Here is a 115,343-nt window from a genome sequence, read left to right on the forward strand (position 1 = left end):
ATACCGCAGCAATACCACCCTGCGCATAAAGGGTTGACCCTTCATTGACCTGCGCTTTACTGAGAACGGTTACCTGATACTGTTTCGCCAGCCGTAACGCCAGCGACAGGCCGGCCGCACCGCTGCCCACAATCAACACATCACACTGATAATCCGGATTCGCATTCATCATAATGTTTAATTTACTAAACAAGACCAGGCCTGAGCATAAGCGCAACAGGAGGTTCTGTGAAGTATTTTAAACACATGCCACGCGCGTTCATCTGGCTATGATCATAAGTCTTCTATAATCAGTACGTTAAAAACGGACTGCTTTAACTCTGGTTTTTTATAGCAAACTTATTAAACCTAAAGGATTTAATGATGAAAAAGCTGCTGTCATAGGTTACTCTGCCTGCGATTTACGCTCCTGACACTGAACGAAAACGAACAACCTGTGTTATCTCCATCGGAGCGGTAAATATCACGGCGGGAAGTGAACTTCGCACCACATCACAACTCTAAGCGCATGCTTGCTCAGAACATGAGATGTGCTGGCAGTTACTTTATGCATATGAAAAATTTGGGGAGACATTACCTCGGATGAGCGAGCAGTTAACGGATCAGGTCCTTGTCGAGCGGGTACAGAAGGGAGATCAAAAAGCGTTCAACTTACTGGTGATTCGTTACCAGCATAAAGTGGCGAGTTTGGTTTCACGCTATGTTCCCTCGGGCGACGTGCCTGATGTAGTACAGGAATCGTTTATTAAAGCGTATCGCGCACTGGACTCTTTCCGGGGCGATAGCGCGTTTTATACCTGGCTGTACCGCATTGCGGTAAACACAGCGAAAAATTACCTGGTTGCTCAGGGGCGTCGTCCACCATCCAGTGATGTGGATGCTATTGATGCCGAAAATTTCGAAAGTGCGGGTGCATTAAAAGAAATTTCGAACCCTGAGAACTTAATGTTGTCTGACGAATTGAAACAAATTGTCTTTCGTACCATCGAGGCGCTACCTGAGGACTTGCGTATGGCAATTACCCTCAGGGAACTGGACGGTCTGAGTTATGAAGAGATCGCCGTCATTATGGATTGCCCGGTAGGCACTGTTCGATCACGTATCTTTCGTGCGCGAGAGGCCATTGATAACAAAGTTCAACCGCTTATCCAACGTTAGTGATAACGGCTACTGGAAGGGTACATAGGCATGCAGAAAGAAAAACTTTCCGCTTTAATGGATGGTGAGACCTTAGATAACGAGCTGTTTTCCGCCTTGTCTAAGGACGCAGAACTACAGAAAAGCTGGGCGAGCTATCATCTTATTCGCGATACCATGCGCGGTGATGTTGGTGATGTCCTGCATTTTGATATCTCTGCGCGCGTCGCTGCTGCTATCGAAAAAGAACCGTTACGTACGGTTACCACGCTGATCCCTGAAGCTCAGCCAGAACCTTCCCGCTGGGAAAAAATGCCGTTCTGGAAAAAAGCGCGTCCATGGGCTGCGCAACTGACTCAGGTGGGTGTGGCTGCCTGCGTGTCACTGGCCGTGATCGTGGGTGTTCAGCACTACAACCAGCCGCAGGGTAGCGCCACGCAGACATCTGACTCTCCGGTGTTCAATACGCTGCCGATGATGGGTAAAGCCTCACCGGTGAGCCTGGGCGTGCCGTCTGATGCCTTTGACACGAACAGCTCTAATCAGCAGGTTCAGGATCAGCGTCGTCGCGTGAACGCCATGCTGCAGGACTATGAACTGCAACGCCGGCTGCACGCTGATCAGCTGCAGTTTGAAACCGATGCGCCAAAACAGGCGCAGGTTGATGTTCCCGGAAACCAGTCATTAGGACAGCAGCAGCAGTAATGAAGCCGTTTTGGTATGCTGTTAGCCTGCTGACAGGCAGCCTGTTATGGTCATCTGCCGCCCCGGCGCAAACTACTGCGTCCGGGGCGCTATTGCAGCAGATGGAGCAGGCAAGTCAGAACCTCAACTACGAATTTGCCTATATTAACGTCTCACGCATCGGCATTGAATCGCTGCGCTACCGTCATGCTGTGATCGATAACCGGATATTCGCGCAGCTGTTGCAGATGGACGGGCCACGTCGGGAAGTGATCCAGCGTGGCAACGATATCAGCTACTTCGAACCAGGCCTTGATCCCTTTTCGCTCCCGGGCAATCACATTATTGACGCTTTGCCGTCGGTGATTTTTGCTGACTTCACCAAAATTGCCACTGCCTACGATTTTATCACCGTGGGTCGCTCGCGCATTGCCGATCAGATGTGTGATGTGCTGCGTATCGTGTCTCGCGATGGCACCCGTTACAGCTATGTGGTCTGGCTGGATGTGGATACCAGGCTACCGCTACGTATCGACCTGCTTGATCGTGACGGTGAAACGCTGGAACAGTTCCGCGTTATCAGCTTTGCAGTGGATGAAGGAGTACGCAATCTGATGCAAGGGCTTGAGAAAGCGAATCTGCCACCATCGCTTTCCGTGCCAAAAGGGGACGCGGTTACTGTCGCATGGCAGCCAGGCTGGATACCCGCAGGCATGACGCTGGTGTCGCAGAATCGTCGCACGCTGCCGGGGCTGAACAAAAATATTGAGTCGAAGCTCTACAGCGATGGGCTGTTTAGTTTCGCGATCAATGTGACGCCTGCCGATAAAAGCAGCACAACGCAAACATTGCGCACTGGGCGTCGTACGGTCCAGACCGTTGTGCGCAATAATAACGAAATTGCGGTGATCGGCGAATTACCGCCTTCAACCGCAAAACGTATTGCTGACAGCATCGACCTGGGGTCACAAAAATGATGAGAGAATGGGCCACCGTGGTGGCATGGCAGGATGGCATTGCCACACTGCATACCGAAGCAAAAACGTCCTGCAATAGCTGCCAGGCGCGCAAAGGTTGCGGCAGCCATATGCTGAATAAACTCGGTCCGAAGAATGCTCATGTGATGCAGATTGCCAGCAGCAAGCCGCTGCAGCCGGGACAGCGCATTGAGTTAGGCATCAAAGAGAGTAGCCTTCTGGGTTCAGCGCTGCTGGTCTATATGACGCCGCTATTTGGTTTGTTCCTGATTGCCGGACTGTTTCAGTCGCTGTTCAGCAGCGATCTGGCGGCCGCCTGCGGTGCACTGCTGGGTGGCATCGGTGGCTTTATTGTTGCGAAAGGCGTTTCAATGAAATTTGGCGATCGCGAAGCCTTTCAGCCGGTTATTCTGAACATCGCCCTCCCGCCCGATGCGCTGCGTGTTGAAAGCGAAGCGTAATGTACGCCCAGGCCGCGCATCCCGCGGCCTTTGTCCGTTCTGCCTTGCGCAGATATCTGTTTCGCTTCCACCACGTTCCATTCTTTTATGCGCGGCGTTAACAGTGTAATATGCGTCGTCATTAATGAGGCTGACAGGATTGTGGGTAAAGAGCGATCTTCCTGAATGTGTCTGTGCTCAGATTTTCAACTGAATTTTAAGCGAAGATATCCCTATAAATGAAGCACATAAGAAATTTCTCCATCATCGCTCATATCGACCATGGTAAATCTACGCTCTCTGACCGCCTTATTCAGATCTGCGGTGGCCTTTCTGACCGTGAAATGGCTGCGCAGGTTCTTGACTCCATGGATTTGGAGCGTGAGCGTGGCATTACTATCAAAGCACAGAGCGTCACACTCGATTACCACGCGAAAGACGGCGAAACTTACCAGCTCAATTTCATTGATACTCCGGGCCACGTAGACTTCTCTTATGAAGTTTCCCGCTCACTGGCTGCCTGCGAAGGTGCATTGCTGGTGGTGGATGCGGGTCAGGGTGTTGAAGCGCAGACACTGGCGAACTGCTACACCGCGATGGAGATGGATCTGGAAGTAGTGCCGGTTCTGAACAAAATCGACCTGCCTGCTGCCGATCCCGATCGCGCTGCGCAGGAGATTGAAGATATCGTCGGCATCGATGCTGCTGATGCGGTGCGCTGCTCCGCTAAAACCGGCGTCGGCGTTCCGGACGTGCTGGAACGCTTAGTGCGCGATATTCCGCCGCCGGAAGGCGATCCGGAAGGTCCGCTACAGGCGCTGATTATCGATTCCTGGTTTGATAACTATCTGGGCGTTGTCTCGCTGGTGCGTGTAAAAAACGGCACCATGCGTAAAGGTGACAAGATCAAAGTCCTCAGCACCGGTCAGGTTTATAACGCTGACCGCCTGGGTATCTTTACCCCGAAACGTGTCGACCGTAATGAACTGAACTGCGGTGAAGTCGGCTGGCTGGTCTGCGCCATTAAAGATATCCTCGGCGCACCGGTGGGCGATACCCTCACCACCGCTCGCAACCCGGCAGACAAAGCGCTGCCAGGCTTTAAAAAAGTGAAGCCGCAGGTTTATGCCGGTCTGTTCCCGATCAGCTCTGACGATTATGAAGCGTTCCGTGATGCGCTCGGCAAGCTGAGCCTGAACGATGCCTCGCTGTTCTATGAGCCAGAAAGCTCAACGGCGCTGGGCTTTGGTTTCCGCTGTGGCTTCCTCGGTCTGCTGCACATGGAGATCATCCAGGAGCGTCTGGAGCGCGAATACGATCTCGATCTGATTACCACTGCACCGACGGTAGTGTATGAAGTCGTGACCACCGGTGGCGAAATTGTTCATGTCGATAGTCCATCCAAGCTGCCGCCACTGAATAACATCGAAGAGCTGCGTGAGCCGATCGCGGAATGTCACATGCTGCTGCCACAGGAGTATCTGGGCAACGTCATCACGCTCTGTATTGAGAAGCGTGGCGTGCAGACCAACATGGTTTACCACGGCAATCAGGTTGCACTGACGTATGAAATTCCGATGGCAGAAGTGGTTCTCGACTTCTTTGACCGTCTGAAATCCACCTCGCGCGGTTATGCCTCGCTGGATTACAACTTCAAACGTTTCCAGCCTTCAGACATGGTGCGTGTCGACGTACTGATTAACTCTGAACGTGTGGATGCGCTGGCGCTGATTACTCACCGCGACAATGCGCCTTATCGTGGCCGCGATCTGGTTGAGAAAATGAAAGATCTCATCCCGCGCCAGCAGTTTGATATTGCGATTCAGGCTGCCATCGGTAACCACATTATTGCTCGCTCAACGGTTAAACAGCTGCGCAAAAACGTTCTCGCCAAGTGTTATGGCGGTGACGTCAGCCGTAAGAAGAAACTGTTGCAGAAACAGAAAGATGGTAAGAAGCGTATGAAGCAGGTTGGTAACGTTGAGCTGCCACAGGAAGCGTTCCTCGCCATTCTGCATGTCGGTAAGGACAGCAAATAAGGATTTCCAATGGCTAATATGTTCGCCCTGATTCTGGCGATAGCGACGCTGATTACTGGCATCGTCTGGGTAATTGATCGTTTCAAATGGGCACCCGAGCGTCGCGCGAAACAGGCGGCGGCGCAGGCCCAGACCGGTAACGCGCTTGACAGCAAAACGCTGGCGAAAGTCTCTTCACAGCCAGGCTGGGTTGAGACGACCGCCTCCGTGTTCCCGGTGCTGGCCGTGGTTTTCATCGTGCGTTCGTTTATTTACGAACCGTTCCAGATTCCCTCTGGCTCGATGATGCCAACGCTGCTGATTGGCGACTTTATTCTGGTGGAGAAGTTTGCTTACGGCATTAAAGATCCGATTACCCAGACGACGCTGATCCCAACCGGTCAGCCGAAGCGCGGCGACATTGCGGTATTTAAATACCCGAAAGATCCGAGCCTGGATTATATTAAGCGCGTGATTGGCCTGCCAGGCGATAAAGTCATCTATGATCCTTACAGCAAAACGCTAACGGTGAAACCGACCTGTGGTGATGATAAAGCCTGTGACACAGCGTTGGCAGTGACTTATACCGACGTTGAACCAAGCAACTTTATTCAGACTTTTAGCGGCTTTGATGGCAACGAAACCGGCAACGGTTTTTATCAGGTGCCACAGGGCGATACCCTGCGCGGTGGTCTGCGCATGGCAACCCGTAAAGAGACTATCGGTAACGTGACCCATGACATTCTGCTGGTTAACGAAGCGCAGAGTCAGGCGGGCATGTATTATCAGCAGCCGGGTCAGCCGCAGGCGATCTGGGTCGTGCCGAAAGGGCAATACTTCATGATGGGCGACAACCGTGATAACAGCGCCGACAGCCGTTACTGGGGCTTTGTCCCGGAGCGTAATCTGGTCGGTAAAGCGGTCGCTATCTGGATGAGTTTTGAGAAACAAGAAGGTCAGTGGCCAACCGGCGTGCGATTCAGTCGCATCGGCGGTATCCACTAATAATTTTGTCTGATTAACAGGCAAATCGGGTGGCCTCCTCAGGGAGGCCACTGCACACCAAACGGAACGTGTTGGACTGCCAGCCCCGTTTGGTATGCAGAGTCACAGACGCAACAAAGAACTGGAATCGCATGAACCCCATCCTGATTAACAAGCTTCAGCGCAAACTGGGCTACACTTTTACTCATTCGGAACTGTTACAGCAGGCCCTGACTCACCGCAGCGCCAGCAGCAAGCACAACGAGCGCCTGGAATTTCTGGGCGATTCTATTCTTAGCTATGTGATTGCGAATGCCCTTTATCACCGCTTCCCGCGGGTTGATGAAGGTGACATGAGCCGCATGCGTGCCACGCTGGTGCGCGGCAATACGCTGGCTGAAATGGCACGCGAATTTGATCTTGGCGAGTGCCTGCGCTTAGGGCCGGGTGAGCTGAAAAGCGGCGGTTTCCGTCGCGAATCGATCCTGGCGGATACGGTGGAAGCGCTGATTGGCGGCATCTTCCTCGACAGCAGCATCGAGCGGGTAGAGCAGCTGATCCTCGACTGGTATCAGACGCGCCTGGATGAAATTAGTCCTGGCGACAAACAAAAAGATCCCAAAACGCGCCTGCAGGAGTATCTGCAGGGACGTCATCTGCCGCTGCCAAGTTATCTGGTGGTGCAGGTGCGCGGCGAAGCCCACGATCAGGAATTCACCATTCACTGTCAGGTGAGTGGCATGGCCGAGCCGGTCGTCGGCGTCGGCTCCAGCCGTCGTAAAGCCGAGCAGGCAGCGGCTGAACAGGCACTGATAAAATTAGGTCTCGAATAGGTCTGTCGGGTGACAGTGCCATAACCGGCGCTGAATCAATCACCCTCTGACAGCTCTATCCCGGCGTCAGAAGACGCTGAATGACACATGACTCAAATAGCACTCTTCGGCGCCGCATCAGGCTCTGAACAATTCAGGACTCGAATGAGCGAAAACGTTACTTATTGCGGCTTTGTCGCGATTGTTGGCCGACCGAACGTCGGTAAATCCACCTTACTGAACCAGTTGCTGGGGCAGAAGGTGTCGATCACCTCGCGTAAGCCGCAAACCACGCGCCACCGTATCATGGGCATTCATACTGAGGGCAACTATCAGGCGATTTACGTCGATACCCCCGGACTGCACATGGAAGAGAAGCGCGCCATTAACCGTCTGATGAACCGTGCAGCCAGCAGTTCTATCGGCGACGTAGAGCTGGTGATCTTCGTCGTTGAAGGTACCCGCTGGACGCCAGATGATGAGATGGTGTTAAACAAACTGCGCGACAATAAAGTGCCGGTTGTGCTGGCTGTGAATAAAGTCGACAACATCCAGGATAAAACCATCCTGCTGCCGCATCTGCAGTTCCTGAGCCAGCAGATGAACTTCCTTGATATCGTGCCAGTCTCTGCGGAGAGCGGCAAAAACGTCGATACCATTGCGGCCATTACCCGCAAGCATCTGCCGCAGGCCGATCATCACTTCCCGGAAGATTACATCACCGATCGCTCTCAGCGTTTCATGGCGTCAGAGATGATCCGTGAAAAACTGATGCGCTTCCTGGGCGCTGAACTGCCTTACTCGGTCACCGTGGAGATTGAGCGCTTCGTGACCAACGAACGCGGCGGTTACGACATTCATGGACTGATTCTGGTCGAGCGCGAAGGGCAGAAGAAGATGGTGATTGGCAACAAAGGTGCCAAAATCAAAGTCATCGGAACAGAAGCGCGCAGGGACATGGAAGAGATGTTCGAAGCGAAAGTGCATCTCGAACTGTGGGTGAAAGTGAAATCCGGCTGGGCAGATGACGAACGAGCGCTGCGCAGCCTGGGTTATACAGACGATCTCTGATTCAATGGAAGGCTGGCAACGCGCCTTTGTGCTGCATAGTCGTCCCTTCAGCGAAACCAGCCTGCTGCTCGACCTGTTCAGCGAAAACGAAGGGCGGGTACGGGTGCTGGCCAAGGGCGCACGCTCGCGGCGCTCTCAGCTGAAAGGTGCGTTACAGCCTTTTACCCCGCTGCTGGTTCGCTGGAGCGGGCGCGGGGACGTCAAAACCCTGCGCAATGCTGAAGCGGTGTCGCTGGCCTTACCGCTCAGCGGCATCACGCTCTACTGCGGTCTCTACGTCAATGAGCTGGTCTCGCGCGTATTGCAGCCGGAATCTCCTTTCCAGGAACTTTTCTTCGACTATCTCAACTGCCTTCAGGCATTAGCTTCCACGCACGGCAAGCCCGAACCGGCACTGCGCCGTTTTGAACTGGCGCTGCTCGGTCATCTGGGGTATGGCGTCGACTTCCTGCATTGCGCCGGTAGCGGCGAGCCGGTCAGCGAAGACATGACGTACAGCTATCGTGAAGAGCGCGGTTTTATCGCCAGTCTGGTGGTCAATCAGCGCAGCTTTACCGGCCGTGAGTTGCACGCCCTGTGTGAACGTGAGTTTCCCGATGCCGATACGCTGCGCGCTGCTAAGCGCTTTACCCGCATCGCCCTGAAGCCCTATCTGGGTGGCAAGCCGCTGAAAAGTCAGGAGCTGTTCCGCCAGTTTATCCCGAAGAAAAAGCCCGAACAGGAAGAAGAATAGCGCTGGTCGTACCGCCTGTTTACATTTGCGCGGTACACTCAACATCACGATGGAAAAGAAGTGAGGATGGTCATGGCTGAGTTGCTGTTAGGTGTCAATATCGATCACATTGCCACGGTGCGTAACGCCCGTGGGACAAACTATCCCGATCCGGTGCAGGCGGCGTTCATCGCCGAGCAGGCAGGCGCAGACGGTATTACGGTGCACCTGCGCGAAGATCGCCGTCACATTACCGACCGCGACGTGCGTATCCTGCGTGACACTATCCAGACGCGCATGAATCTGGAGATGGCGGTCACTGATGAGATGATCGGCATCGCCTGCGATATCCAGCCCCATTTCTGCTGTCTGGTGCCCGAAAAGCGTCAGGAAGTGACCACGGAAGGCGGACTGGATGTGGCAGGGCAGCAGGAGAAGATGAACGCGGCTGTACGACTGCTGCGTGACGCGGGCATTCTGGTTTCACTGTTTATTGATGCCGACCACCGCCAGATCGAAGCGGCCGTTGCCACAGGTGCGCCTTATATCGAAATTCACACCGGCGCTTATGCCGAGGCACCAGAGGGACGGGGACGTGACGCGGAGCTGGCACGCATTCGCCATGCCGCCACCTTTGCCGCCAGCCTGGGGCTGAAGGTCAACGCCGGTCACGGTCTGACCTACCACAACGTGTTGCCGATTGCGGCGCTGCCGGAAATGCATGAGCTGAACATCGGCCATGCCATTATCGGTCGTGCGGTGATGAGTGGCCTGCCGGAGGCGGTTAAAGAGATGAAGCAACTGCTGCGTGAAGCCCGCCGCTAATGGCTATTCTGGGACTGGGCAGCGACATCGTTGAGATTGAACGCATCGCCGGGGTGATTGAGCGCTCCGGCGACCGGCTGGCGCGCCGGGTGCTGAGCGAAGCCGAATGGCAGCAGTATCAGGCACACAAGCAGCCGGTGCGCTTTCTCTCCAAGCGGTTTGCAGTCAAAGAGGCGGCAGCAAAAGCTTTTGGCACCGGCATTCGCGGTGGTCTGGCGTTTAATCAGTTTGAAGTTTACAACGATGCGCTGGGTAAACCGGGGTTACGCTTCTTTCAGCATGCAGCTGACGTGGCGGAGAGGCTGGGCGTTAAACACGTTCACGTGACGCTGGCCGATGAGCGTCACTATGCCTGCGCCACAGTCATCATTGAGAGCTAGCCGTGCAGCAGCACGAACTTCTCCCACAGCGCATCGCGTGATTCGGTGTGCTGTGGGTCAGTGATGATGGTGTTGTCGATGGGGCAGACCTGCTGACAGGTTGGCACCTCATAATGCCCGACGCATTCCGTGCAGCGGCTGACATCAATCTCATAGATCGCATCGCCCAGTGAAATCGCCTGGTTCGGGCACTCCGGTTCACACATATCGCAGTTAATGCATCTGGCCGTAATCAACAGCGCCATTTTTCCCACCTGATAACAACAGAAAAAGCGCGGGTATTATACGCGCTGTCGCTGATCAGACCAGCTTTTTCACCAGCGCTTCGCTGTGACGAATATGACTCGACGCACGCTCCGGATCGTTTTGCACCAGCGCCATAAACAGCAGATCGGTCAGCGCCAGCTGTGCGGTGGTCGAAGAGATCGCTGCGCTGCGGGTGCTCTGTTCTTCCGCCACCGTGTAGAGACAATAGCTGGCACTCTGCTGCAGGGTGTTCGGCGTAAAGCCGGTAAACGCCACCACATCGGCGCCCACCTGCACCGCTTCCTGCGCCGCCAGATTAATCTCGCGCCGTTCCCCGGTGTAGGAGATGGCCAGCAGCACATCGCCTGGCCCCATCGCCTGCACGCTGGCCAGCAGGGCGTGCATATCCTGTTCCGCCACTGCATTAATGCCAATCTTCATCAGCTTCCAGGAGAAATCCTTCGCCACCAGGCCCGATGCACCGATGCCGACCAGTAAAATGCGCCGGGCATTTTTCAGCAGCTGTAACACATCGTTGAGCTTCTCTTCGCTATTAATATCCAGCGTGGCGCGAATCGCCGAAAGCTTTTCGGTCAGCAGCTTTTCCCCCACCATTTTAAGCGGGTCGTCGCTGAGGATATGGTTATGCACGGTAATAGCATCCTTGTCCGCCAGTGACTCACTCAGAGCCAGCTTAAGCGCCGGAAAGCCTTTGTATCCCAGCTTCTGAGCAAACTTCACCACGCTCGACTGGCTGACGCCGGACTCTTCCGCCAGCTTTTGCGAACTCAGGTGACGTGCCTTATCGGGTTGCGACAGTAAAAAATCCGCCAGCCGACGCTCGTTCAATGCCAGACGTGGATAAAGCTGGCGAATGCGCAGCAATGAACTCATGCCCAATCCTCGTAATTCAGGGATAATCAGTGAAGAATAAACTATTCATCAGGCATTGTAGTCATCGGAATTAAAAATGACCGTCATCGCCGTACCGCCTGATGATGGCTACACTACTCTTTATCATCCCGGAATCAGCCGTTAAGGAGAGTTGTTTGACCAGGGGAACACAACGTCGCATCGTATTTTTCGACCTCGATGGCACTTTGCATCAGCAGGACATGTTCGGCACCTTTATGCGCTATCTGCTGCGTCGCCGTCCGCTGAATCTGCTGCTGGTGGTGCCGTTACTGCCGGTGGTGGGCATGGGCTTGCTGTTTAAAGGCCGCGCGGCACGCTGGCCCATGAGCCTGCTGCTCTGGTCAATTACCTTTGGCCGCTCCGAGCAGACATTGCTGCGCCTCGAAGCCGAGTTTGCCCAGTGGTTTCGCCTGCGCGTAAAAGCTTTCCCGGTGGTGCAGCAGCGCCTGACGGATTACCTCGGCAGTGATGATGCTGACGTCTGGCTCATCACCGGATCGCCACAGTCATTGGTAGAGCAGGTCTATTACGACTCCGCGTTTCTGCCACGCGTGAAGCTGATTGCCAGTCAGATGCAGCGCGGCTGGGGCGGGCGGGTACTGGCAATGCGCTGCCTCGGCCATGAGAAAGTGGCCCAGCTTGAAGAGAAAATCGGCACGCCGCTACAGCTCTACAGCGGCTATAGCGACAGCAAACAGGACAACCCGCTGCTGTTTTTCTGTCAGCATCGCTGGCGCGTAACACCCGCAGGTGAGCTGCAACAGCTGGAATAAATTTCTAAAGGATCGGTGAGACCGCTATAATGCGCCGCTTTTCTGTCGCCCGGAGTGGTCAGCATGAAACAACAAGATGAATACTGGATGCGCCATGCGCTTGACCTGGCGCGCCGGGCGTGGGAGCAGGGCGAAGTGCCGGTGGGTGCGGTGCTGGTTCAGAATGATCGGGTGATCGGTGAAGGCTGGAACCGGCCCATCGGCCAGCACGATCCGACGGCGCATGCGGAGATTATGGCGTTGCGGCAGGGCGGTAAGGTACTGGAAAATTATCGTCTGCTGGACACCACGCTCTACGTGACGCTGGAGCCGTGCGTGATGTGCGCCGGCGCCATGGTTCACAGCCGCATCAGCCGGCTGATCTATGGTGCGCACGATATTAAAAGTGGGGCGGCGGGGTCGCTGCTGGATGTGCTGGGCCACCCCGGCATGAATCATCAGGTTGAACTGCACAGCGGCGTGCTGGCTGAAGAGTGTGCCGCTATGCTGAGCGACTTCTTCCGTATGCGTCGCGAGCAGAAAAAAGCGCTGCGTCAGGCGCAACGCCAGGATTAATTCATGGCGATCTTTGGTTCGACCGCCGGGTAGCCTTTGGCCAGTTCGGCTTGTGCTTCTTGTGCTTCAGCCTGCTGCGCCAGGCGTTTTTCCTGCTCCTGCAGATAACCCACCAGGCTTAACTGATATTTGCGGATGTTCTCCACATAGTTATAGGCTTCATGCCCACGGGCATAGCCATAAGCCGTCTGGGTGTAGTAACGCTTCTGACTCAGCATGGGCAGACGCAGCTTCACATCCGCCCAGCTGTCCGGATTACCGCCCTGGCGTGCCGTCAGCTTGCGGACGTCAAGCATATGGGCATAACCCATGTTATAAGCCGCCAGCGCAAACCAGATGCGCTCATCTTCCGGGATGGTCTGCGGCACCTTCGCCATCATATCCTGCAGATACTGACTGCCACCGCGAATGCTCTGTTCGGGATCGGTTCGATCGCCCACATCCAGGCTATCAGCGGTGTTACGCGTCAGCATCATCATGCCGCGCACGCCGGTCGGCGAGGTAGCCTGCGGGTTCCAGTGCGACTCCTGATAGGAGATTGCCGCCAGCAGCCGCCAGTCGATGCTGGTGGCGTACTTCTCAAACAGTGGCTTGATGTCGGGCAGCGTATTGTCGATGGCGCGCAGGAACGTGCGCGTATCAACATAGTCAAAGGTGCCGACGTGACCGAGATATTTCTCCTCCAGCCGCGCCATCGCGCCTTCTTCGCCCATACCATTAAAGAAGTCGAGCATTGCTGCATTCAGGCTATCGTCATCGCTGTGCCGCACATACCAGGTTACCGGCTCTTCATCGGTAACATCGAACGCCACCGCCAGCTGCGGATAGATGCGCTGCAACAGTGCAATAGTGACGGAGTCACCAATGGTATAGTCGAGCTTGCCGTCGGCGACCGCTTCCAGCAGAGCTTTAGGACTCTGATCGGTGGAGATCGCCCAGTCCAGATCGGGGAACTGATTGGAACGCGCGCTCTTTAGCGTTGACAGATAGGCCGATCCTGATGCAACCGTCAGCCGCCCCTTTAAGTCACCGAGGTTTTTAGGGCGTGGCTTATCCACGCGATAGACCAGCTGTTGTGAAACGTTGTAGTAACCTGGCCCGGTCTGATAGCGCGTCAGGCGTTCATTGTTGTAGTTCAGGCCAGCGGCCAGCAAATCGGCTTTACCATCGTCAAGGTCATCAAACAGATCGCTCAGGTTAGGACGAACCGTCACCTTCAGTTTGACGCCAAGATAATCGGCGAAGCGTTTTGCCAGCTCATAATCCATACCGGCCGGTAACTGGTTAACTGTGTAGTACGTCAATGGGGAGTTGATGGTACTGACCCGCAGGACTCCCCGTGATTTAATCTGTGAAATCCTGTCCTGCCCACCCCCATACCAGGGAATGGATGGCCACAGCGCTAACGCTAACAGCACGGCAACCAGACCGATAAACAGATAATTAAATTTTAGGCGTTTCAAATAGTTATCTCTCGCTGGCTCTAAGGCCTCTGTCTTTTAAAGGCAGTATTTATCTTCTTTGAACTCCCAGAGCGAGGGGCATTTTGCGCAACAAAATCACACTGAGCAACTTTTATAGCAACTTTTGCGCAAAATTCAGGCAAATCCGGGTTGCCAAAAATTGTGCGCAAACGGTTTCGTCGCGAGGTCGCTTTCTCTATAATACGCCCCGTTTTCCCTGTTGCGCCCAATCAAGCGTCGCCCGGCGCCCTGACGAGAGACTTATTAATGGAAATTCTGCGTGGTTCGCCCGCCCTGTCGGCATTTCGTGTAAACAAACTGCTGACCCGCTTTCAGGACGCTCATCTGCCGGTGAGTGATATTTACGCTGAGTACATCCATTTTGCTGATGTCAGTACGCCCTTAACCGCTGACGAACAGAGCCGCCTGCAACGCCTGCTTAAATATGGTCCCTCTCTCGCTGAACATGCTCCACAGGGACGTCTGCTGCTGGTGACGCCACGTCCCGGCACCATTTCGCCCTGGTCATCCAAAGCCACCGACATTGCTCATAACTGCGGCCTGCCGCAGGTACGTCGTCTGGAACGTGGTCTGGCTTTTTATGTGCAGGCTCCGCAACTGACGGAAGCGCAGTGGCAGACGCTGGGTACACTGCTGCACGATAGGATGATGGAAACGGTCTATAGCGATCTGGCGCAGGCTGAGCAGCTGTTTGCGCACCATACGCCGCAGCCAGTGAAGAGTGTCGATCTGCTGGGTGAGGGCCGTCAGGCGCTGGTTCAGGCAAATATCTCGCTGGGTCTGGCGCTGGCAGACGATGAAATTGACTACCTGGTGGCGGCATTTACCGCGCTGGGCCGCAATCCCAACGACATTGAACTCTATATGTTTGCGCAGGCGAACTCTGAGCACTGTCGTCACAAGATCTTCAACGCCGACTGGATTATCGACGGCGAGAAACAGCCGAAGTCGCTGTTTAAGATGATCAAAAACACTATGGAGCAGACGCCGGACTTCGTGCTCTCTGCTTATAAAGATAATGCCGCCGTGATGGAAGGGTCAGAGGTTGGCCGCTTCTTTGCTGACGCCGGCGAAAGCGAATACCGCTGGCATCAGGAAGCCGCGCACATCCTGATGAAGGTGGAAACGCATAACCATCCAACGGCCATCTCGCCGTGGCCAGGCGCCGCGACCGGTTCCGGTGGTGAGATCCGTGATGAAGGCTCAACCGGACGCGGCTCCAAGCCCAAAGCGGGCCTGGTTGGATTCTCGGTCTCTAACCTGCGCATCCCTGGCTTTGAACAGCCATGGGAAGAGGACTTCGGCAAACCGGCGCGTATCGTCAGCGCGCTGGAAATCATGACCGACGGGCCTCTGGGCGGCGCTGCGTTTAACAATGAATTTGGTCGTCCGGCACTGAATGGCTATTTCCGTACCTATGAAGAGCAGGTCACCAGCCACAACGGCACCGAGCTGCGTGGCTATCATAAGCCGATTATGCTGGCGGGCGGCATCGGTAACATCCGCGCCGATCACGTGCAGAAAGGCGAAATTACCGTCGGCGCGAAGCTGGTGGTGCTGGGTGGTCCGGCCATGAACATCGGTCTGGGCGGCGGCGCGGCGTCATCCATGGCTTCGGGTCAGTCTGATGCCGATCTCGATTTCGCCTCCGTTCAGCGTGACAACCCGGAGATGGAACGCCGTTGCCAGGAAGTGATCGACCGCTGCTGGCAGCTGGGCGATGAGAACCCGATTCTGTTTATCCACGACGTGGGCGCGGGCGGCCTTTCCAATGCCATGCCGGAGCTGGTCAGCGACGGCGGTCGTGGTGGCCGGTTTAACCTGCGTGACATCCTGAGTGATGAGCCAGGCATGAGCCCGCTGGAAGTCTGGTGTAACGAATCACAGGAACGTTATGTGATGGCCGTAGCGCCCGATCAGCTCGCACAGTTCGAGGCGATCTGCCAGCGCGAACGCGCACCGTTCGCGGTGATTGGTGAAGCGACCGAAGAGCTGCACCTGAGCCTGGAAGACAGCCATTTCGATAATAAGCCCATCGACATGCCGCTTGACGTGCTGCTGGGCAAAACGCCGAAGATGACGCGTGATGTGGTGACACAGCAGGCACAGGGTACCGAACTGCAGCGCGACGGCATTACGCTGGTCGATGCGGTGAATCGCGTACTGCATCTGCCTGCCGTGGCGGAAAAAACCTTCCTGATCACCATCGGTGACCGCAGCGTGACCGGCATGGTAGCGCGCGATCAGATGGTCGGCCCGTGGCAGATCCCGGTTGCCAACTGTGCGGTGACCACCGCCAGCCTCGACAGCTACCACGGTGAGGCCTTTGCCCTCGGCGAACGTTCACCGGTTGCGCTGCTGGATTTCGCAGCGTCGGGGCGTCTGGCTGTCGGTGAAGCACTGACCAACCTGGCGGCAACGCAGATTGGTTCGCTGAAGCGTGTGAAACTCTCCGCTAACTGGATGTCTGCAGCCGGTCACCCGGGTGAAGATGCCGGTTTATATGCGGCGGTGAAAGCAGTCGGCGAAGAGCTTTGCCCGGCGCTGGGGATCACTATCCCGGTCGGTAAAGATTCGATGTCGATGAAAACCCGCTGGCAGGAAGGCACCGAACAGCGTGAGATGACCTCGCCGCTGTCGCTGGTGATTACCGCGTTTGCCCGCGTCGAAGATGTGCGTCGTACCGTCACGCCACAGCTGCAGGCCGAACAGGACAACCTGCTGCTGCTGATTGATCTGGGTAACGGCGCGAATACGCTGGGCGCAACCGCGCTGTCGCAGGTCTATCGTCAGCTCGGCGACAAACCTGCCGACGTGCGTGATGCCACACAGCTGGCGGGCTTCTTCAATGCGATTCAGGCGCTGGTGGCTGAGCAGAAACTGCTGGCTTACCACGATCGTTCCGACGGCGGTCTGCTGGTGACGCTGGCCGAGATGGCCTTTGCCGGTCACTGCGGTATTGACGTTGATATCGCCTCGCTGGGCAACGATGCGCTGGCCGCCCTGTTTACCGAAGAGCTGGGCGCGGTGATCCAGATCAATGCCGCCGATCGCGCAGCGGTTGAGCAGATCCTGGCGGATCATGGCCTTGCCGCTTCGACGCATCTGCTGGGCAGTGCACAGCCGGGCGATCGCTTTGTGATCCGTGCCGGTGACAGCGCGGTTTACAGCGAAAGCCGTACCACGCTGCGCACCTGGTGGGCGGAAACCACCTGGCAGATGCAGCGCCTGCGCGACAACCCGGCGTGTGCGGATCAGGAACATGAAGCGAAGAAGAACGACAGCGACCCTGGCCTGAACGTGAATCTGACCTTCAATCCGCAGGAAGATGTGGCAGCACCGATGATCGCTACGGGCGCACGTCCACGCGTCGCCGTGCTGCGTGAGCAGGGCGTCAACTCCCATGTGGAGATGGCCGCCGCCTTTGATCGGGCCGGTTTCACCGCCATTGACGTCCACATGAGCGATCTGCTGGCCGGACGTCGCGGTCTGGAAGAGTTCCAGGCGCTGGTGGCCTGTGGCGGCTTCTCTTACGGCGATGTGCTGGGTGCCGGTGAGGGCTGGGCGAAATCGATTCTGTTCAACCCAAGCGTGCGTGACGAGTTCGAAACCTTCTTCCACCGTCCGCAAACTCTGGCGCTGGGCGTCTGCAACGGTTGCCAGATGATGTCCAACCTGCGCGAACTGATCCCAGGTAGCGACCTCTGGCCGCGCTTTGTGCGTAACCAGTCTGAGCGCTTTGAAGCACGCTTCAGCCTGGTTGAAGTGGCCGCCAGTCCATCACTGCTGCTGGACGGCATGGCCGGTTCGCATATGCCTATCGCGGTGTCGCACGGTGAAGGCTTTGTTGAAGTCCGTGATGCGACACATCTGGCGGCGCTGGAGTCGAAAGGGCTGGTGGCACTGCGCTTTGTCGATAACTTCGGCAAGGTGACAGAAACCTATCCGGCTAACCCGAATGGTTCTCCTGACGGCATCACCGCGGTGACCAATGAAAGTGGCCGCGTCACCATTATGATGCCGCATCCGGAGCGCGTGTTCCGTACCGTCAGCAACTCCTGGCATCCGGCCGAGTGGGGCGAAGACAGTCCGTGGATGCGCATTTTCCGCAATGCGCGCAGACAGCTGGGTTAATTTAATCCACTGAAATGAACAGGAGGCCAGCGTGCCTCCTGTTCATTTTTGCGCCGCTGTTGGCAAATAGCGACAACAGAGCCTTTGCGCTGTCGCTGTATGGCGACATTTATCTCGTTGATTTTTAATGCGTGCTTATCAGACTGATTTTAGTGTCGCCTTACGGAGACAGACAGCCTGTGCTGATATAAGATTTTTCGCGACAGTCAGCGGGCGGGCCTGCTCAATTTGCTGAAAAATATAATGATTTATTTTCTGGCATGGAACTTGCTATACTCATGCAGCTGCTCATTCACCTGTTTATGATTGCCCCGCTTAGCGGATAAGAGCTCATAAAGCCCGAATGACGCACCAAACGGAGCCTGCCGTCCACCTGACCGATAATCGCTTGCGTTATCAAACACCGGACGTAACGTTGAGTAAGGCTCCACCCATTCTTACGCGATGCATCACGCGTCGTGCCAGCGGCAGGCCATTGAGCCTGCCGTTTTCTTTCGTTCCCCTTTCTTCCGCAGACAGAGTCCGCTAGCATCCAGACAGCGAATCTTAAGGAAGCGGCTGCGTGAAAAAATGGCGTTTATTTCCCCGTTCTCTGCGTCAGCTGGTGCTGATGGCGTTTGTCCTGGTGCTGCTGCCCCTGCTGGTACTGGCCTGGCAGGCATGGGAAAGTCTCTCTGCATTAAGCGAACAGGCTGCGGACACTAACCGCAATACCTTTACCGATGTGCGCAGAAGTGAGGCGATGGCGCGAACGGCGGTTGAGCTGGAGCGTAGCTATCGCCAGTACTGCGTGCTGGATGATGCCTCGCTGGCGCGCCTCTATCAGACTCAGCATACCCGCTACAGTCAGATGCTGAGCTCGCACAGCGCCAGCCTGCCCGAACTGCCCGCATTCCAGACCTTACAGGCGACGCTGCCGCTGCTGACGCCACTGAAATGTGACAATGGTAATCCGGTGCCGGTTGCCGCAGAGGCGCTGGATCGCTTTTCTGCGACCAATGCGCAGATGGTGCAGGACACGCGCGAAGTGGTCTTTTCGCGTGGCTTACAGCTGCAGCGCGAAATTGCCGATCGCGGCCAGTTTTTTGGCTGGCAGGCGCTGATTCTGTTTATCATCAGTCTGGCACTGATGACGCTGTTTACCGGCATGATTATCGGTCCGGTTAAGCGCATTGAACGGATGATCAACCGGCTTGGCGAAGGGCGGGCACTGGGTAACAGCGGGACATTTCGCGGTCCGCGCGAATTGCGATCGCTGGGACAGCGCATCGTCTGGCTCAGCGAGCGGCTTCAGTGGCTGGAATCGCAGCGTCATGAATTTCTTCGCCATCTCTCTCACGAGCTGAAAACGCCGCTGGCCAGCCTGCGTGAAGGCACGGAACTGCTGGCGGACGAAGTCGCCGGCTCGCTGAATGTCGATCAAAAAGAAGTGGTCACTATCCTCGACAGCAGCAGTCGCCATCTGCAGCAGCTGATTGAACAGCTGCTCGATTACAACCGCAAACTGGCGGATGGCCCGATCGCGCTGGAGCCGGTCAGCGTGGCGGAGATTGTGGAAGATGTCGTTAACGCACATGCGCTTTCGGCGCGCGCCAAACTGATGCAGACGGTCGTCGATCTTAAGGTCAGTCACTGCCTCGCAGAACCGATGTTACTGATGCGGGTCATCGACAACCTCTATTCGAACGCCGTGAACTACGGCAGCGAATCCGGTACCATCTGGCTTCGCAGTCAGCAGCAGGGCGATCGGATCTGGATTGAGGTCGCGAATAGCGGCTCGCCGATCCCGCCTGAAGAGCAGGCGATGATTTTCGAACCGTTCTACCAGGGCAGCCAGCAGCGTAAAGGGCCGGTGAAAGGCAGCGGGCTGGGATTGAGTATCGCCAAAGATTGCCTGCGCCGGATGCAGGGCGATCTGACGCTGGTCTCCTGCGAGCAGGCTGACGTCTGTTTTCGAATTGAACTGAACACCACAGCCGGGAAAGTCTGACTGATGAAATATTTACCCGCTTTGCTGTTGAGCACGCTGACTACGCTGCTCCTCAGCGGATGTACGACCTCCCCGGCCACCTCCTCTTTGCCGTCAGGCCATCAGGTGGCGGAACCCGAGGTCAGAATCGCTGATTACCTGGCGACCCGTTGCAGTGACCTGTGGCCGATAGAAAATAGTACGGCGCTGGGTAACACCCTCTACTGGATGCGGGCGATCGACTGTGCCGAACGTCTTTCTCCCGCGGAGGCCCGTGCCGAAGCCCATCGCTGGCCGGCTGAAAACTGGTCGCGCGCCTTCAAGCAGGGCGTACTGATGTCCAACGGCAACGTGACGCCTGTTGAACGTCGTCGCTATGTTGAAACCCTGGATCGCTACAGCAGCGATTTTCCGCAGTCTGTGCGCCCGCTGATTCAGCTGTGGCGCAGTAATCAGACCGCGCAGCTTGACCTCAGTGAAGCGCGCACCCGTTATGCCCATCTGCAGCAGAGCAGTGATACGCAGCTTGAGGTGATACGCCAGCAGATGGTGAAACAGCAGCAGCAGCTCAGCGACACGCAGCATAAGCTGGAGCGGCTGACTGACATTGAGCGTCAGCTTTCATCACGCAAAGCCCCGGATGTGTCTGACAGCGGTCACGGCACGGCACTGCCGCAGGATGAGGAGCAATAATGGTGAGGCAAGCGGCAAAATTGCTGCTGGTGGATGACGATCCCAGCCTGCTGAAGCTGCTGGGCATGCGTCTTCGCAGCGAAGGGTATCAGGTCACCACGGCAGGCAGCGGACCCGAAGCGTTGCGCCTGCTGCAGAAAGAGAAAATTGAGCTGGTGATCAGCGATCTGCGTATGGATGAGATGGACGGTCTGGCGCTGTTTGGCGAAATCCAGAAACGCCACACCAACTTGCCAGTGATTATCCTGACGGCGCACGGCTCTATTCCGGACGCGGTCTCTGCCACCCAGCAGGGCGTTTTCAGCTTCCTGACCAAACCGGTAGACAAAGATGCGCTCTATAAAGCCATTGATGAGGCGCTGGCACAGCAGGTGCCGGTCAGTGATGACCGCTGGCGCGAAGCGATTGTCACCCGCAGCCCGCTGATGTTGAAGCTGCTGGAGCAGGCGCACATGGTGGCGCAGTCGGATGTCAGCGTGCTGATTAACGGTCAGAGCGGTACCGGTAAAGAGATGCTGGCGCAGGCGATTCACGCCGCCAGCCCGCGCAATGGCAAGCCGTTTGTCGCCATTAACTGTGGCGCACTGCCGGAGCAACTGCTGGAGTCAGAGCTGTTCGGTCACGCTAAAGGGGCGTTCACCGGTGCCGTCAGTGCCCGTGACGGTTTATTTAAAACCGCTGGCGGCGGCACGCTGTTCCTGGATGAGATTGGCGATATGCCGCAACCGCTGCAGGTGAAATTGCTGCGGGTGCTACAGGAGCGTAAGGTCAGGCCGCTGGGCAGCGATCACGATATTGAGATCGACGTGCGCATCATTTCAGCTACCCATCGCGATCTGCCAAAGGCGATGGAGAAGAAGGAATTCCGTGAGGATCTCTTCTATCGTCTGAATGTGGTGAATCTGAAGATTCCGGCACTGCATCAGCGCACCGAAGATATCCCGCTGCTGGCTAATCACCTGTTACGTCAGGCGGCAGAACGGCATAAACCGCAGATTCGCAGTTTATCCGTCGATGCAATGAAGCGTCTGATGGCGGCCAGCTGGCCGGGCAACGTGCGTCAGTTGGTGAACGTGATTGAGCAGTGCGTGGCACTGAGTTCATCGCCGGTGATTAGCGATGCGCTGGTGGAGCAGGCCTTAAGCGGTGAAAACAGCGCGTTGCCGACATTTGCAGAGGCGCGCAATCAGTTTGAGCTGAACTATCTGCGCAAGTTGTTGCAGATGACCAAAGGCAATGTGACCAACGCCGCACGTCTGGCCGGGCGTAATCGCACGGAGTTCTATAAGCTGCTGTCTCGTCATGAACTGGACGCCAGTGATTTCAAAGAGTAGCGGGGGCGGCGAAGTGATACCGGGAGGTTGACTGCTCAGGCCCGACGCAGAATGGTTGCAGTCAGCACAATCTGACAGCGCTTGCGGCAACCTGAAGAAACCCGGATATTACCGCCCGACAGCGCCAGTAACATTTATACTTGATAAACCCTCTGACCATGGAGGGAGTGAAAAAGGGTCTGACATGAAAAAGATTGATGCGATTATCAAACCATTCAAACTCGATGATGTTCGTGAAGCCTTAGCGGAAGTGGGCATCACCGGGATGACCGTGAGTGAAGTAAAGGGCTTTGGTCGCCAGAAAGGGCACACCGAGCTGTACCGCGGCGCAGAGTATATGGTCGATTTCTTACCTAAAGTGAAAATCGAGATGGTGGTGGGCGACGATATCGTTGATACCTGCGTCGAGACCATTATGCGCACGGCGCAGACCGGCAAAATCGGTGACGGTAAGATTTTCGTCTTTGACGTGGCGCGTGTAGTGCGTATCCGTACGGGCGAAGAGGATGAAGAGGCGATCTGATAGTCTTTTTATCAGCTCTTTATCAGCATAAAGAAGCCCGCGCTGCGGGCTTTTTTTATGCCTGGGGAGCCTGGGACGAATAGCTTTGAGATCGAGCCAGCTCTGGGAACACGGTCAGATCGGAAAGACGCAAAACCCGCCATCCATGGCACGCTCGGCCCGCGCGATTACGCACCTCATCCCTGAGGTGCGCCCGTAGTCGGGCCAACGCGTTGCGTTGTTCAAAAACGCTCCCGGCGTTTTTGTCCATGGCGCGGGACGCTTTCCTCTTCTGCCCGTGTTCCCTTCGCTTTGAGCTTATGCGTTGCTGCAAGACTCACATTGGGCAGATTCAATCTGGTACGGTTAGCGGTGAGAGCATTCCCTGCGCTTTTAGCTGATTCATTGCTGTCAGATTTAGATCGGGTTTGCCAGTAATCTAAGCCCGCAGCGCGGGCTTTTTTATCGCTCAATCACATGCCTTTATGCGGGCCAAAGAGTTCGTAATGAATGCGTGTATCTGCCACGCTGGCATCGCGCAGTTGCGCCACCACATGTTGCATAAAAGGCAGCGGGCCGCAAAGGTAGAAGTGGGTGTCGGGTGAGGTGAAGCGTGCTGAAAGCGCGGTGATATCCATCAGACCCTGCGCGTCATAGCGACCGGCATCTTCAGCCGCGGGATCGCGATACCAGACCTCGCTGACGAAATCGGTGAGCTGTGCGCCCGTAGCTATCACTTCCGGGCCAAATGCATGCTGTTTGCCGTTCTCTGCGGCATGCAGCCAGCTGACCGGCGCGCGGTGCTGGCTTGCTGCCAGCGCATGGAGCATCGCCAGCATCGGCGTCTGACCCACGCCTGCAGAAATCAGCGCCACAGGCGTGACAGGGTTGACCTCAAGGAAGAAGTCGCCGTGCGGTGCGGCGAGCATCAGCTCATCACCCACCTTGCCATTCTGATGCAGCCAGCCGGAGACGGTGCCCTGTGCTTCTCGTTTCACCGCGATGCGATACTCTTTGCCGTTGCTGAGATGTGTCAGCGAGTACTGACGAATCTGGTGATGTTCGAAGCTGGCAGGCTGCAGGTGGACTGTCAGATACTGACCGGGCTTAAAGGCGGCAACCGGGCCGCCATCCACCGGCGTGAAGGTAAAGCTTTTAATCACCTCGCTCTGCTGCTCAATCGCACTGATGCGAAACGCCCGGGTGCCACGCCAGCCGCCGGTTTGCTGCTCTGTGGCCTGATAAATTTCCTCTTCGCGATTGATGAATACCTCTGCCAGCACGCCGTAAGCCTGGCCCCATGCCGCCAGCGCCTCTTCGCCCGGATCCAACAGTTCTTTAATGGTTGCCAGCAGATTTTCACCGACGATGGCGTACTGTGCAGGCTGGATATTCAGGCTGGTATGTTTCTGCGCAATCTTTTCCACCGCAGGCAGCAGCACGGCCAGATTCTCCAGGTTTGCGCCATAGGCGCAGATGGCGTTGAACAGGGCTTCCCGCTGATCGCCATTACGCTGGTTATTCATATTGAAGACGTTTTTAAGTTCCGGATGGTGCGACAGCATGCGGTCATAGAAGTGGGCGGTAAGCTTTGGACCGCAGGCGGCGATGGCAGGCAGGGTCGATTTAACGGTGGCGATGGCGTGTGCATCAAGCATAAAGGCGGCCTCTTATTAAACATGTATTTTAAATGCATCTTATAGCTACTTCGTCTGCGGTGTAAATAATCCAATGAATTTTCTGGTTGTCTGAGTGGCAACTTTTTAGTGCATCAAGAAAGCCTTCGGCACAGCCTGAAGAAAAAACGTGGCGTCTGAACAGAGTAAAAAGGTGTAAAAATGCTGTGCCAGCAGCCAGCCAATCGTTTGCGTAAAAAGAGGCAGCTCACCCTACCTTCACCTGTTAAAACGGTTTACACTGTGGGCCTTCGCCCCTGAAGGGGGGTAAATACCGTCAGAAAGTTAGCTGAGTCAGGAGATCCGGATGTTAAAGCGTGATATGAACATTGCCGATTACGATGCCGAGTTGTGGCAGGCGATGGAGCAGGAGACAGTGCGTCAGGAAGAGCACATTGAACTGATTGCTTCTGAAAACTACACCAGCCCGCGTGTTATGCAGGCACAGGGTTCTCAGCTCACCAATAAATACGCTGAAGGCTATCCGGGCAAACGCTACTACGGCGGCTGTGAGTACGTTGATATCGTTGAGCAGCTGGCGATCGATCGCGCAAAAGAACTGTTTGGTGCCGATTACGCTAACGTGCAGCCACACTCAGGTTCACAGGCTAATTTTGCGGTTTACACCGCGCTGCTGCAGCCGGGCGATACTATTCTGGGGATGAACCTGGCGCACGGTGGGCACCTGACTCACGGCTCACCGGTTAACCTGTCCGGCAAACTCTATAACGTGGTGGCTTACGGTATCGATGAGACCGGTAAAATCGATTACGACGAACTGGCTGAACTGGCGAAAACCCACAAGCCAAAAATGATCGTAGGCGGATTCTCGGCGTACTCCGGCGTCTGTGACTGGGCGAAAATGCGCGAAATCGCAGACAGCGTGGGAGCCTGGCTGTTTGTCGATATGGCACACGTTGCTGGACTGATTGCTGCTGACGTTTACCCAAGTCCGATCCCGCATGCGCACATCGTGACCTCCACCACCCACAAAACGCTGGCGGGTCCGCGCGGCGGCATCATTCTGGCGAAAAACGGTGATGAAGATTTCTATAAGAAACTGAACTCTGCTGTCTTCCCTGGCGGTCAGGGTGGTCCACTGATGCACGTTATCGCCGGTAAAGCGGTTGCCTTCAAAGAGGCGATGGAGCCGGAGTTCAAAACCTACCAGCAGCAGGTGGCAAAAAACGCCAAAGCGATGGTAGAAGTGCTGATCGAGCGTGGCTATGACATCGTGTCTGGCGGCACGCATAACCATCTGTTCCTGATCGATCTGGTGAGCAAGAACCTGACCGGTAAAGAAGCCGATGCGGCGCTGGGCCGTGCCAACATCACGGTTAACAAGAACAGCGTGCCAAACGATCCGAAAAGCCCGTTTGTGACGTCTGGTATCCGTATCGGTACACCAGCGGTTACCCGTCGTGGCTTCAAAGAGGCAGACGTACGTGAGCTGGCTGGCTGGATCGCCGATGTGCTGGATAACATCAATGACGAAGCGACCATTGAGCGCACCAAGAAGAAAGTGCTGGATATCTGCAGCCGTCTGCCGGTCTACGCTTAATCGCTAACCTGTTGTGAGACAGCATAAAAAGGATGGCATCTGCCATCCTTTTTTATTGCCTGTGCCGCAGGGCTCTGCCAGAGTAGCGCCCACTTATGCTGCGAGGCAGCAAACCTGCTGGAGGGAATATGGCAATCGGCTCCGCCAGATGGCTCGGATTGGGCTACTTCACTTACTTCTTCTGTTACGGCATCTATCTGCCATTCTGGGGCGTGTGGCTGAAAGGCACCGGTCTGGATGCTGAGAAGATTGGCCTGCTGCTCGGCTGTGGTATGGTTGCGCGCTTCGTCGGTAGTCTGCTTATTGCCTCGCAGGTTAAGAATCCCGGCCGGTTAATTACGGCGCTACGTCTGCTGGCGCTGATGACCTCTCTGTTTGCTGCCGGTTTCTGGGTGGGTGAGCAGTGGATGTGGCTGCTGACTGTGATGATCGGCTTCAACCTCTTCTTCTCGCCGCTGGTGCCGCTCAGCGATGCGCTGGCTGCTACCTGGACACAGCAGATTGGGCTGGCGTACGGGCCGGTGCGACTGTGGGGATCGCTGGCCTTTGTAATCAGCTCGGCGTTAACCGGCGTGCTGGTCAGTGCTTACTCCTCTCAGGCCATTCTGCTGCTGCTTTCCGTCGGTGTCATCGCCATGCTCGCTGGCATGATGCTGAGACCAGCCACCCAGCCACAGGGTCATGAGCGTCAGGGTGCTGCAGGCGGCTGGCAGGAATGGCGTGATTTGCTGCGTGAAAATGCTGTATGGCGATTTATGCTCTGCGTGACGCTGCTGCAGGGCGCGCATGCTGCCTATTACGGCTTCAGTGCTATCTGGTGGCAGGAGAGCGGCTACTCCGCCTCAACGGTGGGTTATCTCTGGTCGCTGGGCGTGGTAGCGGAAATTATCGTGTTCGCTCTGAGCAACCGCCTGTTCCGCCGCTGGCGCGCGCGTGACCTGCTGCTGCTTTCAGGCATCTGCGCGCTCATTCGCTGGGGCCTGCTGGGAGCCAGCACCGCGCTGCCGCTGCTGATTGTGGCGCAAATCCTTCACTGTGGCAGTTTCACCGTGTGTCATCTGGCGGCGATGCGTTTTATCGCGGCGCGGCAGGGGGCGGAAGTGATCCGGCTGCAGTCACTCTATTCCGCGCTGGCGATGGGCGGGGGTATTGCGATAATGACCATGATCTGCGGCGTGCTGTTCGCGCTTCTGCAGGGGCATCTTTTCTGGGTGATGGCACTGGTAGCCCTGCCCGCACTGTTTCTGCGTCCCGGCTACGACTCCAGTAAATAACGAATGCGCTGCTGATGATGCAGCGTCAGCGGCAGTTCAGCATGCACCAGCGGCGGTGAGAACAAGGGCAGCGAGGTCGGGTAGGGCGAGATAATGATGTCGGTGTCCCGTGGCGCGCCATCCCGCTGAAACTGCTTCACATCCAGATAAGAAATATTGATCGGCAGCAGCGTGATCTCCCGGATCTGCTGCTCCACATCCTGCTCCAGGTCGGCATCGTCGCCGGTCAGTATCAGGACCTGCTTCTCCTGTAGCGCACTCTCCTGCATCAGCCAGGCACCAAAAATAATGGTGACTAAACTCACCTCTTCCGGCGTAAAAGTAATGTTGTAGTGCTGCTCAAAAGCCTGCAGGGCCTGCTGAGTCGTACGCAGCAGGCGAGGATAGAGTCGGCTGACATCCAGTGCCACGCTATTGTCGATACCGATAGTAAAGTGAGTGCGATCGAGTGCCTGCGCCAGATGCGGATAGAGCTGGTGCAGCAGTTCGTCGCGGTCAGCAAAGGTGATTTCGGCACAGGCTTCAAAGTCATTGATCAGTTGCTGCGTCGCGTTCATCAACTGCTGTTCAGCAGGATGTGCAACCGCGTCCACGACCGGCGTATGAATCTGGCTGAACAGCAGCGTCCAGAAGTCGGTTTCACTGACATGCGGGGCAAGATGGCAGCGTTTTCGCCAGTGATGTATCACATCTTCGGCGGCCTGCCGCTCAGGCTTCTGCTGCAGCCAGAGGGACTGCGCCTCACTGAACAGCACCGGCTGACGCTGGCACAAGCCATACTTCATAAATATCTGCAGAAAAAGCCGGTCGCGTTCGCTGAAATCACGCTTCAGACGCAGGCTGCAATGCTGAATCAGCGCCTGTAAATTGGTCTCATCCCACAACGCTTTCTCAATCTTCATGACCTTCAGGCGCTGGCGCAGGGGCGCAGCAAAATGCTCGCAGACAAAATCCTGCGATAAACGCAGACTGCGCCGCAGGTTGTGCAGCAGACAAAGGCGACGGTCCAACTCTGTACCATGAAGACGAAAGCTGCCATCCACCATCTGATGCAATTCCAGCTGGTGATATCGCTGTATCTCAAGGCCTACATCCGCGATATCCTGTCGGGCAACGGCAGGATCGATGCCATTCAGCTGGCAGATTTTTTCAAGCGTAAGCACGGGTGCGGGCAGAAACAGCAACAATAAAAGATGGCACTGACGCTGTGAACGGGTGAAGAGTGGTGCCAAAGGGGTAGCAGAACTCATCAATCAGATTTCCAGCAGACTATTTTGAGCTAAGCGTAGTCAACCCGGTCAGCGCCCGCGCGGTTTACGCGGTTTATTTGCCGGAGGTTTAAAGCGGGTCACAAAATTTTGTTACTTATAGATTCTTTTCATCAGGAACGTTACTTTATAACATTATGAAACGCGCACTCTTTGCCTTACTGATGGTATTAAGTCCGGCTCTGCTGGCCCATCCTCACAGTTTCATCGATATGAAAACCGAACTGGTGGTGCAGGGTGACACCTTCACCGGATTAAAGATGACCTGGACCATGGATGAGATCACTTCCGCCGATCTGCTGTATGACGCGGGCGAGGCGAAGCCAGGCAGCGTGGTGTGGAAAAAGCTGGCGGCGGGCGTGATGGCGAACGTACTGGGCCAGCACTACTTTTCTGAAATCTGGCACAACCAACAGCGGGTAAAGTTTTTGAATCTGCCAACGGAATATAATCTGTCGCGTAACGGCCACAAAGCGGTACTGGAATTTGTTCTGCCGCTGGCGGAACCCCCGACGCTGGCCGGGCAGCGCTTTGAGATCCTGACCTTCGATCCCACTTACTTCGTCGATATGTTCTATGACAATCCCGGCGCGTTAACGCTGCCGCCGGCATTGCAGACCCGCTGTAAATTTGCGCTCAATACGCCAAAACCTAATGACTCTCTGAAGCAGTATGCGCTGTCGCTGGATAAAGCCGACGCGCCTGCAGAGGAGATGGATTTAGGCCGCCAGTTCGCACAAACGGTGGTACTGACATGTCAGTAATTTCTGCGCCCCTGCGGGCTTCCCGGCTCTGGCCTCTGTGGTTGCTGGCGGGACTCTTCATAGGCGGCGCGCTGCTGGTCTGGCTTTACTGGTCGCAGATTTTGCTGCAGAGCGTGCTGTGGCAGAAAGATCTGCACCGGCAGATGACCCAGCTGTTACAACAGGTGGCGGAGCAGCCCCATCAGGCTGGCATGTCGCTGGTGATATTCAGCCTGCTATATGGTGTGCTGCACGCGCTGGGGCCGGGCCACGGCAAAGTTGTTATCGCGACTTTTCTGGCGACTCATCCGAGCCGCGTCAGAACCAGTATCAGGCTGACGCTGCTCGCCTCACTGTTGCAGGGCTCAGTCGCGATTGTGCTGGTAACGGTGATGCTGGTGCTGCTGAAAACCTCGTCGCGCCAGCTGCATCTCAGCAGTTACTGGCTGGAGAAGGGCAGTTACCTGCTGGTGATTGGGCTGGGTGTGATGATCGGCTATCGGGCGCTGCGCTCACTGTGGCGGGCATTGCGTCCGCGGCCAGCTCCGGTGTTCCGCGCCTTCCGTGCTCACCATCAGCATGATGAACATTGTGGCTGCGGACATGCGCATCTGCCGACGCCGCAGCAGATGAGCGGCAACATTAGCTGGAAAACCCAGCTGCTGGTGGTGGTATCAATGGGATTACGTCCCTGTTCCGGCGCGATTATGATGCTGCTGTTTGCCAAAGTAATAGGTGTTTATGGCTGGGGCATTCTCTCTGCTGCCGTGATGGCGGTCGGCACGGCACTGACCATTTCGGCGATTGGCCTGCTGGTTCAGCAGGCGCGTTCGGTGGCGCAGCGGCTGGCACAACCTGGTGCTGTCTCAGGTATCTCGCGACTACTAATGCCAACGCTGGCCTTAACCGGTAGCCTGATTTTAATTGTGGCGGGTATCGCATTATGGCAGTCAGCACAACTCACGCCGGGCGGCGGAATTCGACCCTTCTGACTATAAACGCAGCGGGAATAAAATTCCCGCGGTTATACTTATCTCGCTAATTATCTCTGAATTCATCTCTTTATTTTTTTTCTCGGGGCAGTTTAGTGGTGAAATGACTATTCCCTGTCTACGCTGTTAATACCAAAACGGCATTCCGCCGTCGGGATGATAAAAGATCAGAACAGCTTGCTGTTTATTGCGAGGAGTATATTTCATGGCTGATACCCGTATTAATAATGGCTACACCGAAACGCTGGCGACCGGGCCGGCAGGACTACCGTTAAAACGTATTTCCTGGAGCGCGGTCTTTGCCGGTGTTATTTGTGCATTAATCGTTCATATCATTCTGACGCTGCTGGGCACAGCCATTGGGGCCACCACCATTGATCCGATGAAAGAACAGAATCCGCTGGACGGCCTTGGCACTGGCGCGCTGGTCTGGACGGCTATTGAGATGCTGGTTGCGATGGCGGCAGGTAGTTATGTTGCCGGCCGACTGGCACAGCGTGAAGGCGCACTGCACGGTTTACTGATGTTTGGCCTTAGCACAATTTTCACTATTTACCTGGCTATTGCGCTGGCAACCAGCGTATTAGGCGGCGCGATGAATATTGTGGGTTCAGGCTTCCAGGCGCTGGGTAGTGGTATTTCCGCTGCTGCGCCTTCGGTTACTCAAATGGCAAAAGAAAAGCTGCAGGAAAATAATATTAATTTAGACAACCTGCAAAACGAACTGGAAACCACATTACGTCAGACCGGTAAGCCGGAATTACAGCCAGAGAATCTGAAGCAGGACGCAAATAAAGAAGCGCAGAATGCGGAAAACCAGGCTAACAACACTGCGAACCACCCACAGACAGCGGATACCGATCTGACTAACTGGGTAAAAGGTGTAATGGATCGTCATTCAGATACTCTGCAGGCAGCCGATCGTGACGCACTGAAAAATATCATTAAAGCGCGTACCGGTAAAAGCGATGAGGAAGTGGATCAGATCGTTGCGAAAACCGAGCAGAGCTATCAGCAGGCCGTCCAGAAGTATAATGAACTGAAACAGCAGGCTGAGCAGAAAGCACGTGAAGCGGGCGAAAAAGCCGCTGCTGCGACCGCTAAAGCGAGCTGGTATGCCCTGATTCTGCTGATCATCGAAGCCGTACTGGCTGGTGTGATGGGTATGGTGGGTCGTCGTACTCAGCCCCGTCAGGTGCTGGCACACGAACGTCGTTAATCATCACTGATTAGCAGGCAATAAAAAAGGCGGCTGAAAAGCCGCCTTTTTCCGTAATGAAACTTAGCGTTTTAACGCTTCGCTCAGCTCATCACGCATGTTCGACAGCATAGCTTTCACCACGCGCGGGTTACCCGCGACCAGGTTACCTGACAGCAGATAACCGTGGTTACCGGTGAAGTCAGTGACCAGACCACCCGCTTCACGAACCAGCAGTTCACCCGCCGCAAAATCCCACGGCTTCAGGCCAATCTCAAAATAGCCATCTACGCGACCCGCAGCCACATAGGCCAGATCCAGCGCAGCAGAGCCGGTGCGACGGAAGTCAGCGCACTGTGTAAAGAGTTTGGTCAGGATGTTCATGTAAGCTGGCGCGTGCTGCTTCATTTTGAACGGGAAGCCCGTTGCCAGAACGGTGCCATCCAGATCGCGGGCAATGCTGCCACGCAGACGATAGCCATTCAGCTGAGCGCCCTGGCCACGTGAAGAGGTGAACAGTTCATTGCGCATTGGATCATAAACGACGGCGACTTCAGTGCGGCCTTTGATGCGCACAGCGATAGAAACAGCAAAGTGGGGCAGACGTTTGATGAAGTTAGAAGTGCCATCCAGCGGATCGATAACCCATTGAACGTCCTGATCTTCGCCCGCCAGTTCACCGCTTTCTTCAGTGATGATGGTATGTTTCGGGTAAGATTTACGAATAATTTCGATAATCAGGCGTTCTGCTTCGCGGTCAACATTGGTTACGAAGTCGTTGCTGCCTTTCTGGCTGGCTTCGACGGCGTCCGGGGTTTCATAATATTTGGCAATTAAATTTCCGGCCTTGCGCGCTGCGCGCACGGCAATGTTGAGCATGGGATGCATCGGTATCTCTCGCTGGATGTTAAAGAACGGGGAAAACGGCGCGGAGTATAGCAGCGTGTTCGGTAAATGTCCTGCTTTATGTTACGATTCTCTCCACTGATTTTACTGACCCGTTTCTGAGTATCCCTAATCATGTTGCAAAATATTCGTATCGTACTGGTCGAGACTTCTCACACCGGTAACATGGGCTCCGTTGCGCGCGCCATGAAAACCATGGGCTTAACCAACCTCTATCTGGTTAATCCGCTGGTCAAACCCGACTCACAGGCGATCTCCCTGGCTGCCGGTGCCAGTGACGTTATCGGCGACGCAAAAATCGTTGATTCACTGGATGAGGCCATCGCCGGATGCAGTCTGGTGGTCGGTACCAGCGCACGTTCACGTTCGCTGCCCTGGCCGATGCTGGATGCGCGTGAATGCGGCGTAAAAAGCGTGGAAGAGGGTCAGCAGGCACCGGTCGCACTGGTGTTTGGTCGTGAACGTGTCGGCCTGACTAACGAAGAGTTGCAGAAGTGTCACTATCACGTCGCGATTCAGGCCAACCCGGAGTACAGCTCACTGAATCTGGCGATGGCGGTACAGATTATCGCCTATGAAGTGCGCATGGCATGGTTACAGTCTCAGGAGCAGGCCAGCCCGCCACCGAAGTATGAAGAATCCCCTTATCCGCTGGTGGATGACCTTGAGCGCTTCTATCAGCATATGGAACAGATGATGCTGAACAGCGGCTTTATCCGCGAAGCCAATCCAGGCCAGGTGATGAGCAAACTGCGTCGTCTTTATACCCGCGCCCGTCCGGAACGTGATGAACTCAACATCCTGCGCGGTATACTTTCGTCGTTTGAAAAGCGGAAAAACGAGAAAAAAGAAGCAGATAATAGTTGAGTAAATTACCTGGTTAAATACCTGACTAATTTACCAGGTTAAATAGTTGACCAATTTACTCGGGAATGTCAGACTTCATGGCATCTGTTGCTAATCCTCCGATAACCGGACGCTATTGAGGTTGTACGCTATGAGACTGACATCCAAAGGACGTTATGCCGTTACTGCAATGCTGGACGTTGCCCTTCACTCCCATGAAGGTCCGGTCCCGCTGGCTGATATTTCAGAACGTCAGGGCATCTCGCTCTCCTATCTGGAGCAGTTATTCTCCCGACTGCGTAAAAACGACCTGGTTTCCAGCGTTCGTGGCCCGGGTGGCGGTTATCTGCTGGGTAAAGCGTCAGACACCATCTCTGTCGGCGAGGTAATTACTGCGGTTGATGAGTCGGTTGATGCGACCAAATGCCAGGGCAAAGAAGGCTGCCAGGGCGGCGAGCGTTGTCTGACCCACGTTCTGTGGCGCGATCTGAGCGTACGTATCAGTGACTTCCTGAACAATATTACGCTGGCTGAGCTGGTGAATAATCAGGAGATTCTGGATGTGGCCGATCGTCAGAATGCGATCGATAATCGCCGCTTCCAGAGCCCGCGTTCGCAGGAAATTAACGTCAACCAGCGCGCCTCGTAGTCCCCGCTATTGCGGCCCTTACTGCTAACGCGGTCAGGGCCGAATCTGCTATAAAGACGTATGATTTTCAATACGGAGCTGTAGCGCAATGAAATTACCGATTTACCTGGATTATGCCGCCACCACGCCGGCCGATCCGCGTGTGGCCAGCAAAATGATGCAGTTTCTGACGCTGGATGGCACGTTCGGTAATCCGGCTTCGCGATCGCACCGTTTTGGCTGGCAGTCTGAAGAAGCGGTCGATGTTGCCCGCAATCAGATCGCCGAACTGGTCAACGCCGATCCGCGCGAAATCGTCTTTACCTCTGGCGCCACCGAATCCGATAACCTCGCGATTAAAGGCGCAGCCCATGCCCATCAGGCGCGCGGCAAACATATCATCACCAGCCAGACGGAACACAAAGCGGTGCTCGACAGCTGTCAGCAGCTGGAGCGCGAAGGTTTTGATGTCACGTATCTGGCGCCGGCGGCAAACGGCATTATCACGCCTGACCAGCTGCGTGCGGCGCTACGCGACGACACCATTTTAGTCACTCTGATGCACGTGAATAATGAAACCGGGGTGATTCAGGATATTGCCGCCTTTGGCGAACTCTGCCGCGAACGTGAGATTCTGTTCCATGTCGATGCGACCCAGAGCGTCGGTAAGTTGCCCATCGATCTCAGCCAGTTACCGATCGATTTAATGTCCTTTTCAGCTCACAAACTCTATGGACCGAAAGGCATTGGCGCGCTCTATGTGCGGCGTAAACCGCGCGTACTAATCGCTGCGCAGATCCACGGCGGCGGACATGAACGCGGGATGCGCTCCGGCACCCTGCCGGTGCATCAGATTGTCGGCATGGGCGAGGCCTATCGTATCGCGGCAGAAGAGCGCGAAACCGAGATGGCGCGTCTGCAGGCGCTGCGCGATCGTCTGTGGCAGGGTATCAGCGTATTGCCGGACATTACCCTCAATGGCGACCCGCATCAGCGTGCGCCGAACATTCTTAATATCAGTTTCGCTGACGTTGAGGGTGAATCCCTGATCATGGCGCTGAAAGATCTGGCCCTCTCTTCCGGCTCGGCCTGTACCTCTGCCAGCCTGGAGCCTTCCTATGTTTTACGCGCGCTGGGCGTAAGTGAGGAGCTGGCGCACAGTTCGCTGCGCTTCTCGCTGGGACGCTTCACGACCGAGGAAGAGATCGACTACGCCATTGCCCTGGTGCAGAAGTCGGTGACCCGGCTGCGGGCCTTAATGAAATCCTGATACCCGGTCATAGTCCGGAAACTGCGCCAATATGGGCGCTTCGCTGGCAACGTCCGGCGGAATCTGTTATCAGGTCTCTGCGAAATACATTTAACATCTTATTAAAGCCGTCATAACAATCAGGCTGGACGAAACAGATAACGATTACGGAGCTTTTCGATGACCACACAACCCATGAACATTACGCTTAGCAGCCAGCCCGCCGATGCGCGCTGGGGCGAAAAAGCGATTCTGAGCAGCAACGACAGCGGCATGACGCTGCATCTCACCGGCGTGGATGCGCTGAATACCATCCAGCGTGCGGCGCACAAAATCGACAGCCAGGGGATCCGCCACGTGGCGCTGACCGGCGAAGGCTGGCACCTGGAGCAGTGCTGGGCATTCTGGCAGGGCTTCCGTGGCCCGAAAGGTCAGCGTCAGGTTGAGTGGCCAGCGCTGGGCGAACATGAGCAGGCGGAGTTTGATCGCCGTCTGAAAATCATCGACTGGGTCCGCAACGTGATTAACCTGCCTGCAGAAGATCTGGGGCCGGAACAGCTGGCGCATACGGCAGTTGATCTGATCAGTGAAGTGGGCGGCAGCGCCGTCAGCTATCGCATTACTAAAGGCGACGATCTGCGTGTTCAGGGCTATACGGGCCTGCACACGGTGGGACGTGGTTCAAATCGCCCGCCGGTTTACCTGGCGCTCGACTACAACCCAACCGGCGATGAGAATGCACAGGTTTACGCCTGTCTGGTCGGTAAAGGCATCACCTTTGATACCGGCGGCTACAGCCTGAAGCAGAGCAGCTTTATGGACTCGATGAAGTCTGACATGGGCGGTGCGGCGACCGTTACTGGTGCACTGGCTATGGCGATTTCGCGTGGTCTGAACAAGCGCGTCAAACTCTACCTCTGCTGTGCCGATAACATGGTCAGCAGCAACGCCTTCAAGCTGGGCGACATCATTCGCTATCGCAACGGCAAATCGGTGGAAGTTATGAACACCGATGCGGAAGGTCGCCTTGTCCTGGCCGACGGTTTAATCGACGCCAGCGAGCAGAACCCGACGCTGATCATCGATGCTGCAACGCTGACCGGCGCGGCCAAGACGGCGCTGGGCAACGACTACCATGCGCTGTTTACCTTTGATGATGTGATGGCGCAGTCGCTGATGGGCAGCGCGGTAAGTGAGAACGAGCCGTTCTGGCGTCTGCCGCTGGCTGAATTCCACCGCAGCCATCTGCCGTCTAACTTCGCCGATCTCAATAACATCGCCAGCCCGTCTCATGCGGCAGGAGCCAGCAGTGCGGCAGCGTTCCTGTCCCATTTCGTGAGCAACTATCAGCAGGGCTGGCTGCACATCGACTGCTCCGCGACCTATCGCAAGGGCGCGGTTGATCAATGGGCGGCGGGTGCTACAGGTCTTGGCGTGCGTACCATCGCCAATCTGTTACTGAAATAAGTAAGGCTCAGCGGTGGCGGATGCCGCCGCTGTTCAGAGGGAAACTATGAACCGTCTTGAAGAGGTGCTGAAGCTGGCAGCCACCGAGCCTGCCCATCGGCCCGAATTTTTCCAACTGCTGCTGGAGTCTGATGTCTTTGTTCCAGGCGAAAGCACCACGCAACAGCTTGATGCCAGCACGCCCGTTGATCTGCAGCACTGGGAAAAAGAGGATGGCAGCAGCATCATTCCTTTTTTCACGTCTGAAGAGGCGATGAGTGAAGCGGTGAGCGGTGAGCAATCCTGGCTGCGTCTGCCGGTCCGGACGCTGTTTGAGATCACACGCGGCGAGACGCTGTTTCTCAATCCCAAACTGCCTTCCGGTAAAGAGTTTACTGCAGCCGAGATCACCCATCTGCTGGCTGAGGAGGGCAGTGCGCTAAGCCAGCAAACCGTGCTGGAAGGCGGACAGTCCCTGCTCTTGTCTGAAGTGGCCGAGCCACCTGCGCAGATGATCGATTCGCTGACGCAGTTGTTCAGTAAGCATAAACAGGTGCGCCGGGCATTTGTCGCCAGTATTCGTGAGCGGGCTGATGAAGCGCCCAATCTGTTGATTGGTATTGAAGCTGACAGCAACATTGAGGCGATTATTCAGGCGGCGGGCAGTGTGGCAACGGACACGCTGCCGGACGATGCACCGATTGATATCTGTGAAGTCACGCTGCACGACCGTGGCATCAGCCACTTCTTCACCGCCCACATCCCGCCATTTTATGAGCGTCGCTGGGGCAGCTTCCTGCGCGACTTCAAGGGCAGTGAGCGGATTATCTGATTCACTTAAAAGAACAGGCGGCTCATGGGCCGCCTCAGACAGTTGATAATCCCGCATCAGGGGAATCTGGCCGCAACGAATAAGCTTAACGCGCAGAGAGCAGGGCCAGAAGAGGAAAGCGTCCCGCGCCATGGACAAAAACGCCAGGCGTTTTTGAACAACGACGCGCGGGCAGAGCGGCCATGGATTGGCTTAAGCGACTTTCCGATCTGACTCTTTTTCCTGTGCAACGTCGGTATTACAGCAGAACGAACCAGGCATTATCAATAAACAGGCGGCTTATCAGCCGCCTGTTTATTATTTTGCAATCGGTAAGTCGTCACGACTGCCCCATTCGCCCCAGGATCCGTCATACAGCGTGACATCCCGAGCGCCCAGCGCCGTCAGCGCCAGAATCAATACCACCGCCGTTACGCCTGAGCCACAGCTGGCGACCACCGGTTGGGTAATATCAACGCCCGCGTCGGCAAACAGCCTGCGCAGCTCCGCTTCCGGCTTAAGTTTTCCCTGCTCAACCAGCGTATTCCACGGCACATTCAGGCTGTTGGGAATATGTCCGCGATGCAGGCCGGGACGCGGTTCGTCCACTTCAGCGTTAAAACGATTAGCGGCACGCGCATCAACAATCTGTGCGCCGCCTTCATGACTGATCAGCAGCACGTCCGTCAGGCGTTTAACCTGGCTTTCATCCGCGTGCGCTTCAAACTCACCTTCCGGGAGATTCACGTTGCCAGTTGCGAGCGCAAAACCGGCTTCTTTCCAGCCCTGCAAACCACCGGCCAGAATTGACACCTGCGCCACGCCAAAGGTTTTGAGCATCCACCAGGCGCGTGGCGCGGAAAAGAGGTTGCCCTCGTCATAGACCACCAGATGCTTATCACTGCTGATGCCCAGCTCGCGCATCGCGACGGCAAAGGTCTCGGCACGTGGCAGCATATGCGGATAAGGGCTGGTGTGATCGGAAAGCGCTTCAATATCAAAGTAAGGGGCGTCGGGTAGATGACCCGCCAGATATTCAGCCTGAACATCGCGAACCGCTTCCATCCCGGGTGGCAACAGACGTGCATCCAGCACCTGAAGCCGCTCATCATTGTAGTGCTCTTGTAACCAGTCGGCGGACACAATCAGTGGCGTCGTCATAACAACCTCATCTCAGCAATCTGTCATACCAGTGTCAGGGAATGTGCGCGCCATCTCAAGAGAAGCGTTGATTAAATGCGAGCATTGATATGAAATTGCGCAGCGTAATTAAACGACACTCCCTGCGTCCCGGTGAAGGAACTACCATGAAGAAACGCACTACCCGGCTGCTGCTCAGTATGCTGATCGGTGGCTCGCTGCTGTCAGCGACCCTGTTACCTGTTTTGCCTCTCCAGGCGGCAGAGGTACCCGCAACCGCCCAGGTCAGCAAACCGCTGACGATTATCGATCTTTCGGAACTGCAGATCGACGGTGCCGCTGCGCTGGTCTTAACCTTCAGCCAGCCACTGGATGACAAGCAGGACATCGCGCAGAAAGTCAGGCTGACCGACGATAAACAGGGCCGGGTGGATGGCGGCTGGGAACTTGCCGCTAATCGTAAAACGTTGCGCTTCCGCCATCCCGAGCCGTCGCGCCACTTTACCGTCACGGTGGATGCGGGACTGCGTGCGGCCAGCGGTGAGACGCTTGCCGCCGATTACAGTCAGAAAATCGTCACCCGTGATATCCAGCCGATGGTGGGCTTTGCCAGTCGCGGTTCACTGCTGCCGCTGCGTATCACCCAGGGATTGCCGGTGCTGGCGCTGAATGTTGACCAGGTCGATGTCGATTTCTTCCGGATAAAGAATGCCGGCCTGGCGGAATTTCTCTCGCAGTGGAATTACGGCAACAACCTCTCAAGCTGGCAGTCGCAGGAGCTGCTGAAAAGCAGCCAGCTGGTTTATAGCGGACGCTTTGAGCTCAACCCGGCGCGAAACACGCGTGAAAAACTGCAACTGCCGATGAGTGACATCAAGGTGCTTCAGCAGCCCGGCGTCTATCTGGCCGTCATGAAGCAGGCCGGGACTTATCACTACAGCCAGCCCGCCACGCTTTTCACCCTGAGCGATATTGGCCTGTCACTGCACCGCTTCCCGGCTCAGTTTGAACTCTTTGCCCAGAGTCTGGCAAGCGGCCAGCCACTTTCCGGCGTCAGCGTCAGATTGCTGGATGAGAAAGGGCAGGTTCTGCAGAGCGGTACCAGTGACAGCACCGGTCATCTGCGCCTGAAAGCGGATGAAAAAGGTAAGCTCCTGCTGGCCGTGCAGGGTGAACAGACCTCGATGATCGACCTGGCGCGTCCGGCGCTGGATCTCGCTGAGTTTCCGGTTGCCGGACCGCAGGGCTATGACAAACAGCTGTTTGTCTTTGGCCCACGTGATATCTACCGGCCCGGCGAAATCGTCATCGTCAATGCGCTGCTGCGCGATGCCGACGGACATCCGTTGCCCGCCCAGCCGATCAAAGCGGAGCTGGTGCAGCCTGACGGCCAGGTGATGCGGACCTTTGTCTGGCAGTCTGAAGCGGGATTCTACCAGCAGCGACTGGCGCTGCCCGCGTCGGCCATGACCGGCGACTGGATGCTGCGACTGAATACCGGCGATAACCTCAAGCGCGAGTGGAAGTTTCACGTCGAAGATTTTCTGCCGGAGCGTATGGCGTTAACCCTGAAAAATGACCCTCAGCCACAGGCCGCTGATGCCAGTGTTGAATTCGGTATTGAGGGGCGCTATCTCTATGGCGCCCCAGCAGCAGGTAACACGCTACAGGGTCAACTCTATCTGCGACCGGCACGCGAGGCGGTGACTGCACTGCCAGGCTACCAGTTTGGTGACATCACCGAAGAGGGATTAAAGCGCACGCTGGATGAGGTGGACCTCAAGCTCGATGCCAGCGGTAAAGCACAACTCACGGTAGAAAATCAGTGGGATCAGCTGCACTCCCCGCTTAACCTGATCCTGCAGGCCAGCCTGCTGGAGACCGGCGGACGTCCGATCACCCGTCGTGCCACCCAGGCCATCTGGCCCGCTGACGCCCTGCCGGGTATCCGGCCGCTGTTTGGTAACAAGGCGGTTTATGACTACCGCAGTGACAGCTATCACGATGAGCCTACCGTGCCGGAACAGAGCCTGGCCGAATTCGACATTGTTTATGCCAACAGTCAGGGCAAAAAACTGGCAGCGGACAAGCTGGATGTGCGCCTGATCCGTGAGCGCCGCGATTACTACTGGAGCTTCTCTGACAGCGAAGGCTGGCAGTCGCAGTATAGCGACAAGGATCTGCAGGAAGATGAACGCGCCATCTCTATCCCGGCTGATGGCAGCACCAAAGTCAGCTTCCCGGTCGAGTGGGGCCACTACCGGCTGGAAGTGCAGGCGGGCGAGAAGATCGTCAGCAGCGTCCGGTTCCAGGCGGGTTATGACTGGCAGGATAACACCAACGGCACAGGTGCATTGCGCCCGGATCAGGTCAGACTGAAGCTGGACAAAGCCGCTTACCAGCCGGGCGATACCGTGCACCTGCAGGTCGAATCACCGGCGGCCGGTAAAGGCTACCTGATGGTGGAGTCGAGCAGCGGCACGCTCTGGTGGCAGCCGCTGACCGTACCAAAGGGCGGCACAACGGTGGATGTGCCGGTGGCTGAGAGCTGGCAGCGGCACGATCTCTACTTCAGCGCTATTGTGGTGCGTGACGGCGATAAGGTCAGCGGCGCAACACCCAAACGCGCGGTAGGGCTATTGCACCTGCCGATGGCGACTGAAGCACGTCGCTTAAACCTGACGCTTGCGGCACCCGATAAAATTCGCCCGGAGCAACGCCTGACGGTCAACATTCACGCCAGTCGTGACGGCGGTCCGCTACCAGAAAAAGTGAATGTGCTGCTGTCCGCGGTGGACAGTGGTGTACTGAGCGTGACGGATTATAAAACCCCCGATCCGTGGCAGGCTTTCTTTGGCCGTAAACGCTACAACGTCGATCAGTATGACGTCTTTGGTCAGTTGATCGAAGGCGGCGGCCGGCTTGCGGCACTGCGTTTTGGTGGTGATGGCGAGGATGAATCGATGACGCGCGGCGGTAAAAAACCGGTGACGCACGTCAATATCGTCGCACAGCAGTTACAGGCGGTGACGCTGGATAAAGAGGGCAACGGATCGATTACGCTGCCGATCCCGGCGTTTAACGGCGAACTGCGACTGATGACCCAGGCATGGAGCGATGACAGCTTCGGCGCGGCCGAACGCAAACTGGTGGTTGCGGCGCCGCTGATCAGCGAACTGGCCACCCCGCGCTTCCTGGCCAGCGGTGACTCGGCATCTCTGGCGCTGGATCTCACTAACCTGACCGATCTGCCGCAAACCCTGACGGTGGATCTCTCCAGCAGTGGCCTGGTGGATCTGGCCGGTGCTGCCAGCCAGAGCGTCACGCTGGCTAAAGGTGCACGCAGCACGTTGCAGATTCCGGTCACGGCGAAAACGGGTTTTGGTGATGGCGAGATCACCGTACAGATTTCCGGTCTGAACCTGCCGGGTGAGCAGGTTAAGCCCGGCAGACAGCAGTGGAAAATTGGCGTCAGACCGCCTTATCCGGCGCAGACGCTGAACTTTGATGCCGTGATCAGCCCCGATCAGCCCTGGGAGGTCGCGGCGGCGGCGCTTACGGGGCTGGATGCACAAACCCTGAGCGGACAGCTGACGCTGAGCAATCGTCCGCCGCTGAATATCGCCAGCTATATCAGTGCGCTTTATGCCTATCCCTACGGCTGTCTGGAGCAGACTACCAGCGGGCTCTGGCCTTCGCTCTATACCAGTCATGCTGAGCTGACCGCGATGGGCATTAAAACCAGCAGCGATGAAGCACGACGGGCCGCCGTCGACACCGGTATTGCCCGTCTGGCCGGGATGCAGCGCGCTAACGGCAGCTTCGGGCTGTGGGATAAACAAGGTGAAGAGGAGTTCTGGCTGACACCTTACGTGGCGGACTTCCTGCTTCGCGCCAGCGAGGTGGGCTATGCGCTGCCGGATAATGTGGTGGAGCGCGCTAATGCACGGCTGCTGCGCTATCTGCAGGATCCCTCGCAGATAAGCGGCGGCGGTGATAACAATGCCGTGCTGCAGTTCAGCGTACAGGCTTACGCCGGACTCGTGCTGGCGCGTCAGCAGCGTGCGCCACTGGGTGCGCTGCGTGCATTGTATGAAAAACGAGAGAAAGCTCGTTCCGGCCTGGCGCTGATGCAGCTTGGTGTAGCGCTGAAGCTGATGGGTGACGGACAGCGTGCACAGCAGGCGATCATGCAGGGAGCTACGCTGACGCGTTCAGACAACGAGTGGTATGGCGACTACGGTAGCACGGTGCGCGATCAGGGGATGATGATTGCCCTGTTAGCAGAAAATAAGCTGCAGCCGGATTTGCAAAATAGTCTGCTGCTGTCCCTGTCCAAAGAGGTCAACGGCAAACGCTGGTTCTCGACGCAGGAAAATAATGCACTTTATCTGGCAGCACACACTCTGCAACGTGCACAGGGCGGAAGCTGGCAGGCGCTATTATCGGGCAATCCTGAACCTCTGCAGGGCGATGCGCCACTGAATAAAGGGCTGGCGGCTGAACGCCTGTTGCAGGGCTTAGCCATCCGTAACCCGGGCAGTGCACCGCTGTATGGTCGTCTGGATGTGACAGGCTATCCGCTGACCGCCCCACAGCCGGAGAGCAATGTGCTCGGGATAAAACGTGAATACTTCACCCTGGATGGCAAAGCCGCCGATCTCAGTAATCTGCGCAGCGGGGAGTTGCTGGTAGTGCGTCTGACCGTTTCGTCAAAGCGCAGCATCAATGATGCGCTGGTGGTGGATCTGCTGCCTGCCGGTCTGGAGCTGGAAAACCAGAATCTGGCCGACAGCAGCGCCAGCCTCGGTGACAGTGCGGATGCGCTGAAGGAGAGCATGGGCGACATGCAGCAGGCCGACATTAAACACATTGAGTTCCGCGACGATCGCTTTGTCGCGGCACTGGCGGTGGATACTTATCGTCCCGCAACGCTGGTCTATCTGGCGCGGGCGGTCACGCCGGGTCGCTTCCTGGTGCCGCCTCCACAGGTGGAGTCGATGTATGTGCCGGAGTGGCGCGCCACCGGCAGCACGCCGTCGCAGTTGCATATTCAGTAAGTGACGCGACGCGTGTTAAAACCTCGCACCCTTAAAAAGGGGTGGCTCGTGCTGCCGCTTTTTTTTCTGGGTTTATGGCTGGCGACGTGGGGACTGGATCGGCTGTTTCCGCTTCCGCTTAAACAGGTGCAGCCTGCACGGGTCATTGTGGCCAGCGACGGTACGCCGCTGTGGCGCTTTGCTGACAGCAAGGGTATCTGGCGCTATCCGGTCACGCCAGAGGAGGTGGCACCGGCTTATCTGCAGGCGCTGCTGACCTATGAAGATCGCTGGTTCTGGTATCACCCCGGCATCAACCCTCTGGCCCTGCTGCGTGCCGCCTGGCAGGATTTGCGTCATCAGAGTGTGATTTCCGGCGGCAGCACCCTGACTATGCAGGTGGCGCGCCTTATCGACCCGCAACCCCGCACGTTGCGGGGCAAGCTGATTCAGGCGTGGCGTGCGCTGCAGCTGGAGTGGCATCTTTCCAAACGTGACATCCTGACGCTCTATCTTAACCGTGCGCCCTTTGGCGGTACGCTGGAAGGGGTGGGCGCAGCAAGCTGGAGCTGGCTGGGAAAAGCGCCGTCACAGCTGACACCAGGCGAAGCGGCGCTGCTGGCCGTGTTGCCGCAGGCACCCAGCCGTCTGCGGCCCGATCGCTGGCCTGAACGGGCGGAAGCCGCTCGCAATAAAGTGCTGGATCGACTGGCGCAATACCGCATCTGGTCCGCTGAACAGGTGGCGGAAATCCGTCAGGAGCCGGTGTGGCTGCCGCCGCGCCAGATGCCGCAGATGGCACCGCTGCTGGCCCGGCGACTGCTGTCGAGCAGCCGCAGCGATAAGATTGTCTCTACGCTCGATCCTTCACTGCAGCGCGAACTGGAAAGCCTGGCGCTGAACGTTAAAAATCAGCTGCCGCCGCGCACCTCACTGGCCATGCTGGTGGTGGATCACACCACCATGGCGGTTCGTGGCTACGTCGGCTCGGCTGACTTTACTGATGACAGCCGTTTTGGTCATGTGGATATGATCGCCAGCGTGCGCTCGCCAGGTTCGGTGTTAAAACCCTTTATTTACGGCATGGCGCTGGACGAAGGGCTGATTCATGCCGAATCGCTGCTGCAGGATGTGCCGCGTCGCTTTGGTGATTACCGGCCCGGCAACTTTGACACCGGTTTTCACGGACCGGTCAGCGCCAGCGAGGCGCTGGTGCGCTCCCTGAATCTGCCCGCCGTTCAGCTGCTGGAAGCACTAGGGCCAAAAAACGTCGCGGCGCGGCTGCGTAATGTGGGGCTGAATTTACGTTTTCCGCCTGGCGCGGAACCCAATCTTTCGCTGATTCTTGGCGGCACCGGGGCGCGCATGGATGAGATCGTGGCAGCCTACAGCGCCTTTGCCCGTCACGGCAATGCCGCTCAGCTGCGCTGGATGCCCGATCAACCGTTGCAGCAACGGCCGCTGCTATCAAAGGAATCGGCGTGGATCATCCGGCGTATCCTCGCAGGCGAAGCGCAGCCTGCCGGTAATGGCAGCGTACCCGACGTGGTGCCGCTGGCCTGGAAGACCGGCACCAGCTACGGCTATCGCGACGCCTGGTCGGTGGGTATCAATCCTCGCTATCTGATCGGCGTCTGGGTCGGGCGCCCGGATGCCACTCCGGTTGCCGGGCAGTTTGGTTTCGCCTCTGCTGTGCCGATTATGAATCAGATTAACAGCATGCTGATGAGCCGACTCGGCAGGCGTGACGTGCCAGGCGATCCGCGTCCGGCCTCGGTCACGGTAGCGACCCTCTGCTGGCCTGGTGGTCAGCCGCTGCCCGCCGGAGATGAAAACTGTCGTCAGCGGCGGCAAAGCTGGGTCGCCTCAGACACTCTGCCGCCAACGCTGCTGGCACCGGGTCAGGAGAGCCTCAGCGGATTACGCCTGAGTTACTGGCAGAATGCGCAGGGACTGCGCGTTGCCGCTGACTGCCCCGGCGCCACCCGTCACGAACGGCTGGTCTGGCCGCTGCCGCTGGAAGCCTGGCTGCCGCCTCAGGAGCGGCGGGCGCAGCGTCTGCCAGCTGTTGATACGCACTGTCCACCGCTACAGCAGGGCAGCAGTGCACCGCTGATCGTCACCGGCGTCATTGAGGGACAAATCGTTAAGCCGCTGCCGGGCAACAGTGCACTGACGATCCCGGTCGCGGTGCAGGGAGGGCAGGGCGCGCAGCGCTGGTGGTTCCTGAATGGTGAGCCTCTCACGACGCAAAACGCCGCAGAGATGTCGCTGCATCTTGATCATCCAGGCGAGTATCAGCTGGTGGTGATGGATGAAGAGGGCCAGCTTGTCTCGGTCAACTTCAGTCGGGGATGATGGTTTTCTGCGCTAAATCATAACTGAAGCGCATCCGCTTCGACTCAGATCAAGAATTTTCAACAAATTAGGGATCTCTGATAGGCAATGCCGGACTCAGCCCCTATAATCGGCGCCGTTTATTAACCGGGGCGGACGCCACCGGTTTCTTCAGAACGTCAAGACAGAGGTCATCATGGCAATCGAACGTACTTTTTCTATCATCAAGCCAAACGCCGTCGCTAAAAATGTGATTGGTGCTATCTACAACCGTTTTGAAAGCGCAGGTTTCAAAATCGTTGGCGCTAAAATGCTGCAGCTGAGCAAAGAGCAGGCTGAAGGCTTTTACGCTGAGCACCAGGGCAAGCCATTCTTCGATGGTCTGGTTGAATTCATGACCTCTGGCCCGGTTGTTGTTTCCGTGCTGGAAGGTGAAAATGCCGTTCAGCGTCACCGTGACCTGATGGGTGCCACTAACCCGGCAAACGCACTGGCTGGCACTCTGCGTGCTGACTACGCTGACAGCTTCACCGAAAACGCGACCCACGGTTCAGATTCAGCGGAATCTGCTGCCCGTGAAATCGCTTATTTCTTCGGCGAAAACGAAATCTGCCCACGTACTCGTTAATCGCCCGGCGATAAACGTTACAGCGGCTTTACAAAAATCTGCGTAGGGGAGGTCACTCCCGCCTGTTATCAGGCCGCAGATGTTGTACAATATTGCGCCTTCATTGACATCGCTTAATGAAGGCGCAATTTTTTCATCTATCCCTGAACAGCGCCATAACGTGTAACAACGAGGCCAGAGAATATTATGTCCGAACAGATTGTGACGTCCGCGTCCGCATCCCCTATTGTCGTCTCCCCCAAAAACCAGAAAATTAACCTGCTGGATCTCAACCGTCAGCAGATGCGCGAATTCTTCCTGTCGCTGGGTGAAAAGCCGTTCCGCGCCGATCAGGTCATGAAGTGGATTTATCACTACTGCTGCGATGATTTCGAGCAGATGACCGACATCAACAAAAAGCTGCGTAACCGGCTAATGGAGCTGACGGAGATCCGCGCACCAGAAGTGGCGGAAGAGATGCGCTCTACCGACGGCACCATCAAATGGGCCATTCGTGTAGGTGACCAGCTGGTGGAAACGGTCTACATCCCGGAAGGCGACCGCGCTACGCTCTGTGTTTCGTCACAGGTGGGGTGTGCGCTGGAGTGTAAATTCTGTTCGACCGCACAGCAGGGCTTTAACCGTAACCTGCGGGTGTCAGAAATTATTGGTCAGGTGTGGCGTGCGGCGAAAATTGTCGGCGCAGCGAAAATCACCGGCCAGCGTCCTATCACCAACGTGGTGATGATGGGCATGGGTGAGCCGCTGCTCAACCTCAATAACGTGGTCCCGGCGATGGAGATCATGCTGGATGACTTCGGCTTTGGTCTGTCGAAGCGTCGCGTGACCCTCTCTACTTCAGGTGTTGTTCCTGCGCTGGATAAACTGGGCGATATGATTGACGTCGCGCTGGCCATTTCCCTGCATGCGCCGAACGATAAGCTGCGTGATGATATCGTGCCGATCAACAAAAAGTACAATATCGAAACCTTCCTGGCGGCGGTGAAACGCTACATTGGTAAATCCAACGCCAATCAGGGACGTGTGACCATTGAGTACGTGTTGCTGGATCATGTCAACGACAGCACCGACGATGCGCATGAACTTGCCGCATTACTGAAAGAAACACCGTGTAAAATCAACCTGATTCCATGGAACCCCTTCCCGGGTGCGCCGTATGGCCGTAGCTCAAACAGCCGCATTGATCGTTTCTCCAAGGTGCTGATGGACTATGGTTTTACCACCATCGTGCGTAAAACCCGTGGCGACGATATTGATGCCGCCTGTGGTCAGTTAGCCGGAGAAGTGATCGACCGTACCAAGCGAACGCTGCGTAAAAAAATGGCGGGTGAAGCCATATCTGTGAAGGCTCTCTAGAAGAGTGGCAGAGTGCGTTTCCTGAAGTGATGACGCGTGGCAGGCTGCAGCCTGTCAACGTCAACCGGATGGAAACGATTATGCGTAACGGATTACCTGCTGCTTTACTGGCGCTGTTTGTTGTAAGCGGGTGTGTCAGCCAGCCATACGAACCTGGCGCTGAAGAGGTGCGGCTGCAGTTAGGGATGCACTATCTGGCCGGTGGAGACTATACCGCAGCTGAGCGAAACTTTCTGCGTGCACAGGCCGCCGCGCCCGAGGACTACCGGGTCTCGCTTGCACTGGCACGGCTGGCGCAGCAGCAGGGTAATCAGACAGCGGCGCAGGCACGGTTTATACTGGCACAGCAGCAGGCCCCGGATAATGGTTTTGTTGCTAACAATTACGGTGCGTTTCTCTGCGCTTTAAGGCAGTATGACGAAGCGCATCAACAGTTTAGTCGGGCAGGCGCTGCACCTCAGTTTGATGCACGTAATGACGCGCGTGAACTGGCAGGGTTTTGTTATCTGCAGGCGGGCGATGTTGCCACTGCCCGCAGGACGTTACGCCAGGCCCTTGAGGCCGACAGACGCAAAGCGGATTCGTTGCTGTCGGAAGCTGAAAAGCTGATGGCAGATAACCAGCTGGCAAAGGTGCAGGTTTTGCTCGACGTTTACCAGCAACAGCTGCCCGAAACGGCACGAAGTCTGGCGTTACACTTACGTTTCGCCGCGCTACAGGGAAATGCCGCTGACGTTTCACGTTATGGCGACCAGTTAGCGCGACGTTTTCCGCAATCGATACAGTACCAGCGTTATTTAGCTAATGAATACTGAAGCCACTCAAGAAAACTCTGCATTACATTCAACAGGTGAACGCCTGCGTCTGGCCCGTGAGCAGATGGGGCTGACGCAGCAGAACGTCGCTGAGCGCCTGTGCCTGAAACTCTCTACCGTGCGTGACATTGAGGAAGACAAATCGCCTGCCGATTTAGCCTCTACGTTCCTGCGCGGCTACATTCGTTCTTATGCGCGTCTGGTGCACATTCCTGAAGAGGAACTGCTGCCAATGATGGCGAAACAGACACCGGTTCGGGCTGCAAAAATCGAACCGATGCAAAGTTTCTCGCTGGGTAAGCGCCGCAAAAAACGCGACGGCTGGCTGATGATTTTCACCTGGCTGGTCGTGTTTGTGGTGGTGGGTCTGACCGGCGCCTGGTGGTGGCAGAATCATAAAGCGTCGCAGGATGATCTGGTGCCGATGACCGATCAGAACAGCAGCAGTGATAACGGTCAGTCGATTCCGCTGGGTGAATCCAGCGGTGACAGCGTGGCACCTGCCGCGCCTGACGAAAGCAATACCACGACCCGCGATAACAGTGCGGCCAGCACGCCAGCGAGTACGGCTCCGGCCGCCAGCGCCAGCAATGGCGCGACTGCTGCACAGCAGGACACCAGCAGCAATGCGGTGGTGTCGCCGAGTCAGGCTCCTGTGGAAAACACGGCGGCTGCGCCTGCAGCCACCCAGTCCGGTACCAGCACATCACCTCAGATGCCAGTCGGCGCAGCCGCGGTCAGTGAACCGGCTGCTGACCCTAACGCAGTGGTCATGACTTTTAACGGCGACTGCTGGCTGGAAGTGAGTGATGCCACCGGCAAAAAACTGTTCAGCGGTATTCAGCGCAGTGGTGGTAAACTCAGCCTGGCAGGAACGCCTCCGTATCGTCTGAAAATTGGCGCGCCGTCCGCGGTTCAGGTGCAATATCAGAATCAGCCCGTTGATTTAAGCCGTTTTATCCGTAATAACCAGGTTGCTCGCCTGACGTTGGGTGCGCAATAACAGCGTATCGCGTACCGGGCAATTGTGGAGAAGAAATATGCATAACGAAGCACCCATTATCCGCCGTAAATCCAAACGCATTTACGTCGGCAAGGTGCCGGTCGGTGACGGCGCGCCAATCGCCGTACAGTCGATGACCAACACCCGCACCACTGACGTGGAAGCGACGGTAAATCAGATCAAAGCCCTTGAGCGAGTCGGTGTCGACATCGTTCGTATCTCGGTGCCTACCATGGATGCCGCAGAAGCGTTCAGGCTGATCAAACAGCAGGTGAACGTCCCGCTGGTTGCAGATATTCATTTTGACTACCGCATCGCCCTGAAAGTCGCCGAATATGGCGTTGACTGCCTGCGCATCAATCCCGGTAACATCGGGAACAATGAGCGCATCCGTATGGTGGTCGACTGCGCACGCGACAATAATATTCCGATCCGAATTGGCGTAAACGCCGGTTCGCTGGAAAAAGATCTGCAGGAGAAGTATGGCGAGCCGACGCCACAGGCGCTGCTGGAATCCGCCATGCGCCATGTCGATCATCTCGACCGTCTTAACTTCGATCAATTCAAAGTCAGCGTAAAAGCGTCAGATGTCTTCCTCGCCGTTGAATCTTATCGTCTGCTGGCGAAACAGATCGAACAGCCTCTGCATCTCGGCATTACCGAAGCGGGTGGCGCACGTGCGGGCGCGGTGAAATCGGCGATTGGCCTGGGACTGCTGCTGTCAGAAGGGATCGGCGATACGCTACGCATCTCGCTGGCGGCCGATCCAGTTGAAGAAGTCAAAGTCGGTTTCGATATCCTGAAGTCACTGCGAATTCGTTCTCGCGGTATCAACTTCATCGCCTGTCCGACCTGCTCACGTCAGGAGTTTGACGTCATCGGTACGGTCAACGCGCTTGAGCAGCGTCTGGAAGATCTCATCACGCCGATGGACGTCTCCATTATCGGCTGCGTAGTCAACGGACCGGGCGAAGCGACCCTCTCTACGCTGGGCGTGACCGGCGGCAGCAAGAAGAGCGGTTTCTACGAAGATGGTGTGCGTCAGCGCGATCGTCTCGACAACAATGACATGATCGATCAGCTGGAAGCGCGCATTCGTGCCAAAGCGTCGATGCTGGATGCCAGCCGCCGTATTGATGTTCAGCATCTGGAAAAATAATGGCGTGCGCGGCCTGCGTACGTGACTTTTTTGACTGAACCTGTGCGGTTTCATCCTCATAAGGTATGATGCCGGACAGGTTTTTTTGCATTAAGAGATTTTAACGTGGCGAAGAATATACAGGCAATTCGCGGGATGAACGACTACCTGCCTGCGGATACTGCCCTCTGGCAACGGATTGAAGGCGTTCTCAAGCAGACGCTGGCGAGCTACGGTTACAGCGAAATTCGCTTACCGCTGGTGGAGCAAACCCCACTGTTTAAACGCGCCATCGGTGAAGTCACCGATGTGGTTGAAAAAGAGATGTATACCTTTGATGACCGCAACGGTGAAAGCCTGACGCTGCGTCCGGAAGGCACGGCAGGCTGCGTGCGCGCCGGTATCGAACACGGTTTACTCTACAACCAGGAACAGCGCCTGTGGTACATGGGACCCATGTTCCGCTATGAGCGTCCGCAGAAAGGCCGCTATCGTCAGTTCTATCAGATCGGCGTGGAAGTGTTTGGTCTGCAGGGACCGGACATTGATGCTGAACTGATCATGCTGAATGCCCGCTGGTGGAAAGCCCTGGGTATCTCTGAGCACGTTCGCCTGGAACTCAACTCTATCGGTTCACTGGAAGCACGCGCGCATTATCGTGACGCACTGGTTGCCTTCCTTGAGCAGCACAAAGCGGTGCTGGACGAGGATTGCAAACGCCGCATGTACAGCAACCCGATGCGCGTTCTCGACAGTAAAAATCCCGAGGTTCAGAAACTGCTGAATGATGCGCCACAGCTTGGCGACTATCTGGATGACGAGTCTCGCGAGCACTTCAGCGGCCTGTGTGCGCTGCTGGATGACGCTGGCATCAGCTACACCGTCAATCAGCGTCTGGTACGCGGCCTGGATTATTACAACCGCACCGTGATTGAGTGGGTCACCGATAGCCTGGGTTCACAGGGCACGGTGTGTGGCGGCGGTCGCTACGATGGCCTGGTTGAGCAGCTTGGTGGTCGTGCAACACCTGCCGTGGGTTTCGCCATGGGCATGGAGCGTCTGGTGTTGCTGGTTCAGGCGGTTAATCCTGAATTTGAACCGACGAGCAATGTGGATGTCTATGTTATCGCTTCAGGTCAGGGCGTGCAGTCTGCTGCGATGCAACTGGCTGAGAAATTGCGTGATGAAGCGCCGGAACTGAGGCTGATGACTAACTTTGGCGGCGGCAACTTTAAGAAGCAATTTGCCCGTGCTGACAAGTGGGGCGCACGCGTTGCCCTGGTGTTAGGCGAAGATGAAGTCAAAGCCGGTCAGGTCGTGATTAAAGATCTGCGCCGTGGCGAGCAGCAAACGCTGGATCAGGCAGAGGCTGCTGCTGTATTACGCACGCTGTTACAGTAAGCGTGACACAGCACCAACCATAGAAAGGAGAGGGATTGCGTGGAAGTGTATAGCAATGAGAACGAGCAGACCGACGCGCTGCGCAACTTTTTTGCCAGTAATGGCAAAGCGTTAGCCATTGGCGTAGTCATCGGCATTGCTGCGCTGGGTGGCTGGCGTTACTGGAGCAGTCATCAGGATGATACGGCGAAATCCGTGTCCGCGCAGTATCAGCAGCTCACCAGCGCCATGCAGGCGGATAAACCGGAAACGCTGGAAGCGGTTAACCGCTTTGCCAGTGAAAACAGCAATACCTACGGTGCGCTGGCTGCGATGGATCTGGCGAAGCAGTATGTTGACGCCGGTCAGCTTGATAAGGCCGCAACGCTGCTGCAAAACGGACTGAAAGATACGAAAGATGCCAATCTGCAGGCGGTGATTAACCTGCGCCTGGCACGCATTCAACTGCAACAGAATCAAGCGGATGCGGCGCTTAAAACCCTTGACGGTGTGAAGGGTGATGGCTGGACAGCCATTGTGGCCGATATTCGCGGCGAAGCGCTGCTGACCAAAGGTGACAGGCAGGGCGCGCGCGATGCCTGGAGTAAAGGAGTCGAATCTGACGCCTCTCCGGCATTGAAGCAAATGATGCAGATGAAGATGAATAACTTAAGCTAAGCCAGTCAAGAGAGAGCGCATGGAATTACGTAAATACCTGCTGCCGGGACTGATTTCAGTCACTTTGCTCAGCGGTTGTTCGCTGTTTAGCGGCGAAGAAGATGTAGTAAAAATGGCCCCGTTGCCGAAGGTGGAAAATCAGTTCACGCCACAGAAAGTGTGGAACACCTCGGTAGGCGATGGCGTCGGTGACTTCTACTCAAATCTGCATCCTGCCTGGCAGGACAACACCGTTTTTGCAGCCGATCGTTTTGGTATTGTCAAAGCGCTGGATGCCGCAGACGGTAAAGAAAAATGGAAAGTCGATCTCTCTGAGAAAACCGGTTTCTTCTCGAAAAACCGCTCAGCGCTGTTATCCGGCGGCCTGACCGCTGATGGCGATCGGGTTTATGTTGGCAGCGAGCGCGGCAAAGTTTATGCCCTGAACAGCAGCGATGGCAGCCTGGCCTGGCAGACCAGCGTCGCAGGTGAAGCGCTGTCTCGTCCTGTAGTCAGCGATGGTCTGGTACTGGTACATACCAGTAACGGCATGCTGCAGGGACTGGATCAGAGCAGCGGTGCGGTGAAGTGGAGCGTCAACCTGGATATGCCAGCGTTGTCTCTTCGCGGTGAATCTGCACCTGCTGTCGCATTTGGCGGCGCCATTGTCGGTGGCGACAACGGTCGCGTCAGTGCCGTGGTGATGAACCAGGGACAGCTGATCTGGCAGCAGCGTATTTCTCAGGTCAGCGGTGCCACTGAGATTGACCGTCTTAACGACGTCGATACCACGCCGGTTATCGTCAATGGCGTAGTGTATGCACTCGCTTACAACGGTAACCTGTCGGCGCTGGATCTGCGCTCTGGCCAGATTTTGTGGAAACGCGAAATTGGCGGTGTGAAAGATCTGATTGTCGATGCCGGTCGCATCTATCTGGTCGATCAGGATGACCGCGTGATTGCGCTGAACGCTGACGGCGGTGTTGCCATCTGGCGTCAAAGCGACCTGCTGCATCGCAACCTGACTTCTCCGGTGCTCTACAACGGCTACCTTGTGGTTGGCGACAGTGAAGGTTATCTGCACTGGCTAAACACCACTGATGGTCGTTTTGTTGCTCAGCAGAAACTGGATAGCTCAGGCTTCCAGACTGAGCCGGTGGTTGCCAGCGATAAGCTTCTGATCCAGTCGAAAGACGGCGAGGTTTATGCGATTACCCGTTAATGGGTAAACGTCTGGCAGGTGAAATCCTCCGTTTTGACGGCTCCTGATTTAATCAGGGGCCGTTTCGTTTTTAGTCAGGCATGGTATTCTTTGCGCCTTAAGCCTGAACTTAACGGCCAGAGCCGTTATAATCACGCCATTCGGGCGATTAATTATTTATTGAGGCATTTTGTTATGGTACCTGTGGTCGCGCTGGTTGGGCGTCCCAATGTGGGAAAATCTACGCTATTCAACCGCTTAACCCGCACACGTGATGCGCTGGTAGCGGATTTTCCTGGACTGACTCGCGATCGCAAATATGGTCGCGCCGAAGTGGAAGGGCGCGAATTTATTGTTATTGATACCGGTGGTATCGACGGCACCGAAGAGGGTGTTGAAACGCGGATGGCCGAGCAGTCACTGCTGGCGATTGAAGAAGCCGATGTTGTGCTGTTTATGGTTGATGCGCGTGCGGGCATGATGGCCGCCGATCAGCAAATTGCTAAGCATCTCCGCTCCCGTCAGAAAGCGACCTTCCTGGTGGCGAACAAAACTGACGGGCTCGATCCGGATCAGGCGGTTGTCGACTTCTATTCACTGGGCCTGGGCGAGATTCATGCCATTGCAGCCTCGCATGGTCGTGGTGTGAGTAGCCTGATAGAAGAGGCACTCCTGCCGTGGATGGACAAAGTTGAGGCGGTTGAGCTCACTGAAGAAGAAGAGAACCAGGCTTACTGGGCTGCGCTTGAAGCTGACGAGATTGCTGAGCAGGAAGCGGCGGAGGAAGAAGAAAACTTCGACCCGACTGGTTTGCCAATCAAACTGGCGATTGTTGGCCGTCCTAACGTAGGTAAGTCAACGCTTACTAACCGCATCCTCGGTGAAGATCGCGTGGTCGTCTACGACATGCCGGGCACCACCCGCGACAGTATCTATATTCCGATGGAGCGTGATGGACGTGAATACGTTCTGATCGACACCGCAGGCGTGCGTAAGCGTGCCAAAATCTCTGACACCGTTGAGAAATTCTCAGTCATCAAGACGCTGCAGGCGATTGAAGATGCCAACGTCGTGATGCTGGTGATTGATGCTCATGCCGGTATTTCCGATCAGGATCTCTCGCTGCTGGGCTTCATTCTTAACAGTGGTCGCTCACTGGTGATTGTGGTCAACAAATGGGATGGCTTGTCGCAGGAAGTGCGTGATGAAGTGAAAGAGACGCTGGATTTCCGTCTGGGCTTTATCGATTTCGCCCGCATTCACTTTATCTCTGCGCTGCACGGGAGCGGCGTAGGTAATCTGTTTGAGTCGATCACGGAAGCCTATGACTGTTCGACCCGCCGCGTAAACACCTCGCTGCTGACCCGCATCATGAACATGGCGGCAGACGATCACCAGCCGCCGCTGGTACGCGGTCGTCGCGTTAAGCTTAAATACGCGCATGCTGGTGGCTATAACCCGCCTATCGTGGTGATCCACGGTAACCAGGTTAAGGATCTGCCTGATTCTTATAAACGCTACCTGATGAACTATTTCCGTAAATCACTTAACGTGATGGGAACGCCAATTCGCATTCAGTTCAAAGAGGGTGATAACCCTTATGAAGGCAAACGTAACCTGCTGACGCCAACGCAGCAGCGTAAGCGTAAGCGTCTGATGGCGCATATGAAAAAGAATAAGCGTTAACAAAATGAGGGCCATCTGGCCCTCTTTTTTTTTTGCGCTGAATAACGCAGGGTGGAGAACATAATGCGTGTGCTTTGTGAAAAATGTCAGCAACCGCTGTCGCTCAGCGACGGTGAATTTATCTGCACAGCCTGCGGAGCGCATTACCCGGCGCATCCCTGCTGTCCTGAGTGTCACCAGCCACTTGAAGTGCTGAAAGCCTGCGGCGCAGTGGACTATTTTTGCCGTAACGGACATGGTCTGATCTCCCGCAAGCGCGTAGTTTTCCAGCCACCCGGCCACTGACCTCGCTTTCAGCTACGCTTAAAATGTCAGATAAGGCAGAGCGATTCCTGGCCCTTTTTGTAGCAAAAATGCTATTACTCCGTAACAAACGCGTTGTATATGTTCACTCTGTAATGTACCAGGTGGTACAATCCTGCCGCGTCGTGGGAGGGGTCAGCCACATCCGTGCTCTTCCGGCCCACAGATTCTCACGGACGCGGGTCTGTTTATATTCGTTTTGAAACAGAGCAATGCTCTGCGCGGACGTGCATAACGCGCCAGAGTCCGGACGGCAACAGTCCGGATGCTCTGTTTATTCAGGAGAGTAAGTGTTATGGCTGAAACATCCTCCCGCTCCGGAAAGGGGCTGGGAATCGCATCCGTGCTGCTCGGACTGGTGCTGCTTGCTACCGGTCTGTTTTTTGCCATTGGCGGCGGTAAACTGGTAGCCCTTGGCGGCAGCAGGTACTTTTTAATTGCGGGTATCGTCACTGTACTCTCCGCAATTCAATTCTTCCGTCGCAAATCATCGGCAGTGGTTCTGTTCCTGCTGGTCTTTATCGGCACCCTGATCTGGTCGCTGTTCGATGCGGGTCTGGAGTTCTGGCCGCTGGTCTCTCGCCTGATGGTGCCTGCCGGGCTGATGCTGCTGGCCTTCCTGATCTGGCCTTCACTGCGTAAGCACGAAGGTAAGCACTCACTGGCAAAACCCTCTTACGCCTTCTCTGCGCTATTGGCGGCAGGCATGGTGGTCACGCTGGTACAGATGTTCCAGCCCCATCCTACCGTTGCCGGCACCGGCGAAGAGCTGCCACTGATCCCGGTTGATAAAACCAGACAGCAGAAAGACTGGGATAACTACGGTAATACCCCGCAGGGCAGCCGCTTTGTGGCGCTGGACCAGATTACCCGCGATAACGTGAAGGATTTGAAAGTTGCCTGGACCTTCCACACTGGTGATACGCCTGTCAGCCCGACCGGAAACGGCGCAGAAGATCAGCAGACGCCATTGCAGATTGGTAACACCCTTTACCTCTGTACGCCGCACAACAACGTCATCGCCGTTGAAGCCAATACGGGTAAACAGATCTGGAAACGTGAAATCAATGCCAAAGCAGACGTCTGGCCGCGCTGCCGTGGTCTGGCTTACTTTGACGTAACCAGGCCGCTGCAACAGCCGGATAAGCCGGGTTCTTCACCTGTACCAGCCGCTGTGCTGCCAGCTGGTGACAGCTGCCAGCGTCGTATTCTGATGAACACCATCGACGCGCGTCTGATTGCGATCAACGCCGACAACGGTGAGTTCTGTGAAAACTTCGGCGATCACGGCATCGTTGATCTTAAAGCGGGACTGGGCCAGGCACCGGATCCACAGTATCAGCTGACGTCAGCGCCAACGCTGGCGGGCACCACCGTCGTGGTGGGGGGGCGTGTCGCAGATAACGTGCAGACTGATATGCCAGGTGGTGTGCTGCGTGGCTTTGACGTTATCACCGGTAAAATGCGCTGGGCATTTGACCCAGGCAATGTTGACCCGAATGCGATTCTGATGCCGGGTAAAGATTACACCCGCAGTACGCCGAACTCCTGGGCGCCGATGTCTTACGACCCGGCAATGAACACCGTGTTCATCCCGATGGGCAGTTCGTCGGTTGACCTCTGGGGGGCGAACCGTACCGAACTGGATCACAAATACGGTGCTTCGGTGCTGGCGCTGGATGCGACTACCGGTAAAGAGAAGTGGGTCTATCAGACCGTACATAACGATCTGTGGGACTTCGACCTGCCGATGCAGCCAAGCCTGATCGACTTCCCGCAGAAAGATGGCAGCACCACGCCAGCAGTGGTGATTGGTGGTAAAACCGGCATGATCTTCGTGCTTGACCGTATGACCGGCAAGCCGCTGACCAAAGTCGAAGAACTGCCGATGCCGCAGGGCCATATTCCGAACGAGCAGTACACGAAAACACAGCCACACTCGACCGGAATGCCGCAGATTGGCAACCAGACGCTGAAAGAGTCTGACATGTGGGGTGCAACGCCGTTTGATCAGCTTGCCTGCCGTGTCGCCTTCAAATCAATGCGCTACGACGGACTGTTCACCGTGCCAGACACCGACAAGTCGCTGAGCTTCCCGGGTTCGCTTGGGGGTATGAACTGGGGCAGCATGTCGATCGATCCGAACAACCATCTGCTGTTCGTCAATGACATGCGTCTGGGCCTGTGGGTACAGATGATCCCGGCGGATACCAGCAGCATTGCCCGTGGCAGCAACGGCGGCGAAGCAATTAACACCGGTATGGGTGCCGTTCCGCTGAAAGGCACGCCTTATGCAGTGAATAAAAACCGCTTTATGTCGCCGCTGGGCATTCCTTGTCAGAAGCCGCCGTTTGGTACGCTGTCGGCGATTGACCTGAAAACCCAGAAAATCGTCTGGCAGGTGCCGGTCGGCACCGTGCAGGATACCGGTCCATTTGGCATCAAAATGCGCGTGAAAATGCCGGTTGGTATGCCAACGCTGGGCGGTACGCTGGCAACACAGGGTGGCCTGGTGTTCATCGCCGGTACCCAGGATTACTATCTGCGCGCCTTTGATTCTTCAACCGGTAAAGAGGTGTGGAAAGCACGCCTGCCGGTCGGCAGTCAGGGTGGCCCGATGAGCTACGTTTCACCGAAAGATGGTAAGCAGTACATCCTGATTTCAGCTGGTGGCGCACGTCAGTCACCGGACCGCGGTGATTACGTGATTGCTTACGCGCTGCCAGACAGCAAGTAATAACACATAAGGAAAAGGGCCGACATTGTCGGCCCTTTTTATTTGCTTATTTTCCGTCGTGCCACAGCGCTTTTAGCTCCGGCGGCGCGACCTGTTCCGGAATCAGCAGCACAATAGTGCCTACCTCACGGCGGGTGGCATACTGAATCTGGATACGGAAATAACGCTGATCGCCACTGCCCACCTGCGCGGCTTTCTCCTCGGGTTCGCCCAGCGGCATTGCCTGCTCCAGCGCATGACAGACGCGCTGTTTTTCTGGCGCCGGCAACTCGCCAAGCATAAAGCGTCGTTCGGCGCGCAGCCCCGGAATAAAGGCCATGCCGCCTTCACGCGCGACGATGATGGTGGCATCATCTGTGAGTTCGGGCAGTTCACTCATAGCACGCCAACCTCCTTCCACGCCTGTTCAATAGCACTGCTGACCGACTCGTTGAACCGCTTTTTACCATGCTCAATGGTGAAGCGGGCAAAGGTTTTGAAATCCGCATCCTGTGGCAGTTCGTCGTCACACACCGTGTCATACCAGGCATATCCCGCCTGTTCCCAGGCATAACCCCCCAGCGCTTTGGCCGCCAGATAAAAGGCCCGGTTAGGAATGCCGGAGTTGATATGAACACCGCCATTATCTTCACGGGTTTTCACGTAGTGATCCATGTGTGCCGGTTGCGGATCTTTGCCCAGCAGCGGGTCATCGTAGGCGGTGCCGGGTTCAGACATCGACCGCAGACCACGCCCATTAATACCCTTCGCCAGCAGGCCTTCACCAATAATCCAGTCTGCTTCATCCGCACGCTGCTTTTTGCTGAACTGTTTTACCAGCGAGCCAAAAACATCCGACAGCGACTCATTCAGTGCACCAGCCTGCTCAAAGTAGATCAACCCGGCTTCGTTTTCCGTGACGCCATGCGCCAGTTCGTGGGCCACAACGTCAATCGCAATGGTAAAGCGATTAAAAATTTCGCCGTCACCATCGCCAAATACCATCTGTTGACCGTTCCAGAAGGCGTTCTGGTATTTCTCACCGTAGTGCACGGTACCCAGCAACTTCAGGCCCTGACCATCCAGCGAATTACGCTGATACGCCTGCCAGAAGAAGTCATAGGTGATGCCAAGGTAGTCCCAGGCTTCTTCAGCCGCGACGTCATCATTACCTGGCTGGCCTTCCTGACGAACCAGCTTACCCGGCAGGGTTTCCTGGCTCTGGGCATCATAAATTTCACGGTCAACATGACCGCCCGCCGCCGTTTTCACGCCAGTCGATTTTTGCCAGTGTTCCGCCATCAGGTGCTGAACGTGCGTCAGGGTGCGGCGCGCCTGCGCCTGCTGATGGCCGGAACTGTGAGCGATAATCTTGCGAAGGATATAGGGAGGAATAACGCAGTAAGCCATGTGAGACTCCTTGGCAAAAAGGAATGAGTCAAAAGTATAGACCCGTCTGGCTGGTTAGACCTCATGAGTGAGGCCAGCGGTAATTGGAAAAATGTGAGGAGGCGCGCAGAGTCAGTATCAGGGAGCGGATTTGCGGCAGCGCTTATTTTTCAGACAATCGTTCTGACGGATTATATGAGAACGCCTGGTAGCAAAAATTAGTCATAAAAATAGCCGGCCAGACCAGGTGAGCCTGATAAGTGAGACCAGTGGTTAATGGAGAAATGTAAGTTGGCGGGCAGCGTCAGGAGGTGGTTTTGCGGCGGCGCTTTTTCTCAGGTAACAGCTGCGTCACCTGGCTTTCAACCCAGCCATCATCCAGACGGGTGCGCAGCAGGTCGCCGCTCTGAAGCTGTGCGGTTTGCTTCACCACCTGACCGGCGATGTCGGTGGTCACGCTAAAACCACGCGCCAGCGTTGCCAGCGGGCTGACACCTTCGAGCTGTGCGACCAGCTGACCAAACTGTTGTTTATTGCTGTTCAGCTGCGTTGCCATGCTCTGCTGCAGGCGATAGTGCCAGCTTTGCAGCTGTTTTTGCGCCTCGAACAGACGCTGCTGCGGCTGCCGGGCGTTGAGTCGATGCGCCAGGCGATCCTGCTGACGTGTGGCCTGACGCAGGCGCGTTTCCATCGCTTCACCCAGACGCTGTTGCAGGCGGAACAGGGCGGTCTGCTGACGGGCCAGCCGCAGCTGCGGATGCTGCTGCTGCAGGCGATGCTCAAGACGCGTGTAAAGCCGCTGCTGGCGCGCCAGGTAGTAATCCATCGCCATCTCCAGCCGCTGCTGCTGCGACTGCAACTGGCGCAGCAGCTCCAGCTGGTTGCGGCTGACAATTTCTGCGGCTGCTGAAGGGGTAGGGGCGCGTAAGTCGGCGACGAAGTCGGCAATGGTGACGTCGGTTTCATGACCGACGGCGCTGACGATGGGAATGCGGCTGGCAAAAATGGCGCGCGCCACCCGTTCGTCGTTAAAGCTCCATAAATCTTCCAGCGAACCGCCGCCGCGCCCGACGATTAACACATCGCACTCGTTACGCAGGTTGGCAATTTCAATTGCCCGGACAATAGCGGCTGGCGCATCGACGCCCTGTACCACGGTCGGGTAGATGACCACGGGCAGGGAGGGATCCCGGCGATGCAGGACGCGTAACACATCGTGCAGCGCCGCGCCGGAGGAGGAGGTGATCACCCCGACCTGACGCGCCGGTTCCGGCAGCGGTTGCTTATGCTGTGGCTCAAATAAGCCTTCGCTCGCCAGCTTTGCTTTCAGCAGTTCAAACTGCTGCTGCAGCAAGCCTTCCCCCGCCGGATGCATGCTTTCGGCAATCAGCTGATAGTCACCACGAGGTTCATAGAGGGTAATGTTAGCGCGTACCAGTACCTGCTGACCATGCTGGGGACGGAAGGTGACGCGACGATTGCTGTTGCGGAACATGGCGCAGCGAACCTGAGCGCCATCATCTTTCAGCGTGAAGTACCAGTGACCGGAAGCCGGTTGGGTGAAGTTGGAGATCTCAGCGCTGATCCAGACCAGGCCCATCTCTTTCTCCAGCAGCTGACGCACTGTCCTATTGAGACGGCTGACGGTAAAAATATTGGCAGTAGATGGCAGCGACATGTGACGAAGATCAAATTCCAAATCAGCAGGTTAATTCATCGATACTACAGGGCTGTCAGTGCGGATCAAGGGTTTTTCGTAAATAATGCTGGAGGCAATCGATTACGGCCTGTATAATGCCGCGGCAATATTTTATCTATTCTCAATCACCCGAGGTGGAGTATTGCCATGTTAAGAATCGCTAAAGAAGCACTCACTTTTGACGACGTTCTGCTCGTCCCTGCACACTCCACCGTCCTGCCGAATACGGCCGATCTCAGCACTCAGCTGACCAAAAATATCCGTTTAAATATTCCTATGCTCTCCGCTGCCATGGATACCGTGACCGAAGCGGGTCTGGCGATTGCGCTGGCACAGGAAGGCGGTCTTGGCTTCATCCATAAAAACATGTCGATTGAACGCCAGGCGGACGAAGTGCGCAAGGTGAAGAAACATGAAAGCGGCGTGGTTACTGAACCCCAGACCGTTCTGCCAACGACACCCCTGGCTGATGTTAAAGTGCTGACCGAGCGCAACGGCTTTGCGGGCTACCCGGTCGTTAACCGCGACAACGAACTGGTGGGTATCATCACCGGTCGTGACGTGCGCTTTGTGACTGACCTTTCTCAGCCGGTCTCTGCGGTTATGACCCCGAAAGATCGTCTGGTGACGGTGAAAGAGGGCGAAGCGCGCGATGTGGTGCTGCATAAAATGCACGAAAAGCGCGTTGAGAAAGCGCTGGTCGTGGATGACAGCTTCCATCTGCTGGGCATGATTACCGTTAAAGACTTCCAGAAAGCCGAACGCAAACCTAACGCCTGTAAAGATGCGCAGGGTCGTCTGCGTGTGGGTGCAGCGGTGGGTGCCGGTGCCGGTAACGAAGAGCGTATTGATGCGCTGGTCGCAGCGGGCGTTGACGTGCTGCTGATTGACTCTTCACACGGCCATTCTGAAGGCGTGCTGTCACGTATCCGTGAAACCCGTGCTAAATATCCGGACCTGGAAATTGTCGGCGGTAACGTCGCCACTGGTGCAGGCGCATTGGCGCTGGTCGCGGCAGGCGTCAGTGCCGTTAAAGTCGGTATCGGCCCTGGCTCTATCTGTACGACCCGTATTGTCACCGGTGTGGGCGTTCCGCAGATCACTGCCGTTTCTGACGCGGTCACCGCGCTGGAAGGCACCGGCATTCCGGTCATTGCCGATGGCGGTATCCGTTTCTCTGGTGACATCGCCAAAGCGATCGCCGCCGGTGCGTCCTGTGTGATGGTGGGTTCCATGCTGGCGGGGACCGAAGAGTCACCGGGCGAAATCGAACTCTATCAGGGCCGTTCATTCAAATCCTATCGCGGCATGGGCTCACTGGGCGCGATGTCCAAAGGCTCTTCTGACCGTTACTTCCAGACCGATAACGCCGCTGACAAACTGGTGCCGGAAGGTATCGAAGGCCGCGTGGCCTATAAAGGCCGTCTGAAAGAGATCGTACATCAGCAGATGGGCGGCCTGCGTTCGTGCATGGGCCTGACCGGTTGCCCGACCATTGACGACCTGCGCACTAAAGCGGAATTTGTCCGCATCAGCGGCGCGGGCATCAATGAGAGCCACGTGCATGACGTGACCATCACCAAAGAGTCACCAAACTACCGCATGGGTTCATAATCCCGATTTCCCGCCCGGCTCATGCCGGGCGCTTTTATTGATCAAGTCACCGTTCTGGAAACCCCTCAATGACGACGGAAAATATCCATAAGCACCGCATTCTGATTCTCGATTTCGGCTCACAATATACTCAGCTGGTTGCCCGCCGCGTGCGCGAGCTTGGCGTTTACTGTGAACTCTGGGCATGGGATGTCACCGAAGAGCAGATCCGCCAGTTCAATCCAAGCGGTATCATCCTTTCAGGCGGCCCGGAAAGCACCACCGAACTGAACAGCCCGCGCGCACCTGACTATGTCTTCAGCGCTGGCGTGCCGGTGCTGGGCGTCTGCTACGGTATGCAGACCATGGCGATGCAACTGGGCGGCACCGTTGCTGGCTCAAACGAGCGCGAATTCGGTTATGCGCAGGTCGAAGTCACCACACCAAGTGCGTTGGTTCGCGACATTGAAGATGCGATCAGCGCCGCCGGTAAACCGCTGCTGGATGTCTGGATGAGCCACGGTGACAAAGTCACGGCGATCCCGGCTGACTTCGTCACCGTGGCCAGCACAGAAACCTGTCCGTTCGCCATCATGGCCAACGAAGAGAAGCGTTTCTACGGCGTGCAGTTCCATCCGGAAGTGACTCACACCCGCCAGGGTCTGCGGATGCTCGAGCGCTTCATCATCGACATCTGTGAATGTGAAGCCCTGTGGACGCCTGCCAAAATTATCGAAGATGCCGTTGAGCGCCTGCGTGAGCAGGTGGGTAACGACAAAGTAATCCTCGGTCTGTCAGGTGGTGTGGACTCCTCTGTCACGGCGATGCTGCTGCATCGCGCTATTGGTGATCGTCTGACCTGCGTGTTTGTGGATAACGGTCTGCTGCGTCTGAACGAAGCACAGCAGGTGATGGATATGTTTGGCGACCATTTCGGGCTCAACATTATCCATGTACCGGCTGAAATGCGTTTTCTGGATGCGCTGGCGGGTATCGATGAGCCTGAAGCCAAGCGTAAAACCATTGGTCGCGTCTTTGTGGAAGTGTTCGACGAAGAAGCGCTTAAGCTGCAGGACGTGAAGTGGCTGGCGCAGGGCACCATCTATCCGGACGTGATTGAATCGGCGGCCTCAGCCACCGGTAAAGCGCACGTGATCAAATCGCACCACAACGTCGGTGGCCTGCCGAAAGAGATGAAGATGGGCCTGGTTGAGCCGCTGAAAGAGCTGTTCAAAGACGAAGTGCGCAAAATTGGTCTGGAGCTGGGCCTGCCGTACGATATGCTCTACCGCCATCCGTTCCCGGGTCCGGGTCTGGGTGTGCGCGTGTTGGGCGAAGTGAAGAAAGAGTATTGCGACCTGCTGCGTCGTGCCGATGCTATCTTCATTGAAGAGCTGCACAAAGCGGATCTCTACAACAAAGTCAGCCAGGCGTTCACCGTTTTCCTGCCGGTTCGTTCGGTCGGCGTGATGGGTGATGGCCGTAAGTATGACTGGGTTGTCTCGCTGCGTGCGGTGGAAACCATCGACTTTATGACCGCACACTGGGCGCACCTGCCATATGATTTCCTTGGCCGTGTCTCTAACCGCATCATCAATGAAGTCGACGGCATCTCCCGCGTGGTGTATGACATCAGCGGTAAGCCACCGGCGACGATTGAGTGGGAATAACCAGGCCTCAGCCAGGTAATCTCTGATAATTCTGAAGCCCGCTCCCCAGCGGGCTTTTTTTATTACTCTTGACCGTGCGCAGACTCGCTGTTTTAACCTTTCACCACATCCACACCCATCGCTGGTGTTTTCCTGTTCACTTTGCCGGAAATTACGCTATCCTCCATGCAGTAAAAGCCCGCAACTGACGTCATTGGTGTCCCGCTTTTATCCGCCGCTTTCACCGATTGTCTGTATCCCAACGCCACCGCTTACTGAAACCGCCTGCTGATCAGGCGTTTCGTGATTTTTACGTCACCAGGAATGTTGTCATGCTCTCACTGAAAGTGTTCAGCCTGTTTTTTGTTGCCGTACTGCTGTTATCGCTCGGAGCCAGCATTGCGCAGGCAGCGCGTCACGGCGAAAGTTCAGAGCCAGGTGGCTGGGCGACTGCCCGGCGCGATTCGGCTGGCATAGCGCCCGATCCGCACGCTTTATATAGCCTGGCTATCGTCCAGGTCTACGCTGCGCCGACCTATGGCTGGAAAGGGCGGGTGGCGGTGCATCCCTGGATCATTTTTAAACGTGCGGGTGAAACGCGCTACACGCGTTATGAAGTGATTAGCTGGGGCAGCGGCGATAAGGTTCGCCGTAACACCAACCTGCCAGATGGCTACTGGTATGGCGCAAAACCGCGGCTGCTGGTGGAACATCGCGGACCGGAAGCCGAAGCGATGATCCCGCAGATAGAAGCCGCCATTAACTCGTATCCGTGGCCGACAACCTACCGTGCCTGGCCAGGACCGAACAGCAATACTTTCCTGGCGCACATTGGCCGCGAAGTGCCCGCCCTGAGGCTTGATCTCCCCGCCAATGCGCTGGGCAAAGATTACCGGCCACTGTGGCGTCCTGTCGGGCTGCCGCCATCCGGGCGCGGTGTGCAGGTGTCGATTCTGGGCGTAGCGGGCGTGACACTGGGTGCAGAAGAGGGATTTGAAATGAACCTGCTGGGTCTGAACATGGGACTCGATTTTTCGCCGTTCCGGCTGCGGCTGCCGTTTATTGGCGGTCTGGGCAACGACAATCTTCAGCAGGATAAGCCCTGACAATATGGCCCCGTCAGGGGCCGTTTTGCCTCAGCACACGCCAAAGTCACCCTCTTCGTGATAGAGGTTGACGCTCTCTGCCTTTACTTCGATCTCTTTCTTCGCTGCATCATCAACGCGCGCGCACCACAGGGTGTCGCCTTCCACGCGCAGCACCTGCATTTTAGGGCCGCCGGTTTTGGACTGAACAAAATCCTCTGCTTTAAACATATTGCCTCCATTAATTATCGTTACTGCTGCCGATCGTTTTTTGCGTGACGTTTTCCAGTTTATACCCTGACTGTTTTACTGCGAGAAAAAGTCTCCGCATGCTGAACCGCGTTAAGAAATATTCATTGAGTTGTCAGTTGACAACTCGCACATTCGGCGTCAGCATAGGGGCACATATGGCAAGGAAGCGGCATCCCAGTAAAGAGATAGAGATGGCGTTACGTTACGCTGAATCCCACGGCTGGCTGGTGGTTACCGGAGGCCATCATGCCTGGGGCAAAATGTACTGTCCAAAAAATCTGTTGATGTGCCGATGCGGGGAGTTCTGTCTGACCTGTATCTGGAGTACACCGAAAAATGTACATCAACATGCCCGTGCGCTGCGGCGCGTGGTCGATAACTGTCATTATCTGAAGTCCTGACACAGCACAAGGAGAGGCATATGGAATATTGTTTTACGCTGCGGTTCAGCCTGCCGGAAGGGCATGCGCCGGTGGATGAACTGCTTGAAACGCTGGCAGCAGCAGGCTGTGATGATGCGCTGATCGGCCTGGGGATGCCAGGGCGAATAGCATTTGAGTTCAGCCGGGAGTCTGACTCTGCAACGGACGTATTAAAGCAGGCGGAAGAGGATGTACTGCGCGCGATACCGGGTGCCACACTGGTGGAAGCGGCACCCGATTTTGTGGGCCTGACAGACGTGGCGGAGATCATCGGCATGACGCGACAGAATATGCGCAAACTGATGCTTAGCCACCGCCCGCCGTTTCCGCTGCCGGTGCATGACGGTAAAACTGCCATCTGGCACCTGTCGGATGTACTGGAGTGGCTGAGCCAGCGCGGCAATTATGCGCTGCCTGCGGCCACCCGTGAGCTGGCGCAGGTAACGCGGCAGCGCAATCTTAATGGATCGCTGCAACGTTACGGCCTTCACACCTGATCAGTGCGGCAGCAGGAAGATCGTTGCCAGTCCCAGGAAGATAAAGAAGCCGCCGGTATCGGTAAGGGCGGTGATCAATACGCTGGAGCCAACGGCGGGATCGCGATTCATTTTAGTCATGACCAGCGGCACCAGCACGCCCATCAGCGCGGCCAGCAGCAGATTAAGCGCCATGGCCAGCATCATAACGCCGCCCAGCGCCATATTGTCATACATCAGCCAGGTGATGCCGCCCATGATGCCGCCCCAGAACAGGCCGTTGATCAGCGCCACGCCAAGCTCGCGGACGATCAAAAACGAAAAGTTGCCCGGTTCAACCTGATGTAAGGCCAGCGCCCGCACAATCATGGTAATGGTCTGATTACCGGTGTTGCCACCGATACCCGCGACAATCGGCATCAGGGTGGCGAGGGCGACGATCTGTGAAATCGTTCCTTCAAACAGTCCGATGACCCGCGAGGCGACAAAGGCGGTACAGAGATTAATCGCCAGCCAGGCCCAGCGTTTACGCACCGATTTACGCACCGGCGCGAAAACATCCTCTTCCTGACTGATACCCCCCATTTTACGGATGTTGCTTTCGTTTTCGGCATTCACCAGGTCGATGATGTCTTCAATGGTCACACGGCCAATCAGTTTGCCTTTTGCGTCAGTGACGGCGGCAGAGATCAGGTTATAACGCTCAAAGGCACTGGCGGCATCTTCGGCCTTATCGTTGAGCTGGAAGGTGGTCGGGCGCGCGTTCATGACGTCGCTGACCAGGGTTTTAGGTTTGTTAAGCAGGATATCCGTCAGCATCAGCTCGCCCAGCAGCTGGTTGTCTTTATTGGTGATAAACAGCTTATCCGTGCCGTTTGGCATGTCTTTACGCTTACGCAGAAAACGCTGTACCGTTGCCAGCGTGACATCGTCGCGCACCGTCAGAATATTGAAATCCATCACCCGGCCCACGCGATCGCGATCGAGCTGTACCATATCGAGCATGCGGGCGCGCAGAGCAGGCTCCACGGTCGCCAGCAGACGTCCGGTCAGGTCACGCGGCAGATAACGCGCCAGCCAGACCTGGTCGTCGATATCCAGCGGCTGGATAGCACGCAGAATATCGCGATCGCTCATCTCCTCGGTGAGGCTGGCCCAGACCGTTTCAGAGGCTTCGACCAGTACGTGTCCGCGCCGCTCATTCGGCACCAGCCGCCATAGCGCCTGACGCTCCTCTTCGGGCAGGGCTTCGAGAATATCCGCGAGGTCAGCGGCATGCAGTTGCAGAATGTCCTGTTCCAGCGCATCACGCTGGGCCGCATTTTCACGTTGCTGTTCAGGATTGAGATCGCCGGATTTCGCCAGCAGAGAATCAACCAGATCGTGCTCGTTGAGCAGCAGCGTCAGAATGCGATGACGTATTTCACTTAAACGTTGAGAGTGAGAGGCAGACACATTGGATCCCTTTAGTCTGAAAGCACCAGCACGAAGTGTAGCGTTTCGCCTGAAAAAGGGATGCAAAAAAGAGTCCAGTTGTCTGGATAACATTTACTTTTAAGGCGTCTTTCAGGCGAAAAGTCAGTATTTGTTAGCGCGTATCACCTGATGTGACGGTAACCGGTTCAGGAATCGCTTTCTGTTGCTGGTGATGCTCGAAGGCAGCGGGCAGGATAAATATCAGGCGACTAAAGAGAATGATAAAACTGATCAACAGCACAATGCGGGTCATGGTGCCGGTTTTTTGACGTCTTCGGGGAGAAATAGCGCTGTTCACGCGGGGTGGTTCCTGTAATGACCCCATCAGGGGCGACTGCAATATTTAGTCACAGTCGCCTGATGAAATCAATCGCTGTTGAAAAAAAAAGCAGATAAAGATCAGTAACTCGCTTTTTGCGCCAGCAGCGTCGCAAAGCGGCAGGTAATGCGGTTGCCATTTTCATCTTTGCGATGCAGCTGACCGGGATGTTCATTGTACTTCACGATGTGCCAGTTGCGGTAATAGTGGCTCAGCTCGCCCGACTTAAAAGCAAAAGCGAAATCAGCCGGGCAGGGCATATCTTCCGTGTTCATCGCTGCCACAATCAGGTTGTAACCCTCCCTGACCGTACAGGCCTGCATGTCGGCAATCAGCTGTGGAATGGTCTGCGGCTGCAGGAACATCATCACCACGGTCGACAGCACAAAGTTGAAGCCGCCGTTAAAGCGCGTGTTGTTCAGGTCGCGCTGCTCGGTATGAATGCCGCTGAGATTTTCCTGCGCAATAATTTCCTGCAGGCGCGCCAGGCTTTGCGGATTATGGTCCCATGCCGTGACGTCAAAGCCGTGCTGGTTCAGAAACAGCGTATTGCGTCCCACGCCACAGCCCAGATCAAGCGCCTTGCCGACGTTGAGCTGGGGCAGCGCCGCAACCACTTCGGAGTGGGGCGGCGTTAAACCATAGGTTTCGGCAAAATAGTTTTCGCCTGAAAGGGGTGCAGTTGGTTGTGTCATATTCATCAATTCAGTTAAACGGGCGCAAGGCGCCCGGGTTGTCAGGCTTCTTCTTCGAGGATCAGCTTCCATCCTGTTACGTCGTTCCAGTAAACCTGCTCACGTTCCAGATCGAGCTGAACCAGGTTGTTCTGGGTGAAGTAGCCCGCCGGGAAAATCAGCGTCCAGTGGCCGTCATCGCATTTCAGGGTTAACGCATCCGGACGCGTAGTAGCCTGACGCTGATTATTCAGCAGAGTACCCAGGCGCAGCAGGAAAATCAGCGGCACAAACTGCTTTTTCTTAAACAGCGTCACGCGCGGCAACTCGTCGAGCTTCACTGCTTTGCGGTGGAATCTGACCAGCGCCGCCAGCAGCATCTGCTGATCCTGATTGAAACCGGGAAGGTTGGTGTTTTGCAAAATGTAGGCGGAATGACGTTGCAGGGCGCTGTGATTAATTGTCAGACCCACTTCGTGCAGCATCGCCGCCCACTTCAGCAGGGCTGCCAGCTGCGGATTGGCCAGTTTCGGGTTCTGCTCGCGCCACTGCAGATAAAGCTGCTCGGTGGTATCCAGCACGCGGCGCGCCTGATCGCTGTCGATGGCGTAATGATTCGCCAGACTTTGTGCTGTACGGCTGCGAATATCCTGATGGCGGAAACGGCCCTCCATCTCATAGAGCACGCCTTCACGCAGCGCACCATCAGAAAGACGCAGCTCGCGAATCGCCAGCGCATCAAAGACGCCACACAGAATCGCCAGTCCGGGTACAAACACGCCTTTGCGCTCTTCTGACAGGCCCGGCAGGCTGAGGGCCGCAAAGGATTTATGTTTCATCACCTCGTCATAGAGCTTTTCGAGGCGCTCAGGCGTAATCAGCTTCTCTTTCTCATCCATTGCCTGCAGCACTTCGCAGGCGGCCTTGATGGTGCCGGACGCACCCAGCGCATATTGCCAGCCATGCAGACGATATTGCCACGCCAGCGTTTCCAGCTTCTGCGCCGCCGCTAAGCGGGCGCGACGGAAGTTTTCACGGCTGATTTCGCCTTTCGGGAAATAGAGCTGGGCGAAACTGACGCATCCCATGCGCCGGCTCTCAACCAGTTGCGGTTCAAAATCCTCGCCAATCACCAGCTCGGTAGAGCCGCCGCCGATGTCGATCACCAGCTTGCGACCTTTCTCTGGCTGCGTGTGCTCAACACCCATAAAGATCAGACGCGCCTCTTCATGACCTGAAATCACTTCGATCGGATAGGGGATCACTTCAGCCGCACGCTGCAGGAAGGTTTCGGCGTTAACCGCCTCGCGCAGCGTATGGGTGCCGACAATCGTCACGTTGCTGGGGCTGAAGCCCTGCAGGCGCTCGGCAAACAGCGCCAGACAGGCTAAGCCGCGCTCCATCGCCTCTTCGCTGAGGTTATGTTGAGCATCCAGCCCGTCAGCCAGATGGACGCGCTGTTTAAGGCGGCCCAGTACCTGCATCGCACCATCGACAACCCGCGCAATCACCATATGGAAACTGTTCGAGCCCAGGTCAATCGCCGCAAACTCCTGGGGTTTTGGCGTACTTTTATGAGAAATTGGCATAGGATTTATTCAGGTTGTTCCAGTTTCTTGATGTAATCATAGATGGCCAGCTGCGAGCGCACTTTACGGCGATTGCCACGCTGGACGTAATGGTTACTCAACTCTTTATCGACGATGCGGGCTTTCACCGTATCACTTAACTGAATAGCAATAATGTCGAGTATGCGCTGCCGGATGTGGGGATCGAGAATCGCCACGGCCACTTCGATGCGGTAATCAATGTTACGTGTCATCCAGTCAGCGGAGGAGAGGAACACCTTCTTATCGCCGCCATTCTCAAAAATATAGACGCGATCGTGTTCCAGATAACGGTCAACAATACTGATGACACGAATATTTTCACTGATCCCAGGCAGGTCCGGGATTAATGAGCACATTCCGCGCACCAGAAGATTGACCTTCACCCCTACGCTGGAGGCTGTATAAAGCCGATCTACCAGACCTTTGTCTACCAGATTGTTGATTTTCAGAGTAATACCGCAGGGCTTATTCTGCTGTGCATTGGCAATTTCGGTGTCGATCAGTTCATACAGCATCCGGCGCGAGTTCTGTGGCGACACCATCAGGTGATCGAACGTCACGGGCCGATAAGGATTCTCAATAAAGTTGAACACCCGACGTACTTCATTGGTGATGCGCGCATCCGCGGTCAGCAGTGAGTAGTCGGTATAAAGCCGCGCGGTCTTCTCGTTAAAGTTGCCGGTGCCGATATGCGCGTAGCGCACAATCTCTTCGCCTTCGCGGCGTGAGATCAGGAACAGCTTGGCGTGGATCTTCAGGCCAGGTGCAGAGAAAATCACATGCACGCCTGCTTCGGTCAGGCGTTTCGCCCAATAGATGTTGGCTTCTTCATCGAAGCGTGCCTGCAGCTCAACGACCACCGTGACTTTTTTACCGTTATAGGCGGCATGGATCATCGCATCCATGATGCGCGAGTGTTTCGCGACGCGGTAGATGTTGATTTTGATCGCCAGCACGCTGGGGTCAAATGACGCCTGACGCAGCAGTTCCAGCACGTGTTCAAAGGTGTGGTACGGATAGTAGAGCAGCACGTCGCGGTCGCGAATCGCATCGAAGCCGTTGCGGAAGCCATCAAAACCGATGTGGCGAATCTGCGGCAGCGGGCGGTTCACCAGGTTATTTTTGCCGACGTTCGGGAAGCCGATAAAGTCTTTGAAGTTGTGGTAGCGGCCGCCTGGCAGGATGGAGTCCAGGTTAGAGATGGAAAGCTTGTGGCACAGCAGCGACACCATCGTGTCGGGCATATCGCGCTGATAGACAAAACGCACTGGTTCCGCCGTCAGTCGCTGCTTCAGGCTGGAGGACATCAGCTCCAGCAGGCTCGACTCCATCTCCGTGACCAGATCGTACTCGGCGTCGCGCGTCATTTTCATTGAATAGGCGTTGAGCGCGTCGAAGTCATAGAAGCCTTTAAAAATGTCATCCAGGCAGTAACGCAGAATGTTATCCAGCAGGATCATCGGCTTACGGCGGCGCGGTGGCTCTGCCGGTAAATTGATGAAGCGCGGCACTTTATCGGACGGGATCTCCAGCAGCGCATACTGAATATTGTCACCGCGAATGATCTCAACCGCCAGATAGGTGTAGTCATCTTTAAGGAATTCGGTCAGATCCGTTTCCTGGGTGATCAGAATCGGGGAGATATGCTGGCGCAACTCATGCTTGAAGTAGTGACGCAGCCACGCCTGCTGATTGGATGAGAGCTGACGTTCGTTGATCAGGAAGATCTGGTTGCGAGCCATTTCCAGCAGCAGATCGTTATAAAGCGCATCAAACTCCTGATCGGACTTCATTACGCGCTGCTGAATTTTTTTAAAAAGATGGCGTGGCGTACTGGCAGAACCCTGCTCTTCACCAATCAGAATGCGGCGTTTGAGGTCGGCGAAACGCACTTTATAGAATTCGTCGAGATTGTTGGAGTAGATGCCCAGAAAGCGCATCCGCTCAATCAGTGGATTGCTTTTGTCTGCTGCTTCCTGCAAAACCCGTTCATTAAAGGATAACCAGCTTAATTCTTTTTCAATATAAAGCTTTACCTGACCCATTCTCACTCCATTTAGCGGTTGCAGGACTGAAGATCCAGTATCCATCAACATTATGGCGAGAGTATGGCAGCGTTGTCCAACGCAAGGAGTTGTCTTATCAATCGGCTACGGGCAACATAGCGGCTTATTTTGGCCTGCTACCGGAACCGCATGAGCGCAAACCACATTCCTGTCCAATTCAGCGATCGCAAGCGTCGTGCCGTTGATCGTCTGACGCGGCGGCTGATCACCTGCTGTGGCGTCGCGATCCTGCTGCTGATGCTGCTGCTGTTCTGCTGGCTGATTGGCGTGGTATTACCGCTGTTTAATGCGCCGGGCCTGCAGATCGCGGCCAGCCAGCAACTCTGGGATCGTACGCCCGCCTTAGCGATAGGCAATCAGGCCAATATCGGCTGGCGTATCAGCGCGCACGGTGCAGCACGTTTTATTCCACTGGATGGTCAGCCTGCGGAGCCGGCGCTGGCGCTGACCCCGGCGCCCGATGAGGTGGTGCAGAGTGCTGATGGGCAGACGCTGCTACTGAATATGCAGGGCGCGCTGACGCTGATGCAGCCTGCGACTGACCAGCAGTGGCGCTTCCCGCTGGGCGACAAACCCTTTCATCTGCCCGACGGTGCCGTGACAAAGATGGCGCTGGCGACGCGTCATGCGGGTCAGTGGCGCATCGCTGCTCTCACTGAGGCCGGCCTGCGGGTGCTGACGCTCGGCACCGATCGTCAGGCGTCGGTTATCCCGCTGCCGCAACGCCAGCTGGATCTGCTGGCGCTCTCGCCGTCCGGCGATCTGCTCTACACCACCGAAGGCACGCTGCTGCGGGTCTGGCAGCTCGATGATGACCATGCCCTGCTGCGCGAAACGCATACTCTGTCGCAGCCCCCACAAAGTCTGCATCTGCTGGTGGGCGGCAAAAGCCTGCTGATTCAGGATCGCAGTGGCGTCACCCAATGGTTTGCTATCGCCAGCGACAAGGGGCCGCGCCTGCAGCGTATCCGGACCTTTGCCGACAGCGACGGCGAGACGATTCTGGTGACAGAATCACAGCGTCGCGTGTTTGCCACACTCAGTAAGCAGGGGATGCTGCGGCTCTTTGCCAGCAAGCAAAACGGCCCGATACTGCAGCGTCAGCTGGAACCTGGCATTGTGCAGGCGCAGTTTTCGCCCCATGGCGACAGCCTGCTGATTGAGCGGGCGGGAAGCTGGCAGACCCTGCGGCTTGATAATCCGTGGCCGGACGTCACCTGGCGCAATTTCTGGCAGAAAATCTGGTATGAAAACTATCCCGAACCCGATTGGGTCTGGCAATCCACCGCCGCCGGTGACAGCTATCAGGCTAAGTTCAGCCTGATGCCAATGGTGATGGGAACGCTGAAAGCGGCCAGTTTAGCGCTGCTGTTTGCCACGCCGCTGGCGCTGGCCGCAGCGATGTACACCGCGTGGTTTATGGCACCGGGGCTGCGGCGCTGGGTTAAACCGGCCATCGAGATGATGGGCGCGCTGCCAAGCGTAGTGGTGGGGCTGATTGCCGGAATCTGGCTCGCGCCGCATATTGGTCAGGCGCTGGTGGGTGTACTGCTGCTGCCCCTAACGCTGGCAGGCGCGCTGCTGTTATGTGGCGTATTCAGCGCGCGTTTACCGCCGCGCTGGCGTCAGCCGGGGCGTGAGGTACTGATTCTGCTGCCGCTGTTGCTGCTGGTTACGCTATTGACGCTGTGGCTGCCCACCCTGTTTATACCGGATGCGGGCGACTGGCTGCCGCATTACGAGCAGCGCAACCTGCTGGTGGCCGCGCTGGCGATGGGCTTTGCGCTGGTGCCGCTGATTTTCACCCTCTCCGAAGATGCCCTCTTCAGCGTACCTGCGGCGCTGGGCCAGGGTTCACTGGCTCTGGGCGCAACGTCGTGGCAAACCCTGACACGCGTCGTACTGCCGGGTGCTTCCGCCGGGATTTTTGCCGCGCTGATGATCGGTCTGGGACGTGCCGTAGGAGAAACCATGATTTTGCTGATGGCGACCGGCAACACGCCGCAAAGTGAAGGTGGCCTGTTCAGCGGCCTGCGCGCGTTGTCCGCCAATATCGCCATTGAGATGCCGGAAGCCGCAGCAGGCAGTGCGCACTATCGCGTGCTGTTTCTCAGTGCCCTGATGCTGCTGCTGTTTACGCTGGTGATTAACACGGTTGCCGAGCTGATCCGTCAGCGACTGCGTCAGCGCTACAGCCAGCATGAGGAACAGGCATGAAGGCGATGCGACAGAACGATCGCTGGCGCTGGTTAACGGCTGGTGCTGTCGCCGTCTGCCTGCTGGCCTTTACGCTGCTAATCGGGCTGCTGGCGTGGCAGGGCGTCCGTGCTTTCTGGCCGCAGGGTGTGGACCTCTATACCTTCAGCCAGCCTGAAGGTGGCGAAACGCGCCTGCTGGGCGAAACTCTGGAGCATCAGCGGCGTTTCCCGGCTCCGGCCGATGAGCAGGGCAACAACGGCGGACAGGTGCATCGCTATCTGATTAAAACCGGTAACCGTGACTGGGACGCCCCCGATTTCCGCGTGGTCTACAGCCGCGCGGCCGCGAAGGTCAGTCAGCCGCCGGACGTCATGGTGCTGCAGCGGCGCAGCCACGGTCAGGCCTATGGCTGGTTTGTCGGCCTGCGTGAAGATAACGAAGAGCTGACCGCGCAGGATCCCGATGCGCTACTGCATCAGCGGCTTGGACAGGTGCAGATGCTGGTGCGGCAGGCTAATCAGATTCGCCGGGTGGATATGGCGCGCCTTAACAGCCAGCGTGAAGAGCTTGATGAGCAGGCGGCCACAGACCGGACGGCCGGACGCTTTGATCTGCAGGCAGAGTCAGAATATCAGGCCAATCAGGCGGCGTTGCTGCGGCGCTTTAATCAGCTGAGTGAAACACTGGCTTCTCTGCAACAGCAGAGTCAGCGCGATCTGTTAATCCTGCGGGATGTGCAGGGCAACGAACATGCTATTCCGCTGACCGAAATTGTCGATAGCTGGAAGCCGAACGCGATGACGCTGACCAGCAAAACCGGGCATTTTCTGCATCAGTTGTGGCGTTTCGTCAGTGATTCACCCGCCGGGGGCGAAAGTGAATCAGGCGCATTTCCGGCGATCTTCGGCACCGTGCTGATGGTGCTGCTGATGTCGGTGGTGGTGATGCCGCTGGGCGTTATCGCCGCTATCTGGCTGCATGAATATGCCGGACGGAATGCGCTGACCAGACTGGTACGCATCGCGGTGGTCAATCTGGCCGGCGTCCCTTCCATTGTTTATGGGGTATTTGGTCTGGGCTTCTTTGTCTGGCTGGCAGGCGGCACGATTGATCAGCTCTTCTTTGCCAGCGCGTTGCCCAACCCCACCTTCGGCACGCCAGGTTTACTCTGGGCGTCGCTGACCCTGGCGTTACTGACGCTGCCGGTAGTCATTGTGGCGACCGAAGAGGGCTTATCCCGTATTCCCAACAGCCTGCGGCAGGGTTCGCTGGCGCTGGGCGCGACCCAGGCGGAAACGCTATGGAACGTGGTGCTACCGATGGCGGTGCCGGCCATGCTCACCGGCCTGATCCTGGCGGTGGCGCGAGCAGCAGGTGAAACCGCGCCGCTGATGCTGGTGGGCGTGGTGAAAATGGTGCCGGAACTGCCGGTCGACGCGGTATTTCCTTATCTGCATCTGGATCGCAAGTTCATGCATCTGGGCTTCCAGATTTACGATCTGGCGTTTCAGAGTCCAAATATTGAAGCCGACCGGCCGCTGGTGTTCGCCACCGCGCTGCTGCTGGTGCTGATTATTCTGTCGCTTAATCTGCTGGCAATGGGCCTGCGTCACCGCCTGCGTGAACGCTATCGTCTTATGACTCAATAACAGGCTATGACTATGACGTCCGACACGGATATCGCGCTGACCGTTAACCATCTGTCGCTGTGGTATGGCGAGCGCCAGGCGCTGCAGGATATCTCTCTGCAGGTGCCGAAAAACAGGATTACTGCGCTGATTGGCCCGTCGGGCTGTGGCAAGTCGACGCTGCTGCGCTGCTTTAATCGCATGAACGACGTGATTGACCACTGCCGGGTAGAGGGTGAGGTGTTACTGGGATCGCAGGCGATCCTGCGCCCCGAACAGGATCTCTCCGCGCTGCGCCGTCGGGTTGGCATGGTGTTTCAGCGGCCTAATCCTTTTCCAAAATCGATTTATGAAAATGTGGTCTACGGGCTGCGTTTACAGGGTGTGCGCGATCGGCGGGTACTGAACGAAGCCTGTGAGCGTGCGCTGCGCGCAGCCGCGCTGTGGAGTGAGGTGAAAGACCAGCTGTCACAGAATGCGCTGACGCTCTCCACCGGACAGCAGCAGCGGCTGGTGATTGCCCGCGCCATCGCGATTGAGCCGGAAGTGCTGCTGCTGGATGAGCCGACTTCCGCGCTGGATCCGATTTCTACACTGGTGATTGAAGAGTTGATGACCACACTGAAGCAGCATTTCACGCTGGTGCTGGTGACGCACAACATGCAGCAGGCGTCGCGCGTGTCAGATTACACCGCGTTTATGCATCAGGGCGCGTTAGTGGAGTTTGATGAGACCGACCGGATTTTCACCGCGCCGAAGCAGCGACGGACCGAAGATTACATTACGGGGCGTTACGGCTGAGCCAGCAACGGGAGCAGAGCAGGTTTTTGTGTCAGACGGCTCATAGGCTTAAAGCGATGGGAGCCTATGCCCGTAGCAAAGCATCGCGGGCCATGGACAAAAACGCCGGGTGCGTTTTTGAACAACGCAAAACGTTGGGCCGGCTTCGGGCGCACCTCAGGGATGAGGTGCGTAATCGCCCGTGCTGAGCTGCCATGGATGGCATTTTTTGCGTCTTTACGGAGGGCATAGGCTTCCTGAGCCTTTACTCTGCCAGTACTTCATAAGAAGCCCTGGCTTCCAGTGCATCAATCGTTAGCATAACCCTGCGGCGGCAGCGGTTCGCCATCCAGCCAGGCCTTGCCGTCACGCATCGCCAGACGACCCTCAACAAACCAGCCGATTACCATCGGATAGATGGCATGCTCCTGATGCTGCACCCGCTCCGTAATCTCCGCTTCGCTATCGCCGGGAAAAACCGGGACTTTTGCCTGCAGGATCACCGGACCGCCATCCAGCTCGTCAGTGACGAAATGCACGGAGGTGCCATGTTCGCTGTCGCCGTTTTCCAGTGCCTGACGGTGCGTATGCAGACCCGGATATTTCGGCAGCAGGGAAGGGTGGATATTCAGCAGTCGATCGTGAAAATGCGCCACGAATGCGCTGCTGAGAATGCGCATATAACCCGCCAGCACAATCAGATCCGGACGGTAGGCTTCGATTTCAGCGATGAGTTGACGATCAAAAGCTTCGCGGTCAGCAAAGTCGCTGGCGGCAAGCGCGTGGGCGGGGATCCCCGCCTCCTGCGCCCGCGTCAGGCCATAAGCGGCGGCACGGTTGCTGAACACGGCAGCGACACTGCCGTGAATCCGCCCGCTCTCACAGGCGTCAAGGATGGACTGAAGGTTACTTCCGTTACCGGAAATCAGTACAACCAGCTTCTTCATCCGTTGATGACCACACGCTCTTCTGCATCAGACGCTTTAATCACGCCGAGCTTCCAGGCTTTCTCGCCCGCGGCCTGCATTAGCGCAATCGCGTTGTCCGCGTCTGTCGGGCTCAGTGCGATGATCATGCCGACGCCGCAGTTAAAGGTGCGGTACATCTCGAAGCGGCTGACGTTGCCCGCCTGCTGTAACCAGCTGAAGACCGCCGGCCACTGCCAGCTCTTCTCGTCGATCACGGCCTGGGTGTTGTCGGGCAGCACGCGCGGAATATTCTCCCAGAAGCCACCGCCGGTCAGGTGCGCGATAGCGTGCACATCGACCTGCTCAATCAGGCTCAGGATATTTTTCACGTAGATGCGGGTCGGTTCCAGCAGATGATCGGCCAGCGGTTTACCTTCCAGCTGTTCAGCCAGCGGATCGGTATTGCTGACTTCCAGAATCTTACGCACCAGCGAATAGCCGTTAGAGTGCGGGCCGCTGGAGCCGAGGGCGATCAGCACGTCGCCATCCTGCACCTTACTGCCATCGATAATTTCTGCCTTTTCCACCACGCCGACACAGAAACCGGCCACGTCGTAATCTTCGCCGTGATACATGCCTGGCATCTCAGCGGTTTCACCGCCTACCAGCGCACAACCCGACTGCAGACACCCTTCGGCGATGCCGGTGATCACCGCAGAGGCGGTATCCACATCCAGTTTGCCAGTGGCGTAGTAGTCGAGAAAGAAGAGCGGCTCGGCGCCCTGAACCACCAGGTCGTTGACGCACATCGCGACCAGGTCAACGCCAATGGCATCGTGACGTTTAAGATCCATCGCCAGACGCAGCTTGGTACCAACGCCATCGGTGCCGGAGACCAGCACGGGTTCACGGTATTTTTGCGGCAGCGCGCAAAGCGCACCAAAACCGCCCAGTCCACCCATCACTTCCGGGCGACGCGTCTTTTTCACTACGCCTTTAATACGGTCAACCAGAGCGTTACCAGCATCAATATCAACACCGGCGTCTTTGTAACTGAGAGAGGTTTTGTCGGTCACTGCGAGGTCCCCACGCGAGTTGCGGTTGGTGGTTTAAAATAAAGCGCGGCAATTCTATCAGTGCAGGCAAACGTTTGCGAGTCCGGCATTGCGCATCAGGCGATTTTCATTAATCCTCTATTTGTCCCGGTAAAACCCGTGGCTTTGCGCAAGAGCAGGTGGCGCAGCGCGCAAAAGGCGGTATAATCCCGCGATTTTTTTTTAGCTCAACTCATTCCGGGAGAACACCAATGAAGATCGTGGAAGTCAGACACCCGCTGGTCAAACATAAACTGGGCCTGATGCGTGAGCATGATATCAGTACAAAGCGTTTTCGCGAGCTGGCCTCTGAAGTGGGCAGCCTGCTGACCTACGAAGCGACCGCCGATCTGGAAACAGAGCGCGTCACCATTGAGGGCTGGAACGGCCCGGTAGAGATCGATCAGATTAAAGGCAAAAAAATCACGGTGGTTCCGATCCTGCGTGCCGGCCTGGGCATGATGGAAGGGGTGCTTGAACACGTTCCCAGCGCCCGTATCAGCGTGGTGGGTGTTTACCGTGATGAAGAGACGCTGGAGCCGGTTCCTTATTTCCAGAAGCTGGTCTCTAACATTGAAGAGCGCCTGGCGCTGGTGGTCGACCCGATGCTGGCGACCGGTGGCTCTATGATCGCCACCATCGACCTGCTGAAGAAAGCGGGCTGCACCAGCATCAAAGTGCTGGTTCTGGTTGCCGCACCAGAGGGGATTGCCGCCCTGGAGAAAGCGCATCCTGACGTCGAGCTTTACACCGCGTCAGTGGATCAGGGACTGAACGAAAAGGGTTACATCATTCCCGGGCTCGGCGATGCCGGGGACAAGATTTTCGGAACCAAATAAATCGCACAGCCGACCAGAGAGTCGGCTTTTTTTTGGCAAAAAAACTCCCCGAATGAATTCGGTCTGCCGCAAGGCGCATCGGCATCACTGCTGCTGTGCCAGAGGCGCGAAACCCCGGGGATAAAAAACATAAGGGGATAAATGATGACTCGTCGCGCCATTGGCGTCAGTGAACGGCCGCCGTTACTGCAAACCATTCCACTCAGCCTGCAACACCTGTTTGCCATGTTTGGTGCCACGGTACTGGTGCCGATTCTGTTCCACATTAACCCGGCGACGGTGCTGTTGTTTAACGGCGTCGGCACACTGATTTATCTCTTTATCTGTAAAGGCAAAATTCCCGCCTATCTTGGTTCCAGTTTTGCCTTTATCTCGCCGGTGCTGCTGCTGTTGCCACTGGGTTATGAGGTCGCGCTGGGCGGATTTATCCTGTGCGGCGTGCTGTTCTGTCTCGTGGCGCTGATTGTGAAACGCGCGGGTACCGGCTGGCTCGACGTGATGTTCCCCCCGGCGGCCATGGGCGCGATTGTGGCCGTCATTGGTCTGGAGCTGGCGGGTGTCGCCGCCAATATGGCTGGCCTGCTGCCCGCTGAAGGCAGTGCGCCCGACAGCAAAACCGTGCTGATTTCGCTGGTCACGCTGGCGGTAACGGTATTCGGTTCAGTGCTGTTCCGCGGTTTCCTGGCGATCATCCCGATTCTGGTCGGCGTCGTGGCAGGGTATCTGCTCTCTGCCTTTATGGGCATCGTTGACTGGAGTGGCGTGATCAAAGCCCCCTGGTTTGCCCTGCCAACCTTCTATACACCGCGCTTTGAGTGGGTGGCGATGCTGACGATTCTGCCCGCGGCGCTGGTCGTGATTGCCGAGCATATCGGTCATCTGGTGGTCACCGCCAACATCGTGAAGAAAGATTTGATTCGCGACCCTGGCCTGCATCGTTCGATGTTCGCCAACGGCTTATCCACCGTTATTTCAGGCTTCTTTGGTTCGACGCCAAATACCACCTACGGTGAAAACATCGGGGTGATGGCGATTACCCGCGTCTATAGCACCTGGGTGATTGGCGGCGCGGCGATTCTGGCGATTCTGCTCTCCTGCGTTGGCAAACTGGCGGCGGTGATCCAGGCGATCCCGGTTCCGGTCATGGGCGGCGTGTCGCTGCTGCTCTATGGCGTGATTGGCGCATCCGGTATCCGCGTGTTGATCGAATCCAAAGTCGATTACAACAAAGCGCAGAACCTGATCCTGACCTCGGTGATCCTGATCATCGGCGTCAGCGGAGCGAAGGTGCATATCGGCGCAGCAGAGCTAAAAGGCATGGCACTGGCGACGATCGTGGGTGTCGGCCTGGCGCTGATCTTCCGTGTGATCTCGCTGTTACGTCCGGAAGAAGTGGTGCTGGAGGCTGAGGAACCACGCGAGCATTGATCGCAGCGCGCCTGACAGGATCGGGGCAGGGACGCCCCATTCATCTCTTTCTGAAAACTGTGTTAGACTTCCCCCGATTTTTTGCTTGTTCTCTTGCTGAGGTGCTTCTGAACACGCCGGCACAATTGTCATTGCCACTCTATTTACCCGACGATGAAACCTTTTCCAGCTTCTGGCCGGGGGAAAACCCGTCGCTGATTGCCGCACTCAAAGGCGCTCTCAATCAACAACATGGCAGCTATCTCTACTTCTGGTCACGCGAAGGCGGCGGGCGGAGCCATCTGCTGCACGCCGCGTGCGCTGAAATGTCCGCGCGCAGCGAAGCGGTCGGCTACGTTCCGCTGGATAAACGCACCTGGTTTGTTCCGGACGTACTGGAAGGGATGGAGCAGCTGTCACTGGTCTGCATCGATAACATTGAGTGCATTGCAGGCGAACCGGAGTGGGAGATGGCGATCTTCGATCTCTATAACCGCATTCTGGAAACCGGCAATACGCGCCTGTTTATTACCGGCGATCGTCCGCCACGCCAGCTGAATCTGCAGCTGCCCGATCTCGCCTCGCGGCTGGACTGGGGACAGATCTATCGCCTGCAGCCGCTCTCCGACGAAGACAAACTGCAGGCGCTGCAACTGCGTGCCGGGTTACGTGGTTTTGAGCTGCCGGAAGATGTGGGTCGCTTCCTGCTGAAGCGACTGGATCGGGAAATGCGCACGCTGTTTGATACGCTGGATCGGCTTGATCGCGCTTCGATTAGCGCACAGCGTAAGCTCACGATTCCCTTCGTTAAAGAGACGCTCGGCCTTTAAAGAATGTCGAGCACCGCTTCTGGCGGACGTCCAATCCGCGCCTTATCGCCATTGATCACAATCGGTCTTTCAATCAGCACCGGATTTCCCACCAGCGCATTCAGCAGCGCACTTTCGTTTTTGTCGCCGAGTGCCAGCTCGCTGTAGATCGCCTCTTTGGTACGCATCAACTCTCGTGCGCTCTGCATCCCCAGTTTCTGTAGCAGAATTTGCAGCGTCTCGCGATCGGGCGGTGTCTGCAGATAGAGCACCACTTCCGGCTTAATCCCGCGCGCGTTCAGCAGCGCCAGCGTTTCGCGGCTCTTGCTGCAGCGCGGGTTGTGGTAAATCGTCACCATTTCAGACTCTCCTTTTATTTTTGGTATGTCAGCAACGTCGTTTCTCAGCCTTTCTGATATTGCTTAAACCGCTGCTGCAACTGACGAAGCTGATCGATACGGGCATCGTAGCGCGCCTGTTTCAGGCTGCCGAGCGGCACCTGTGCGCTGGCGCTGCCTAACGCGGTGATTGCCTGATCAAGCTGGCCATTCAGCGCCAGGCTCTCTGCCCGTGCCGACAACTCTTCATCATTCAGTCCCTGCTGGGCAGAAGCCTGTGCCAGTAAATCCCAGCCGTTAGGATCATCTTTATTGGCCCAGGTATAGCGGTTCAGAATACGACTGGCACTGGCATACTGCTTCGCTTCAACATAGGCATTCGCCAGGTTGAGCTGCACCACCGGACTGTTTTTGGCACCAGTGGCGGCGGTGAGCAGGGCGATCGCCTGTTGTGGCTGGTTCAGGCCGATGTCGATGTCTGACATGATATCCAGGAACCAGACGTTATTGGGCTGTTTCGCCAGCAGTGGCGTCATAATCCGCTTCGCATCGGCATAGCTCTTCGCCTGTAAAAACTGTATAGCCTTGCCATATTGTGACGCCAGCTGCTCCCGGGCATTACCGCTGGCATACTGACTCAGCAGTTCGTCAGTGAGCTGATTACGCCCGGTGGCGTACATCCCCAGCGCACGCACCTTCGCCAGGTAAAAATCTTCAGTAGACTGAACAACGACGGGGCGCATCTGATTAGCACGGTTGCGGGCATCCGCCAGACGGCTGTCGGGCAGGGGGTGGGTCAGCAGAATTTCAGGTGGCTTCGAGGAGAAGCGGCTCTGATCGGCCAGCTTCTGCAGAAAATTTGGCATCGCCTGGGGATCGAAACCGGCGCGCTGCAGCACCTGAATGCCGATGCGGTCCGCCTCCTGCTCATTGCCCTGCGTAAAGCTGATAATTCCCTGCTGCGTACCCGCCAGGGTGCCGGTCAGCGCTGCCATGCCCGCCTGCGGACTGGCCATCGCCAGCAGAATCGAACCCAGCGCTCCGACCCAGGTCAGCGGCGCATTGCGCTTCTGATCTTCCATGGCACGCGCCAGATGGCGCTGGGTGACATGTGAAATTTCATGCGCCATCACTGATGCCAGCTGACTTTCATTTTCGGTAAAGCGGAACAGCGCCGAATGCAGCACCACGTTGCCACCGAAGAAGGCAAAGGCGTTGAGCTCATCATTCTGGATCAGAAAGAAGTGGAACGGGGTTTTTACGGCGTCGGCGTGCGAGACCAGCCGCTGCCCCAGCTGATTAATGTACTGATTAAGCAGCGGATCGTTGATCAGCGGCGCACTGGCACGCAGCTGGCGCACATAAAAGTCGCCCATCTGCAGTTCCTGATTAATCGACAGGGTCGAACCGGCTGTTGTGCCAATATCGGGAAGTGAATCACTGACATCAGCGTGAGCCGGTGTCAGAGTGGTGAAAATGAGCGTCGGGAGGAGCGCGGCGATTAGCGTTTTCTTTAACCGGTTCAACATGCCTTAATCCTGTAGAGAGGCCCTGAAAATGGACAGGTGCGCAGCGGGAATGTTCCATTTTTCGCAGATAACGGCGGTTTGTGACTATCTTAACCAGAGCATCAAAAGAAAGAAATGTCGTTTTCTGGTCATCGCCTGATGTAATTTGTGCAAAATCGCAGATTTTGACGAAAAAAACTGAACATCCTGCCAACTTAAACCGCAGTTAAACGAGGTAAATCCGGCGAGGTTTTACCGGGATTCTGAGCAGGTAAGTTGCCACTTATCTGTTCATTCCCGTCGCGCTTCGCCGGAATAGAGCAGAATCCGCTGACAGACATCCGGAACAGTAATCGTTCTTTTTTAAAGTTATGTAAATTCAATCAGAAAAACTGAATATGGCACGTGTTTTTCCAGGTCTACTCTGAAAAAATAGCCCAAGCTGGGCCGCAAAATGTCTTTTCGCCATTGATAAATTAAATCGATTCGTCTGCCCCCCTCTTCCTGATTCCAGCTAAGCCTGGATTTTATTTTTTCGCGTCAACTCAACAGGCAGAGATTAAATTCCTGATAGTCAGATCCACTGCTGCTAAGACACTTTTTTCTGCATGATGAAAATCTTCAATTAATTCTCTCTGTGAATAATTTCAGCGGTTATCAATAGCGCGTTGACCTGAATTTACAGAAGCGAGAATTAAACCCGCGCTGTGGTATAGATAGCCGACCGGATTCAGTCCTGAATCTGACAGACATTATTTGCCGGAGAGAAGTGTTATGCGTTCAGTTGTTTCATACGCGTTAATCGCCATTATTGGCGGCGTCGTTGGCGCGGCTGTCACACAGAGTGGCGATATTTACGACAAAGTGACACGTCATTTTGCAACCGAGCCACAGGAAGCCCCTGGATTCTGGAGCACCCCGGCGATTGAAGGTTATGGCAAAATTCATTACGAGCCTGATGCCGCGTTTAAACCGGTAGCGGGCCTGAGCAACAAAATTGTTTTCCAGATTACCCGAAGCGACGGCGCGATGACCGCACCGAATCTGGGACTGGAACGTGTGGCGCGCGTGGTCAATCTCTATATCGCCTCCGGCATTCCGGCGGACCAGCTGAAGTTTGTGGTTTCGGTTACGGGTGACGCGACACCTGCCATGCTGGATAACGCCCATTTCAAACAGTTTTATGGCATCGAAAATCCAAACCTGAAGCTGATTAATGAGCTGAATCAGGCGGGAGTGAAAGTCTCGGTCTGCGATCAGTCCGTGGCATTCCATCACTATCCGAATAACTGGATTGATAAATCAGTCGTCCATGCGCTTTCCAGTCCGACCACGGTATCCACCCTGCAAAACCAGGGGTACGCGTGGCTGGCAATGTAATTGATATTTTAAACGACCGGGAGAAGAGTTAATGCGTCCAGCAGCGTTAGTAGTGATGGCAGCCGTAGCAGGATTTATTGGCGGCAATGTTTTACAGTTGCCGGCATTATTCGATAAGGTCAGCGGCAAAATGGCAGATAATAAATCTGAGCCCGCTGATTTCTGGAGTACGCCTGCGATTGATGGCTACGGCAAAATACATTATGTCGATACGCCGGCATTTAAACCCGGCACCACAGCGGGTCTGAGTAATAAAATTGTTTTCCAGATTAACCATAATGATGGCGATATTCGTAAGCCGAATCTGGGCCTGGAGCGTGTAGCGCGTGTCACCAACCTCTATTATGCAGCGGGTGTGCCACTCGACCAGCTGAAATTTGTGGTGTCGATCAACGGCGACGCGGTGTCGTCAGCGCTGAATAATGACCAGTTCAGCAAAGCCTACGGCGTGGATAACCCAAACCTGAAGCTGATCAGCGAACTGAAAAAAGCGGGCGTTCAGGTCACGATCTGCGACCAGTCCGTGGCGTTTCATCAGCTTGATCGCAACTGGATCGACCCGATGGTCACCCACACCATCTCCAGCGGCACCACCGTTGCCACCCTGGAAAACAGCGGTTACGCCTTCCTGATGCTTTAATTCTCCAGCAGCGGCGTCACTGCCGCTGTCACCTGCCAGTCAGATTCCTGTGATACGCCTGTCATATAACGCCGCTAGTTTACATCGCAATGAGATCGATCTCATTGACGATAAACGAGGCAGTCATGACCGATTTAATCAGCGTAGCCAGACTGGCAGGGGTTTCCCGCGCAACCGCGGCGCGCGCCTTTTCTGATCCCCATCTGCTCAAACCTGGCACGCTGCAAAAGGTGCTTGCCGCCTCAGAGCAGATGGGCTTTCGCCCGAATCATATTGCCCGTCAGCTCCGTACCCAACACTCCACCACGCTTGGCGTTCTGCTGCCTTCACTGCTCAATCCGGTTTTTGCCCTGCAATTGCAGGCGATGGAGCAGCAGGCCCGGCAGGCTGGGTATGCGCTGCTGGTGGCAACCAGTGATTATCAGCCTGAGCGGGAAGCGGCTATTGTCGAACATATGCTGCACCAGCGTGTCGCCGGTCTGGTACTGACCGTGGCAGACGCCGACCGCAGTGCGCTGCTGACGACGCTGGCGACCGCGAAAATGCCTTTCGTACTGACCCACAATGTGCCGCAACAGCACGACTGGCCCGCACTGTGCGTCGACAATCGTAAAGCGATGACGGAAGCGACCGCCCATCTTATCTCGCTCGGCCACCGCCACATCGTGATGGCCGCTGGCCCGATGCAGCAATCTGACCGTGCGCGTCTGCGCTATCTCGGCTACTGCGAAGCCATGCAGCAGGCGGGTCTGACGCCGCGGGCAATGATTGAGATGCCCAGCCATATCCACTCCGATTTCAAACCGCTGCTGCCGCTGATGAATGCCCCTTCGCCGCTGACTGCAGTGATTTGCAGTAACGATCTGCTGGCTATCAGCCTGCTGGGGGCTGCTGCGCGTGCCGGTGTCAGCGTACCGAATCAATTGTCAGTTATCGGCTTCGACGGCATTGAGCTGGGTGAACAGCTTTCACCGTCACTGGCCAGCGTGGTTCAGCCGATTGCGCTGATGGGCACGCGCGCCATCGATCTGCTTCTGAATCCGGCCGGTAAGATCCCCTTGCTGGCCCATCATTTACGGCTCGGGGAGAGTATCGCCCCGGCATTTCATGGCTCTTCTTCAGGGAAATATCATGTCACTCACCGTTAATATCAAACAGATCGTCAGTGCTGCGCTGCTGGCTAGTTGCTCGCTAACCAGTTCGTGGGCGCAGGCGGCGGAAAATGCTATCTGCTACAACTGCCCGCCAGAGTGGGCCGACTGGGCCACGCAGCTCCAGGCGATTGAAAAAGCGACCGGCATTCATGTGCCGCAGGATAATAAAAATTCGGGGCAGGCGCTGGCGCAGCTGGTGGCGGAGAAAAACAATCCGGTCGCCGACGTGGTCTATTACGGCGTCAGCTTTGGTATTCAGGCTGTTAGTGCCGACGTGGTCAGCGCTTACAAACCCGCTAACTGGGATCAGATCCCGGCAGGCATGAAGGATCCGAATGGCAGGTGGGTGGCGCTGCACTCCGGCACCGTGGGGTTTATGGTCAATGTTGATGCGCTGGGTGGCGTGCCGGTGCCGCGTTCCTGGGATGATCTGCTGAAGCCGGAATATAAAGGTATGGTGGGATATCTGGATCCGGCCAGTGCTTTTGTGGGCTACGTCGCGGCCGTGGCAGTCAATCAGGCCAAAGGCGGCAGCCTGCATGACTTCACCCCGGCGATTAACTGGTTTAAGGCGCTGCAGCGCAACCAGCCGATTGTGCCTAAGCAGACCGCCTATGCGCGACTGATTTCAGGCGAAATCCCGATTCTGATCGATTATGACTTCAACGCCTATCGCGCCCGCTACAAAGATCACGCCAACGTCGGGTTTGTCATCCCGAGCGAGGGAACGGTTACGGTGCCGTACGTTATCAGCCTGGTGAAGAACGCGCCGCATCCGGCAAACGGTAAGAAAGTGATTGATTTCGTGCTGTCAGATGCCGGTCAGGCGATCTGGGCCAATGCCTGGCTGCGTCCGGTGCGGGCTGGGGCGATGTCAGCCGAGGCGAAGAAATATTTCCTGCCTGACAGCGATTATGCGCGTGCCCATACGGTCGATTATCAGCAGATGGCCGATGCGCAGAAAGGCTTCTCCGCCCGCTATCTGAGCGAGATCCGCTGATGTCACTCTCAGAAATCAATCCGTTTGCTGCTGGCGACTCAGTTCGCCACCGCCTTCGGCCGCTGGGGGCAAACTGGCCGTGGATGCTGCTGCCTGCGCTGCTGTTCTTTACTGCCTTCTGGCTATTGCCGTTTGCTCGTCTGTTACAGATCGGTATGACGGAGGATCGCACGACTCACCACAGCGGCTACTGGACGGTAATCAGCCAGCCGCAGTATCTGCAAAGCCTGCTGAATACCGTGCTGCTCTCGGCGGCGGTTACACTGGTGACGCTGCTGATTGCTGCGGTGGTGGGCTGCTTTCTGGCGCGGCAGCGCTTTACCGGGCGCGGCATGCTGCTGGCGCTGCTGACCTTTCCGCTGGCCTTTCCGGGCGTGGTGGTGGGATTTCTGATGGTGATGCTGGCGGGGCGTCAGGGTGTTCTGGCGCAACTCAGTCTCAGCCTGTTTCATGAGCGCTGGGTTTTCGCCTATTCGCTCAGTGGCTTATTTATTGGCTATCTCTATTTTTCGCTGCCGCGCGCCATCGTGACGCTGGTGGCGGCCAGTGAAAAGCTGGACCGTTCACTGGAAGAGGCCGCCCGTTCGCTGGGGGCCAGCCAGTGGCGCATCATCGTCGACGTCATCATGCCGGGGCTGAAACCGGCGCTGCTCTCCTGTGGCGCGCTCTGTTTCGCCACCAGCATGGGGGCGTTTGGTACCGCATTTACCCTGGGCACAGAGCTGGCGGTGCTGCCGCTGACTATTTACGGCGAGTTCACCAATTACGCCAACTTTGCCACCGCAGCGGCGCTCTCGGTGGTGATGGGCGCGGTGGCCTGGCTGGCGCTGATGCTGGCTAATGGGCTTGCCCGTCGCATGGAGCGTTCATCATGAAGCGCCGGGGTCTGTTCTGGCTGCAGGTGGCGATCACCAGCCTCACCGCGCTGTTTATGATCGTGCCGATCGTGCTCTCAATGCTGGCGGGCGTCACGCAGAACTATTTCGCGGGTCTGCGCAGCGGCCTGACGCTGAAGTGGGTGGAACAGGTGTGGCAGATGTATGCCGACACCTTCTGGCTGTCGCTGCTGATTGCGCTGAGCTGTCTGGCGGTGACGGTCATCGTGGGTGTACCCGCCGCCTGGGGCTTACTGAAGTCACCGTCGCGCTGGGCCTCACGCATCGAAGAGTGTCTGATGCTGCCGGTCGCGTTGCCGGGCCTTGCTACCGCGCTGGGGATCATTCTGCTTTATGGTCAGTTCAGCGCGTTGCGCGACAGCTGGCTCTTCATCCTGATCGGCCATGTGCTCTTTACACTGCCCTTTATGATCCGACCGGTGCTGTCGGTAATGCAGGCGATTGATCTGCCGCGTCTGGAAGAGGCCGCCGCCAGCCTGGGGGCGGGTTTCTGGCGTCGCTTTTTTACCGTGGTCGTCCCGAACTGTCGCAACGGCATTCTGGCGGGCGCGTTTATGGTGATCACGCTGTCGGTAGGGGAGTTCAATATCACATGGATGCTGCACACGCCCCTGACCAAAACCCTGCCGGTCGGGCTGGCCGACAGCTACACCTCGATGCGGCTGGAAGTTGGATCCGCCTACACCCTGATTTTTATCATGATGATTTTACCGCTGCTGCTGTTGCTCAACGCCTGTAATCACTGGCTGGAACGGCAATCAGCGCGGCAGCAGAGAGAGGAAACCTTATGAAAGAGGCTATCAACGTGACGCTGCGCCACTGCTCGCGTCGCTTCAATCAGCAGGTCGCGCTGCATCCGCTCGATTTGCGGGTTCACGCCGGTGAAACGCTGGTGCTGCTGGGGCCGTCGGGCTGCGGTAAAACCACGCTGCTGCGTATCATCAGCGGTCTGGAAAGCAGCGATCCACCGGGTGAGATCTGGTTTGATAAGCGTAACGTCACCGCGCTACCGATTGAGAAACGCAATGTCGGCATGGTGTTCCAGAACTACGCGCTGTTCCCGACGCTCAACGTGGCGCAGAACGTCGCCTATGGCCTGAAGGTGCAGGGCGTGCCGCGTGCTGAGCGTGAGGCGCGGGTGGCAGAGATGCTGGCGCTGGTTGATCTGACCCCTCTGGCACATCGCGCGATTGATAAGTTGTCCGGCGGGCAGAAGCAGCGTGTGGCCCTGGCTCGCGCGCTGGCCGCCCGGCCTAAAGTGCTGCTGTTTGATGAGCCGCTGGCGGCGCTTGATGCCAGGCTACGCGATCGACTGCGGCTGGAGATCGGTGCGCTGCTCAAACGGCTGGCGATCACCGCCGTTTACGTCACGCACGATCAGCAGGAGGCGATGGCGCTGGGCGATCGCATCGCGGTGATGGAGCAGGGCCGCCTGGTGCAGCTCGATACGCCGCAGGGCATTTATCAGCGCCCGGCTTCGCGCTTTGTGGCCGATTTTGTGGGGGCCATTAACTGCATTGCGCACGATCCCACGGGTCAGCCCCTGCGTTTTTGCCGCCCGGAAGATGTACTGCTGGCCGACGACACGCGTTATCCGCAGCGCGGCGTAGTGGTGGGCAGCACGTTTCTCGGCGCTTCGCAGCGCTTACTGATCGATATCGGGCTGGATAGCCCCATTCAGGTAGAACGTCATGCGCGCGAAATCTGGCTGGCCGGGCAGCGCATCAGCTGGTCGCTGACCAGTCAGGCCGCGCTGGAATTCAGTTGCTAAGGAGTCTGTTGTGTCAGTTCAACCCACAGTGATCGCCCAAATCAGCGATCTGCATATCAAGGCCAATGGCCGCCTCTCGTACAAACAGGTCGATACCCATGCGGCATTGTTGCAGGTGATCGACACCCTTAATGCGCTGCAGCCGCGGCCAGATGTGGTGGTGATGACCGGCGACCTGGTCGATTTTGGCAGGCCTGAAGAGTACCAGACACTGCGGGAAGCTTTGCAACGCCTGCGATTGCCATTTTACCTGATGGCGGGCAATCACGACGACCGCGAGGCGCTGCGTGCTGCTTTCCCGGATCACACCTATCTGCAGGCGGGACCCACCCTGAACTGGCAGCTTTGCGTCGGCGGCGTCAGGCTGCTGGCGCTGGACTCCAGCGTGCCGCAACAGCCATGGGGTGAGCTGGACGAACACCAGTTGCAATGGCTGGATCAGGCACTGAGCGCGGCTGCCGAACAGCCCACGCTGGTGATGCTGCATCATCCTCCTTTTGCCTGCGGCATTGCCCATATGGACCGGCAACGGTTACGTCATCCGGAGGCCCTTGAGGCGATCATTGCCCGCCATCCGCAGGTTGAGCGGGTGTTATGCGGTCATCTGCATCGCAGTCTGCAGACCCGCTTTGCCGGCACGCTGGCCTGTGTTGCGCCGGGCGTATCGCATCAGGTGGCGCTGGATCTGCATCCCAGAGGGCCGGCTCACTTTATTCTGGAGCCGCCCGGCTTTTTGCTTCATTGCTGGCAACCCGGCCAGGGACTGGTCACGCATCAGTGTGCGATTGGCCGCTTTTCGGGACCCTGGCCTTTTTACGATAGTCAGGGATTAATCGATTAGTGCCAGTCAAACCTGGATTCTCAGGCGTGAAATTTGTCTTAATGCTGCTCAAAAATGCCGACACCGTGTAGACTTAAACCCGGATATCAGGGCTTCTGGCACACATTAAAAAAATAATCAGGCATTGACGACATGACATTTATCTCCAGGGCGGCGACGCCATGCTAAAGCTCTTTCGGCCCAAGGCCGATTTGCGCAATCTGATCGCCCTGCTGGTGATTGTCAGCATTGTTATCACGCTCGCGAATACGCTTTATGCCACCTGGCGGGTTCAGCGCCAGGTGCTGATTGACACCACGCTTGAGGCCAACCGGGCCTATGCCGCCAAGCTGGCCTCAACCAGTGAGATTTTCTTTCAGCTGGCGCAGTCACAGCTGCACTACAGCGCAAATCAGCTCAGCCGCGACTTTAATAATGAGGCGCTGCTGGAAAGCGAAGTCAGCCGCCTGCGCGAGCAGACCAGCAGTTTCAACTCAGTGGCGATAGTGGATGCGCAGGGCGTGATCAAAGCGATTTCGCCTGAGTCGTTGCCCCTGAAAGGCATGCACCTGACCAGCGACGCCTCACGGGAAGCGCTGACCCTGCGCCAGCCAGGCATCAGTAAACCCACCCTTTCTGCCGCCAACAATTTGCTGGTGTTTGTCTCCTGGCCTGTCTGGAGTGCCGATGGCGACTATCTGGGCTACATCGGCGGCACCATCTATCTGAAGAAAAAAAGCATTCTGAATGCGCTGCTGGGTGAGCAGTTTTACCGGGATGGCACTACGGTCTATGTGCTCGACAGCAATAATGAAGTGTTGTATCACCCGAACCGGCAACTGGTGGGTAAAACGCTGCCGGCCATCGTCAGTCCACGCGATGAGCAGACCAATGGCTCGCTGATGCTTGCCGGTCCGGGTGAGTCAGCTCAGCTGGCGGGCTTTGCGATCGTGCCGACTACCGGCTGGACGGTGGTGGCGCTCAAGCCGATTAACGTCACGCTGGATCCGCTGTCGGGCCTGTTAATAAAAGTCCTGACAAACTCGGTGCCGTTTGCGCTGCTGACTCTGCTGGTAGCCGTGGTTCTGGCGCGGCTGATAGCCCGACCACTCTTCCAGCTGGCCCGCAAAGCCAGCCGGATGGATGCGCAGGGGGTATCAAAAGAGATTGGTGGCATCACCGCCTGGTATTTTGAGGCGGCTCAGGTCAAACGTGCACTGCTCACTGGTATTAGTCTGGTGCAGGACAAGATTGGCCGTCTTAGCTCGGAAGCGCAGACCGATCCGCTGACCCAGTTGCTCAATCGCCGTGGTCTGAACGCGGTGCTGGAGTATTACCGTACGTTGCGCCAGCCTTTCTCGGTGCTGGCTCTGGATATCGACCACTTCAAAAACGTCAACGACAGCTGGGGTCATGATGTCGGTGACCGGGTGATTCAACAGGTGGCGAGCACGCTGCGTGCCAGCGCCCGTCAGTCTGATGTGGTGTGTCGCAACGGCGGAGAGGAGTTTCTGATGCTGCTGCCGGGCACGGCCCTGGATGAGGCACAGATCATCGCAGAGCGCGTACGGCTGGGTATTGCCGAAGCCTGGCTTACGGATGTAGGACGAATTACCTTGTCTATTGGCGTTGCGGCATGGAATGGCACCCAGGATACCGGGCTGGAAACGAGTCTGAAACAGGCGGATGCGGCGCTCTACGCGGCGAAAAATGCCGGGCGAAACTGCGTTATCGTAGCCGCAGCTTAATCACACAAATAGCGGATATTTTTTTACGGCAGGGAAGCGTGAAAGGAAAGAAGATAAGCAGGGCGCGGTGGTCGGGCTACCGCGCCCCTCAACATCAGGCTGACTTAACGTAATCCAGCACCATGTCGTGGTGATTCGAGGTCTTAAAGTTATCAAACACTTTCTCAATCCTGCCTTCAGCGTCAATCAGGAAGCTGATGCGATGAATGCCGTCATAGGTTTTCCCCATAAAGGTTTTTTCACCCCAGACGCCAAACGCCTGGCAGACTTCATGATTTTCATCTGACAGCAGTGTGAAGTTCAGCAGCTCTTTTTCGACAAACTTTGACAGTTTTTCCGGTTTGTCAGTGCTGATACCCAGGACTTCCACGCCCGCTTTTTTCAACTCATCCATGTTGTCACGCAGACCGCACGCCTGCACGGTACAGCCTGGCGTCATCGCTTTCGGGTAGAAGTACACCAGAACGCGCTGTCCCTGGAAGTCGGTCAGATTCACGTGTTCGCCGTCCTGGTCGGGCAGGCTAAATGCAGGTGCAGTATCTCCGGCTTTCAGTGGATTCATCACATCTCTCCATTTTCTTATTCAGGCTGTGGGTAATACACCATCCGGGCCGAAACGACCAGAGGGAACATTACCATCAGGGGGTATTTCACCACATAGCCGATCACGCGTCAGGCATGTGGAGAAATAGCTCCGGTTTATTAACTAAAGCTTAGCGTACCGCGCTGACAGATTCGCTGCTGTCGGCGTCAGACACACTGTAGAGACGCAGCGTTCCCTGCGCATTCAGCTCCTGACACAGGGTATTAAAAGCCTGCTCAAAAGTGGTGCCACTGGTTCGTGTCGGACTGTGGGCGGTCATTTGAATATAGAGCGTTGGTGGCAAATTGTGTTGCGCGGGTGTGATACGCGACACCAGTTCGGCCACATTCATCTGATGCTTATCAATAAGATCGGTAAAGCGTTCAATAATATGCGGCGAGTCGGCCACTTCCACCTGAATGAACGCGGTATCGGGCATCGGCGGACGAACCCCGGCGTTGGTGCGCTTCATGACGATAAGCAGCTCCAGCTCTGCGCCTTTCAGCGGCAGCGTCGATTCAATCAGCGTAATTGCGTTCCAGCTGCCCGACAGCAGCATGATAAAGGTGAACTCATCCCCAAGCATGGCAAGACGGCTATCTTCAATATTGCAACCGCAGCTGCTGACGTGTCGGGTAATCGTATTGACGATACCCGGCCGGTCAACACCGAGCGCGGTGATCACCAGATGATGGGGCTGAGATTGCGGCAAAATGGCTTTTCCTCTGCTTTCGCTAATAACCATAAGGTAAACATAAAAAAAACTGCTGACAAGCGCGGGAATGGCGTGGCTTGCTTGCTTTTCCCTAAGTGTAAAACGTACCATGAAGCACTTGTTTGTCGAGGGGATCGCCAATGTTTACGGGAAGTATTGTTGCACTCGTTACGCCAATGGATGACAGCGGTAATGTCTGCCGGTTGAGTCTGAAAAAACTGATTGATTATCACGTCGCCAGCGGCACCGCGGCGATCGTTTCCGTCGGCACCACAGGCGAATCTGCAACCCTGAGCCATGAAGAACATGGTGATGTGGTGATGCTGACCCTGGAACTGGCCGATGGCCGTATTCCGGTGATTGCCGGAACCGGTGCAAATGCCACCGCTGAAGGCATCTCTCTGACGAAGCGTTTTGAAAATTCCGGCGTAGTGGGTTGCCTGACCGTGACGCCTTATTACAATCGTCCGACGCAGGAAGGGCTGTTCCAGCACTTTAAAGCGATTGCGAATAGCACCAGCCTGCCGCAGATGCTGTATAACGTTCCCTCGCGTACCGGTTGTGACATGCTGCCGGAAACCGTTGCCCGCTTGGCCGAAATTAAAAATATTATCGGAATCAAAGAGGCAACCGGGAACTTATCGCGGGTTAGTCAGATCCAAGAGCTGGTTAATGAAGACTTTATTCTGGTGAGTGGCGATGACGCGACTGCGCTGGACTTTATGCAACTGGGCGGCAAAGGCGTCATTTCGGTGACCGCAAATGTGGCTGCACGTGAGATGGTCGAGCTGTGTCAACTCGCACAGCAGGGCAATTTCGTTGAGGCACGCCGCCTGAATCAGCGTCTGATGCACCTGCACCAGACGCTTTTCTGTGAACCCAATCCTATCCCGGTGAAATGGGCTGCGAAACAGCTAGGATTAATCGCTAACGACACGCTGCGTCTGCCAATGACGCCACTGACTGCAGCCGGCCAGCCGAAAGTGGAGCAGGCGCTGGTGAAAGCGGGTTTGCGATAATTTAGGGAGTTTGAATGAATTACTCAGTAAAGCGGTCAACAGTAGCCACAGTAGTCGGGCTTTCTACTCTGATGCTGTTGTCGGCCTGTTCAAGCGATCAGCGTTATAAGCGCCAGGTCAGCGGTGACGAATCTTATCTTGAAGCCAGCCAGTTAAGTGAACTGAAAGCACCAGCCGGTATGATCCTGCCGGTTCAGCGTGGTGACTATGATGTGCCGCGCACCAGCAGCCAGGCACCAACCGGCAAGCAGCTCGACATCCGTCCGCCAGCCCAGCCGCTGGCGCTGATGAACGGGACCCGCGCGCAGTTCAGCAACAATACCGGTGCGCTGATGATCGACAACAGCCGCGGTTCAGTCTGGTCACGGGTCGTTAACGTCGTTGAGTCAAACAAATTCCCGATTGCTTCACGTAACGATGCCGGTCAGCAGCTGACGACCGACTGGGTGCAGTGGAACCGTGCTGATGAAGATCAGCAGTATCGTGGCCGCTATCAGATCAGCGTGCAGTCGCAGAGCTATCAGCAGCAGCTTACCGTGCGCCTGCTGGAGCTGCAGCAGGATGGTAAAACCATTACGTCGCCTGTGCAGATCCAGCGTTACACCGCGCAGATGATGAATGAAATCAGCAGCGGTCTGGACAAAATTGATACCGCCAGTGAAAACGCGGCATCAGGTCGGGTAAGTGGTGCTATTGATGTGCAGAGCGGCGCAGATGACACCGGTCTGCCCATGCTGATTCTGCGTACGCCATACAATGTGGCATGGCAGCGTTTACCAGATGCGATGAAACGCGTTGGAATGGAAGTGACCGATACCACCCGCTCAACCGGCAGTATGAAGGTGACTTACAAGTCACCGGGCAGCAGCGACTGGGATTCAGTGGGTGCAAAAGATCCGGAATTACCAAACGGTGATTACAAAGTGCAGGTCGGCGATCTCGACAACCGCACCAGCCTGCAATTCATCGACCCGAAAGGACATGTGCTGACCCAGTCGCAGAACGATGCGCTGGTGGCCGTGTTCCAGGCGGCGCTGAACAAATAAAGTTGCCTCAGGCCGGAGATTCTCCGGCCTTTTTATTTTGTTTTTGGCATACTAGCGCGCGGCGAAGTAAACGATTGCGTCAAGGCAATCGCCGCAGCGGCACTGGTCGCTGAACACCCGTTATTTCAAGTCTGGAGTGAACAAGATGCAAAAGCGAGCTGAGTTGTATCGCGGTAAAGCGAAAACTGTATATAGCACCGATAACCCGGATCTGCTGATACTCGAATTCCGCAACGATACGTCAGCAGGTGATGGTGCCCGAATCGAGCAGTTTGATCGCAAAGGAATGGTTAACAACAAGTTTAACCACTTCATTATGACCAAATTGCAGGAAGCAGGTATCCCGACCCAGATGGAAGCGCTGCTGTCCGATACCGAAGCGCTGGTGAAGAAGCTGGAGATGGTGCCGGTTGAGTGCGTGGTGCGTAACCGTGCCGCAGGCTCGCTGGTAAAGCGTCTGGGCGTGGAAGAGGGCATTGTGCTCAATCCGCCGCTGTTTGATCTTTTCCTGAAAGATGATGCAAAACACGACCCGATGGTCAACGAATCTTACTGCGAAACCTTTGGCTGGGTCAGCAAACAGAACCTGGCGCGGATGCAGGAGCTGACCTTTAAAGCCAACGAGGTGCTGAGCAAACTGTTCGACGATGCGGGCCTGATTCTGGTCGACTTCAAACTGGAATTTGGTCTGTTTAACGGCGAAGTGACGCTGGGCGATGAGTTTTCGCCAGACGGTGCACGCCTGTGGGATAAAGAGACGCTGGATAAAATGGACAAAGACCGTTTCCGTCAGAGCCTTGGCGGCGTGGTTGAAGCCTATGAAGCCGTGGCACAGCGGCTTGGTGTGAAACTCGACTGAGTTTGCCTGCAGCGCAGAAAGAAAGCACACAGAACAAGGAGAGCCCCGGCTCTCCTTTTTTCATTTCAGGGTAAAGCTGGTGATTGCCCCGTCACACAACTAAAATCATGCCATCTGAAAAATGACTGAGGGAATACAGCATGCGCTGGCAAGGGCGTCGCGAAAGCGACAATGTAGAGGACCGTCGCGATCAATCGTCCGGTTTAGGTGGCGGAGGCCGCCAGATTCGTCTGCCGCGTGGCAAAGGCGGTATCGTATTGCTGATCGTGGTGGCAGTCGCCGGTTATTACGGATATGACCTGACCGGACTGCTGACGGGGGGGGACGTCGCACCGACCAGCCAGCAGCAACAGCGCAGCGTCAGTGCCAATGATGACGAGGCCGCGAAATTCACGAAAGTGATCCTGGCTACAACGGAAGACACCTGGGGCAAACTGTTCCAGCAGATGAACAAACAGTATGTGGCGCCGAAGCTGGTGATGTATCGCGGTGCAACCCGCACCGGCTGCGGAACCGGACAGTCTGTGATGGGACCGTTCTACTGTCCTGCCGATCAGACCGTCTACATCGACCTCTCTTTCTATGACGAGATGAAAACTAAGCTGGGTGCAGGCGGTGACTTCGCCCAGGGCTACGTCGTCGCGCATGAAGTTGGCCATCATGTCCAGAAACTGCTGGGCATTGAGCCGAAAGTGCGTGAAATGCAGCAGGGTGCCAGCGAGAAGCAGGTGAATCAGCTCTCCGTCAAAATGGAACTGCAGGCGGACTGTTTTGCGGGTGTCTGGGGACACTATATGCAGAAGGAAAACGTTCTTGAAGCAGGCGATCTGCAGGAAGCGCTGAATGCCGCTGAGGCGATTGGCGATGACCGTCTGCAGCAGAAAGGTCAGGGCCGCGTCGTGCCGGACAGCTTCACCCACGGTACTTCTGAGCAGCGCTACACCTGGTTTAAGCGCGGGTTTGATGGTGGCGATCCAGGACAGTGCAACACCTTCGCCAGCAACTGATGAACCCAACGCAGCTTATGCAACAGGCCGGTGTGCGTCGTCTGGCAGTCATCAGCGGCGACCCGGCCTGGTGCTTAGATCGGGCTGCGGCGTGGCGTGAAGCGCTGCCAGGCGACTGGCTGGCGCTGAGTCCGGCGCCACTATTTTCTGCTTCATCTGACGAGTCAGCTCTGCACAGGCCGCCTGGCGCGGTACGCACGCTGCTGGGACGCGAGTTCCATCATGCGATATTCGATGCACGCCAGGGCTTTCATGCCGAGGCTTTCGCTGCGCTGGCCGGTACGCTGACCGCCGGTAGCTGGCTGCTGCTGCTGGTGCCGCCCTGGCAAGCGTGGCCGCAACAGCCTGACAGCGACAGCCTGCGCTGGGCGGACGTCGCTGAACCCATCTCAACCCCTCATTTTGTTCACCACCTGCAACAGCTGATCCTGGCGGATGACCAGGTGCTGCTGGAGCGGCAGCATCAGCCCTGCCGTTTTCCGGCGCAGCCGGACTGGCCGCAGTGGCACTGTCAGGCACCACAGCAGCAGCAGGCGATCCTCGATAAGCTGATCGCGCTGCCCTCGGGTATCGCCGTACTGACCGCTGCCCGTGGACGGGGTAAATCGGCGCTGGCGGGAATGCTGGCCCGGCAAAACAGACATTGCCTGGTGACGGCACCGGCCAAAGCCTCAACAGAGGTGCTGGCTGCTTTTGCCGCTGAGCATTTTCACTTTATGGCACCTGATGCACTGCTGGCGCAGGAGACGCCGCCACCGGCGGAGTGGCTGATTGTGGATGAAGCCGCGGCGATCCCGGCCCCGCTGCTGCAGGCGCTGGTCAGCCGCTATCCCCGCATATTGCTCACCACCACCGTTCAGGGCTATGAAGGCAGCGGGCGCGGCTTTATCCTTAAATTCTGCGCCGGGCTTACCGGGGTTCACTATTTCACACTGGATGAGCCGCTACGCTGGTCGCGTTTTGATCCGCTGGAGCAGTGGCTGAATCAGGCGCTGCTGTTTGACGATGCCCGCGCCAGTGCGCCTGATACTCTGGTAACACCGCATCGTGTTGAACGTCACGATTTCAGCGCGCTTGAAGCCGCTTACCGTCTGCTCACCAGCGCGCACTATCGCACGTCGCCGCTTGATCTGCGCCGCCTGCTGGATGCACCAGGTATGCAGCTGTGGCGGGCGGGCAATGCACCTGCGTTACAGGGCGCGCTCTGGCTGGTGGAGGAGGGCGGTCTTGAACCTGAGCTGGCGCAGGCGGTCTGGGCGGGCATCCGGCGACCGCGCGGCAATCTGGTTGCGCAGTCGCTGGCAGCCCACGCCGGTCTGGCTGAGGCGGCAACCCTGCGCTCGCAGCGCATCAGCCGGATTGCCGTGGCGGCGGAGAGCCGTCGTCGGGGAACCGGACAGCAGCTTGTTGCGGCGGCGGTTAATGCGGCTGCCGATCACGACTACCTCTCTGTCAGCTTCGGCTACACTGAATCACTCTGGGCGTTCTGGCGTGCCTGTGGCTTTGCTCTGGTGCGGATTGGCAGTCAGCGCGAAGCCAGCAGCGGCTGTTACGCGGCGATGGCCATATTGCCCTGTTCTGCTGCGGGTGAGGCACTGACGCGCCGGGCAGCAGAACAGCTGGCGCGTGACTGGCCGCGATTGCAACAGCATATCGCGCTGGAACTGCAGTTTGATAAGACCACAGATGATGGATTGATCGCTCAGGATAACCATCTGGCCATCGGTTTCGCCTGGGCGCAGCGGCCACTGGAGGCGAGCCTGCCGGTATTGCAGCGCCTGGTTGAGTCCAGTGCCGTCTCCGTACCGCTGCTGGCCTCCGCGGTTGCTGCACCTGATGCGCTAAGCGACCTGGCCCGGCAGGCGGGCTTAAGCGGCCGCAAAGCGCTGATAGCTAAGCTACGTCAGCAGGCGGCTTCAGCCCTCGAAAGCCTGGGCGTTACTGCTGACGCGCTGCATCTGCCGTTGAAATAATTCGACCAGCTGGTTCAAATTATCCCCATATCATTTTGTGCCAGGCGGCGTAGAGTGAACACAGGAGGTCAACATGACACTGAAATATGTAATCGTTCAACAGCCTGCCACCACCGCACAGCTGTTTCTGCTCTATCACGGCGTTGGCGACAACCCGGATTCAATGGGTGAGATTGGCAACTGGTTTGCGAAAACTTTTCCCGACGCGCTGGTGGTTTCCGTCGGTTCACCCGGCGTGGTTCGTCAGTGGTTTGGCGAGACTGACCTGCACGATCAGACTATCCAGCAGCGGGTTGATGCGGCAATGCCGCAGTTTGTTGCGTCGGTGCGTCACTGGCAGAAAAAGAGCGGCGTGCGGCCGGAAGCGACAGCCTTAATCGGTTTTTCGCAGGGCGGCAGTATGGTGCTGGAAGGGGTTAAAGCCCATCCGGACCTGGCAGGTCGCGCAGTGGTGTTTAATGGCCGATTTATTACCCTGCCGGAAAAGGCCACTACCCGCACCACGATTCACCTGATCCACGGTGATTATGATGAACAGATCCCGCTTCACCATGCCCGGGAGGCGGAACAGCGGCTGACCGCCTGCGGTGGCGACGTGACACTCGATATCGTTGACGATCTGGCGCATGCCATCGATCACCGCAGCATGGAGCTGGCGCTGAATCATCTGCGCTATACGGTGCCAAAACGCTACTTTGATGAGGCGTTAAGCGGCGCAAAACCGGGTGACGATGACGTTATCGTGATGATGTAAAAAAGCCCCTGCAGTGCAGGGGCTTTTTCATTTACTTCTTCTTCGGCCAGTTGTCGTCGTCATCCCATTTATCGTTGAAATCACGATGCGGTGGCAGGTCAGGTTTGTTATCCATAAATTTTTTGTGATCGATGCGTTTCAGATCTTTATAAACATTCATCAACACACCAACCATCAGCAGGATCACCAGGATCCACCAGTAATCTTTAATAAATTCCATTTGATGCTCCTTAACATCGCCGTCAGGCGATCAGTTGTTCCATGATGCGCTGGTACATCCGGCTCAGCATCTGCAGGTCGGAGGCTTTCACACACTCATTGATTTTGTGAATGGTGGCATTCACCGGCCCCAGCTCCACCACCTGCGCGCCCATCCGGGCTATAAACCGGCCATCAGAGGTGCCGCCCGTGGTCAGCAGCTGCGGCTTAATTTCATTATAGTGCGCTACAGCTTTCACGACGGCATCCACCAGCTTACCGCGTGAGGTCAGGAAGGGCTGCCCCGAAAGTTTCCACTCGATGGTGTAACGCAGCTGATGACGATCCAGCAACTCTGCGACCCGCTGACGGATCATCTCATCGGTGAGTTCGGTGCTGAAGCGGAAGTTGAACTGCACAAACAGCTCGCCGGGGATCACATTGTTGCTGCCGGTGCCCGCCTGGACATTAGCAATCTGCATGCTGGTGGCCGGGAAGAACTCATTTCCCTGATCCCACTCCGTCGCGACCAGCTCAGTCAGCGCAGGCATCGCCCGGTGAACCGGATTATCCGCCAGATGCGGATAGGCGACGTGGCCCTGCACACCGTGTACCGTCAGGTTGGCGGTAATTGAGCCGCGCCGGCCATTCTTCACCACGTCACCGACGACTTCCGTACTGGAAGGCTCGCCGACCAGGCAATAGTCCAGGCGTTCGCGACGCGCCATCAGCCGCTCAACCACTTTAACCGTGCCGTTGGTCCCACTGGCCTCTTCATCAGAGGTAATCATAAAGGCGAGGCGGCCCCGGTGATGGGGACGCACCGCCACAAAACGTTCGGCGGCCACCACCATGGCCGCCAGCGAGCCTTTCATATCAGCCGCGCCACGGCCAAACAGCATGCCATCGCGGATGGTCGGTTCAAATGGCGGGTTGATCCAGCGACTGGCATCGCCAGGCGGCACCACATCGGTGTGACCGGCAAACGCCAGCGTTTCACCTTCGCCACGGGTGGCCCAGAAATTCAGGGTATCGTCGATGTTCATCGTTTCAATCTTAAAGCCAATGGCTTCAAGACGGGCGATCAGCAGAGCCTGACATCCGGCATCATCGGGGCTGAGAGAGGGGCGACGAATAAGCTGCTGCGTCAGCTCAATGACCGGGCAAAACATATTATGACTTCTCCTGAATAGCATTCTGATAGGTGGCTTCGCTGAAACCGGCGAGCAGGGAGCCATCCGGGGTGCGCAACAGCGGACGCTTAATCATGGCGGGATGCGCCAGCATCAGCGCCCTGGCGCTGCTGGCATCGTTAACCGCTTCACGATCAGCCTCGGGCAGTTTACGCCAGGTCGTGCCGCGTGTGTTAATCAGGGCTTCATAGCCCAGCGCATCGATAAATTCCTGCAGCAGGGCATCGCTCAGGCCATCGGCACGGTAGTCGTGAAAGTGATAATCAATACCTGCATCTGTCAAAAAGCGCCGGGCTTTTTTTATGGTGTCGCAATTTTTAATCCCGAACATCACCCACTGCGTGCTCATTGCCCGATCCTTATTATCCTGTGAGAAGAGAAAGCTGAAAAAAGCAGCCAAAGCGCGAGTTTAGCATAGTGTAATCGGTTGCGGCATCCGCGCTGGCGCGGGAATCAGGCCGGGTATCCTGCACCCCGTCTCTTAATTTCCCCTCGGGTAAACGCTATCAATTACGCAGGCAATTATTACCCTGCTTATCGATGCGTGCTTAAGAATTTCGCCATGTTGATAAAATAGTCTACCGCTGGGCTTAAAATAAATTATTTTCAATGAGGTTAAGGAGTTGCTGAAATGTGCGTCAGCTTCCAGAATCAGCAACATTCATGTTTTTGTGAGGCTTGCCGATAGGTATAACAGGTGTAAACGTATTCACCTGCTTAAAAAAAGCGCGTAATATTGTCAGCACAATAAGAGAGGGCATTATGATTGACACTGAAATGGGAACCTGGAAAGAATTTATCGAAGCGATGTTACGCAACAAGTAATACGCTCAGAAAAAAGCAGGTCATTCCCACTTGCTGGAATTCTTACCACACACAGAAATAAAGCGGCCACTGAGTTCAGTGGCCGCTTTTTATTTAGCGTTAGTCGTGCAGTTTCTCTTTAAGCGGGAAGCGACGGCGGACCAGCACAAAGAACAGCGGCACAAAAAAGATCGCCAGCAGCGTGGCGGAGATCATCCCGCCCATCACGCCGGTTCCCACGGCGTGCTGGCTGCCGGAACCTGCACCGCTACTGATTGCCATCGGCAGCACCCCAAAAATAAAGGCCAGCGAGGTCATCAGAATCGGCCGCAGACGCTGACGCGATGCCTCCAGCGTGGACTCCACCAGTTCACGGCCTTTGCTGTTAATCTCATTAGCAAACTCAACAATCAGGATGGCGTTTTTGGCGGATAGCCCCACGACCGTCAGCAGGCCAACCTGGAAATAGACATCATTCTCCAGCCCGCGCATCCAGGTGGCGATAAGCGCGCCCACCACACCCAGCGGCACCACCAGCATTACCGAGAACGGGATCGACCAGCTCTCATACAGCGCGGCCAGGCAGAGGAACACCACCAGCAGCGAAATCGCATAAAGCGCTGGAGCCTGCGAGCCGGAGAGCCGTTCCTGATAAGAAGCACCGGTCCACTGGAACCCGACACCCAGCGGCAGCGCATTGACCAGCTTTTCCATTTCATCCATCGCCGTACCGCTGCTGACGCCATTCGCCGCTTCGCCGACAATCTCCAGCGACGAATAGCCGTTGTAACGTTCAAGGCGTGGTGAACCGGTCTCCCAGCGGCTGGTGGCAAACGCGGAGAAGGGCACCATTTTGCCGCTGCTGTTGCGCACGTACCACTTGTTGATGTCGTCCGGCAGCATGCGGAATTCGGCGGCGGCCTGCACATAGACCTTTTTTACCCGCCCCCGATCCAGGAAGTCATTCACATAGCTGGAGCCCCACGCGGTAGTCAGGGTGTCGTTGATGGTGTCCAGCGACACGCCCAGCGCCTGCGCTTTGCGGGCATCCACATCAATCTGCAGCTGCGGGCTGTCATCCAGTCCATTGTGCCGTACCCGCGATAGCGACTTATCGTTGCCCGCCATCTCCAGCAGTTTGTCGCGCATCGCCATCAGTTGCGTATGACCGATACCCGCGTGATCCTGTAGCTGCATGTCAAAGCCGGAGCTGCTGCCCATGCCGGTAATGGCGGGCGGACTGCTGGCAATCACCCGCCCCTCTTTAATTTTCTGAAACGCCTGAGTCGCACGATCGATAATGGCGAATGAGGTGCGATCGGCACCTGGCCGATCTTCCCAGTCTTTCAGCCGCACAAACAGACGTGCCACATTCTGCCCATTGCCGCCCGGGCCGGCCCCGATGGTAGAGAACACCGACAGCACGTTGGCCTTCTCCTCAGTGAGATAATAGTGTTCAACTTTCGCGACCACGCTGGCGGTTTGCTCAAGCGTTGCGCCCGCCGGAAGCTGAACCTGAGTCAGGAAGACGCCGCGATCTTCCAGCGGCAGAAACGAGGTTGGCAGACGCAGAAACAGAAACGCCATCAGGCCGATAATGCCGAGATAGAGCAGCAGCCAGCGACCGCCCCTGCGCAGAATGCCTGCAACGCCGCGCTGATAGCGGTCAGCATTGCGATTGAAGTGACGATTGAACCAGCCGAAGAAACCGCGACGCTCAGGCTGCTCGCCCTTCACCACGGGTTTCAGCAACGTGGCACACAGCGCCGGTGTCAGGATCATCGCGACCAGCACCGACAGCACCATTGCCGAAACAATGGTGATGGAGAACTGACGGTAAATCGCGCCGACGGTACCGCCAAAAAATGCCATCGGCACAAACACCGCAGAGAGCACCAGCGCGATACCGACCAGTGCGCCCTGAATCTGGCCCATCGATTTTCGCGTGGCGGCACGCGGCGAGAGCCCCTCTTCGTGCATGATACGTTCGACGTTCTCCACCACGACGATGGCATCGTCTACCAGCAGCCCTATCGCCAGCACCATGGCAAACATGGTCAGGGTATTGATACTGAACCCGCAGGCATAGAGCACGCTGAAGGTACCGAACAGCACGACCGGCACGGCAATGGTCGGGATTAACGTGGCACGGAAGTTCTGCATAAACAGGTACATCACGCCGAAGACCAGCACGATCGCCTCCAGCAGCGTCTTCACCACATCGGTGATCGACGCTTTAACGAACGGCGAGGTTTCATAGGCAATTTTCGCTTCCAGACCGTGCGGGAAGTAGTGCGACAGCTCCTCTATACGTGCACGGACCAGCTTATCGGTGTTCATCTCGTTGGCACCGGACGCAAGTTTTACGCCCAGGCCTGACGCGGGCTGGCCGTTATAGCGGCTCAGATAATCATACTTCTCCGCGCCCAGCGCCACGGTGGCGACATCCCCCAGCGTCACCACAGAACCGTCGGGATTGTTCTTCAGCGTAATGGCCCGGAACTGCCCGGGGGTCTGCAGCATCGACTGGGCATTCACCGTCGCGTTCAGCGCCTGCTTCTCTACGGATGGCAGACCACCGACCTGACCCACGGCAACCTGAGTGTTCTGCGACTGAATTGCACTGACCACATCGTCGGTGGTCAGCGCGTAGGCGATCAGTTTGTTAGGATCGAGCCAGATGCGCATCGCATATTGCGAGCCGTAAGCGTCTACCTGGCCGACACCATCAATACGGCTCAGCGGATCCTGAATATTACTGGCGACATAGTCTGAAATATCCTGCTTATCCATACTGCCGTCGGTTGAGACGAAAGCGACCATCAGAATATTGCTGTCACCGGTTTTATTGACCGTTACGCCCTGCGACTGAACCGCCTGCGGCAATTTGCGCAGCGCTGACTGCAACTGGTTCTGAACCTGCTGACGGGCTTCATCGGGATTGGTCCCGGCGGTAAAGGTGAGGGTGATCTGTGCCTGACCCGTGTTGCTGCTGTTCGAGGACATGTACATCAGATTATCGATGCCGGTCATGTTCTGCTCGATAACCTGAGTAACGGTGTTCTCCAGCGTCTGGGCGGATGCGCCGGGGTAGTTGGCGGTGATGCGCACGTTGGGTGGTGCCAGATCGGGATACTGTTCAACAGGCAGCGAAATAATCGAAAGCGTGCCGCACAGGCACAGCAGAATCGCCAGAACCCAGGCAAAGATGGGACGGTCGATAAAGAAATTCGACATTAAATCGACACTCCTCAGGGACTTTCATAAGCGTTCAGGCCCACCGGCAACGGGCGCACTGGCCGACAAACCGGATGGTTTTTGCCACGATTTTCCGCCGCCATTTACTCTACGTGCGGCAGCGGGGGAAATCGTGGAGAAATTGAGGAGAAAATGTAAATTCGTTGGCTATTTGCGGCTTTCAAGCCACATTACCGTGGCAGCGACGCGTGAGCGGACATCCAGCTTACGCAGCAGGTTGCGGATATGCACTTTTACGGTCTCTTCAGAAATGTGCAGAATAGCCGCGATCTCTTTGTTCGACAGGCCGCGCGCCACCTCCTGCAGCACGTCGCACTCGCGCCCGGTGAGCTGACGCAGGGGATCGGCACTGTGCTGGCGATTAGCCAGATAACGGGCCACGCCTTCACTGAAGACCTTTTCACCCTGCGATGCCTGCAGAATATGCCCCAGCAGGATTTCCGGCTCGCTGTCCTTAAGCAGATAGCCATCGGCACCCGCATCCACCATGGCGAAGATATCACTGCGGGCATCAGAGACCGTCAGGACCAGAATGCGTGAACTGATCCCTTCATGGCGCAACGCCTTCAGCGTATCCAGCCCGGACATACCTTTCATATTCAGGTCGAGCAGAATAATATCGGGTTCCTGACGGCGGGCCTCGGCCAGCGCTTCCGTGCCGTTGTTGGCTTCTGCGATGACCTCAAGTCGGGGATCCAGCGCCAGCAGCTGACGAACACCGCGGCGCATCAGCGGATGGTCATCCACAATCATCAATGTTAATGCGGGCTGTTGCATAGGTTCTCCATTTCATCGGCTTCAGGCGGCGGCAGAAGAGCAGAGCTGGCACCATAGGGGTCCGTACCCGCTGGCCTGCGCGCTGAGACCGATAGATTATCTGAATAAGTTAACATCACGTCGGGCGCTTTATGTCAGTGAGCGCGCCGGTTGCGGTGGAAAGCGCAGTTCGACCCGGGTACCCCGTTGCTGAGTGTGAATCGTCAGGTTGCCACTCAGGCGCTGGGCACGCTCTGTCATAATCGTCAGACCGTAATGGCCCGCGGGTTCGTCAGTGCTGTTCATTCCCACCCCGTCATCCGTAATTGTCAGTAAGTGCTCACCTTGTTCGCTGTGCTGATAATCCACCCGAATCACCTGCGCGCTGGCGTGACGGATGGCATTCAGCAGCGCCTCACGGGCAATCTGCAACACATGCACCTGCTGTTGTGCCTCAAGACTCTGCAGGCCGGTCTGATAGTTAAAGTATATCTCTGCGCCGCTTTTTTCCTGCAACGAGGCGATCATCGCCTGCATCGCCGCCACCAGATCCGCCTGCTCAATGGTCAGGCGGAAGGTGGTCAGCAGCTCACGCAGCTGACGGTAGGCATCGGCCAGCGCCTGATCGAAGTCAGCGATAATCGCGTGGGCGGCGCTGTCATCCTTATCCACAGTGCGGCGCAGCAGGGTCAGCTGAATACGTAAAAACGAGAGCGACTGGGCCAGCGAGTCATGTAATTCCCGGGCAATGGTGGCGCGCTCTTCAATCAGCAGCATCTGCTGATATTGCTGCTGTGCCTGCCAGATCCAGATTGCCCGTCCCAGCATCGCCGCCAGGCTGCGCATCAGCTCATTGGGATACGTAACGCCAGCCGACTGCCAGCGCAGTTCGCCAATCTGTTGATCGTCCTGCTGTAACGGCAGACGCTGCCACTCACCGTCAGCCTGAACATCCCCCGCGCAGAACTGAAACTGGTCGCTGTCCAGCCGGATCGCTGTCAGTTTTTCGCGCGTCAGCACAGTGGTTAACACTGCCTCAAACAGTGCCGGATGCAACGGGCTGGCCGTCAGCATCTGCGAGCTGTCGTAAAGCAGTGACAGCGTGCGATTCGCCTGGGTTAAGTCTTCCGTTTTCGCGCGTACCGTACTTTCCAGTAGTTGATAGTGCGAATGCAGACGCGCCGCCATGCCGCTGAAAGCATGCGACAGTACCCGCAGTTCATTCTGCTGCTCAACGTGCAGCGGCGGAAAAGCAAAATTGCCGCTTTCGACGTAGCGACTGGCCGTGACCAGCGCATTAAGTGGCCGCACCACCTGCAGCCGGGTAAAGCGAATCGTCATCAGTGCCAGCACGACAATAGCAATGACACCTGCCAGGCTGCTGGCCGCCACCAGACGCATTTTCAGCTCGGTATAGCGCTGCAAACCCAGTACAAAGCGATCAATTTCACCGACGTAGATCGGCACCTGCTGCTGGTATGCCACGGTATCACCCTGCTGCAACTGCTGCTGCAGGGAAGGCCATGCAGCGCGCAGTCGCTGATAGCGAGCGCTGACTTCGCGTGGTACCCAGGGCCGATCCAGCTTTTGCAGCACCGGGGCATCCAGCGTTTGCTGATAGAGCGTCAGGTGATGCGCAAGATTTTGTGGCTGACGGCTGGCGTCCCATGCCATGCGATAGCTCTGCATGCGCAGGGATCCCGCCAGATTGATCGCCTCCGCATCGCGCTGACTGCTGAGCAGCGTGACTAAGGCGAGACCGGTGGTGAGCAGCGACAGCAGGACAATGGCGCTGAGCGCCTTAGCGATGCTTTGAGTAACGGAACGTTTAACAATCACATGGATGGCCCTGTTGAAAGTGCGGGAATTATAAGAGCGCAATAACGTAACGCAAATGATCCATCCCCTGTTTATCGCACAGGCGGTTACACATCGCACATAAAATGACCACAACTGACAGTTCCCAGGATGGGCTACCGATTTGTGGTTAAAAAAGGAACAGGTTTACATCGTCCCGATGTTGCTTTTCATTGCAACGCTAATAATTCATCCAGTCATCAGCTCAACCCGATCACAGATTAAGGAGCATCCAATGAAAAAGCTGAATGCTGTACTGGCGGGCGCATTATTGGCTACCGCTTCCTTTACCGCTTTTGCTGCTGCGCCGGTCGACCGGTCACAGGCTCAGAACATGCAGAGCATCGGCAGCGTGTCAGTCTCCGGCGTTCGCGGCTCACTGGACGATGCGAATCGCCAGTTGTCGCAAAAAGCGGAAGAGATGGGCGCCAGCCATTACCGCGTTATCGGCGTTGATAACCCAGGCGACTCCAGCCTGTGGAGCGGCACCGCAGAGATTTATCGCTAACCCAACCCTCCTGTTTCCATCCCTGTAGCTTTTACCGGCCTGAAAATGGCCGGTTTTTTTGTTTTTGTGCATCAGGATGGATTCTTACAAATCAGCCTGTGCATCTGCCCGGTATATTTTGCTTCGTTCTTGCAGAACGGGTAGGATTCATCGCCGTAAATTCCCGCGCTGCCTGGCACTCACTCACAGGCAAACGCATAGAGGAAAATACCCCATTTCACAGGGCATTACGCCCGAAACGGGGATGCGACGACTGATAGTCAGGACAAACAGGAATGCTATGAAATCTAAAAACAAAACCCCAGGCGAGATGCGCGCTGCGAAACGACGCTGGCTCAACTCTCATGACGCCGGCTACCAGAAGGCGATGGGTAACCGTCACGTACAGATGATTGCGATCGGCGGTGCCATCGGTACCGGTTTGTTCCTGGGCGCAGGTGGCCGTTTGCAGGCTGCTGGCCCCGCTTTAGCCATCATCTATCTGGTGTGTGGCATCTTCTCCTTCTTTATTCTGCGTGCGCTGGGCGAACTGGTATTACACCGTCCCAGCAGCGGCAGCTTCGTCTCCTATGCTCGTGAATTCCTGGGCGAGAAAGCCTCTTATGTGGCGGGCTGGATGTACTTCGTCAACTGGGCGATGACCGGCATCGTTGATATCACCGCCGTCGCGCTCTACATGCACTACTGGGGCGCGTTTGGTGATGTGCCACAGTGGGTCTTCGCCCTGGGCGCGCTGGCGATTGTCGGCACCATGAACATGATTGGCGTTAAGTGGTTTGCCGAGATGGAGTTCTGGTTCGCGCTGGTAAAAGTGCTGGCGATTGTCATCTTCCTGGTGGTGGGCGTGGTATTCCTTGGCACCGGCAAACCGCTGGATGGCAACAGCACCGGCTTCCATCTGATCACCGATAACGGTGGCCTGTTCCCGCACGGTTTACTGCCAGCACTGGTGCTGATTCAGGGCGTAGTGTTCGCCTTTGCCTCTATCGAACTGGTGGGTACGGCGGCCGGCGAATGTAAAGACCCGAAAACCATGCTGCCGAAAGCAATCAACAGCGTGATCTGGCGTATTGGCCTGTTCTATGTCGGCTCTGTGGTGCTGCTGGTGCTGCTGCTGCCATGGAACGCTTATCAGGCGGGTCAGAGTCCGTTCGTGACCTTCTTCTCGAAGCTGGGCGTGCCTTACGTTGGCAGCATCATGAATATCGTAGTGCTGAGTGCGGCGCTTTCCAGCCTGAACTCCGGCCTCTACTCGACCGGGCGTATTCTGCGCTCCATGTCGATGGGTGGCTCTGCGCCGAAATTCATGTCAAAGATGAACAGTCAGCAGGTTCCTTATGCCGGTATTCTGGTGACCGTCGCCGTCTATGTGATTGGTGTGGTGCTTAACTACTATGTGCCTTCTCAGGTGTTTGAGATCGTCCTGAACGTTGCCTCGCTGGGCATTATCTCCTCCTGGGCCTTTATCGTGGTTTGCCAGTTGCGTCTGCGCAAAGCGATCAAAGAGGGCAAGGCGGATGATGTCAGCTTCAAGCTGCCAGGCGCGCCGTTTACCTCGTGGCTGACGCTGCTGTTCCTGTTCAGTGTGCTGGTGCTGATGGCGTTTGACTACCCGAACGGGACGTACACCATCGCCTCCATTCCGCTGATTGCGGTATTACTGGTGCTGGGATGGTTTGGCGTGCGTAAGCGCGTTCACGCCATAGCTGAGACCGAACAGGATCATCACGAAGAAGAGCCTCAGCCGACCCGCCTGGCTGACGACACCTCACGCTGATAAGTTTTGCAGCAATCAGGCCAGCCTCCGGGCTGGCTTTTTTTTGCCCGCAAATCGACACGTTACGACAAGAATTAGGATAGTTTTCCCGTAAGCCCCCCTCTATGATGAAAAGCTCCCTTTATGCGGTAGTGGAGTCCTCATGTCGTTTAAGATCACTATCATCAAAGATAAGCTCCTGTCTGAAAACTGGTTTGTGCTGCGTAACTACACCTATGAGATTACCGATCGTCGTGGCGAGGTTATCCGCCATAAACGCGAAGTCTACGACCGCGGAAATGGGGCGACTATACTGCTCTACAACCGTGAAAAGAACAGCGTGGTCCTGACACGCCAGTTCCGTATTGCGACTTACGTCAATGGTAACGACGACGGCATGTTAATCGAAGCCTGTGCGGGCTTGCTGGACGACGACTCTCCGGAAGATTGCATTCGCAAAGAGGCGATTGAAGAGACCGGTTATGCGGTGGGCGAGGTGGAAAAACTCTATGCCTGCTATATGTCGCCGGGCGGCGTCACTGAATTGATCCACTTTTTTGCAGCGGTTTATAATGAATCGCTGCGCGACAATGCGGGGGGCGGCGTTGAAGATGAGTCGATCGACGTGCTGGAATTAAGCTTTCCGGATGCGCTGGCAATGGTCGCTGAGGGTCGCATTCGTGACGGCAAAACCATCATGCTGCTTCAGCATGCACAGATTGCGGGCTGGCTGACGCCATAAAACCGTGCCAGTAAGCCTGTTGCCGCGTGCCGGCATTGAGGGAGAGTGGTGAGCGTTAATCCACTTTATGTGCGCTTTTTAAGCAGTTAACTGCGCTTTTTGCACAGGTTCACAGATTGTAAACCCTGGCAGGCCCGTTGATGCGCTATTCTCTCCACTCTGGGTATTCGGGGATCGATCTTCTTAATGTCGTATTGGATGAAATCGTTTTGGCTGTTGCCGTCTCTGTGGGTTGCCTCTGTTCAGGCGGAACCGTTGCAAAAGTCATTCAACGACTGGCAAATTACCTGTAACAATGAAGCCTTTTGCGTGGCGCGGAATATTCCGGGGGACAAAGGGCTGGTGATGACGATTTCGCGGCATGCGGGCGTCAACGATCGCCCCTTGCTCCGAATAGACTATGGCAGCGCCTACAGTGGTGCGCTGCCGGGTGGCCCGCTACAGGATAACCTGCTGCTCGATCAGCGCCGGCTTAAACCCGACCTCAAACACTGGACGGTAGAGCCGCATCATCTCGCCACCAGCAATGCTATCGCCATTGATGAATTTTTTGATCTGGTGATGGAGGCCAAAAACCTGCAGCTCACTTTTGATCCCAATGCGCTGATCTCCCTGCGCGGCATGAAGGCCGCGCTGTTGCTGATGGATGACACTCAGGGACGGGTCAACAGTATGAGCGCGTGGATCAAACGTGGCGACAGGGCCAGCTGGGATGTCCCGCCACCGCCTGCACTGCCGCCGCTGCCGCCTGCGGTCAGGTCACCCGCTGCACTGACGCGCGATGAGACCAGCGGATTAATTGACTACGGCACCTGGCGGGTTAATACCGACGCCTGCTCACTCGATCCGCTGCGCCGTGAAGTCAGCGTGGCGCCACTTACCGACCAGCGCGCGCTGCTGCTGGTGAGTTGTGAAATGGGTGCATATAACGTGATCGATCTGGCGTTTGAAGTGACACGCAGTCCGCCCTATGTGGCGCGTGGGATCACCCTGACTCTGCCGTTCACCCCGCCAGGCGCCAGCGATCGTCAGCTTGAGCTGATTAACGCCGAATATGACGCGGCCAGCGGTCAGCTCTACACGTTTGGTAAGGGCCGTGGATTAGGCGACTGCGGCAGGGCGACACGCTGGCAATTTGATGGCACACATTTTGTGTTAGCGGAATATGCGGAAGAGTCGACCTGTGATGCCTGGCATAGCAGTGATGACTGGCCAACCCTGTGGGTCAGCCAGTCTGACGGTGGCGTACAGCAGCGTTAACGAATGACCTGCACCATCATCGGTGAGCCAAGCTGGTTGCCGACCAGTTCGGCCAGCATATTATTCACACCGTCGCTCATCGGCGTAAAGCGGGTCAGCGGCGAACGCGTCACCACCACAAAAACCCCCACGTTATGCTGCGGCACCATCGCCATATAGGTGATGAATCCGCCGCCGCCGCCGGTTTTCTGAATGATACCGGGACGACCACTTTTCGGTCCCATGTAGACCCAGCCCATGCCCAGCGCATCCGCTTTACCCGGCACATCCATGCCTTCGACTTTAGTGAGCTGGTCGCGGCGATAGATCAGCGTCTGCAGGCGATCGATCTGCGGCGTGCGATGGTTAACCGACGAGTTCAGGAACTGCTGCATCCAGCGGCCCATATCATCCGGTGTTGAGTAAACCCCGCCGCTGCCAATCGCGGCCAGCGTGTTATTACACGGACTGGCCCCTTTTTCGGCCACCATCAGGCGTCCGCACTGCTCAGGCGATGGCGTAAACGTGGTGTCCTTCATGCCGAGCGGACGGGTAATCAGCTGCTGAAACAACGCCGGATAGGGTGTTCCACTGGCACGTGACAGCGCATCGCCCAGCAGATCGTAGCCCAGGTTGGAATAGGCGGCACTGCTGCCTGGTGCGGCTTTGAGGTTCGCGCGCGCCAGCCATGCCCAGCGTTCGCTCTTCGTTGGCCAGACAAACACCGGACGCTGCGCTTTGCCGCCTGGCTGCTCGCGCGGCAGTCCACTGGTGTGGGTTGAGAGATTAATCAGGCGAATCGGCT

General features: G+C 56.5%; 102 protein-coding genes (2 of these 102 running past the window's edge). 71 read left to right on the forward strand and 31 right to left on the reverse strand.

Features of this window, described 5'->3' with window-relative positions; translation table 11 throughout:
- Positions 1 to 169, reverse strand: the beginning of a protein-coding gene (gene nadB, locus N1689_RS16900; protein ID WP_260059580.1) for an L-aspartate oxidase. The gene continues 1,451 nt to the left of window position 1, outside the view; the window shows 169 of its 1,620 coding nt (coding positions 1-169); the start codon lies at positions 167 to 169; its stop codon lies off the left edge, out of view.
- 413 nt (positions 170 to 582) lie between these two features.
- Between nadB and rpoE the strand changes: the two genes are divergently transcribed.
- From rpoE to acpS, 11 genes are all read left to right on the forward strand, one after another.
- The gene (gene rpoE, locus N1689_RS16905) at positions 583 to 1,158 is read left to right on the forward strand and encodes an RNA polymerase sigma factor RpoE (RefSeq protein ID WP_013358764.1); all 576 of its coding nucleotides are present in this window, start codon (positions 583 to 585) and stop codon (positions 1,156 to 1,158) included.
- Positions 1,159 to 1,188: 30 nt separating this feature from the next.
- Positions 1,189 to 1,842: an anti-sigma-E factor RseA gene (rseA, locus tag N1689_RS16910; RefSeq protein ID WP_013358763.1), complete on the forward strand. Its 654-nt coding sequence runs from the start codon at positions 1,189 to 1,191 to the stop codon at positions 1,840 to 1,842.
- Positions 1,842 to 2,798, forward strand: coding sequence for a sigma-E factor regulatory protein RseB (gene rseB / locus N1689_RS16915; RefSeq protein WP_260059514.1), 957 nt, complete (start codon positions 1,842 to 1,844; stop codon positions 2,796 to 2,798). Before rseA ends, rseB begins: the two co-directional genes overlap by 1 nt.
- Entirely contained in the window at positions 2,795 to 3,259 is a 465-nt protein-coding gene (gene rseC, locus N1689_RS16920) for a SoxR-reducing system protein RseC (protein WP_161736179.1), read from the forward strand. The genes rseB and rseC overlap by 4 nt, the downstream gene beginning before the upstream one ends.
- 218 nt (positions 3,260 to 3,477) lie before the next feature.
- The gene (gene lepA / locus N1689_RS16925) at positions 3,478 to 5,277 is read left to right on the forward strand and encodes a translation elongation factor 4 (RefSeq protein ID WP_033783908.1); all 1,800 of its coding nucleotides are present in this window, start codon (positions 3,478 to 3,480) and stop codon (positions 5,275 to 5,277) included.
- A gap of 9 nt (positions 5,278 to 5,286) precedes the next feature.
- Positions 5,287 to 6,261 carry a signal peptidase I gene (lepB, locus tag N1689_RS16930; RefSeq protein WP_260059518.1) on the forward strand — a complete coding sequence of 325 codons (975 nt, stop codon included), beginning with the start codon at positions 5,287 to 5,289 and terminating at the stop codon, positions 6,259 to 6,261.
- A gap of 131 nt (positions 6,262 to 6,392) precedes the next feature.
- Positions 6,393 to 7,073 carry a ribonuclease III gene (gene rnc, locus N1689_RS16935; protein ID WP_010257656.1) on the forward strand — a complete coding sequence of 227 codons (681 nt, stop codon included), beginning with the start codon at positions 6,393 to 6,395 and terminating at the stop codon, positions 7,071 to 7,073.
- A gap of 144 nt (positions 7,074 to 7,217) precedes the next feature.
- Positions 7,218 to 8,123: a GTPase Era gene (era, locus tag N1689_RS16940; protein WP_161736181.1), complete on the forward strand. Its 906-nt coding sequence runs from the start codon at positions 7,218 to 7,220 to the stop codon at positions 8,121 to 8,123.
- Positions 8,124 to 8,127: 4 nt separating this feature from the next.
- Positions 8,128 to 8,856, forward strand: coding sequence for a DNA repair protein RecO (gene recO / locus N1689_RS16945; protein WP_161736182.1), 729 nt, complete (start codon positions 8,128 to 8,130; stop codon positions 8,854 to 8,856).
- A 72-nt stretch (positions 8,857 to 8,928) separates the two neighbouring features.
- Positions 8,929 to 9,660 (forward strand): pyridoxine 5'-phosphate synthase, encoded by a 732-nt coding sequence (gene pdxJ, locus N1689_RS16950; RefSeq protein WP_161736183.1) that lies wholly within the window; start codon positions 8,929 to 8,931, stop codon positions 9,658 to 9,660.
- A complete protein-coding gene (gene acpS / locus N1689_RS16955) occupies positions 9,660 to 10,040 on the forward strand; it encodes a holo-ACP synthase (protein ID WP_161736184.1) in 381 nt (126 codons plus the stop codon). Before pdxJ ends, acpS begins: the two co-directional genes overlap by 1 nt.
- Here the strand turns inward: acpS and N1689_RS16960 are convergent.
- Both N1689_RS16960 and N1689_RS16965 read right to left on the reverse strand, forming a co-directional pair.
- Entirely contained in the window at positions 10,037 to 10,285 is a 249-nt protein-coding gene (locus N1689_RS16960) for a YfhL family 4Fe-4S dicluster ferredoxin (protein ID WP_161736185.1), read from the reverse strand. The two genes, acpS and N1689_RS16960, sit on opposite strands and share 4 nt — an antisense overlap.
- A gap of 55 nt (positions 10,286 to 10,340) precedes the next feature.
- Positions 10,341 to 11,180 carry a MurR/RpiR family transcriptional regulator gene (locus N1689_RS16965; RefSeq protein WP_150012637.1) on the reverse strand — a complete coding sequence of 280 codons (840 nt, stop codon included), beginning with the start codon at positions 11,178 to 11,180 and terminating at the stop codon, positions 10,341 to 10,343.
- A 155-nt stretch (positions 11,181 to 11,335) separates the two neighbouring features.
- Between N1689_RS16965 and yfhb the strand changes: the two genes are divergently transcribed.
- Both yfhb and tadA read left to right on the forward strand, forming a co-directional pair.
- Entirely contained in the window at positions 11,336 to 11,974 is a 639-nt protein-coding gene (gene yfhb / locus N1689_RS16970) for a phosphatidylglycerophosphatase C (RefSeq protein WP_161736187.1), read from the forward strand.
- Between the two features lie 63 nt (positions 11,975 to 12,037).
- Positions 12,038 to 12,529 (forward strand): tRNA adenosine(34) deaminase TadA, encoded by a 492-nt coding sequence (gene tadA / locus N1689_RS16975; RefSeq protein ID WP_260059524.1) that lies wholly within the window; start codon positions 12,038 to 12,040, stop codon positions 12,527 to 12,529.
- On the opposite strand, the gene mltF is transcribed toward tadA, so the two are convergent.
- Positions 12,526 to 13,992, reverse strand: coding sequence for a membrane-bound lytic murein transglycosylase MltF (gene mltF, locus N1689_RS16980; protein ID WP_161736189.1), 1,467 nt, complete (start codon positions 13,990 to 13,992; stop codon positions 12,526 to 12,528). The two genes, tadA and mltF, sit on opposite strands and share 4 nt — an antisense overlap.
- 267 nt (positions 13,993 to 14,259) lie before the next feature.
- Between mltF and purL the strand changes: the two genes are divergently transcribed.
- The 5 genes from purL (at position 14,260) to glnB (ending at position 22,666) form a co-directional block, all read left to right on the forward strand.
- A complete protein-coding gene (gene purL / locus N1689_RS16985; protein ID WP_260059529.1) occupies positions 14,260 to 18,147 on the forward strand; it encodes a phosphoribosylformylglycinamidine synthase in 3,888 nt (1,295 codons plus the stop codon).
- A gap of 562 nt (positions 18,148 to 18,709) precedes the next feature.
- Entirely contained in the window at positions 18,710 to 20,137 is a 1,428-nt protein-coding gene (locus tag N1689_RS16990) for a HAMP domain-containing sensor histidine kinase (RefSeq protein WP_222925119.1), read from the forward strand.
- Between the two features lie 3 nt (positions 20,138 to 20,140).
- Positions 20,141 to 20,809 carry a two-component system QseEF-associated lipoprotein QseG gene (gene qseG / locus N1689_RS16995; protein WP_260059532.1) on the forward strand — a complete coding sequence of 223 codons (669 nt, stop codon included), beginning with the start codon at positions 20,141 to 20,143 and terminating at the stop codon, positions 20,807 to 20,809.
- A complete protein-coding gene (gene glrR, locus N1689_RS17000) occupies positions 20,809 to 22,143 on the forward strand; it encodes a two-component system response regulator GlrR (RefSeq protein ID WP_405038948.1) in 1,335 nt (444 codons plus the stop codon). Before qseG ends, glrR begins: the two co-directional genes overlap by 1 nt.
- Before the next feature lie 184 nt (positions 22,144 to 22,327).
- Complete coding sequence (glnB, locus tag N1689_RS17005; protein WP_003848647.1) at positions 22,328 to 22,666, forward strand: nitrogen regulatory protein P-II; 339 nt, start codon at positions 22,328 to 22,330, stop codon at positions 22,664 to 22,666.
- Positions 22,667 to 22,887: 221 nt separating this feature from the next.
- Here the strand turns inward: glnB and N1689_RS17010 are convergent, their stop codons facing one another.
- A complete protein-coding gene (locus tag N1689_RS17010) occupies positions 22,888 to 23,118 on the reverse strand; it encodes a hypothetical protein (protein ID WP_260059534.1) in 231 nt (76 codons plus the stop codon).
- Positions 23,119 to 24,303: an NO-inducible flavohemoprotein gene (gene hmpA / locus N1689_RS17015; RefSeq protein WP_253419672.1), complete on the reverse strand. Its 1,185-nt coding sequence runs from the start codon at positions 24,301 to 24,303 to the stop codon at positions 23,119 to 23,121.
- Positions 24,304 to 24,628: 325 nt separating this feature from the next.
- Here hmpA and glyA point away from each other — a divergent pair, with 325 nt between their 5' ends.
- A complete protein-coding gene (gene glyA / locus N1689_RS17020) occupies positions 24,629 to 25,882 on the forward strand; it encodes a serine hydroxymethyltransferase (protein ID WP_161734376.1) in 1,254 nt (417 codons plus the stop codon).
- A gap of 128 nt (positions 25,883 to 26,010) precedes the next feature.
- A complete protein-coding gene (locus tag N1689_RS17025) occupies positions 26,011 to 27,156 on the forward strand; it encodes a 3-phenylpropionate MFS transporter (protein WP_260059535.1) in 1,146 nt (381 codons plus the stop codon).
- Here the strand turns inward: N1689_RS17025 and csiE are convergent.
- Positions 27,138 to 28,406 carry a stationary phase inducible protein CsiE gene (gene csiE / locus N1689_RS17030; protein WP_222925121.1) on the reverse strand — a complete coding sequence of 423 codons (1,269 nt, stop codon included), beginning with the start codon at positions 28,404 to 28,406 and terminating at the stop codon, positions 27,138 to 27,140. The genes N1689_RS17025 and csiE overlap by 19 nt on opposite strands.
- A gap of 155 nt (positions 28,407 to 28,561) precedes the next feature.
- Between csiE and N1689_RS17035 the strand changes: the two genes are divergently transcribed.
- The 3 genes from N1689_RS17035 (at position 28,562) to N1689_RS17045 (ending at position 31,378) form a co-directional block, all read left to right on the forward strand.
- Complete coding sequence (locus N1689_RS17035; RefSeq protein WP_161734369.1) at positions 28,562 to 29,188, forward strand: DUF1007 family protein; 627 nt, start codon at positions 28,562 to 28,564, stop codon at positions 29,186 to 29,188.
- Complete coding sequence (locus tag N1689_RS17040; protein ID WP_260059536.1) at positions 29,179 to 30,159, forward strand: nickel/cobalt transporter; 981 nt, start codon at positions 29,179 to 29,181, stop codon at positions 30,157 to 30,159. The genes N1689_RS17035 and N1689_RS17040 overlap by 10 nt, the downstream gene beginning before the upstream one ends.
- A 205-nt stretch (positions 30,160 to 30,364) precedes the next feature.
- On the forward strand, positions 30,365 to 31,378 hold the full coding sequence (locus N1689_RS17045) for a TIGR04086 family membrane protein (RefSeq protein ID WP_013358739.1): 1,014 nt from the start codon (positions 30,365 to 30,367) through the stop codon (positions 31,376 to 31,378).
- A 63-nt stretch (positions 31,379 to 31,441) separates the two neighbouring features.
- Here N1689_RS17045 and suhB read toward each other — a convergent pair whose 3' ends face one another.
- Complete coding sequence (gene suhB / locus N1689_RS17050) at positions 31,442 to 32,245, reverse strand: inositol-1-monophosphatase (RefSeq protein WP_013358738.1); 804 nt, start codon at positions 32,243 to 32,245, stop codon at positions 31,442 to 31,444.
- A 132-nt stretch (positions 32,246 to 32,377) separates the two neighbouring features.
- On the opposite strand from suhB, the gene trmJ reads away from it, so the two are divergent.
- The 5 genes from trmJ (at position 32,378) to sseB (ending at position 37,264) form a co-directional block, all read left to right on the forward strand.
- Entirely contained in the window at positions 32,378 to 33,130 is a 753-nt protein-coding gene (trmJ, locus tag N1689_RS17055; protein ID WP_260059537.1) for a tRNA (cytosine(32)/uridine(32)-2'-O)-methyltransferase TrmJ, read from the forward strand.
- A gap of 130 nt (positions 33,131 to 33,260) precedes the next feature.
- Positions 33,261 to 33,758: a Fe-S cluster assembly transcriptional regulator IscR gene (gene iscR, locus N1689_RS17060; protein ID WP_013358736.1), complete on the forward strand. Its 498-nt coding sequence runs from the start codon at positions 33,261 to 33,263 to the stop codon at positions 33,756 to 33,758.
- An 88-nt stretch (positions 33,759 to 33,846) separates the two neighbouring features.
- On the forward strand, positions 33,847 to 35,007 hold the full coding sequence (locus tag N1689_RS17065; RefSeq protein ID WP_161734361.1) for an IscS subfamily cysteine desulfurase: 1,161 nt from the start codon (positions 33,847 to 33,849) through the stop codon (positions 35,005 to 35,007).
- Positions 35,008 to 35,166: 159 nt separating this feature from the next.
- Positions 35,167 to 36,453 carry an aminopeptidase PepB gene (pepB, locus tag N1689_RS17070; protein ID WP_260059538.1) on the forward strand — a complete coding sequence of 429 codons (1,287 nt, stop codon included), beginning with the start codon at positions 35,167 to 35,169 and terminating at the stop codon, positions 36,451 to 36,453.
- A gap of 46 nt (positions 36,454 to 36,499) precedes the next feature.
- Entirely contained in the window at positions 36,500 to 37,264 is a 765-nt protein-coding gene (gene sseB / locus N1689_RS17075; RefSeq protein WP_253419663.1) for an enhanced serine sensitivity protein SseB, read from the forward strand.
- Between the two features lie 297 nt (positions 37,265 to 37,561).
- On the opposite strand, the gene sseA is transcribed toward sseB, so the two are convergent.
- The gene (sseA, locus tag N1689_RS17080; RefSeq protein WP_260059539.1) at positions 37,562 to 38,404 is read right to left on the reverse strand and encodes a 3-mercaptopyruvate sulfurtransferase; all 843 of its coding nucleotides are present in this window, start codon (positions 38,402 to 38,404) and stop codon (positions 37,562 to 37,564) included.
- 146 nt (positions 38,405 to 38,550) lie between these two features.
- On the opposite strand from sseA, the gene N1689_RS17085 reads away from it, so the two are divergent.
- From N1689_RS17085 to N1689_RS17145, 13 genes are all read left to right on the forward strand, one after another.
- Complete coding sequence (locus N1689_RS17085) at positions 38,551 to 43,443, forward strand: alpha-2-macroglobulin (protein ID WP_260059540.1); 4,893 nt, start codon at positions 38,551 to 38,553, stop codon at positions 43,441 to 43,443.
- A 12-nt stretch (positions 43,444 to 43,455) separates the two neighbouring features.
- Positions 43,456 to 45,780 carry a peptidoglycan glycosyltransferase PbpC gene (gene pbpC, locus N1689_RS17090; protein ID WP_260059541.1) on the forward strand — a complete coding sequence of 775 codons (2,325 nt, stop codon included), beginning with the start codon at positions 43,456 to 43,458 and terminating at the stop codon, positions 45,778 to 45,780.
- A gap of 175 nt (positions 45,781 to 45,955) precedes the next feature.
- The gene (gene ndk, locus N1689_RS17095; protein WP_003848684.1) at positions 45,956 to 46,387 is read left to right on the forward strand and encodes a nucleoside-diphosphate kinase; all 432 of its coding nucleotides are present in this window, start codon (positions 45,956 to 45,958) and stop codon (positions 46,385 to 46,387) included.
- A gap of 186 nt (positions 46,388 to 46,573) precedes the next feature.
- Positions 46,574 to 47,743 (forward strand): bifunctional tRNA (adenosine(37)-C2)-methyltransferase TrmG/ribosomal RNA large subunit methyltransferase RlmN, encoded by a 1,170-nt coding sequence (locus N1689_RS17100; protein WP_161734349.1) that lies wholly within the window; start codon positions 46,574 to 46,576, stop codon positions 47,741 to 47,743.
- Positions 47,744 to 47,823: 80 nt separating this feature from the next.
- Positions 47,824 to 48,558, forward strand: a complete 735-nt coding sequence (pilW, locus tag N1689_RS17105) for a type IV pilus biogenesis/stability protein PilW (RefSeq protein WP_260059542.1) — start codon at positions 47,824 to 47,826, stop codon at positions 48,556 to 48,558.
- On the forward strand, positions 48,548 to 49,561 hold the full coding sequence (rodZ, locus tag N1689_RS17110; RefSeq protein WP_253419652.1) for a cytoskeleton protein RodZ: 1,014 nt from the start codon (positions 48,548 to 48,550) through the stop codon (positions 49,559 to 49,561). The genes pilW and rodZ overlap by 11 nt, the downstream gene beginning before the upstream one ends.
- A 37-nt stretch (positions 49,562 to 49,598) precedes the next feature.
- Positions 49,599 to 50,720: a flavodoxin-dependent (E)-4-hydroxy-3-methylbut-2-enyl-diphosphate synthase gene (ispG, locus tag N1689_RS17115; RefSeq protein ID WP_003848692.1), complete on the forward strand. Its 1,122-nt coding sequence runs from the start codon at positions 49,599 to 49,601 to the stop codon at positions 50,718 to 50,720.
- Between the two features lie 105 nt (positions 50,721 to 50,825).
- A complete protein-coding gene (hisS, locus tag N1689_RS17120; protein ID WP_260059543.1) occupies positions 50,826 to 52,100 on the forward strand; it encodes a histidine--tRNA ligase in 1,275 nt (424 codons plus the stop codon).
- A 39-nt stretch (positions 52,101 to 52,139) separates the two neighbouring features.
- Entirely contained in the window at positions 52,140 to 52,757 is a 618-nt protein-coding gene (locus N1689_RS17125) for a YfgM family protein (protein WP_161734341.1), read from the forward strand.
- Between the two features lie 19 nt (positions 52,758 to 52,776).
- Positions 52,777 to 53,958 carry an outer membrane protein assembly factor BamB gene (bamB, locus tag N1689_RS17130; RefSeq protein WP_013358724.1) on the forward strand — a complete coding sequence of 394 codons (1,182 nt, stop codon included), beginning with the start codon at positions 52,777 to 52,779 and terminating at the stop codon, positions 53,956 to 53,958.
- A 174-nt stretch (positions 53,959 to 54,132) separates the two neighbouring features.
- Complete coding sequence (gene der / locus N1689_RS17135; RefSeq protein ID WP_033733523.1) at positions 54,133 to 55,623, forward strand: ribosome biogenesis GTPase Der; 1,491 nt, start codon at positions 54,133 to 54,135, stop codon at positions 55,621 to 55,623.
- A gap of 63 nt (positions 55,624 to 55,686) precedes the next feature.
- Positions 55,687 to 55,908 (forward strand): zinc ribbon domain-containing protein, encoded by a 222-nt coding sequence (locus N1689_RS17140; protein ID WP_161734340.1) that lies wholly within the window; start codon positions 55,687 to 55,689, stop codon positions 55,906 to 55,908.
- A gap of 313 nt (positions 55,909 to 56,221) precedes the next feature.
- Positions 56,222 to 58,663 (forward strand): glucose/quinate/shikimate family membrane-bound PQQ-dependent dehydrogenase, encoded by a 2,442-nt coding sequence (locus N1689_RS17145; protein ID WP_260059544.1) that lies wholly within the window; start codon positions 56,222 to 56,224, stop codon positions 58,661 to 58,663.
- A gap of 46 nt (positions 58,664 to 58,709) precedes the next feature.
- Here the strand turns inward: N1689_RS17145 and N1689_RS17150 are convergent, their stop codons facing one another.
- The 3 genes from N1689_RS17150 to xseA form a co-directional block, all read right to left on the reverse strand.
- Positions 58,710 to 59,042 (reverse strand): protealysin inhibitor emfourin, encoded by a 333-nt coding sequence (locus tag N1689_RS17150; protein ID WP_161734336.1) that lies wholly within the window; start codon positions 59,040 to 59,042, stop codon positions 58,710 to 58,712.
- On the reverse strand, positions 59,039 to 60,052 hold the full coding sequence (locus N1689_RS17155; RefSeq protein ID WP_260059545.1) for a M4 family metallopeptidase: 1,014 nt from the start codon (positions 60,050 to 60,052) through the stop codon (positions 59,039 to 59,041). The genes N1689_RS17150 and N1689_RS17155 overlap by 4 nt, the downstream gene beginning before the upstream one ends.
- A 283-nt stretch (positions 60,053 to 60,335) precedes the next feature.
- Positions 60,336 to 61,709: an exodeoxyribonuclease VII large subunit gene (xseA, locus tag N1689_RS17160; RefSeq protein WP_260059546.1), complete on the reverse strand. Its 1,374-nt coding sequence runs from the start codon at positions 61,707 to 61,709 to the stop codon at positions 60,336 to 60,338.
- Positions 61,710 to 61,877: 168 nt separating this feature from the next.
- On the opposite strand from xseA, the gene guaB reads away from it, so the two are divergent.
- The 3 genes from guaB (at position 61,878) to N1689_RS17175 (ending at position 66,078) form a co-directional block, all read left to right on the forward strand.
- Positions 61,878 to 63,344, forward strand: a complete 1,467-nt coding sequence (gene guaB, locus N1689_RS17165; protein ID WP_161734332.1) for an IMP dehydrogenase — start codon at positions 61,878 to 61,880, stop codon at positions 63,342 to 63,344.
- A 68-nt stretch (positions 63,345 to 63,412) separates the two neighbouring features.
- On the forward strand, positions 63,413 to 64,993 hold the full coding sequence (gene guaA / locus N1689_RS17170; RefSeq protein ID WP_161734330.1) for a glutamine-hydrolyzing GMP synthase: 1,581 nt from the start codon (positions 63,413 to 63,415) through the stop codon (positions 64,991 to 64,993).
- A 311-nt stretch (positions 64,994 to 65,304) separates the two neighbouring features.
- Positions 65,305 to 66,078, forward strand: coding sequence for a DUF3750 domain-containing protein (locus N1689_RS17175; RefSeq protein ID WP_260059547.1), 774 nt, complete (start codon positions 65,305 to 65,307; stop codon positions 66,076 to 66,078).
- Between the two features lie 30 nt (positions 66,079 to 66,108).
- On the opposite strand, the gene N1689_RS17180 is transcribed toward N1689_RS17175, so the two are convergent.
- Positions 66,109 to 66,288 carry a hypothetical protein gene (locus N1689_RS17180; RefSeq protein WP_022624131.1) on the reverse strand — a complete coding sequence of 60 codons (180 nt, stop codon included), beginning with the start codon at positions 66,286 to 66,288 and terminating at the stop codon, positions 66,109 to 66,111.
- 176 nt (positions 66,289 to 66,464) lie between these two features.
- Between N1689_RS17180 and N1689_RS17185 the strand changes: the two genes are divergently transcribed.
- Both N1689_RS17185 and N1689_RS17190 read left to right on the forward strand, forming a co-directional pair.
- Positions 66,465 to 66,710 carry a hypothetical protein gene (locus N1689_RS17185; protein ID WP_135907869.1) on the forward strand — a complete coding sequence of 82 codons (246 nt, stop codon included), beginning with the start codon at positions 66,465 to 66,467 and terminating at the stop codon, positions 66,708 to 66,710.
- Between the two features lie 20 nt (positions 66,711 to 66,730).
- A complete protein-coding gene (locus N1689_RS17190) occupies positions 66,731 to 67,228 on the forward strand; it encodes an AlpA family transcriptional regulator (protein WP_161734326.1) in 498 nt (165 codons plus the stop codon).
- Here the strand turns inward: N1689_RS17190 and mgtE are convergent, their stop codons facing one another.
- From mgtE to ppk1, 5 genes are all read right to left on the reverse strand, one after another.
- On the reverse strand, positions 67,229 to 68,662 hold the full coding sequence (gene mgtE / locus N1689_RS17195) for a magnesium transporter (RefSeq protein WP_161734324.1): 1,434 nt from the start codon (positions 68,660 to 68,662) through the stop codon (positions 67,229 to 67,231).
- Positions 68,663 to 68,795: 133 nt separating this feature from the next.
- Positions 68,796 to 68,981 (reverse strand): YfgG family protein, encoded by a 186-nt coding sequence (locus N1689_RS17200; RefSeq protein ID WP_013358709.1) that lies wholly within the window; start codon positions 68,979 to 68,981, stop codon positions 68,796 to 68,798.
- Between the two features lie 101 nt (positions 68,982 to 69,082).
- Positions 69,083 to 69,697, reverse strand: a complete 615-nt coding sequence (gene tehB / locus N1689_RS17205; protein WP_161734322.1) for a tellurite resistance methyltransferase TehB — start codon at positions 69,695 to 69,697, stop codon at positions 69,083 to 69,085.
- Positions 69,698 to 69,738: 41 nt separating this feature from the next.
- Positions 69,739 to 71,265 (reverse strand): exopolyphosphatase, encoded by a 1,527-nt coding sequence (gene ppx / locus N1689_RS17210; protein ID WP_161734320.1) that lies wholly within the window; start codon positions 71,263 to 71,265, stop codon positions 69,739 to 69,741.
- A 5-nt stretch (positions 71,266 to 71,270) separates the two neighbouring features.
- Positions 71,271 to 73,331, reverse strand: coding sequence for a polyphosphate kinase 1 (gene ppk1 / locus N1689_RS17215; protein WP_161734318.1), 2,061 nt, complete (start codon positions 73,329 to 73,331; stop codon positions 71,271 to 71,273).
- A gap of 150 nt (positions 73,332 to 73,481) precedes the next feature.
- Between ppk1 and N1689_RS17220 the strand changes: the two genes are divergently transcribed.
- From N1689_RS17220 to pstB, 3 genes are read left to right on the forward strand one after another with little or no spacing between them, the layout of a single operon-like run.
- The gene (locus N1689_RS17220; RefSeq protein ID WP_260059548.1) at positions 73,482 to 75,569 is read left to right on the forward strand and encodes an ABC transporter permease subunit; all 2,088 of its coding nucleotides are present in this window, start codon (positions 73,482 to 73,484) and stop codon (positions 75,567 to 75,569) included.
- Positions 75,566 to 77,200 carry a phosphate ABC transporter permease PstA gene (gene pstA / locus N1689_RS17225; protein ID WP_260059549.1) on the forward strand — a complete coding sequence of 545 codons (1,635 nt, stop codon included), beginning with the start codon at positions 75,566 to 75,568 and terminating at the stop codon, positions 77,198 to 77,200. The genes N1689_RS17220 and pstA overlap by 4 nt, the downstream gene beginning before the upstream one ends.
- Before the next feature lie 12 nt (positions 77,201 to 77,212).
- On the forward strand, positions 77,213 to 77,980 hold the full coding sequence (gene pstB, locus N1689_RS17230; protein ID WP_161734312.1) for a phosphate ABC transporter ATP-binding protein PstB: 768 nt from the start codon (positions 77,213 to 77,215) through the stop codon (positions 77,978 to 77,980).
- A gap of 287 nt (positions 77,981 to 78,267) precedes the next feature.
- Here the strand turns inward: pstB and purN are convergent, their stop codons facing one another.
- Both purN and purM read right to left on the reverse strand, forming a co-directional pair.
- Positions 78,268 to 78,906: a phosphoribosylglycinamide formyltransferase gene (gene purN / locus N1689_RS17235; RefSeq protein WP_222925138.1), complete on the reverse strand. Its 639-nt coding sequence runs from the start codon at positions 78,904 to 78,906 to the stop codon at positions 78,268 to 78,270.
- Positions 78,903 to 79,943, reverse strand: a complete 1,041-nt coding sequence (purM, locus tag N1689_RS17240; RefSeq protein WP_161734308.1) for a phosphoribosylformylglycinamidine cyclo-ligase — start codon at positions 79,941 to 79,943, stop codon at positions 78,903 to 78,905. The genes purN and purM overlap by 4 nt, the downstream gene beginning before the upstream one ends.
- Positions 79,944 to 80,173: 230 nt before the next feature.
- On the opposite strand from purM, the gene upp reads away from it, so the two are divergent.
- From upp to hda, 3 genes are all read left to right on the forward strand, one after another.
- Complete coding sequence (upp, locus tag N1689_RS17245) at positions 80,174 to 80,800, forward strand: uracil phosphoribosyltransferase (RefSeq protein WP_009088774.1); 627 nt, start codon at positions 80,174 to 80,176, stop codon at positions 80,798 to 80,800.
- Between the two features lie 144 nt (positions 80,801 to 80,944).
- Positions 80,945 to 82,228, forward strand: coding sequence for a uracil permease (uraA, locus tag N1689_RS17250; RefSeq protein WP_161734378.1), 1,284 nt, complete (start codon positions 80,945 to 80,947; stop codon positions 82,226 to 82,228).
- A 101-nt stretch (positions 82,229 to 82,329) separates the two neighbouring features.
- The gene (gene hda / locus N1689_RS17255; protein WP_033743385.1) at positions 82,330 to 83,037 is read left to right on the forward strand and encodes a DnaA inactivator Hda; all 708 of its coding nucleotides are present in this window, start codon (positions 82,330 to 82,332) and stop codon (positions 83,035 to 83,037) included.
- Here hda and arsC read toward each other — a convergent pair.
- Together arsC and N1689_RS17265 are read right to left on the reverse strand one after the other, a co-directional pair.
- Positions 83,034 to 83,375: an arsenate reductase (glutaredoxin) gene (gene arsC, locus N1689_RS17260; RefSeq protein WP_260059553.1), complete on the reverse strand. Its 342-nt coding sequence runs from the start codon at positions 83,373 to 83,375 to the stop codon at positions 83,034 to 83,036. The two genes, hda and arsC, sit on opposite strands and share 4 nt — an antisense overlap.
- Before the next feature lie 44 nt (positions 83,376 to 83,419).
- On the reverse strand, positions 83,420 to 84,883 hold the full coding sequence (locus N1689_RS17265) for a M48 family metallopeptidase (RefSeq protein WP_150012547.1): 1,464 nt from the start codon (positions 84,881 to 84,883) through the stop codon (positions 83,420 to 83,422).
- A 753-nt stretch (positions 84,884 to 85,636) separates the two neighbouring features.
- Here N1689_RS17265 and N1689_RS17270 point away from each other — a divergent pair.
- From N1689_RS17270 to N1689_RS17310, 9 genes are all read left to right on the forward strand, one after another.
- Positions 85,637 to 86,242, forward strand: coding sequence for a DsrE family protein (locus tag N1689_RS17270; RefSeq protein WP_222925141.1), 606 nt, complete (start codon positions 85,637 to 85,639; stop codon positions 86,240 to 86,242).
- A gap of 31 nt (positions 86,243 to 86,273) precedes the next feature.
- Complete coding sequence (locus N1689_RS17275; protein ID WP_260059556.1) at positions 86,274 to 86,882, forward strand: DsrE family protein; 609 nt, start codon at positions 86,274 to 86,276, stop codon at positions 86,880 to 86,882.
- 125 nt (positions 86,883 to 87,007) lie between these two features.
- Positions 87,008 to 88,030, forward strand: coding sequence for a LacI family DNA-binding transcriptional regulator (locus tag N1689_RS17280; protein WP_260059557.1), 1,023 nt, complete (start codon positions 87,008 to 87,010; stop codon positions 88,028 to 88,030).
- Positions 88,014 to 89,036, forward strand: coding sequence for an ABC transporter substrate-binding protein (locus N1689_RS17285; RefSeq protein WP_253419615.1), 1,023 nt, complete (start codon positions 88,014 to 88,016; stop codon positions 89,034 to 89,036). The genes N1689_RS17280 and N1689_RS17285 overlap by 17 nt, the downstream gene beginning before the upstream one ends.
- Positions 89,036 to 89,911 (forward strand): ABC transporter permease, encoded by an 876-nt coding sequence (locus N1689_RS17290; RefSeq protein WP_260059558.1) that lies wholly within the window; start codon positions 89,036 to 89,038, stop codon positions 89,909 to 89,911. Before N1689_RS17285 ends, N1689_RS17290 begins: the two co-directional genes overlap by 1 nt.
- Positions 89,908 to 90,723: an ABC transporter permease gene (locus tag N1689_RS17295; RefSeq protein ID WP_260059559.1), complete on the forward strand. Its 816-nt coding sequence runs from the start codon at positions 89,908 to 89,910 to the stop codon at positions 90,721 to 90,723. Before N1689_RS17290 ends, N1689_RS17295 begins: the two co-directional genes overlap by 4 nt.
- On the forward strand, positions 90,720 to 91,703 hold the full coding sequence (locus N1689_RS17300; protein ID WP_260059560.1) for an ABC transporter ATP-binding protein: 984 nt from the start codon (positions 90,720 to 90,722) through the stop codon (positions 91,701 to 91,703). Before N1689_RS17295 ends, N1689_RS17300 begins: the two co-directional genes overlap by 4 nt.
- A gap of 10 nt (positions 91,704 to 91,713) precedes the next feature.
- Positions 91,714 to 92,544 carry a phosphodiesterase gene (locus N1689_RS17305; RefSeq protein WP_260059561.1) on the forward strand — a complete coding sequence of 277 codons (831 nt, stop codon included), beginning with the start codon at positions 91,714 to 91,716 and terminating at the stop codon, positions 92,542 to 92,544.
- Between the two features lie 161 nt (positions 92,545 to 92,705).
- Positions 92,706 to 94,271, forward strand: coding sequence for a sensor domain-containing diguanylate cyclase (locus N1689_RS17310; RefSeq protein ID WP_161736411.1), 1,566 nt, complete (start codon positions 92,706 to 92,708; stop codon positions 94,269 to 94,271).
- 94 nt (positions 94,272 to 94,365) lie between these two features.
- On the opposite strand, the gene bcp is transcribed toward N1689_RS17310, so the two are convergent.
- Together bcp and N1689_RS17320 are read right to left on the reverse strand one after the other, a co-directional pair.
- Positions 94,366 to 94,833 carry a thioredoxin-dependent thiol peroxidase gene (gene bcp / locus N1689_RS17315; protein WP_010260016.1) on the reverse strand — a complete coding sequence of 156 codons (468 nt, stop codon included), beginning with the start codon at positions 94,831 to 94,833 and terminating at the stop codon, positions 94,366 to 94,368.
- A gap of 151 nt (positions 94,834 to 94,984) precedes the next feature.
- Complete coding sequence (locus N1689_RS17320; RefSeq protein ID WP_150012539.1) at positions 94,985 to 95,566, reverse strand: glycine cleavage system transcriptional repressor; 582 nt, start codon at positions 95,564 to 95,566, stop codon at positions 94,985 to 94,987.
- 143 nt (positions 95,567 to 95,709) lie between these two features.
- Here N1689_RS17320 and dapA point away from each other — a divergent pair, with 143 nt between their 5' ends.
- The 6 genes from dapA to ypfH all read left to right on the forward strand — a co-directional run bounded on the left by dapA (position 95,710) and on the right by ypfH (position 102,227).
- Positions 95,710 to 96,588: a 4-hydroxy-tetrahydrodipicolinate synthase gene (gene dapA, locus N1689_RS17325; protein WP_161736412.1), complete on the forward strand. Its 879-nt coding sequence runs from the start codon at positions 95,710 to 95,712 to the stop codon at positions 96,586 to 96,588.
- 14 nt (positions 96,589 to 96,602) lie between these two features.
- Positions 96,603 to 97,634: an outer membrane protein assembly factor BamC gene (bamC, locus tag N1689_RS17330; protein WP_253419606.1), complete on the forward strand. Its 1,032-nt coding sequence runs from the start codon at positions 96,603 to 96,605 to the stop codon at positions 97,632 to 97,634.
- Between the two features lie 145 nt (positions 97,635 to 97,779).
- Positions 97,780 to 98,493 carry a phosphoribosylaminoimidazolesuccinocarboxamide synthase gene (gene purC, locus N1689_RS17335; RefSeq protein ID WP_010260002.1) on the forward strand — a complete coding sequence of 238 codons (714 nt, stop codon included), beginning with the start codon at positions 97,780 to 97,782 and terminating at the stop codon, positions 98,491 to 98,493.
- A 140-nt stretch (positions 98,494 to 98,633) separates the two neighbouring features.
- The gene (locus N1689_RS17340) at positions 98,634 to 99,500 is read left to right on the forward strand and encodes a neutral zinc metallopeptidase (RefSeq protein ID WP_161736414.1); all 867 of its coding nucleotides are present in this window, start codon (positions 98,634 to 98,636) and stop codon (positions 99,498 to 99,500) included.
- On the forward strand, positions 99,500 to 101,473 hold the full coding sequence (locus tag N1689_RS17345) for a tRNA(Met) cytidine acetyltransferase TmcA (protein WP_260059583.1): 1,974 nt from the start codon (positions 99,500 to 99,502) through the stop codon (positions 101,471 to 101,473). The genes N1689_RS17340 and N1689_RS17345 overlap by 1 nt, the downstream gene beginning before the upstream one ends.
- Positions 101,474 to 101,546: 73 nt before the next feature.
- Complete coding sequence (gene ypfH / locus N1689_RS17350; protein ID WP_161736415.1) at positions 101,547 to 102,227, forward strand: esterase; 681 nt, start codon at positions 101,547 to 101,549, stop codon at positions 102,225 to 102,227.
- Positions 102,228 to 102,258: 31 nt separating this feature from the next.
- On the opposite strand, the gene N1689_RS17355 is transcribed toward ypfH, so the two are convergent.
- From N1689_RS17355 to narQ, 6 genes are all read right to left on the reverse strand, one after another.
- Entirely contained in the window at positions 102,259 to 102,447 is a 189-nt protein-coding gene (locus N1689_RS17355; RefSeq protein ID WP_003848800.1) for a YpfN family protein, read from the reverse strand.
- 22 nt (positions 102,448 to 102,469) lie between these two features.
- Positions 102,470 to 103,597, reverse strand: coding sequence for a succinyl-diaminopimelate desuccinylase (gene dapE / locus N1689_RS17360; protein ID WP_161736416.1), 1,128 nt, complete (start codon positions 103,595 to 103,597; stop codon positions 102,470 to 102,472).
- A gap of 1 nt (position 103,598) precedes the next feature.
- Complete coding sequence (locus N1689_RS17365; protein ID WP_161736417.1) at positions 103,599 to 103,967, reverse strand: ArsC family reductase; 369 nt, start codon at positions 103,965 to 103,967, stop codon at positions 103,599 to 103,601.
- Between the two features lie 575 nt (positions 103,968 to 104,542).
- Positions 104,543 to 107,659: a multidrug efflux RND transporter permease AcrD gene (acrD, locus tag N1689_RS17370; RefSeq protein ID WP_260059563.1), complete on the reverse strand. Its 3,117-nt coding sequence runs from the start codon at positions 107,657 to 107,659 to the stop codon at positions 104,543 to 104,545.
- Positions 107,660 to 107,827: 168 nt separating this feature from the next.
- A complete protein-coding gene (locus N1689_RS17375) occupies positions 107,828 to 108,457 on the reverse strand; it encodes a response regulator (protein ID WP_161736419.1) in 630 nt (209 codons plus the stop codon).
- Positions 108,458 to 108,586: 129 nt separating this feature from the next.
- Positions 108,587 to 110,275, reverse strand: coding sequence for a nitrate/nitrite two-component system sensor histidine kinase NarQ (narQ, locus tag N1689_RS17380; protein ID WP_260059564.1), 1,689 nt, complete (start codon positions 110,273 to 110,275; stop codon positions 108,587 to 108,589).
- Between the two features lie 253 nt (positions 110,276 to 110,528).
- On the opposite strand from narQ, the gene N1689_RS17385 reads away from it, so the two are divergent.
- The 4 genes from N1689_RS17385 (at position 110,529) to N1689_RS17400 (ending at position 114,559) form a co-directional block, all read left to right on the forward strand.
- Positions 110,529 to 110,801: a DUF1471 domain-containing protein gene (locus N1689_RS17385; RefSeq protein WP_161736421.1), complete on the forward strand. Its 273-nt coding sequence runs from the start codon at positions 110,529 to 110,531 to the stop codon at positions 110,799 to 110,801.
- A gap of 280 nt (positions 110,802 to 111,081) precedes the next feature.
- Positions 111,082 to 112,578, forward strand: coding sequence for an L-asparagine permease (ansP, locus tag N1689_RS17390; RefSeq protein WP_161736422.1), 1,497 nt, complete (start codon positions 111,082 to 111,084; stop codon positions 112,576 to 112,578).
- Between the two features lie 142 nt (positions 112,579 to 112,720).
- Positions 112,721 to 113,299, forward strand: a complete 579-nt coding sequence (gene nudK / locus N1689_RS17395; protein WP_161736423.1) for a GDP-mannose pyrophosphatase NudK — start codon at positions 112,721 to 112,723, stop codon at positions 113,297 to 113,299.
- 186 nt (positions 113,300 to 113,485) lie between these two features.
- On the forward strand, positions 113,486 to 114,559 hold the full coding sequence (locus N1689_RS17400; RefSeq protein WP_161736424.1) for a DUF1176 domain-containing protein: 1,074 nt from the start codon (positions 113,486 to 113,488) through the stop codon (positions 114,557 to 114,559).
- Here N1689_RS17400 and ampH read toward each other — a convergent pair.
- Positions 114,556 to 115,343: the 3' portion of a D-alanyl-D-alanine-carboxypeptidase/endopeptidase AmpH gene (ampH, locus tag N1689_RS17405; RefSeq protein WP_202605073.1), read on the reverse strand. The gene runs 376 nt beyond the window's last position; the window shows 788 of its 1,164 coding nt (coding positions 377-1,164); its start codon lies beyond the right edge, outside the window; its stop codon occupies positions 114,556 to 114,558. The two genes, N1689_RS17400 and ampH, sit on opposite strands and share 4 nt — an antisense overlap.

The organism is Pantoea sp. XY16 (genome assembly GCF_025153065.1).
GTDB lineage: Bacteria > Pseudomonadota > Gammaproteobacteria > Enterobacterales > Enterobacteriaceae > Pantoea > Pantoea alfalfae.

Bases quoted from the DNA above. Each gene is read 5' to 3' on its own strand.
- N1689_RS17375 (WP_161736419.1), bottom strand. From the start codon at position 108,457: ATGCAACAGCCCGCATTAACATTGATGATTGTGGATGACCATCCGCTG.
- N1689_RS17100 (WP_161734349.1), top strand. From the start codon at position 46,574: ATGTCCGAACAGATTGTGACGTCCGCGTCCGCATCCCCTATTGTCGTC.
- iscR (WP_013358736.1), top strand. From the start codon at position 33,261: ATGAGACTGACATCCAAAGGACGTTATGCCGTTACTGCAATGCTGGAC.
- upp (WP_009088774.1), top strand. From the start codon at position 80,174: ATGAAGATCGTGGAAGTCAGACACCCGCTGGTCAAACATAAACTGGGC.
- rseA (WP_013358763.1), top strand. From the start codon at position 1,189: ATGCAGAAAGAAAAACTTTCCGCTTTAATGGATGGTGAGACCTTAGAT.
- N1689_RS16960 (WP_161736185.1), bottom strand. From the start codon at position 10,285: ATGGCGCTGTTGATTACGGCCAGATGCATTAACTGCGATATGTGTGAA.
- N1689_RS17180 (WP_022624131.1), bottom strand. From the start codon at position 66,288: ATGTTTAAAGCAGAGGATTTTGTTCAGTCCAAAACCGGCGGCCCTAAA.
- N1689_RS17040 (WP_260059536.1), top strand. From the start codon at position 29,179: ATGTCAGTAATTTCTGCGCCCCTGCGGGCTTCCCGGCTCTGGCCTCTG.
- N1689_RS17365 (WP_161736417.1), bottom strand. From the start codon at position 103,967: ATGAGCACGCAGTGGGTGATGTTCGGGATTAAAAATTGCGACACCATA.
- ppx (WP_161734320.1), bottom strand. From the start codon at position 71,265: ATGCCAATTTCTCATAAAAGTACGCCAAAACCCCAGGAGTTTGCGGCG.
- N1689_RS17355 (WP_003848800.1), bottom strand. From the start codon at position 102,447: ATGGAATTTATTAAAGATTACTGGTGGATCCTGGTGATCCTGCTGATG.
- N1689_RS17290 (WP_260059558.1), top strand. From the start codon at position 89,036: ATGTCACTCTCAGAAATCAATCCGTTTGCTGCTGGCGACTCAGTTCGC.
- qseG (WP_260059532.1), top strand. From the start codon at position 20,141: ATGAAATATTTACCCGCTTTGCTGTTGAGCACGCTGACTACGCTGCTC.
- N1689_RS17155 (WP_260059545.1), bottom strand. From the start codon at position 60,052: ATGGCTTACTGCGTTATTCCTCCCTATATCCTTCGCAAGATTATCGCT.
- N1689_RS17285 (WP_253419615.1), top strand. From the start codon at position 88,014: ATGTCACTCACCGTTAATATCAAACAGATCGTCAGTGCTGCGCTGCTG.
- lepB (WP_260059518.1), top strand. From the start codon at position 5,287: ATGGCTAATATGTTCGCCCTGATTCTGGCGATAGCGACGCTGATTACT.
- ypfH (WP_161736415.1), top strand. From the start codon at position 101,547: ATGACACTGAAATATGTAATCGTTCAACAGCCTGCCACCACCGCACAG.
- N1689_RS17310 (WP_161736411.1), top strand. From the start codon at position 92,706: ATGCTAAAGCTCTTTCGGCCCAAGGCCGATTTGCGCAATCTGATCGCC.
- N1689_RS17300 (WP_260059560.1), top strand. From the start codon at position 90,720: ATGAAAGAGGCTATCAACGTGACGCTGCGCCACTGCTCGCGTCGCTTC.
- rnc (WP_010257656.1), top strand. From the start codon at position 6,393: ATGAACCCCATCCTGATTAACAAGCTTCAGCGCAAACTGGGCTACACT.
- xseA (WP_260059546.1), bottom strand. From the start codon at position 61,709: ATGTCGCTGCCATCTACTGCCAATATTTTTACCGTCAGCCGTCTCAAT.
- glnB (WP_003848647.1), top strand. From the start codon at position 22,328: ATGAAAAAGATTGATGCGATTATCAAACCATTCAAACTCGATGATGTT.
- N1689_RS17140 (WP_161734340.1), top strand. From the start codon at position 55,687: ATGCGTGTGCTTTGTGAAAAATGTCAGCAACCGCTGTCGCTCAGCGAC.
- N1689_RS17295 (WP_260059559.1), top strand. From the start codon at position 89,908: ATGAAGCGCCGGGGTCTGTTCTGGCTGCAGGTGGCGATCACCAGCCTC.
- purN (WP_222925138.1), bottom strand. From the start codon at position 78,906: ATGAAGAAGCTGGTTGTACTGATTTCCGGTAACGGAAGTAACCTTCAG.
- der (WP_033733523.1), top strand. From the start codon at position 54,133: ATGGTACCTGTGGTCGCGCTGGTTGGGCGTCCCAATGTGGGAAAATCT.
- rseB (WP_260059514.1), top strand. From the start codon at position 1,842: ATGAAGCCGTTTTGGTATGCTGTTAGCCTGCTGACAGGCAGCCTGTTA.
- rseC (WP_161736179.1), top strand. From the start codon at position 2,795: ATGATGAGAGAATGGGCCACCGTGGTGGCATGGCAGGATGGCATTGCC.
- recO (WP_161736182.1), top strand. From the start codon at position 8,128: ATGGAAGGCTGGCAACGCGCCTTTGTGCTGCATAGTCGTCCCTTCAGC.
- guaB (WP_161734332.1), top strand. From the start codon at position 61,878: ATGTTAAGAATCGCTAAAGAAGCACTCACTTTTGACGACGTTCTGCTC.
- N1689_RS17275 (WP_260059556.1), top strand. From the start codon at position 86,274: ATGCGTCCAGCAGCGTTAGTAGTGATGGCAGCCGTAGCAGGATTTATT.
- bcp (WP_010260016.1), bottom strand. From the start codon at position 94,833: ATGAATCCACTGAAAGCCGGAGATACTGCACCTGCATTTAGCCTGCCC.
- csiE (WP_222925121.1), bottom strand. From the start codon at position 28,406: ATGAGTTCTGCTACCCCTTTGGCACCACTCTTCACCCGTTCACAGCGT.
- tadA (WP_260059524.1), top strand. From the start codon at position 12,038: ATGAAACAACAAGATGAATACTGGATGCGCCATGCGCTTGACCTGGCG.
- acpS (WP_161736184.1), top strand. From the start codon at position 9,660: ATGGCTATTCTGGGACTGGGCAGCGACATCGTTGAGATTGAACGCATC.
- N1689_RS17035 (WP_161734369.1), top strand. From the start codon at position 28,562: ATGAAACGCGCACTCTTTGCCTTACTGATGGTATTAAGTCCGGCTCTG.
- pstB (WP_161734312.1), top strand. From the start codon at position 77,213: ATGACGTCCGACACGGATATCGCGCTGACCGTTAACCATCTGTCGCTG.
- dapE (WP_161736416.1), bottom strand. From the start codon at position 103,597: ATGTTTTGCCCGGTCATTGAGCTGACGCAGCAGCTTATTCGTCGCCCC.
- N1689_RS17025 (WP_260059535.1), top strand. From the start codon at position 26,011: ATGGCAATCGGCTCCGCCAGATGGCTCGGATTGGGCTACTTCACTTAC.
- N1689_RS17085 (WP_260059540.1), top strand. From the start codon at position 38,551: ATGAAGAAACGCACTACCCGGCTGCTGCTCAGTATGCTGATCGGTGGC.
- N1689_RS17185 (WP_135907869.1), top strand. From the start codon at position 66,465: ATGGCAAGGAAGCGGCATCCCAGTAAAGAGATAGAGATGGCGTTACGT.
- hmpA (WP_253419672.1), bottom strand. From the start codon at position 24,303: ATGCTTGATGCACACGCCATCGCCACCGTTAAATCGACCCTGCCTGCC.
- N1689_RS17190 (WP_161734326.1), top strand. From the start codon at position 66,731: ATGGAATATTGTTTTACGCTGCGGTTCAGCCTGCCGGAAGGGCATGCG.
- dapA (WP_161736412.1), top strand. From the start codon at position 95,710: ATGTTTACGGGAAGTATTGTTGCACTCGTTACGCCAATGGATGACAGC.
- bamC (WP_253419606.1), top strand. From the start codon at position 96,603: ATGAATTACTCAGTAAAGCGGTCAACAGTAGCCACAGTAGTCGGGCTT.
- lepA (WP_033783908.1), top strand. From the start codon at position 3,478: ATGAAGCACATAAGAAATTTCTCCATCATCGCTCATATCGACCATGGT.
- N1689_RS17270 (WP_222925141.1), top strand. From the start codon at position 85,637: ATGCGTTCAGTTGTTTCATACGCGTTAATCGCCATTATTGGCGGCGTC.
- N1689_RS17340 (WP_161736414.1), top strand. From the start codon at position 98,634: ATGCGCTGGCAAGGGCGTCGCGAAAGCGACAATGTAGAGGACCGTCGC.
- rodZ (WP_253419652.1), top strand. From the start codon at position 48,548: ATGAATACTGAAGCCACTCAAGAAAACTCTGCATTACATTCAACAGGT.
- era (WP_161736181.1), top strand. From the start codon at position 7,218: ATGAGCGAAAACGTTACTTATTGCGGCTTTGTCGCGATTGTTGGCCGA.
- guaA (WP_161734330.1), top strand. From the start codon at position 63,413: ATGACGACGGAAAATATCCATAAGCACCGCATTCTGATTCTCGATTTC.
- N1689_RS17265 (WP_150012547.1), bottom strand. From the start codon at position 84,883: ATGTTGAACCGGTTAAAGAAAACGCTAATCGCCGCGCTCCTCCCGACG.
- purL (WP_260059529.1), top strand. From the start codon at position 14,260: ATGGAAATTCTGCGTGGTTCGCCCGCCCTGTCGGCATTTCGTGTAAAC.
- sseB (WP_253419663.1), top strand. From the start codon at position 36,500: ATGAACCGTCTTGAAGAGGTGCTGAAGCTGGCAGCCACCGAGCCTGCC.
- ispG (WP_003848692.1), top strand. From the start codon at position 49,599: ATGCATAACGAAGCACCCATTATCCGCCGTAAATCCAAACGCATTTAC.
- arsC (WP_260059553.1), bottom strand. From the start codon at position 83,375: ATGGTGACGATTTACCACAACCCGCGCTGCAGCAAGAGCCGCGAAACG.
- ppk1 (WP_161734318.1), bottom strand. From the start codon at position 73,331: ATGGGTCAGGTAAAGCTTTATATTGAAAAAGAATTAAGCTGGTTATCC.
- pdxJ (WP_161736183.1), top strand. From the start codon at position 8,929: ATGGCTGAGTTGCTGTTAGGTGTCAATATCGATCACATTGCCACGGTG.
- purC (WP_010260002.1), top strand. From the start codon at position 97,780: ATGCAAAAGCGAGCTGAGTTGTATCGCGGTAAAGCGAAAACTGTATAT.
- N1689_RS16965 (WP_150012637.1), bottom strand. From the start codon at position 11,180: ATGAGTTCATTGCTGCGCATTCGCCAGCTTTATCCACGTCTGGCATTG.
- pepB (WP_260059538.1), top strand. From the start codon at position 35,167: ATGACCACACAACCCATGAACATTACGCTTAGCAGCCAGCCCGCCGAT.
- acrD (WP_260059563.1), bottom strand. From the start codon at position 107,659: ATGTCGAATTTCTTTATCGACCGTCCCATCTTTGCCTGGGTTCTGGCG.
- N1689_RS17385 (WP_161736421.1), top strand. From the start codon at position 110,529: ATGAAAAAGCTGAATGCTGTACTGGCGGGCGCATTATTGGCTACCGCT.
- rpoE (WP_013358764.1), top strand. From the start codon at position 583: ATGAGCGAGCAGTTAACGGATCAGGTCCTTGTCGAGCGGGTACAGAAG.
- sseA (WP_260059539.1), bottom strand. From the start codon at position 38,404: ATGACGACGCCACTGATTGTGTCCGCCGACTGGTTACAAGAGCACTAC.
- uraA (WP_161734378.1), top strand. From the start codon at position 80,945: ATGACTCGTCGCGCCATTGGCGTCAGTGAACGGCCGCCGTTACTGCAA.
- glyA (WP_161734376.1), top strand. From the start codon at position 24,629: ATGTTAAAGCGTGATATGAACATTGCCGATTACGATGCCGAGTTGTGG.
- pilW (WP_260059542.1), top strand. From the start codon at position 47,824: ATGCGTAACGGATTACCTGCTGCTTTACTGGCGCTGTTTGTTGTAAGC.
- bamB (WP_013358724.1), top strand. From the start codon at position 52,777: ATGGAATTACGTAAATACCTGCTGCCGGGACTGATTTCAGTCACTTTG.
- tehB (WP_161734322.1), bottom strand. From the start codon at position 69,697: ATGACACAACCAACTGCACCCCTTTCAGGCGAAAACTATTTTGCCGAA.
- pstA (WP_260059549.1), top strand. From the start codon at position 75,566: ATGAAGGCGATGCGACAGAACGATCGCTGGCGCTGGTTAACGGCTGGT.
- N1689_RS17045 (WP_013358739.1), top strand. From the start codon at position 30,365: ATGGCTGATACCCGTATTAATAATGGCTACACCGAAACGCTGGCGACC.
- N1689_RS17145 (WP_260059544.1), top strand. From the start codon at position 56,222: ATGGCTGAAACATCCTCCCGCTCCGGAAAGGGGCTGGGAATCGCATCC.
- N1689_RS17280 (WP_260059557.1), top strand. From the start codon at position 87,008: ATGACCGATTTAATCAGCGTAGCCAGACTGGCAGGGGTTTCCCGCGCA.
- N1689_RS17345 (WP_260059583.1), top strand. From the start codon at position 99,500: ATGAACCCAACGCAGCTTATGCAACAGGCCGGTGTGCGTCGTCTGGCA.
- N1689_RS17400 (WP_161736424.1), top strand. From the start codon at position 113,486: ATGTCGTATTGGATGAAATCGTTTTGGCTGTTGCCGTCTCTGTGGGTT.
- N1689_RS17150 (WP_161734336.1), bottom strand. From the start codon at position 59,042: ATGAGTGAACTGCCCGAACTCACAGATGATGCCACCATCATCGTCGCG.
- suhB (WP_013358738.1), bottom strand. From the start codon at position 32,245: ATGCATCCCATGCTCAACATTGCCGTGCGCGCAGCGCGCAAGGCCGGA.
- glrR (WP_405038948.1), top strand. From the start codon at position 20,809: ATGGTGAGGCAAGCGGCAAAATTGCTGCTGGTGGATGACGATCCCAGC.
- N1689_RS17175 (WP_260059547.1), top strand. From the start codon at position 65,305: ATGCTCTCACTGAAAGTGTTCAGCCTGTTTTTTGTTGCCGTACTGCTG.
- N1689_RS17220 (WP_260059548.1), top strand. From the start codon at position 73,482: ATGAGCGCAAACCACATTCCTGTCCAATTCAGCGATCGCAAGCGTCGT.
- ansP (WP_161736422.1), top strand. From the start codon at position 111,082: ATGAAATCTAAAAACAAAACCCCAGGCGAGATGCGCGCTGCGAAACGA.
- ndk (WP_003848684.1), top strand. From the start codon at position 45,956: ATGGCAATCGAACGTACTTTTTCTATCATCAAGCCAAACGCCGTCGCT.
- N1689_RS17065 (WP_161734361.1), top strand. From the start codon at position 33,847: ATGAAATTACCGATTTACCTGGATTATGCCGCCACCACGCCGGCCGAT.
- nudK (WP_161736423.1), top strand. From the start codon at position 112,721: ATGTCGTTTAAGATCACTATCATCAAAGATAAGCTCCTGTCTGAAAAC.
- trmJ (WP_260059537.1), top strand. From the start codon at position 32,378: ATGTTGCAAAATATTCGTATCGTACTGGTCGAGACTTCTCACACCGGT.